This window comes from Bacteroides cutis (genome assembly GCF_900241005.1).
Classification (GTDB): Bacteria; Bacteroidota; Bacteroidia; order Bacteroidales; family Bacteroidaceae; genus Bacteroides; species Bacteroides cutis.
The window spans coordinates 115,343-230,685 of the sequence record NZ_OEST01000005.1 but is presented as its reverse complement, the minus strand read 5'-3'; the positions used below and the strand labels follow the sequence as shown (position 1 = coordinate 230,685).

The 115,343-nt window shown below is 41.7% G+C and carries 81 protein-coding genes and 1 pseudogene (2 of these 82 running past the window's edge); 37 read left to right on the top strand and 45 right to left on the bottom strand.

Features of this window, described 5'->3' with window-relative positions; genetic code table 11:
- A protein-coding gene (locus tag C1A09_RS12265) for an AI-2E family transporter (RefSeq protein WP_101544820.1) crosses the window boundary here: on the top strand, positions 1-824 show its 3' portion. 187 nt of this gene lie to the left of the window's left edge; only the last 824 of its 1,011 coding nucleotides appear in the window; its start codon lies off the left edge, out of view; the stop codon is at positions 822-824.
- Between the two features lie 36 nt (positions 825-860).
- On the opposite strand, the gene C1A09_RS12260 is transcribed toward C1A09_RS12265, so the two are convergent.
- The 31 genes from C1A09_RS12260 to mnmL form a co-directional block, all read right to left on the bottom strand.
- Positions 861-4,076, bottom strand: a complete 3,216-nt coding sequence (locus C1A09_RS12260) for an efflux RND transporter permease subunit (protein ID WP_101544818.1) — start codon at positions 4,074-4,076, stop codon at positions 861-863.
- Between the two features lie 7 nt (positions 4,077-4,083).
- Positions 4,084-5,556, bottom strand: coding sequence for a TolC family protein (locus C1A09_RS12255; RefSeq protein WP_101544612.1), 1,473 nt, complete (start codon positions 5,554-5,556; stop codon positions 4,084-4,086).
- 3 nt (positions 5,557-5,559) lie between these two features.
- Complete coding sequence (locus tag C1A09_RS12250; RefSeq protein ID WP_101544609.1) at positions 5,560-8,631, bottom strand: efflux RND transporter permease subunit; 3,072 nt, start codon at positions 8,629-8,631, stop codon at positions 5,560-5,562.
- A 22-nt stretch (positions 8,632-8,653) separates the two neighbouring features.
- A complete protein-coding gene (locus tag C1A09_RS12245; protein ID WP_101544606.1) occupies positions 8,654-9,745 on the bottom strand; it encodes an efflux RND transporter periplasmic adaptor subunit in 1,092 nt (363 codons plus the stop codon).
- Positions 9,746-9,875: 130 nt separating this feature from the next.
- Entirely contained in the window at positions 9,876-10,151 is a 276-nt protein-coding gene (locus C1A09_RS12240; protein ID WP_101544604.1) for a DUF1573 domain-containing protein, read from the bottom strand.
- 407 nt (positions 10,152-10,558) lie between these two features.
- Complete coding sequence (locus C1A09_RS12235) at positions 10,559-11,656, bottom strand: DUF4934 domain-containing protein (RefSeq protein WP_180949223.1); 1,098 nt, start codon at positions 11,654-11,656, stop codon at positions 10,559-10,561.
- A gap of 88 nt (positions 11,657-11,744) precedes the next feature.
- Positions 11,745-12,026, bottom strand: coding sequence for a hypothetical protein (locus tag C1A09_RS12230; RefSeq protein ID WP_101544599.1), 282 nt, complete (start codon positions 12,024-12,026; stop codon positions 11,745-11,747).
- A 7-nt stretch (positions 12,027-12,033) separates the two neighbouring features.
- On the bottom strand, positions 12,034-12,528 hold the full coding sequence (locus tag C1A09_RS12225) for a hypothetical protein (RefSeq protein WP_145998991.1): 495 nt from the start codon (positions 12,526-12,528) through the stop codon (positions 12,034-12,036).
- Positions 12,529-12,962: 434 nt separating this feature from the next.
- Positions 12,963-13,202 carry an NVEALA domain-containing protein gene (locus tag C1A09_RS12220; protein ID WP_101544595.1) on the bottom strand — a complete coding sequence of 80 codons (240 nt, stop codon included), beginning with the start codon at positions 13,200-13,202 and terminating at the stop codon, positions 12,963-12,965.
- 149 nt (positions 13,203-13,351) lie between these two features.
- Positions 13,352-14,404: a winged helix-turn-helix domain-containing protein gene (locus C1A09_RS12215; protein WP_101544593.1), complete on the bottom strand. Its 1,053-nt coding sequence runs from the start codon at positions 14,402-14,404 to the stop codon at positions 13,352-13,354.
- Positions 14,405-14,501: 97 nt separating this feature from the next.
- Positions 14,502-16,169, bottom strand: coding sequence for an O-antigen ligase family protein (locus C1A09_RS12210; protein ID WP_101544816.1), 1,668 nt, complete (start codon positions 16,167-16,169; stop codon positions 14,502-14,504).
- A complete protein-coding gene (gene lepB / locus C1A09_RS12205; protein ID WP_101544592.1) occupies positions 16,151-17,038 on the bottom strand; it encodes a signal peptidase I in 888 nt (295 codons plus the stop codon). Before lepB ends, C1A09_RS12210 begins: the two co-directional genes overlap by 19 nt.
- Positions 17,039-17,047: 9 nt before the next feature.
- Complete coding sequence (locus C1A09_RS12200; protein ID WP_145998990.1) at positions 17,048-17,518, bottom strand: hypothetical protein; 471 nt, start codon at positions 17,516-17,518, stop codon at positions 17,048-17,050.
- An 89-nt stretch (positions 17,519-17,607) separates the two neighbouring features.
- Positions 17,608-18,708, bottom strand: a complete 1,101-nt coding sequence (locus C1A09_RS12195; RefSeq protein ID WP_158557818.1) for a DUF4934 domain-containing protein — start codon at positions 18,706-18,708, stop codon at positions 17,608-17,610.
- 220 nt (positions 18,709-18,928) lie between these two features.
- Positions 18,929-20,830 carry a hypothetical protein gene (locus C1A09_RS12190; protein ID WP_145998989.1) on the bottom strand — a complete coding sequence of 634 codons (1,902 nt, stop codon included), beginning with the start codon at positions 20,828-20,830 and terminating at the stop codon, positions 18,929-18,931.
- A complete protein-coding gene (locus tag C1A09_RS12185) occupies positions 20,808-22,739 on the bottom strand; it encodes a transglutaminase-like domain-containing protein (RefSeq protein ID WP_145998988.1) in 1,932 nt (643 codons plus the stop codon). The genes C1A09_RS12190 and C1A09_RS12185 overlap by 23 nt, the downstream gene beginning before the upstream one ends.
- 21 nt (positions 22,740-22,760) lie before the next feature.
- The gene (locus C1A09_RS12180) at positions 22,761-23,633 is read right to left on the bottom strand and encodes a DUF1573 domain-containing protein (RefSeq protein WP_101544814.1); all 873 of its coding nucleotides are present in this window, start codon (positions 23,631-23,633) and stop codon (positions 22,761-22,763) included.
- A 24-nt stretch (positions 23,634-23,657) separates the two neighbouring features.
- Positions 23,658-24,695, bottom strand: coding sequence for a BF3164 family lipoprotein (locus tag C1A09_RS12175; RefSeq protein WP_101544581.1), 1,038 nt, complete (start codon positions 24,693-24,695; stop codon positions 23,658-23,660).
- A gap of 67 nt (positions 24,696-24,762) precedes the next feature.
- Positions 24,763-25,020 carry an NVEALA domain-containing protein gene (locus C1A09_RS12170; RefSeq protein ID WP_370448200.1) on the bottom strand — a complete coding sequence of 86 codons (258 nt, stop codon included), beginning with the start codon at positions 25,018-25,020 and terminating at the stop codon, positions 24,763-24,765.
- A 288-nt stretch (positions 25,021-25,308) separates the two neighbouring features.
- Complete coding sequence (locus C1A09_RS16765; RefSeq protein WP_101544576.1) at positions 25,309-25,476, bottom strand: 6-bladed beta-propeller; 168 nt, start codon at positions 25,474-25,476, stop codon at positions 25,309-25,311.
- Positions 25,477-25,663: 187 nt separating this feature from the next.
- Positions 25,664-26,797: a 6-bladed beta-propeller gene (locus C1A09_RS12155; RefSeq protein ID WP_101544573.1), complete on the bottom strand. Its 1,134-nt coding sequence runs from the start codon at positions 26,795-26,797 to the stop codon at positions 25,664-25,666.
- A gap of 104 nt (positions 26,798-26,901) precedes the next feature.
- Positions 26,902-27,780 carry a DUF1573 domain-containing protein gene (locus C1A09_RS12150; protein ID WP_101544569.1) on the bottom strand — a complete coding sequence of 293 codons (879 nt, stop codon included), beginning with the start codon at positions 27,778-27,780 and terminating at the stop codon, positions 26,902-26,904.
- A gap of 9 nt (positions 27,781-27,789) precedes the next feature.
- Entirely contained in the window at positions 27,790-28,851 is a 1,062-nt protein-coding gene (locus C1A09_RS12145; RefSeq protein ID WP_180949221.1) for a BF3164 family lipoprotein, read from the bottom strand.
- A gap of 86 nt (positions 28,852-28,937) precedes the next feature.
- On the bottom strand, positions 28,938-29,186 hold the full coding sequence (locus C1A09_RS12140; RefSeq protein ID WP_101544809.1) for an NVEALA domain-containing protein: 249 nt from the start codon (positions 29,184-29,186) through the stop codon (positions 28,938-28,940).
- 197 nt (positions 29,187-29,383) lie between these two features.
- Positions 29,384-30,430, bottom strand: a complete 1,047-nt coding sequence (locus tag C1A09_RS12135; RefSeq protein ID WP_101544562.1) for a BF3164 family lipoprotein — start codon at positions 30,428-30,430, stop codon at positions 29,384-29,386.
- On the bottom strand, positions 30,414-30,647 hold the full coding sequence (locus C1A09_RS12130; protein ID WP_101544559.1) for an NVEALA domain-containing protein: 234 nt from the start codon (positions 30,645-30,647) through the stop codon (positions 30,414-30,416). The genes C1A09_RS12135 and C1A09_RS12130 overlap by 17 nt, the downstream gene beginning before the upstream one ends.
- Before the next feature lie 151 nt (positions 30,648-30,798).
- Positions 30,799-31,887 carry a winged helix-turn-helix domain-containing protein gene (locus tag C1A09_RS12125; RefSeq protein ID WP_101544556.1) on the bottom strand — a complete coding sequence of 363 codons (1,089 nt, stop codon included), beginning with the start codon at positions 31,885-31,887 and terminating at the stop codon, positions 30,799-30,801.
- 498 nt (positions 31,888-32,385) lie between these two features.
- Positions 32,386-33,543 carry a DUF4221 family protein gene (locus C1A09_RS12115; protein WP_101544553.1) on the bottom strand — a complete coding sequence of 386 codons (1,158 nt, stop codon included), beginning with the start codon at positions 33,541-33,543 and terminating at the stop codon, positions 32,386-32,388.
- A gap of 546 nt (positions 33,544-34,089) precedes the next feature.
- Complete coding sequence (gene nagB, locus C1A09_RS12110; RefSeq protein ID WP_101544551.1) at positions 34,090-34,902, bottom strand: glucosamine-6-phosphate deaminase; 813 nt, start codon at positions 34,900-34,902, stop codon at positions 34,090-34,092.
- 73 nt (positions 34,903-34,975) lie between these two features.
- Complete coding sequence (locus tag C1A09_RS12105; RefSeq protein ID WP_101544548.1) at positions 34,976-36,175, bottom strand: FprA family A-type flavoprotein; 1,200 nt, start codon at positions 36,173-36,175, stop codon at positions 34,976-34,978.
- A gap of 62 nt (positions 36,176-36,237) precedes the next feature.
- The gene (gene mnmL, locus C1A09_RS12100; protein WP_101544545.1) at positions 36,238-37,164 is read right to left on the bottom strand and encodes a tRNA modification radical SAM protein MnmL/YtqA; all 927 of its coding nucleotides are present in this window, start codon (positions 37,162-37,164) and stop codon (positions 36,238-36,240) included.
- Between the two features lie 98 nt (positions 37,165-37,262).
- Between mnmL and C1A09_RS12095 the strand changes: the two genes are divergently transcribed.
- From C1A09_RS12095 to C1A09_RS12075, 5 genes are all read left to right on the top strand, one after another.
- A complete protein-coding gene (locus tag C1A09_RS12095; protein ID WP_101544542.1) occupies positions 37,263-38,411 on the top strand; it encodes an MFS transporter in 1,149 nt (382 codons plus the stop codon).
- An 88-nt stretch (positions 38,412-38,499) separates the two neighbouring features.
- Positions 38,500-40,713, top strand: a complete 2,214-nt coding sequence (locus tag C1A09_RS12090) for a S9 family peptidase (protein WP_101544540.1) — start codon at positions 38,500-38,502, stop codon at positions 40,711-40,713.
- 25 nt (positions 40,714-40,738) lie between these two features.
- Positions 40,739-41,608: a lipoyl synthase gene (gene lipA, locus C1A09_RS12085; protein WP_101544537.1), complete on the top strand. Its 870-nt coding sequence runs from the start codon at positions 40,739-40,741 to the stop codon at positions 41,606-41,608.
- 56 nt (positions 41,609-41,664) lie between these two features.
- Complete coding sequence (locus C1A09_RS12080) at positions 41,665-42,789, top strand: NUDIX hydrolase (RefSeq protein ID WP_101544535.1); 1,125 nt, start codon at positions 41,665-41,667, stop codon at positions 42,787-42,789.
- Between the two features lie 178 nt (positions 42,790-42,967).
- Positions 42,968-46,765 carry a TIM-barrel domain-containing protein gene (locus C1A09_RS12075; protein ID WP_370738743.1) on the top strand — a complete coding sequence of 1,266 codons (3,798 nt, stop codon included), beginning with the start codon at positions 42,968-42,970 and terminating at the stop codon, positions 46,763-46,765.
- 130 nt (positions 46,766-46,895) lie between these two features.
- Here the strand turns inward: C1A09_RS12075 and C1A09_RS12070 are convergent, their stop codons facing one another.
- Positions 46,896-47,600, bottom strand: coding sequence for an SAM-dependent methyltransferase (locus C1A09_RS12070; protein ID WP_101544530.1), 705 nt, complete (start codon positions 47,598-47,600; stop codon positions 46,896-46,898).
- Positions 47,600-48,457 carry an enoyl-ACP reductase FabI gene (locus C1A09_RS12065; protein ID WP_101544528.1) on the bottom strand — a complete coding sequence of 286 codons (858 nt, stop codon included), beginning with the start codon at positions 48,455-48,457 and terminating at the stop codon, positions 47,600-47,602. The genes C1A09_RS12070 and C1A09_RS12065 overlap by 1 nt, the downstream gene beginning before the upstream one ends.
- Positions 48,458-48,844: 387 nt before the next feature.
- Here C1A09_RS12065 and C1A09_RS12060 point away from each other — a divergent pair, with 387 nt between their 5' ends.
- From C1A09_RS12060 to C1A09_RS12035, 7 genes and pseudogenes are all read left to right on the top strand, one after another.
- Positions 48,845-50,443 carry a glycoside hydrolase family 28 protein gene (locus C1A09_RS12060; protein ID WP_101544526.1) on the top strand — a complete coding sequence of 533 codons (1,599 nt, stop codon included), beginning with the start codon at positions 48,845-48,847 and terminating at the stop codon, positions 50,441-50,443.
- Positions 50,444-50,527: 84 nt separating this feature from the next.
- A pseudogene (locus tag C1A09_RS16555) lies at positions 50,528-51,745 on the top strand (DUF4861 domain-containing protein); the annotation flags it as partial.
- Positions 51,734-53,377 carry a glycoside hydrolase family 43 protein gene (locus tag C1A09_RS12055; protein ID WP_245875025.1) on the top strand — a complete coding sequence of 548 codons (1,644 nt, stop codon included), beginning with the start codon at positions 51,734-51,736 and terminating at the stop codon, positions 53,375-53,377. The pseudogene C1A09_RS16555 and the gene C1A09_RS12055, both read left to right, overlap by 12 nt.
- Positions 53,378-53,436: 59 nt before the next feature.
- Positions 53,437-54,090 carry an HAD family hydrolase gene (locus tag C1A09_RS12050; protein ID WP_101544524.1) on the top strand — a complete coding sequence of 218 codons (654 nt, stop codon included), beginning with the start codon at positions 53,437-53,439 and terminating at the stop codon, positions 54,088-54,090.
- 245 nt (positions 54,091-54,335) lie between these two features.
- The gene (locus tag C1A09_RS12045; RefSeq protein WP_180949220.1) at positions 54,336-57,551 is read left to right on the top strand and encodes a SusC/RagA family TonB-linked outer membrane protein; all 3,216 of its coding nucleotides are present in this window, start codon (positions 54,336-54,338) and stop codon (positions 57,549-57,551) included.
- Positions 57,552-57,573: 22 nt separating this feature from the next.
- Positions 57,574-59,343 (top strand): RagB/SusD family nutrient uptake outer membrane protein, encoded by a 1,770-nt coding sequence (locus tag C1A09_RS12040; RefSeq protein ID WP_101544520.1) that lies wholly within the window; start codon positions 57,574-57,576, stop codon positions 59,341-59,343.
- A 33-nt stretch (positions 59,344-59,376) separates the two neighbouring features.
- A complete protein-coding gene (locus C1A09_RS12035; RefSeq protein WP_101544518.1) occupies positions 59,377-60,987 on the top strand; it encodes a DUF4957 domain-containing protein in 1,611 nt (536 codons plus the stop codon).
- 220 nt (positions 60,988-61,207) lie between these two features.
- On the opposite strand, the gene C1A09_RS12030 is transcribed toward C1A09_RS12035, so the two are convergent.
- Positions 61,208-65,653 carry a hybrid sensor histidine kinase/response regulator transcription factor gene (locus C1A09_RS12030; protein ID WP_101544516.1) on the bottom strand — a complete coding sequence of 1,482 codons (4,446 nt, stop codon included), beginning with the start codon at positions 65,651-65,653 and terminating at the stop codon, positions 61,208-61,210.
- Positions 65,654-65,732: 79 nt separating this feature from the next.
- Between C1A09_RS12030 and C1A09_RS12025 the strand changes: the two genes are divergently transcribed.
- Positions 65,733-66,914, top strand: coding sequence for a dienelactone hydrolase family protein (locus C1A09_RS12025; RefSeq protein ID WP_101544514.1), 1,182 nt, complete (start codon positions 65,733-65,735; stop codon positions 66,912-66,914).
- 118 nt (positions 66,915-67,032) lie between these two features.
- Here C1A09_RS12025 and C1A09_RS12020 read toward each other — a convergent pair whose 3' ends face one another.
- Positions 67,033-68,343, bottom strand: coding sequence for an acetylxylan esterase (locus C1A09_RS12020; protein ID WP_101544512.1), 1,311 nt, complete (start codon positions 68,341-68,343; stop codon positions 67,033-67,035).
- 63 nt (positions 68,344-68,406) lie between these two features.
- A complete protein-coding gene (locus C1A09_RS12015) occupies positions 68,407-70,173 on the bottom strand; it encodes a pectinesterase family protein (RefSeq protein ID WP_101544805.1) in 1,767 nt (588 codons plus the stop codon).
- A gap of 60 nt (positions 70,174-70,233) precedes the next feature.
- On the opposite strand from C1A09_RS12015, the gene C1A09_RS12010 reads away from it, so the two are divergent.
- Positions 70,234-70,581 (top strand): cupin domain-containing protein, encoded by a 348-nt coding sequence (locus C1A09_RS12010; protein ID WP_101544510.1) that lies wholly within the window; start codon positions 70,234-70,236, stop codon positions 70,579-70,581.
- Between the two features lie 37 nt (positions 70,582-70,618).
- Here the strand turns inward: C1A09_RS12010 and C1A09_RS12005 are convergent, their stop codons facing one another.
- Positions 70,619-71,557, bottom strand: a complete 939-nt coding sequence (locus tag C1A09_RS12005) for a pectinesterase family protein (RefSeq protein WP_370448203.1) — start codon at positions 71,555-71,557, stop codon at positions 70,619-70,621.
- Positions 71,558-71,589: 32 nt separating this feature from the next.
- Complete coding sequence (locus tag C1A09_RS12000) at positions 71,590-72,825, bottom strand: glycoside hydrolase family 88/105 protein (protein WP_101544803.1); 1,236 nt, start codon at positions 72,823-72,825, stop codon at positions 71,590-71,592.
- Between the two features lie 293 nt (positions 72,826-73,118).
- Between C1A09_RS12000 and C1A09_RS11995 the strand changes: the two genes are divergently transcribed.
- The 3 genes from C1A09_RS11995 (at position 73,119) to C1A09_RS11985 (ending at position 77,080) form a co-directional block, all read left to right on the top strand.
- A complete protein-coding gene (locus C1A09_RS11995) occupies positions 73,119-74,498 on the top strand; it encodes a PTS galactitol transporter subunit IIC (protein WP_101544506.1) in 1,380 nt (459 codons plus the stop codon).
- Between the two features lie 40 nt (positions 74,499-74,538).
- A complete protein-coding gene (gene kduI, locus C1A09_RS11990) occupies positions 74,539-75,495 on the top strand; it encodes a 5-dehydro-4-deoxy-D-glucuronate isomerase (protein ID WP_101544504.1) in 957 nt (318 codons plus the stop codon).
- 139 nt (positions 75,496-75,634) lie between these two features.
- The gene (locus C1A09_RS11985; RefSeq protein WP_101544503.1) at positions 75,635-77,080 is read left to right on the top strand and encodes an MFS transporter; all 1,446 of its coding nucleotides are present in this window, start codon (positions 75,635-75,637) and stop codon (positions 77,078-77,080) included.
- A 358-nt stretch (positions 77,081-77,438) separates the two neighbouring features.
- On the opposite strand, the gene C1A09_RS11980 is transcribed toward C1A09_RS11985, so the two are convergent.
- The 6 genes from C1A09_RS11980 to C1A09_RS11955 all read right to left on the bottom strand — a co-directional run bounded on the left by C1A09_RS11980 (position 77,439) and on the right by C1A09_RS11955 (position 86,463).
- The gene (locus tag C1A09_RS11980) at positions 77,439-80,861 is read right to left on the bottom strand and encodes a DEAD/DEAH box helicase (protein WP_101544501.1); all 3,423 of its coding nucleotides are present in this window, start codon (positions 80,859-80,861) and stop codon (positions 77,439-77,441) included.
- On the bottom strand, positions 80,858-81,670 hold the full coding sequence (gene tatC, locus C1A09_RS11975) for a twin-arginine translocase subunit TatC (RefSeq protein ID WP_101544500.1): 813 nt from the start codon (positions 81,668-81,670) through the stop codon (positions 80,858-80,860). Before tatC ends, C1A09_RS11980 begins: the two co-directional genes overlap by 4 nt.
- Before the next feature lie 259 nt (positions 81,671-81,929).
- The gene (locus C1A09_RS11970; RefSeq protein ID WP_101544498.1) at positions 81,930-82,148 is read right to left on the bottom strand and encodes a Sec-independent protein translocase subunit TatA/TatB; all 219 of its coding nucleotides are present in this window, start codon (positions 82,146-82,148) and stop codon (positions 81,930-81,932) included.
- A 130-nt stretch (positions 82,149-82,278) separates the two neighbouring features.
- A complete protein-coding gene (locus C1A09_RS11965; protein WP_101544497.1) occupies positions 82,279-84,759 on the bottom strand; it encodes a bifunctional UDP-N-acetylmuramoyl-tripeptide:D-alanyl-D-alanine ligase/alanine racemase in 2,481 nt (826 codons plus the stop codon).
- The gene (locus C1A09_RS11960) at positions 84,735-85,724 is read right to left on the bottom strand and encodes a GSCFA domain-containing protein (RefSeq protein ID WP_101544495.1); all 990 of its coding nucleotides are present in this window, start codon (positions 85,722-85,724) and stop codon (positions 84,735-84,737) included. The genes C1A09_RS11965 and C1A09_RS11960 overlap by 25 nt, the downstream gene beginning before the upstream one ends.
- A gap of 16 nt (positions 85,725-85,740) precedes the next feature.
- Positions 85,741-86,463 carry a LexA family transcriptional regulator gene (locus tag C1A09_RS11955; protein WP_101544494.1) on the bottom strand — a complete coding sequence of 241 codons (723 nt, stop codon included), beginning with the start codon at positions 86,461-86,463 and terminating at the stop codon, positions 85,741-85,743.
- Between the two features lie 752 nt (positions 86,464-87,215).
- On the opposite strand from C1A09_RS11955, the gene C1A09_RS11950 reads away from it, so the two are divergent.
- From C1A09_RS11950 to C1A09_RS11870, 18 genes are all read left to right on the top strand, one after another.
- Entirely contained in the window at positions 87,216-90,188 is a 2,973-nt protein-coding gene (locus tag C1A09_RS11950) for a SpvB/TcaC N-terminal domain-containing protein (RefSeq protein WP_101544492.1), read from the top strand.
- Positions 90,172-93,747: an RHS repeat domain-containing protein gene (locus C1A09_RS11945; protein ID WP_245875019.1), complete on the top strand. Its 3,576-nt coding sequence runs from the start codon at positions 90,172-90,174 to the stop codon at positions 93,745-93,747. Before C1A09_RS11950 ends, C1A09_RS11945 begins: the two co-directional genes overlap by 17 nt.
- Positions 93,748-94,006: 259 nt before the next feature.
- Entirely contained in the window at positions 94,007-94,183 is a 177-nt protein-coding gene (locus C1A09_RS16375; RefSeq protein ID WP_180949219.1) for a hypothetical protein, read from the top strand.
- Between the two features lie 182 nt (positions 94,184-94,365).
- On the top strand, positions 94,366-96,276 hold the full coding sequence (gene dxs / locus C1A09_RS11940; RefSeq protein ID WP_101544491.1) for a 1-deoxy-D-xylulose-5-phosphate synthase: 1,911 nt from the start codon (positions 94,366-94,368) through the stop codon (positions 96,274-96,276).
- Positions 96,273-97,613: a Trk system potassium transporter TrkA gene (trkA, locus tag C1A09_RS11935; RefSeq protein WP_101544798.1), complete on the top strand. Its 1,341-nt coding sequence runs from the start codon at positions 96,273-96,275 to the stop codon at positions 97,611-97,613. Before dxs ends, trkA begins: the two co-directional genes overlap by 4 nt.
- A 13-nt stretch (positions 97,614-97,626) precedes the next feature.
- On the top strand, positions 97,627-99,078 hold the full coding sequence (locus C1A09_RS11930) for a TrkH family potassium uptake protein (RefSeq protein ID WP_101544489.1): 1,452 nt from the start codon (positions 97,627-97,629) through the stop codon (positions 99,076-99,078).
- A gap of 102 nt (positions 99,079-99,180) precedes the next feature.
- Positions 99,181-99,555: a hypothetical protein gene (locus C1A09_RS11925; RefSeq protein ID WP_101544487.1), complete on the top strand. Its 375-nt coding sequence runs from the start codon at positions 99,181-99,183 to the stop codon at positions 99,553-99,555.
- 99 nt (positions 99,556-99,654) lie between these two features.
- The gene (locus C1A09_RS11920) at positions 99,655-100,005 is read left to right on the top strand and encodes an NADH-quinone oxidoreductase subunit A (protein WP_101544484.1); all 351 of its coding nucleotides are present in this window, start codon (positions 99,655-99,657) and stop codon (positions 100,003-100,005) included.
- The gene (locus C1A09_RS11915; protein ID WP_101544482.1) at positions 99,996-100,589 is read left to right on the top strand and encodes an NADH-quinone oxidoreductase subunit B; all 594 of its coding nucleotides are present in this window, start codon (positions 99,996-99,998) and stop codon (positions 100,587-100,589) included. The genes C1A09_RS11920 and C1A09_RS11915 overlap by 10 nt, the downstream gene beginning before the upstream one ends.
- A 5-nt stretch (positions 100,590-100,594) precedes the next feature.
- Positions 100,595-102,184 (top strand): NADH-quinone oxidoreductase subunit D, encoded by a 1,590-nt coding sequence (locus C1A09_RS11910; RefSeq protein WP_101544480.1) that lies wholly within the window; start codon positions 100,595-100,597, stop codon positions 102,182-102,184.
- A 1-nt stretch (position 102,185) separates the two neighbouring features.
- Positions 102,186-103,262: an NADH-quinone oxidoreductase subunit NuoH gene (gene nuoH / locus C1A09_RS11905; RefSeq protein ID WP_101544478.1), complete on the top strand. Its 1,077-nt coding sequence runs from the start codon at positions 102,186-102,188 to the stop codon at positions 103,260-103,262.
- 51 nt (positions 103,263-103,313) lie between these two features.
- Positions 103,314-103,787 (top strand): 4Fe-4S dicluster domain-containing protein, encoded by a 474-nt coding sequence (locus C1A09_RS11900; protein WP_101544475.1) that lies wholly within the window; start codon positions 103,314-103,316, stop codon positions 103,785-103,787.
- A 42-nt stretch (positions 103,788-103,829) separates the two neighbouring features.
- On the top strand, positions 103,830-104,342 hold the full coding sequence (locus tag C1A09_RS11895; RefSeq protein WP_101544472.1) for an NADH-quinone oxidoreductase subunit J family protein: 513 nt from the start codon (positions 103,830-103,832) through the stop codon (positions 104,340-104,342).
- Positions 104,343-104,372: 30 nt separating this feature from the next.
- Positions 104,373-104,681 (top strand): NADH-quinone oxidoreductase subunit NuoK, encoded by a 309-nt coding sequence (gene nuoK, locus C1A09_RS11890; protein ID WP_101544470.1) that lies wholly within the window; start codon positions 104,373-104,375, stop codon positions 104,679-104,681.
- A 64-nt stretch (positions 104,682-104,745) separates the two neighbouring features.
- On the top strand, positions 104,746-106,665 hold the full coding sequence (gene nuoL / locus C1A09_RS16800; protein ID WP_101544468.1) for an NADH-quinone oxidoreductase subunit L: 1,920 nt from the start codon (positions 104,746-104,748) through the stop codon (positions 106,663-106,665).
- Between the two features lie 52 nt (positions 106,666-106,717).
- Positions 106,718-108,202 carry a complex I subunit 4 family protein gene (locus C1A09_RS11880; protein ID WP_101544466.1) on the top strand — a complete coding sequence of 495 codons (1,485 nt, stop codon included), beginning with the start codon at positions 106,718-106,720 and terminating at the stop codon, positions 108,200-108,202.
- 25 nt (positions 108,203-108,227) lie between these two features.
- Positions 108,228-109,667, top strand: a complete 1,440-nt coding sequence (locus C1A09_RS11875) for an NADH-quinone oxidoreductase subunit N (RefSeq protein ID WP_101544464.1) — start codon at positions 108,228-108,230, stop codon at positions 109,665-109,667.
- Positions 109,668-109,826: 159 nt separating this feature from the next.
- A complete protein-coding gene (locus tag C1A09_RS11870; RefSeq protein WP_101544462.1) occupies positions 109,827-112,220 on the top strand; it encodes a sensor histidine kinase in 2,394 nt (797 codons plus the stop codon).
- Positions 112,221-112,222: 2 nt separating this feature from the next.
- Here the strand turns inward: C1A09_RS11870 and C1A09_RS11865 are convergent, their stop codons facing one another.
- Positions 112,223-115,003: a sensor histidine kinase gene (locus C1A09_RS11865; protein WP_101544460.1), complete on the bottom strand. Its 2,781-nt coding sequence runs from the start codon at positions 115,001-115,003 to the stop codon at positions 112,223-112,225.
- 235 nt (positions 115,004-115,238) lie between these two features.
- Here C1A09_RS11865 and C1A09_RS11860 point away from each other — a divergent pair, with 235 nt between their 5' ends.
- Positions 115,239-115,343: the beginning of a TonB-dependent receptor gene (locus C1A09_RS11860; protein WP_101544796.1), read on the top strand. 2,604 nt of this gene lie beyond the right edge of the window; only the first 105 of its 2,709 coding nucleotides appear in the window; the start codon lies at positions 115,239-115,241; its stop codon lies beyond the right edge, outside the window.

Sequence of the window (115,343 nt, the reverse complement as noted above, 5' to 3'; positions counted from 1 at the left end):
CTACTATCATTACGGCAGAAGCTATTTTATGTTTCCTTGTCCCCTTAGCCCTGGTAGTATGGTTGGCAATTACTAATTTACAAAACATCAATCTTGATCCTCAAGTAATCATTACTCCGTTTGAAGAAGCCGCCCAAATCATAAAAGAAAAAACAGGATACAATATACTGGGTGGTGATGTCATTTCTTATATAATATCGATTCTTCCACGTATAGGTCAGACTTTAATGGGCGGTATCAGCAGTTTTGCCGTTAATATGTTCGTATTGGTATTTGTACTCTACTTCATGTTGATAGGAGGGAAAAAAATGGAACAGTACATTGACGATATTCTGCCTTTTAATGCCGCCAATACACAAAACGTAGTACGCGAGATTAACCTGATTGTACGTTCAAATGCCATCGGTATCCCTTTATTGGCTATCATACAAGGTGGGGTAGCTATGATCGGTTACTGGATATTCGGTGCTCCCAATATTCTGTTATCAGGACTTCTTACAAGTTTTGCTAGTATTGTACCAATGGTAGGTACGGCATTAATATGGATACCTATTGCCGCTTATATGGCTTTAATAGGAAATTGGCTCCAGGCTGCTGGTTTAGCTTTTTTCGGAACAATTATTATTTCACAATTGGATAATCTGATACGTTTTATTATCCAAAAGAAGATGGCAGATATCCATCCACTCATTACCATCTTCGGAGTTGTCATCGGTTTATCATTATTCGGCTTTATGGGGATTATATTCGGTCCATTACTACTTTCTCTGTTTTTTCTTTTTGTTGATATGTTCAAAAAAGAATACTTGGATGGTGGAAAATAACAAGCTTCTTGCAGACATTTCATACATCCACGTCGACTAAGAACATTTTCTTTTAGGTTCTTTTCTCTTCAAGCAAAATACCGGCAGAAAGAAAAAGATACCTATCACCGACATCACCAATCCACCAATAGTACCAGCTGCCAATGGAAACCAAAATGCCTCTTTTTCAGTACCAACCATGAAAGGAATAAATCCCAAGATAGTGGAAATAACCGTTAAGAAGATAGGTACAACCTTGGCATTCCACGCTTTGGTATAAGCACGTAATGAAGACAGACATGGAAAACGGCGCCGAATACTGTTATATTCATTGAGTATATAAATACTGGCATTCACCGTAATGCCACATAACAACACAAATGAAGCAAAACCACCCTGGTCAAAGTTCAGACGGAACCAGTAAAAAGTAAGGAATACTCCAATGTAAGACACAGGAATAACGAAGATAATAGCGAGTGGTTGCTTTAAAGAGTTGAACAATATACTGGTAGTAAAGAAAATAATGGCTATCACCACTAGCAAAAACAAATATTGCTTATTATCCTTTTTACCCCATCCCCATGAAGTACTTTGAGACTCGGCTGTATACCCCATCGGCAAAATAGAATTAAACTCTTCCAAGTCACGCTCCAAAATCTTATTTCCCATTTCATTGGAGCCAATATATTCATACTGTAGGCAAAGACGATACTGTTGCCGTTCTTTGGCTATCTCTTGCGGCATTTGTCCTTTCTCCACACTTGTCAGTTCCGAAAGTTTGTAATGTTTATCATTATCCGATCCGTATGGAAAGAACTGCATTGCCCAAATATCATATTCGTGAGATTGCCGGGAAGAAAGCCTGATCTTTTCTGTTCCCTCCTCCGTCAACACCGAACCTATTTCCATATTCTTGCCGAAGATAGGTTGTACTGCCGCAAACAACTTCTGTGCACTAACCCCTTCCTGTATCATACGTTCCTTATTCAGATTGAAATAAAACTCTTGATAGTCATCTTTCCACCACGAGAACTCCGAATTAATGAGTACTTCCTTGATGCGACGGTGCGTCAAAAGCTTCGCTTTCAATTTTTCAGCCCATTCATAAAGTTCATCATAGTTGTAACCATACATCTTTACACGATAAGAACCCGCACTCTCGCGCACATCATTGCTAAATCCTTGGTCTTGCAATCCATAAATACCCCAACTGCCACCACCCAGTTTCAATGCCTTACTTATCATGTTAGCTTTTAAAGTATAAGGAAAACCGCTATTTTGATACTCTTTCTTAAAGTAAACGGTGATACTTGCTCGTCGAGGACTATATACAGAAGTATGGAATTGCTTAATCTCCTTAAACTCACTAAGATAAGTTTCCATACGTTTTACCAATGTATTCATCTGTTCCAACGTACTTCCATTAGGCAGGTTTGCATTGGCATAGAGTACTACTTCTTCATTGCGTGTGAAATAACTGCCTTCATATACTTTCTGCACAAAAAGACGCAAGGCACCTCCCAAAACTTTGTCTACAACGGGTTTCACCGTTTCTTTATACGCGTGGGAACCGATGGTTTTATTATAGATCTCTTCCCATTTTCCCTCTCCCTGCAACTTCTCGGGAAGTAAAAAGACCGGCAAACCAAACCCCAACAATAGCAATATACAAACCGCCCATCGCCATCGGCAAAGAAAACGGATAAGCACAGTATAACAACGAGTAAAGTAAACCGGAAAACGTTTAAAAAACTTCCTGATGCCGATCATACTTTGTTTCATCTTGAATGACAAAATACTCCTTCCGCACCTTTTTGAATTCGTATGTTTCACCAATCCAATCTTCTCTATCATAGAAGGTACGAAAAACAAGGATACCAACAAAGATACAGCCAGGTTGATAATCACTACCGCCGCAAAATCCTGCAAGTTCAATCTGATTTTATCATCCAGAAAAAAGATGATGACCAATGCTCCCATAGTGGTGAGCGTAGCCGCCAATACAGACATAAAAGCTTTCAGGTTACGACGATGGAGAATATGGTCGGCCATCACAATCGTACTGTCTATCACAAGGTTCAACGAAACCGTAATACCAGCCAACGAATAGAGTTGCATCTCCAACCCGAAGAGATAATAAAAGATAAGTGCAATCGCTATGTTCACAACCAGACTGGTAACTATCAGAAAAAGATACTTCAATTTACGGGTTATCAACCACACAAATACCAATAGAATAAGTACCGTCAATCCGGTACGGAAATAGATCTTATCCAGTTCTTCCCGAATGTACTCTGTAGCATCGTAGCTCGCATGAACTTCGTATCCGGCGGGAAGAACCGTCTTGATATCTTCCATCGCCTCCATAACCTCATGGCTGAGTTGCAATTGATTGGCAGTTTCTTCAGCCGTTACAGACAAATAAATAGAATTCAATCCGTTGATACGGTAATAACTTTGAGGCGATTCTTCAATATGAGTTACAGTTACCAACTCATCCAGACGAATTACCTTTCCCGCAGTAGTAGTCACGACTATTTTAGAAGGTTCAAAACGATCTGAAACCCTGTCGGGCACTAAAGCAAGACGTATCCATTGTTCACTGCCATCTCCTGCATCCACATTATGTGTACCCAGGAACTCTTTCCGATAATATTGCTTCACAGCTTCCCTGATATCAGACAAAGTAACCCCCAGTGTACGTAACTGTTCACTATCGTACTCCAACCTCCATTCCATCGGGGTTGCCCCGCTCAGTTCCACTTTATATATACCGGCAATCTGTGCCAACCGTGGTTTGATATGCTCTTCTGCATACTGTTGTATCAATATCGGGGTCGAAGGAGCATTCAATGTAAAGGACATGAAAGGACGCACCGCATCTTTATCCGGAACTTTCATCCGGATAATTGGATAAGTGACCCCCTCAGGCAATCCGGGCCATGTCTGCCGTATTACAGTAGAGGCCTCGAAGCGGACAGCATCCACATCCGCATGTTTATCCAGTTCCACAGTAATACTGCCCGAACCGTTACCCGAGTTGGAATTCAATTTCTTCACTCCCCGTATACGTGCCAACATGGCTTCCAGTTTACTTGTCACCTCCATTTCAATAACCCGCGACGATGTTCCAGGCATACTGAAACTTACCGTAAAGCCCGGCAGGCTACGTGATGGATTCAATTTGACCGGCAAGAGCGGTATCAGAGCGATGCCCACCAAAGCCAGACAAACGAATGTAACAATGACGGTGAAAGAAGAAGCAGATTTCATGGTTTTCTCAGTTATCATAATCAAATTTTTCCGATAACGAGAACCCCGTCGCAAAATCATGCAACGTCAGTTTCCGTATTTTATAATAATACAGCCAGTAATTCTTCAAAGCTGAGATATAATTACGCTGTGCTTCCTGTTGACGGTTTAAAGAAAGAGTAAGACTATTGATATCCGCTTTACCGATAATAAAACGTTGACGCGTTTCATTATAAGCCAACACAGAAAGGTCGAGCGCTTCTTCGGCACTTGCCACCATACTCTGTTGGACATTGAAATCGGAAACAGTCATTATCACTTCCTCTTCAATACTGATTTCACTTTGGCGGGCAGAAGTTTTCACCACATTAAGACTGTTACGCGCCATGTTATATTTTCCTTTCCGCACTCCCCAGTCTATCAATGGTATAGAGACACTGACAGATACCATTTCCTGCTGCATGGGATGTTGATATGCCCCACCCAGTTTCTCTGCAACTTGATTGAATCCTACACTCGCATTGATACTGGCATTGAACCGGGATTCTTTTTGGGTCTTATCCACTTTTTGTTCAGCTTCCAGAACATTCTGCCGGAGTTCAAGAAAATCCGGATTGTTGGATTGTGCAGCCATCAAAGCCTCATCTACCGGAATAGTCAGGGCTTGCGGACGACCGGGAAGTTTTACTTTTATCTCCGTATTCTTTTCCAGATTTAAGAAAGAAGCCAATGAAAACATAGCACGTTTCAAAGAACTGGTCGCATTCTGCAAAGTATTACGTGCATTCACCACATCAAGCTTCAAAGTCAACAAATCTGCCCGGCTGATAGAAGCTATCTTCAAACGTTGCATTCCGATACGGTAAAGAGTATCGGTAGATATCGCATTTTCTTTTGCCAGATCATATTCCGCCTGCGCCATGGCAAGCGCAAAGAAATAAGTGGTAGCTTGCTCGGATACCTGTTCTGCATTATAGATATATTCTTTCTTGACTTTTTCGTACTTCAAAGGCTCAATCTTACGTTCCCAACGGAAAGGATTGTACCCCACCAAGTTCTGCGAATACCCCAAACGTACCGGAACACTTGTAAATTGAGTATATTTATTACTGCCGAAACTCCGCATATACCCCAGTTCCGTATCCAGATAGAACGTACCTCCCGTCAAGTCAAAGTTCTGCCGGATAGCCAGATTACCATATGCATAGAAAGACTGTTGGCTACGATACACATCCAAGTCCTGTTCCGAGTCATAACGTTTGGTGATATCACGGTTATACTGTGCCGGAGTCATGTTCAACGTCAGGCTGGGTAAGCGATTTGCCTTATAGGTACGGTATTCCCAATAACCGGACAAATACATGTTTTTGGTACGGAATGCTTCCAATGAGCTGTCGTTCGCCATAGAAATAGTCTGCTGCAAATCCAGTGTTATCCGACGTTGAGCAGAACAATAAAGTGAACATAAACTCAATAGAAGTATAAAATTCAGTTTTTTCATATATCAAGTAGTTTTCTTCTTATAAATGAACCAATATATCAGCGGAATAATGAATAAGCTGACCAATGTCCCGATAAACATGGCACCAATCATCGCAATAGAAAGCGGTTTCTGTAACTCTGACCCCATATCAAAAGAAAATAGCAGAGGAACCATCGCGAATATCGTAGTGAGCGACGTCATGATGATAGGACGAAGCCTTCTCCGTCCCGCCTCGTGAATGGCCTCCATAAGCGGCATACCGGCTTTTCGCAGTTCATTGATCGCGTCCAATTTCAAGATGGAGTCATTGATAATAATACCGCACGTTACAATCAATCCGATAGCCGACATCAAATTCAGAGTATGCCCACACCCCCACAGCAGCAACAAGGCAAATGCAACATCGACAGGAATTTCCAGCAAAACGATCAAAGGTTGCACAAAACTTTCAAACTGGGCGGCAAGGATGAAATACATCAATAAGATAGATATGAAAAGGATTATCACCAGTTCGTCCAGCATCTGGCGGTTGGAAAAGAAACTACCGGAAAAAGCAGTATCCCAATCTCCGGTAGTATCCGCTACCTGCTTCACTTCCGTCATCAAAGGTTCCGCATCCTCCACGTCATAAAAACGGAAAGGAATATATTCTCCATTACGTCCTGCAGTAATTGTTTTCAGGTCTTCTGCCGGACTGATTCTGACCAAATCACGTAAAGGAATATATTCTATCTCACCTTTATTGTCCGGACGTGTCTGTACCAAAGTTTGCCGTAAAATTTCATTCACAGTTTTCTCTTCGCCCACTATACTGATAGGCAAATATTGCTGGTATGAATGCAACATTGCCACACTGTTCTCCTTGAAAGCCGTTTTCAACTCCCGGTACAATTCATTATAAGCGACATTGTATAACAAAAGTTTTTCTTGCAGAACACTGATATTCAATTGGTTTTCAAAAGATATTCCGGTCGGTGCCACTCCTGTCCGTTCATTAAACCTACGTTCCAATTCTTGCAATTTTTCCGCTACCGGGGCTTTTTCCTTATTACGCGCATAAAGTTCAGCCACTACATCAGCCTCTCCGGTTACAAACAACTTCTCAAAAACCGTTTCGGGAGGCATAAAAGTAACCACCGCCAAGGGATATTCAGCTTTCAATCGTTGATATACCTTTTGCTGCAAGGATTTTATCTCCGAAGGGCTTTCTGTCTTGAAGTACAATTCAGCCTCAGAAGATGAAAGCGCCTGTTCCCGGTTCAACAAATAATCCTGCTGACCGACAGATGCAGTCTGTTCCACAGTTTCCCCCTTCAACTCTTCAAACAAGACATCCACCCGATGGCGATTTTCATCCACATGGATATTTTCATTCCATTCTATGCGGACAATTAATTCATTCTGATCGATTTCAGGCATACGCTCTTTCCCGATAAAAAAGAAAAGGAAGACACAAAGAGGAACGGAAACAATACAGAAAACGACACTCAACGTTTTGTGAGAAAAAACCCAATCGACTCCTGCATCATAAAAACGATCCAATGTATGTTCCTTCAACGGATTATTAATACGTATCCTGCCCAACCAAGATTTCCGGCGTATTCCCGTACGGTAAACCAACATGTAAAGTACCGGCAACAACATGATACCTGTAAAATAAGAGACCAACAATCCCACCGTTACCGAAAAAGCCTGATCATAGAACAATGCCCCCGCAATGCCACTCATAAATATCAATGGAACAAAAACAGCGATAGTAGTCAGTGACGAACTAAGCATCGGCGTTATCACCTCGCTTGTCCCTGTCACACATGCACGTCTCAAGGAGTATCCCCGCTCTCGATACTGAGAAATATTTTCGGTAACAATGATACTGCTGTCAATCATCATACCTAATGCCAGAATCAACCCTGATAAAGAAATAATATTGAGTGACATCTTAAAGAGGTAGAAAAACAAGAAACAGACAACAATAGACACCACCATACTCAATCCGATGATAAACGGTGATTTGACATCGCCCAAAAACAAAACCGCCACAATACAAATGAACAGAAAACCCAGTGACAAATTCTGTTGCAAATTGGAGATCGTATAATCCAGTAATTCAGTCTGGTTCCGACTGATACTGAAATCAATATCCGGATATACTCTTTTGAAATAATTCATCGTACCGGTAATCGCCTGCTTCATGTCGTCCATATTCTCGTCCGCCTGCTTGATGACTGCCAAGGTCACCGCACGCTTGCCGTTACTCATGGACACACCTTTTTCTTTGACCGGTACAATACCTATCCGGCAGAAGTCACCCAGACGGATAATACGTCCCTCTTTACGCAAAAATATATTCCTGACATCTTCATCTGTACGCAGCAAAGTAGAAAACTTTATGTTATACTCATAATACCCGTCACGTACGGTCATACTACCCGGCTCCACATTATTCTGAGCCAGTGCATTTTCAATATCCTCCATGGAAACACCGAGTACCGCCAGTTTATCCGGATCGGGCACAATCTGCAACTGCCTTTCCAGCAAACCGGTCACATCTACCATTGCCACCTCCGTCAGCTGTTCTATACGGCGTTTAATGACATTCTCCGCAAATTCACATAAATCAAGGAAAGCACGCTCATCGGTTTCCCCATAAGCACTGTCATTCTTCAAAGTCAGATTTACATAAAACACAGGAATATCCGTAGCACTCGCTTTCACCACCTTAGGGCGATCAGCATCTTTGGGCAGATAGTTCATGGCAGCGTCAATCTTCTCATTCACCTCGATAAAAGCAAGATCCGTATTCGTACCATAATCAAAACTCAAGCGGATGACACCCGCCCCATCCCGGGTTTCACTATTCATATCTTTCAACTTCGCCACCTGGATAAGCTGTTGCCGCAAAGGTTTTACTATCGTATTTTCCAATTCGCGTGCAGACGTATTCTGTTCAGACACCTGTACCGTAATTTCAGGAATAGCAATATCAGGCAACAGGGAAACAGGCAAAGTGAAATACGTCACCAGCCCCACAATGAAACATGCCGTAAACGCCATCAACACGGCAATCGGTCTCCGTATAAGGAAGTCAACCATCCTTCTCTCCTCAGTTTTATAATTAATTATTAGTAATTATTTTCACCGGTGCCTCATGCGCCAGATTTACATTTCCGGTTACGATAATCGTGTCTCCTTCCTCAATTTTATCCGTTTGGGAAGCTCCCGTAACCAATGTATATTCATCAGCGTTCTCCAATCCGGTTTGCACATAATTCCACCGGGCAACGCCTTTCTTCAGAGTAAATACCACCTGTTTACCCGAACGTAACACCACCGCACTCTTCGGAATTACAAACTGCTTACCCAAGGAACGGTGCACATTCACCCTCACATTCATGCCACTGAACAATCTCCCCTTACCGTTTACAACAGCTTTCACCTTAACCATTCCCTTGTCGTCCACTATCGGATTTATCTGCGTAATCCGCCCTTCATAACCGGAAGCAGCATCAGAATAAGGAGTAATAATCACTTTGTCACCGGTCTTTATCAGAGGAAGTTCATTTTCCAGTACCGTGAAATCAGCTTCCATATTTTGTGCACCGACAATGGTACAGAAAGCCTCTGAAGTATTCGCGGCATTATAAGTTTTAGAAAAGAGATTGGCTACCACACCCTCAAAAGGAGCCACCAACGTAGCATGTTCCTCTTCATATTTAGCCAATTCATATTGGGAAAGATTTTGTTCGTAACCACTCTTGGTACGAGCCAGTTGCATGACGTCAGCCGGTACTTTACTTATGTCATCCACCGTATATCCCTGTCCTATCAGCACATCCTGCAACTCCAGTTTTGCACGGTCCAAGGCATCCTTAGCCTGTGCGGTTTTATTCTTCAGGCGAAATTTGTCCAGTTCGGCAATTTTTTGCCCTTTACGCACATAGTCACCATTCTTTACATAAATATGCGCTACAATACCGATTGTTTCAAAGCGTAAATCCGCCAATCCTCCGGCAACGACCTTTCCGTTACTCACCAACTCATGATTAAAGTCCCGCTGCTTCAAAACCTCTATGGTCACTTCATTGTCATTGTCAGGAAGAACGGTTGCTACACCTTCCTCAAGAGTTTTTTCTTTCTTTATTCCAGAACAGGCAGTCAACAATAAGAGCACCATATATAGCACGTACCGATAATTTTGTGTTTTCATAGCGATTTTATTTTTAATTAAGATTGTTGCAAAATTAGTATTTATTATTAGAATGTAAAATAAATAATACAAATTCTAAAAAATCATCATCAATAAAGGCAATCGAATATATTTCATATTAAAACTGATTCTATTCCGCATCCCCCGTTATCTTCAATTGAACCGACGAAGGATTCATATTGGAATACACGATTATCGTTTTGCCAAAGTGCTCCGGATGGTCTGCTTTATAAGCGACTTTCAATGAAATACTATCACCGGGAGAAACAGGCTGCTTGAAATAATCAACGGAAGTACAGCCACAGGAAGTAGATAGAATCTTATATTCACTTTTCGGTAAATAGTTTGTATCATTTCCTAATAGAGTGAACTGCATTACATCAGGAAAGACTATTTGTTTATTCATTTTATTTAATTCAAATTCATCATTCCAAGCATAAAGTCAATAGCGGTTGGTAAATCCGCCAGAACCATTTCCTGTCCTTTAATAAACACAAACTTCCTTATTATTATCATGTATATCGTAGATTTTGCATATATCGTCAGGACTGGAAGAAACGATTATTAAGAACAAATCAGCCATTACCATTCTTCCATATCCGATTAAAAGTTCTTGTTGATCATTCGGTTTCAAGTTATAAATCTTCCCAAAACTCTCTAATTCTTCTTTATGATTGACAAAATCACAACTTACCACAATAAGACTATACTAATTATTGTACATACAGTTTTAACAAAATGTGCCAAATTCTCCATAAATCAACCATAATTTCTATTCACCCTACTATTTTTGAATAACAACACAATTTATAGTTATCTAAATTCCATCAAATAGACTATTGCCGTTTGTTCCGAAACGCAATATCTATATTTTTCAGGAAAATATTCTAACGGATATTCATCCGTCATAATACCGACCATAACATTTGACAAGTTAGTAGAGACAGGAAGTGGACACATTGGATAATTTACAAAATCCATACTTAGTCTCCTTGAAACTCGAACATTCTTTTCTTTTTTTTCGTATAATACATGTAGTCCTATTAATTCAGAAGTCGTCCATATCGAATAAAAAAAGCTATTAGTTTCTATTACAAAAGAAGGGAAAGCATATTCTGCATCAATATTTTCAAAAGTCTCTATACTTTTAAATGATTCTAATCCTTTTCTATTAGAAACAAAACATTCGCATTCTTTCAATTTCTCTGTTCGATAATTATACTCATAAAAACAACCTGTTATAGGATCAAATATTCTTAATATGTCATCAAAAGGAGTAGTAGTGATAGTATTCCATTCCGTATAACTATATGGATATACAGCTTTATGATATAAGAATGTTTGTTCTTTTTTTCCATCCTCACTCATTAACCAAATTTTACTCTCCCCTTCATTACCTTGTATATCATGACATAAAAATTTTCCATTTGGAAGCGCAACAATATCATCATATACCAAATCAAATGAACTTTGTATAGACTTAAGATATTCTCCAGTATGTGTATAGTAGTGAATTCTTCGTGTATTTATATCACTAACATAAATATACTTATCTCCTATAAAGCAACGATGCAAACTGATGAACTCTCCTGGCGCTTTTCCTTTATTTCCTATTTTATTTAGAAAAGTGCCATCCATTTTAAAATGCAAAATATTACATTGTTTTTTATCCACCACAAACAGTGAAGAATCTGTAAACAATATATCTGTCACTATTCCAAAGAAATATGGGTCAGGAAGACACAACTTAATCGTTTTTACAGTATCAATAAAAGAAGACACCAACAATGCGTTATCTTGACATGATAAATCAATCTTTATAGAATTGTACTTATCTACTTTCTTAGAAGAACAAGAACTCACATTTATTATAACAATTAGCAACAGGAAAATTACTGTAATTTGCTTCATATATATATTATTGAAGTGAAAATTAAATTGGCAAGAAAGAGTTGAGCGAAAACAGTTTTTCATTTCTCGCTCAACTCTTTAACCTGTTCTAACAATTATCCAATCCAGCAGCACATCCACTAAACGGACTAGTATCCGACATGCAACAAGGTACTTGTGTCGTTAAAATTTGTCCATCAAGAATTACATAAATAGTTTTTGAACCCAATTTACTATATGGCACCAATGTTGAATCTATATCACCATGTTCATCATTAGCAAAAGCTTCGATATTTTCCAATATCAAATCCGCTGCTCTATATTCATGGCGAGTAAAAAAAGACATAGTAAAAGCTACTAGCACGATAGCTAACAAATATTTCATCTTCATAATCTACTTACTTTGTTAAGATACATTTTTTATATAAATTTCTCACTTTGATATTCGCTATAGGATCGCCTACGCCAATAATCTTATTTTCCCAATCAAGCAAAAAAACATGAAATGTATTTAATGGAATATTATTCAGTGTCCTAATTTCTTTGCTGTTATCAATGCATACTGGCGTTGAAAAGTTATAAGATTTCAACACTGTATATAATTCTCTTCGATAAATAGGATTCATTATGAAAAGAAATGTTATATCAGACGATGTGGAATCCAAATCTTGTTTGAATCGTAGCCAATCATCAATTTTTAATTTACAACTGATACAATCTGCATCACCTATAAAAACTGCCAATTTATATTTGGTTTTCGTATAGTCAAAAAACACTTTCTCTCGTGCGAAAAGTCTAAAAACTATGGAATCAGGAAATAATAAAGTTTTCCCATACCATTGCCGAACATATTGTTCTTTTTTATCTACACAAGCCCCTAATATATTCAACAAAATAACACAAATTAATATACCATAGCAAAAATATTTCATTTTACAGCAAATACTCCTCAATTAACTACTCCATTATTTTTTTCAAAATCTGAATGCAGACTTCTTTTTGCAAAACGAGTATCGTATATATCCTTTCAACGGAAAGCAATCTCATTGCTCTATCAATCTAAATATAGTATTTTTGCCACGTCCTCCTTTCTTTAATGGGTTATGGAACAGAGAGAAGAACTTACTCCAATAAATATTCTCCATCTGTTCTTTTTTCAATTATATCACAATTTTAAACTCGTCCATAGATTCATCGCTCTTTACATTCACAGTGGTAATGAGATGTCGTTCCTCGCTATTTCAGCATATCTGTTAGAGAAAAGTTTGCATTAGCAAGGCTTTCCTATTGAATACAGATTTGCAGAAAACCAAGAAAAAAGCAATTGTCAATAGAGGTCCTTAAGGCTATATCCTCCAAAGACATATTCCACCTTCACATCAGTATACGGGCAATCAACAGAGCCATCACCCCAACACCGAGTTGTGTCATCATATTCTCCATCAGCCAATGCTTCGATATTTTCTAACAGCAAAGCATTCAATCCCGCTTTTTCTGAGTCAGAATAAGAATAAACAAATACGGTGGCAATCATCAAAGAAATAAAAACCAATACTTTCTTTTTCATAAAACATTTTGGTTAAGTGTTAATAACGGTACAAAACTACCAAGCAATTTATATCTCGCAGCATTTTATGCCTGACAATATCTGACAATTTAGCATTTTTCAAAATTGTCAGATATTGTCAGGCATGCCCTTTTCTTTATAAAATCCTATTATTCTTCGATGGAATGGGATATTATAAGTCGATATGCACCATCATCATTAATTATTTTCATTTCCGGTATTTCGATTATTTGTTCTCGCAACCGAGCAACAGATTTATGTACTTTAGCCAATGTTCCATCGTTAGCGAGCCAAAGGTGAGAGATGATTTCATCATTAGCAAGTCTGCAATCTTTTGCTTCAATGAACATCTTCAATAAATTTTTAGCTTGCGGAGTCAATTGTATAGACTTATCGCCATTTTTCAACAAAGATGCTTTAACATTAAAAAGTATTCCCCCCGCTAATTTATAAATATGAGTCTCGTTTTCATCTTTTACAATGACAGGTATTTCTTTTTCGATAATCACGGGCACTTCTTTTGTGAAGCATTTCTTTATTTTATTCTTGAAAACAATACCGACTATACATAGTATTGCAGCTACTAATAATGGAATAGAGAAAAAGAAATAATCTTTAATATTCATATTACTGAACCATGCATGATTTACAAAACCCGTAACTTCAATTTCACATCTATATCCTGCATAGCGGGAAAGTAAACTATCTTTTAAAAGCTTAGTTTCAAAAGGTTTTGAGAATCCTAATTTAGTGTGATTATCCAAATCGGTAACAGAGACACACACTCCCGTTGATGCCACAATGTTCTTTCTATTCAGACGATGCTTCCAAATAGTGTTCAGCGTATCAGATAGTATCGGATGCTTTTCTAACACAATACTATATAACTGTCTCATCAGAGGATCAGAGACTACGTTATTCACATGTTTACAAGAATCAATCTTATATTCCTTCTTACCATCTTTCGTAATCACAAATACACTTTTGGGAATTTTTGATCCTATGGAAATCAAACTGTTCTTTCCGTAATATTTAACTTTCAGTTCTCCTCTATTCTCCAAATCCTCCCACAACGCCTCTTCAAAGGTTTCACATGCTACCTTATTCCAAGCTTCCAAATGATTCTTATATCGATAGTTTACAAGGACAACCTCCGATATTGCCACCGCCAATAATAGTCCTATAATCGGTTTTGTCTTCATGATTTATTTATTATGCCACAAAGCCAATAAGAAATTACCAATGCGCTCTCTATTAAAAAAAAGTCTCATGCTTTGTCTAAATTCGATAACCGGTATCTTACTTTTGTATCCTTATATCTATTTTTTCCAATTCTTCCCTCATTTCCCGTATAGCCGTAGACATCACCTTAGGAGTCTTCGTCCATACTATCCGTTTCATTTCTTCAAATTTATCCGGTTGGCAAAAATCCGGTTCTGCATACAATTTTGCCAACAGATAATACGGATATATCCTTCCCGGCAGACGACAGATAGCACGGATAAACCTATTTTCCGCTGCCCGGTAATTTCCCATTTGCTGATAGTTCTTACCTATTATATTCAGTATCATCGGATCATTGCTCACCTTCATCGCTTCTTCCATGATCCGGTTAGAATCCTCATATCTTTCCAGTTTATGCAGGCAGTGCCCATACTCAAACATAAAACTATCTTTCTCTTTCAACAAAGGATAAAGTCTTTCATAACCTTCCAATGCCGCTTCGTAAGCTCCCGCCCGATAAAGCATCCGTACATTCACCTCTTCCCGGCAGGCATCCAGCATCTTGCGGTCATCCGGCAAGCGGTATATACCGTATGCAGCTATCACAACAGCCATCATCACCAAAGTTGTCCACCTGTTATTCATCACACACACCAGTAACAGGCCGACTAATGTAACAAGAAATACCGGAAGTTGAAGCGGATAAGATGAAAAAGAAAATACCAACAGTGAAATTATAGCCGCACATACCCCGTAGCGCTCCTGGCGTATTCCCGAATACAGACAAAAACCTATAACCAGTAATACCAAAATTGTCACCGGTATTCCATATTCAATCGTCACCTTCAGATATTCATTAAAAGCATACTTCGGACTTCCCGCCACATGTTCTTCCCACTGACTATATTCCTCCCCTGCAAAATACTTTTCTTGCGCCACTCCAAAGGCTGCTGCAAAACTTCCTTCTCCATGCCCGCTCCAAGGTTTCTCGGCCACTGCACGACACGCGATCTTCCACATAAACAACCGTCCTTTGGCAGAATCCTGCTTAATCATAAACATCAGGAAAAACACCAACATCAGCGTAGCCACACTCCCGATTACAGTCATCACCGCACGCTTTCTTTTCCATTTCCACATTCCAAGCCAAATTCTTCCCCAACCATTCTCCATGGCAACCACACATACGCAAGATATCCCGGCCGCCAGCCATGCCGAACGGCTCATGGTGGCAGGGAGTACACAAAGGATACAAATCCCTGCTCCTATTGCAATGCACTTCTCTATTCTCAAAATCTTTTCCGGCATATACCTCCACGGATACCATAATTCCATAGTACGACATAGACACACGGGCAGCACCATCGCCAGATAACCTGCATACGGACCCGGATTAAAAAAAGAACCGGTCAGCGCATATCGTGAATGCCCCGAAACTGCAAACCCATACAACTGGCATATCCCCCAAACAGCCTCTGCACCACCCCAAATCATCAATGCCACCGACAAACAATATGCAGAGTCATACAAATATTTCTTCTGCCTCAGCACAAAAGGTATCAATAAGGCAATTCCGGCTGCCACCACAGCCATTTTATCAAACCATATCCATTGCTCGATGGTTTCACCTGCCGCCAACCCAGAATTAGTGATACTCGCCAAAGAGAGCAACAGCAACATGGCAACAATCAATAGAACACCTGCCACATTAAATCTCCACACTTTCATTTTATCGTTTTCCATATTCTGTCCCATCTTACGGCTCCCCTGTTTTCATCTACCGATTTCCATATTCTACAAGCTTTACCTACAATATATTCTTCGGGTAATAATCCCCAATAACGTGAATCTTTAGAGTTTTCCACCTTATCACCCGCCATGAAGTAATAATTCTTCTGGAAACAATATTCCGAAAGTATCCGGTCACCTATATATACATGATTATTCTTACACTTCAACCTCTCCTGCCGTTCCCATTCTATCACATTCTTATAAAGCCTGAAAGTAACACTATCCAACCGAATACAGTCACCCGCCTTTGGAATATAGAACGGCCCAAAGTTTTTTACCGTCCATTTCTGTGTCCCCCCCGGATAAGCCCTGACTCCGGTATCCTCGTCCGACAGTTGCCGTTCCTTAATGATCGTCATAAAACGGTCTTGCGCCTCCACATTCCCCAATTCATGCGGATAGCCATCCACCCGGTATCTTCCGTTCACAATCCGGAACGTATCTCCCGGCAACGCCACACAACGCTTCACATAATATTGCATCACATCCATCTCAATCCGTTTCCACTTCTTAGGGCAGGGATAATTAAAAACCACCACATCATTTCGTTCCACCTCTCCCAGTCCCGGCAGACGTTTAATCTTCACCTGTTTGTCATTGACCGCCTCCATGATGTTGAACAGCCGTGCACCATATTTCATCTTGTTTACCAAAATTGCATCACCTGCCAATAATTCCGGTTCCATAGAGTCGCTGGGTATATGAAACGATGTGACGCAAAAAACTTGGATAACCAGCCACAAAAGCCCCATGCCACAGATACAGAGAAAGATATTTATTCCCCAATCAATGATTTTATGTAAACGAAACGACTTATGCATACTATGTTTCTAATTTAAATCTGCTTTTCCCTGAATTATATTCATATAAAGTTCTTTGATTTTAGGATTATAAACAGGATTACCTATAGCTACAATTTTATTATCCTTATCTAATAAAAAGGTTTGAAAGGATGGAATTGATAGCAAATGGTTTACTTTATTAAAAATATCAAGTGTGTCAATACAGATTGGATAATTAAACTCATAACGATCCAACATATATGTAGCTTCTTTCATATCATTCACATGAAAAATTAAGATTGGCGACACTAAGGAAGGGGTAATTCCATTCATTTCCTGAATTATTATTTTCCATTTATCTAAATGTAATTTACAACTCAGACATCCTATAGTATCAACATAGGAAACAATCGTATATTCAGTATTAAACATAGAATCATTTGGTATTTTTTCCCCTTGAACCGTATATGTCATACTCTCTGGAAATATCATTATTTTTCCTGTCCAATTATCTGCCATCTGAAGAATATTCTCTTTTTTTATATTATGACAGGACATAAAACATACTAAAAGGAATAATACAGATATAAAAAATCTTAGTTTCATTTTCAATGGGTTTGAATAATATACAATATAGGGTTCGACTCCTCTGTAACTCCATAACTTTCCAAAATTTTCTTACCTTCATCATTCATTTGTTCCTTCAAACCTATGGGAGAAACCACCGCAACCAAACAATTACCATTAGCCTCATATTCTAACAAAGGCATATTAATTCCATAATAATCATCAATCAGCGTTTCACAATAACACGAGTTTCCTTTATTCTTTTCTTTTTCATACAGAGCAAAGACGGGCTTATTATTATCAAAATAAACATAAGTAATCACATCTTCGTTCTCTACAAAATACTTCAAATGACAAGAAGATTTTCCCATCTCCAATAATAATTCTTGCTTTGATAATTTATCAAACCCGTCCAACTGTAATTCATTCTTTCCTAAATTTATCTTATAGACAGATGAAACGATATTATCTATTTTGTAAACGATATTATCCAAAAATCTTCGATAATATATTTCATCATTTTTTTTATATAACGGGTGAATAAGCATCCTTTGGTTAGCTCCATATTCTTTTTGCGAGAAATATGAAATTAATTTATGATACTTCGCATCCGTTATTATCAAATTATCATCTTTTATATCACTACAGATAAAATAAAAATGCTCTTTCGCATATTCCATCTTATCTGCATAAAAACCCAAATTCTTCTCATGAACGAAATCCCCAAACAATGTATATGTTATTACTTTATGCCGATTAGTCAATACATATATTTTCTTCTTTTCTTCATCAATAGAGAAATCCGATATACTTTTATATTCTCCCGGGCCACTACCGATAGTGCCAATTTTTGAAATAAATTTCCCCGTTGATGCATCAAATATCATTATCTTTGCTGCATATTTTTGATCCAGTACATATATTTTATTGTCGTAAAACACCAATTTATCAACTCCACCAAACAAAGACTTTTCACTGGTTTCCAATGGTAACAAAAATGCTTTATCCGAGAATTCAGATATACGTAACGGCACATCCTTCTGTTCACATGTTATTATAGTCCCTTCTTTAGAAATTTCTCTTTTTTTTCCACAAGCACTCAAAAGACATGAAATAAATATAAAACAATACAATTTATTCATATACATTAATTATTATATGGGTTATGTAAAAGGTGACATACATATATTTCTCCCGTGTCTATCATTTCAACGGATAAGCAAAAAAATTGCTAATTATTAATCAAATATCTACCTTTGCCTCGACCTCCTTTTTTAGTTGGTTATGGAACGGGCAGTAAGTTTTGCTCCAATAAAAATTCACACTGTCCGCTCCTTTTATCATTATATTATATTATCCTAATCATCTTAAATGTCCCAAGAAACGTTGTTTCCCACTCTCCCACAGAAACACCTGTTCTTCCACTCCTTTGGTACAATGATGCAATCTCAACAAAGCATTAGACGGTACATCATCAAACTCTATGAAATCATCTTCCGCTACCTTCCTGCCCAATGACACCCAACCATTCGCTCCATCCTGATACAGCAACTCGTAGCAATCACCACTTTTCACATAATTATCATCGTTACGCGGTATCCACAAGATGCCACCTATCTCTACCGGTCTGCCAAAATCCAGCACTAAGAAAACACTTCTCTTATACGACTGAAACAAAGAAAGCCAATCACCGTCCTGCGCCTTATCTATTTCCCGGCCCGGCATGCTGCATGTGGGTAGCAAATCCTCCACAAAATCAAAACGCAATTTTTCTGTAAAAGCAGTATCAGTATATACGCACAGTTCAGCAATCTCCAGTTGCGCTTTTCTTATCAAATTGAGCTTCAAATACCTATAACGTTTCTTGGGCCGGAGCTCGATATACCGCTTCAAATACAACCCGCTGTCTCGCACCACCGTCAAAAGATCCGTATCTTCAAAGTCAAGCCGGTTACTGGCTTCCACACGAGTTCCATTAATTCTGTATAAATGATCCTTCATGTAAGATGTCACCGGATACTTCCGGGTCAGTCTCACCCTCTCCTTCTTAGTACAATCAGGTTTAAATACCCTGATTTTCCCTCCTTCCAGCATGAAAGGATAACCATTCTCTACCAGACCGTCTTTTCCTTTCGCCACCGGCATAAAGATTGCTTCCGGTTCAATATTTTCAATACGGGCATATCCGCCATCCTTTTCATAACACCCCACAGGCATCCACCCCTCAAAAGCAAACACGGCAATAAACCCATCTTCATTTTTTTCGATAGGAACCTTCACGATATTCCCACCGAAGTACTCCGCAGTCACATCACGCAAATAATAATCCCCACCAAATGCAGGATACGCTTGTCTGGCAAAACAAGTACGATATACCTTTCCCTTTCTCCGTTTGTTTTCCCAATCCCGTTTCACTCCCGATTCATGAAACTCTATGGGAATAAATCTCCCGGTCGTGTCTTCCACCGCATTCCATTCATGGCTTTGCCTGATTTCCGGTGAATATTTATACCGGTCTCTCGTCACGGGAATTCCCAATGTACGAAACATATACATGATATAATCACAATACTCCCTGCACGTCCCCATCCAGCATTTCCTCAAAGAAAGCGCCCCGTGATGCGGCATGTTGAAATCTGTATTATGCCTGTATCCGGCACGTTCCGCATAATGTTGCATCGCGCTTGCAGCTTCTATCACATCCGTTCCTCTATACAAAGAGTCCAGCAACGGTACAAAATAATCACGATACTCCCCACGCCACTTTTCCAGCGGTTCATCCCCTATCCGGTAGGGTAACAGATACTCACAGAAATCGTCAAAAGAATAATATTTACCCCACTCATACCTCCGCCATGCTTCAAAAGCCAGCTCTATATTCTCCATCAGATAATCGGCAGTTATAACCTGCGCATCATATACTTTAGGCAAACTCCTATAAGGAAAATTTTTCCATCTTTTCTCAATCGCATTTTTTGTCTTCACATCGATCATCGCCTGCCGGATGTTATCCAATTCCGGTACATTATATGCGAACTTGTCCTTCATATTGGCAATCAGAAATCTGGCAGCCTTCCATTTCAAGGTATCCCCCCTATCCTTATAGTAATTCAGTACCCGTTCCAGTTCCACACGATTGTCTCCGGCAAAAACCAAAGTATCCTCTATACGACGGTCTTCATCCGTAGTACATCCGGTCCATAATAACTGTATAGCTATCATAGCCCATACAACATATATCTTATGGAAAAACCTGTTGTCCATCTTCATAATAAAAAGCCCTCTCCTCTTTACCTCTTGTAAGGTTTCGTAACCAAAGCAATGCATTCTCGGGTACATTGTCATACTTCAGCCAAACAGACGTAGCTGTCCGCTTGCCAAGTGAGACCCATCCTTTTATTCCATCCTGATAAAATAATTCATACGTATCTCCTGCACGCACATAATTATCATCATTTCGCGGGACATAGACTACACTATGTACCGGCACCTGTTGCCCAAAATCAAAAATCAACGCTTCACCTCTACGCTTCGATTTGTAAAAGCTGACCCAATCACCATCGTTTACCGCCTCTATTTTTCTTTTTTCTTCTTCCGGCAGTATCGTATCCGCCTCTATACTTACAGGTATCCATTTATTTTGCTGCATCGTATCACTGAATACAGCAAACTCTCCTAACTGCAAAAAACGTCCTTTCCGGGCCTTATAGCGGATATAGCGATATTCATGCGTCTTTGACAGATTTACTATATTATAATTCACTTTAGGACTGTCTGCCACCTGACATAAAAGTTCGGCATCTCTAAAGTCTTTCCGATTGGCACCTTCTATACATACCCCTACAGCCGTTTCAAGATACTTTTTCACTCTACTGTCAGGAAACTTACGGTTAAGACATACCGTAATCCGATGTTGTTCATCCGGTCGGAAATACCGCACAGACAACGTTCCATCCAACCAAAAAGGTTCTCCGGCAGGTACAAACTCCCCCTGCCGATAAAAAGTGACCTGATATAACATATCCGGTTCCACATTACGGAATACCGCTCTATCTTTTCCAGCTCTCGTCACATCAATCGGATCAAATTTGCTACCGTCAAACACCGACAGATAAGCATACTTTTCCTTTCCGTTATTGGCAATATTCGTCTCCAACCTATCAACAGACCGATATTCCGCTGTCACGTCTTTCAAATAAGGCTGCCTGAAGCGAGCATAAAGTTCTTTATCCTCATACTGCCCCTCAATTTTTTCAGGTTGCATGGAATACATCTTACGATATACCTTGCCACGCTTACGGGCATCAATCAAATCACGTACAATGTCCTTATCCTGCTCAAACTCAAAAGGAATTGTTTGTCCGGTCGTATCTATCAAAGCTACCCAATTATGATTTCCTACATATGTATTAGATACAAAATAAGAGTCCGACGCTACAGGTATCCCGGCAGCCCTCATTGCATAACACAACAAATCCGTTTTGTCCCGGCAATATCCAATACGGTTTTTCCATAGAAAAAGAGCTCCAAAATGAGGAAGTACAAAATCACGGTTATGAGCAAATCCTTCTTTCTTGATATAATCATGCAGCAACTCAGCAGCCTTCACTACATCCGTACCTTGATATAACGAATCAAGCATACTAGCGTAGCGATCATAATATAACTTCCGCCATCGCTCCAAAGGCTCATTATCCAATCGATAAGGAAGAATATAATCACAGAAATCTTCAAAAGAATAATGTTTACTCCATGGACGGCGTTCCCATACCTCAAAAGCCAAATCTATATTCTCTATCAATAAATCAGCCTTTATTTTCCGAACATCAAACTCTTTCTGCGCTTTGTTATAGCGTGTACCTTTCCATTTATCCCTTATCTCCTTTGAGAGGGTTTCCTGTTGTGGTATAGCCATCGTCAAAACCCGTTTCAAACTATCTATCTCTCCATCCGTGTAGGCATAATTATACAACATGTTCGATAATAAAAATCGGGCAGCCTTCAGCTTCTCCGGTTCTTTCTCATAATGTTTCAGCACTATTTTCAATTCTTCCGCATTACTGTCCGCCGCTTGTAGACAGAAGTCCAGACGCTTATCTTCCATACTGCTGCATGAAATCAGCAATACGGTCAATATCGGCATCAGTATGTTGTAACCCACACGTCCCATCATTCCAATTATATAGATCTAATTCTACTCGGCATCCCCCATAATCTTCAAATGAACCAACGAGGGATTGGCATTGCAATATACCGTTATCGTCTTGTCAAAATGTTCCGGATGATCTGCCTTATAAGTAACTTGCAGGGAAATACTATCTCCGGGACGGACAGGTTCTTTTGAATAATCAACAGATGTACACCCACAGGAAGTGGTTACATCATTGATAATTAATGGATACTTTCCTGTATTTTCTATCTTAAACGCAGTTTTCTTTTCTTCTTTCCAATTAAAGTGTCCCAATGAGATTATTGGTTCTTTAATTGTTATTTCCGTTCTCAAGATTTTCTCACCTTCAACGTCTTTCTTACCTTGGATAATATTCAAATAAAGTTCCTTTATTTTAGGATTATGAACAGGATTACCAATAGCTACCACTTTATTATTTTTATCCAATAAAAAAGTCTGAAAAGCCATATTAGAAGGGAAATGATTCAATTTATTCACAGAATCCCGTTCATCAATACATATAGGATATTTAAAATTAGCTAAATAAGTAGCATTACATATATCTGATTTCTTTTCAGGTGAAAAAAAGAATAAAAATTTAACAGAAGATAATTCCAAAGAAGATATAGTATCTATAAACTCCTGCCATTGAGGTAATCTCAATTTACAACTCAAACATCCTACTGAGTCTACATATACAAAAATCTTATACTGAGATTGCATAGAAAAATCGATTGTGTCTTTTCCATGTAACGTGAAAACGTTTTTTTTAGGGAAAAGTACCTCTTTATTTTCCCAAGATTTTATAAGAAAGAGAATTTTATCTTCTTTTGAGTTTACACACGACAAGAAAAAGATTAATAAAATGATAAGATACAATATCTGGTTATTTTTCATTTCACACATCACATAATTAAATAATTACAATAAAATAGTTTTAAGTTGTGATTTAGCGAGAACATATTCACCATCTTTTCCTATCATAACTGCATATATGATATTATCACCCTCAGAAACACATATATCACAAATTGTCGGGTTTACTTTATAGACACAATCCAAACTACCAAAGGCATCAAAACGTAATACATATCGAGCCTCTAGATTTTGATTATGTCCCAAATCATCCCCATCATATAGCATATAAAAATAATTATTAGATTTACAAATATCAATACAATATCTTATATCACTTTTATGAAGAATCGGGGTTTTCTCATTCAAAATACGATTTTCCATTTTTTTGTTTCCAATACAAAAGGAATCCGTCTGCACCCAAGCCTCATTATCCTTAAGAAAAAATCTAACAACAGAGGCATAAGAAGGGGCTAACATTAAACAACCACTTACGTTATGAAAAGCAATTCTTCCTTGAAACAATTTATATTTAGTTGCAATATCGGAAAATTTATATTCTGTATACAAATCTAAGCTAGATTCCAACTTGCCACTCTCATCAAAAAAAGTCACTAAAGCATCTTCATAAAATCCAATACATGCATATCCATTTTTTATTTGAGTAAATCTATCTGAATTGCCTAAATCCACACTATTGCAATCTTGTATACAACCACTTATCAATTCTTTCAATTTATATTTTCGGCATTTTCCATTCTGCCGTTGAAGAATATTTATTACCTGCTCATTTTCATCTACATCAATTGCAATAGGACTTAATACATCATTGGGTCCCTGTCCAATAGACAATGCTCGTACAAAAGAAGCATCTTCCAAATTGTACAAAAGCAATGCTCTATTTTCAATATTATCTGCCAGGATTAAAATGCTATCTATTATTTCCATTTGATATGGTTTATGAAGTAACGGTTCAATAGGTATCTCTTGGAAGAATAGTTCAAACGGCGATAATTCCGATATATTTTCGACTTTTTTGGTTTGAGAATTATTTGCACATGAGGTCAATACTACAAATAAAACAAGCAATATATATTTATACATATTTTTGATTTAAGAAAAGAGAAATCAGATTGTCAACAAATTATTTGTTGACAATCTGATTATCTACTTATTTATAATACAGTTTAATTCCAACACCAGTACCATTTGCCGGATAAAAAGTGCCACAAAAGTCTCCTGTACAAGAACTTGTATCACTACAGCAATCTACACTGTCCCCTGTTTCTGAATCATTAGCCAATGCTTCCACATTAGCCAACAACAAATCTGACATCATTTCATTCTTTTGGGTGGTATAAATACCATAACCTGCTACTGTAACAAATGCTGCTACAAATGTATATTTCAATAATTTTTTCATGTTCATTTTTTTAATGTTAGTTTTTCAATTATTTATAAGAACAATAAATGCTCATTGAATCAAAACAAACATTTAATTAATGCCCCAAAGCAGTATTTATTCATATAAGTTCTTATTTCAAATGTGAAATTGCAATAACAGGATTTTCGTCTGTATTCCCATTACTCAAACAACTTACAAATACATTATTGTCTGTAAAAGACTGTTTGGCACCAGTACCTTTATCATCCAAATCATTAACCATAGCTTTCCCAATCCAATATTTATCTTGCTCCTTAGAATAAAGGAATACTCTCAAGATCCACTACCCTTCTTATATATTTTATTTAAATATCTACCTTCACGGTCAAAAATCCATATTGTTTGCTGTGGCTTATCAAATACAAACAGATGATTTTCATCAATAGCCAAATCATCAATCTTTTTAATTAGACAACGATCATTACTATTATAAAAGCGCATAATATTGATTAAATAGATTTATATTTTATCATAGTTACTATAAATCTATTTTTTGACAAAGTTAATAGAAAAATAGATTTCTTCTGAAACACATTAAAATTAAATTCTTTCTTGAAACCAAATACTCATGCCGAAATCCATTTTTGAAAACAGAAGAGACAAAGTCATAGGCTACAAAGCTTTCATCTTATTTCTTCAATGAATAAATTAGCAGAATTGGATTATCTTCTTCTGTTGATTCATTCAGCAATTGTATCAACTCATCATTTATTTTATTCCCCTTTTCCTGTAACTGCAAAAGTAATCCCGGACGAAGTAAAGAAATAAAAGAACCATCCTGAGTTACTCCTATCGGAGAGCTAAAAGCCCCTATTTGAAGTTCTGATTGAAGTTTATCTTGAGAAAAATTATATGAAATGTTCTTCTTTTTATCATAAAACCCAAAATACATTGTTTTATCCATATAATATGGCACACATAGCAACTGGTCACTTTCATAAACATTATAAAATGCAACGTAGGGTGATTCTAATAAATCCGGTATGTAATTCTTATTATTAGCAGACTTTTCTTTTAAAAAATCTATGGGTGGTAATTTCTTTTCTCCAAACTTGAACTGAAAAGCAGGATAAATGCTGTCACTCTTTACACGATATAATACAGGATTAAAAGGTGTATATAAGCTTACTTCATCACCTTGCTTATACAACTTTCGGCTCGTACCCAAGGAATATCCACTTGAAAAATCAATAGGAATGAAACTCTTCTTTATATTTAAATCCTTATCTGTTATAAAAGCATAGGAATCTGAAGCATCCGATGCCAACTTATTATACCATACATAATCACCATTTGGTAATTGTTCCATATAATCACTATAAAATGGCATTTTTTTCTCAGACAAAAAGCGAAAGTCAGCCAAACTATAGACAATTATCTTTTGTTGTTCAATATCAATAACAGAAAGAGTTTTATCCCGTTCATTTACTGAATACTCAAAAGGGTTAATATACTCACCAGGTCCATTTCCTTTTTTACCAATTTGTTGTACAAAACTTCCATCTAAATTGAAAGCATAAAGAGTTCTCGCCATAATATTATCCAATAGAATATAACGATCTCCAACATTAGTACATTGATTACCACCCGCCAATAAATAATCATCACCTGTCTCTAACTTTACATAAGAAACAGACAATAAATCTGATGCCGACAAAGAACTTTCTTCTGAAAAATCAACTATCACCGACTCTACTTCTTTATTACTTGTACTGCATGAGACAAATAGAAGCAAAAAAACGACATATGCAATTCTAATCATACTTATATTATTTATAAGAGCAATAAATTCCCATTGAATCAAAACAAACTTTGTTTGCTCCCATTCCGATACTGTGATTTTAAAATTATATCTTAGCTACACATCTATTCAGCATCCCCCATTATCTTCAAATGAACCAACGAGGGATTTGCATTGCAATATACCGTTATCATCTTGTCAAAGTGTTCCGGATGGTCCGCTTTATAAGTAACTTGTAGAGGAATACTTTCACCAGGACGAACCGGTTCTTTGGAATAATCAACGGAAGTACATCCACAAGAAGTAGTTACATCATTAATAATCAATGGATGCTCACCTATATTCTGTATTGTGAATTTCACTTTTTGTTCTTCCTTCCAATCAAAGCGACCTAAAGATATACTTTGTTCTTGCACTTTGATTTTAGTCTGAACAATAGCATCTTCCTTTAAATCAGTTTTTCCTTGAATAATATCCATATACAGCTTTTTAACTTTCAAATTATAAATAGGATTACCAATAGAAACAACTTTATTATTTTTGTCAAGCAAGAAAGTCTGAAATGACATATTAGATGATAAATGATTCAATTTATTAAATGAATCATCTTTATCAATCCAAATAGGATATTTAAAACTATTAACTTTCAACACGTTAATCACTTCTTGTATATCCTGTGGATGAAAAATAAAGCACAAGTTTATTTTCTTTTTCGAAATGGAATCGATTTCTTGAATGAAAGTATTCCAACGAGGAAGCTGTAATTTACAACTTGTACATCCTGTAGAATCTACGTAATTAACAATCGTATAAGAATATTCTTTCAAAAGCACATTATCCAATGTATCACCATCTTGCACTGTAAATACAGTCTCTTCAGGATATAATATTTCCTTACCAATCCATTGCTCTATAATAGAAGCAACTTGTCTTTTTTTCTCTAAATTACTACAACTTGATAATAATATCAAAGATATAGATAAAATAAAAAGATATTTTATCATATAAACCTGTTAATACGAAAAAGAAAGAATATGGAAGTCCGGAGAATCACTGATACCATATATTTTTTTCATCTTTTCATTTACAGTAAACGCAAACACACCCTTATCTAGATTTAAAATTCTCCGTGGAGTCCCATCCCATCCAAAAACAAATATTTGCTCTGCCAAAATATTATATCCATCCTCAGACTCAGATTTTCCACTAAACAATACCCAAAATTCATCCCCAACATTTACTGGAGAAAAATAAGCATCTCGTGTTTTTCCTTTCACGCGTGAACTTGAAATGACTTTCCCATCATTAAACTCTTCAAAATGAGATGCAAAATATCGAGGTCCGTGAATGCGATTAAGTAAATGTCCTTCTTTGTCATAAATATCAATAAGGTCAGTCCAATTATAGCAAACCGCAAGCCTATCCTGTTGATTTGTTGTAAATGCAAAAGAATACATATTATTTTTTTCTACATCTGTTACATCCCAATTAGCCTCTGGATAACGCCCTATTGAATCTACTATTTCTCCTTTTCTATTAAATTCATAAAATAAAAATGAAGTATTACGAGAAACATCTCCTATGAACCCATCTTTCAACAACCGCACTTCACCAGAGATCGGTTTCTGCAATGAAATCGACTTCATCAATAGAGGTTCATCTGGTTTAAAAAAATCACCCATATTATACTCTGCAACAGTTGATTTTATTAAATCCGATATCAGAATTTTACAGCCATTATTACCTACGAAACGAGGAAGTAACATTTCTCCTGGTCCTTGTCCAACAGATATATGCTCTGCTATTTTCTTCTTTGTATTCACATTAAGCACATGTATTCTTTTATTAGTCCTCTTATTTATAGTAACCAACACACTATCATAAACACACAAATGCGTTGGTGCCAAAACCAAACTATCAAAGCCAGCAATAGTTTCTGCTTTTAACTCTACTACCTCCTTAAAATCATCATAATCAACAAGAGTAGCATCTGCATATATTATTTTATCTTTATTACAAGACATAAAAAATAATCCTAGAAATAGGACACATAGAAAAATTCTATTCTTTTCCATAATATCATATATTTTTATACTATAAAAGAAAGAGGCATAAATTACATCTATAATGATATGATCCATACCTCTTTCACTCTCAATTATTATTTTCCACGACAGTTATCGCAAGTTATTCCTTGCGTTTCTCCTACAAATGTTATAATACAAGTACATCGGGTATCTGGCGTACAATATGTTTCACAATCTGAAGAACCACCTTCATATTCAGCCAATGCTTCTACATTAGCCAACAGCAAGTCTGATATTGTTTCCGTTTTCAGACTAGTATAACTGCCATATCCTGCTACTGCAACCAATGCTGCTATAAATGTATATTTCAATAATTTTTTCATGTTCATTTTTTAATTATTTATAAGAGCAATAAATGCTCATTGAATCAAAAAAACTTTGTTTGCTCCAATTCTGGTACTGTGATTTTAAAATACTATACTTTGTCTCGACCTCCTTCTTCGGTGGGTTATGGAGCGGACGGCACGCTATGCATCAACAAGACGTTCACCGTCCGTTCCTCTCCATCTATATTCTTTTATTACATACTAAATTCAACTATAGGCTCATCACTATTCACGTCCGTAGCCGTAATAATGCCCCGCTCCTCATCTACCGAAATGCCATAGATATAGCGGTCCAAGACATATTTCATCAGAGGTTCGCCTTGCAGACTGAAGACATAGATGTATTGCCCGCCGTCTACTTCTTTTCCTTTGGGTTGCCGTGACAATTCCTTGAAAGTACGTCCGTGAAAGACAGCATAGATAGCTTTGTCAGTCACCTTTATATCACTAAAGCCCATGATACCGACCGGTATGCCATAACCTCTGGACACCTTAAATTCCGGTTCCCCATGCGGACCGATACGGACAATATGGGTAGTATCTTTTAAATTATAAATTTCAAGGACTTCACCCAATTGGGTAACGGCAGCAAGAACGCCATTACGAGGATTGTAATCAATGAAACTGCGCCATGCTTGCGCCAAGGCAGGTCGTGAATGTGCCAGAGCATCTTCATTCGCAGTAGGCATACTGCCAAACTTACGAAGCAGCTCTCCTTTACGGCTAACCATGCAAAAACGATTATCGCCGGAATAATCGGGGATAATAAAGGTTGAATCGTCGTATTGCGAAAAGTCCAAAGCACGAAGGATCTTCTTGTCCAGTGACACCGCTTCATCACGAAGCAGTGAGTCACCGGATTCAAAGAACACAAACCTAGTTAATTCACTCTTATTGGCATCCAATGCCCACAAAGATTGCCCATTCCATCGGATATTTTCGGCAGAAAGCATATCTTTGGGTGAATCACCACACTCACCAAATGATGCGATATAGCGGAACTCAGGATAACGGAACACTTGAAAAAAATGATCCATACCATGCAAGTCAAGCACAACAGCCAACTCATTTTCTATACGTATACGAAAAGGATAACGGAACACAGCAGTATCCAGAAATATCTCCTTCGCTTTCAGCTCCTTCGTATAAGGAAATTCTGCATAAACAGGATTTTTCTGTCGAGACGGTGAGGTGCACGAAATTAAAAGGAAGAACAGGATTATGTTAATAAAGACCTTCAAGACTATATCCTTCCATTACATATTTTACTTTAATATCTGTATAGGGGCAATCAACCGAACCTCTTTCATAACACTTAGCGGTACTGTCATATTCTTCGTCCGCCAAAGCTTCAATATTTTCTAACAACAAATTATTCATTCCCTCTTTTTGGGAATTAGAATAAATGAATACCGTAATAATCAGCAAAAGGCTAATAATGCTCAATTTTATTTTCATTGCATAATTGTTTTTAGTGTTCTACTATTTGTTTACCTCACAATTGCAAAATTACCGAAATATTCATATAACGAAACATTATAAAGCTGACAATTGCTGACAACACAGTATTTTTTCCTATTGTCAGCAATTGTCAGCCCATCCCTTATACCTACAAAACGCTATTATTCTTCGATGAAATGGGGGATTTTAGTTGATAAGCACAGTCTTCATTAATCAAAGTCATTTTAGAGACTTTTTCTAAAATAGAACGCAGACGTGAAACAGCTTGATGTACAGTATCCGGTGTTCCATTTCCTTTTGGCCATAACAGAGACATAATTTCACTAAAAGTGAGTCTATTATTTTCTGCTTCAACGAAAGCCCTCAATAAAGTTTTATTTTGATTAGACAAATGCTCTCTATGTCCATCATTTTTCAATGAGGAATCATCAAAATTGAAAAGAGTTCCATCCGGTAATCTATAAATATGAAACTGATTTTGTTCTGTTGTAACAACCAGTATTTCCTTTTCGATAATTACAGGTACTTCCTTTTGTACAATAACCGGTACTTCTTTCATAAAATACTTTTCAATTTTATCTCTAAAGAGGAAACCAATAACATATAAGATTACAATTATCAATAATGGAACTACAAATACAAAAATGTCTTCAAACGCCATATTACTTAACCAAGCATAATTTATGAAACCTGTAACTTCTACTTCACATCGATATCCAACGTAGCAAGAGACTAAACTATCTTTTAAGGATTTATGCCCAAATGTTTTTGAAAATTCAGAAGTAGTATGATAGTCCAAATCTGTAACAGAAATGCGAACTCCTGTCGATGCCATTATGTTTTGATTACTCAGACAACGTTTCCATATAGCCTCTATAGTATCACTATCTAAAGGATATTCTTCCAAAACAATACTATGAACACTTCGCATTTTCCCATCAAATGTCACATTATTTACATGTTTACAAGAATCTATTTTGTATTCTCTCCTGCCATACTGACTCGTAACAAATACATTCTTCGGATTTTTTGTGGCTACTGACATCAATTCCCTTCCTCCATGACATTCAACTTTCAAATCACTCCGACTTTTCAAATCTTCATTCAAAGCTTCTTTAAATGTTTCACAAGCTACCTCATTCCAGCGCTCCACGTTATTTTTCCGCCAGACAAAAACAAGTATAACAGTTATAACAACCGCCAATATCAGTAGTACTACAATGATTTTATTTTTCATAGTTACTATAAATCTATTTTTTGACAAAGTTAATAGAAAAATAGATTTTTTCTGAAACACATTAAAATCAATTTCTTTCTTGAAAACAAATATTCATATCGAAATCCATTTTTGAAAACACATTATTTTGTCTACATAATACGGTACACAAAACGACTGGTCATTTTCATAAACATTATAAAATGCAACGCAAGAGGATGCAAGTAAATCCGGTATATAATTCCTATTGATAAATGCTGTCACTCTTTACACGATATAATACAGGATTAAAAGGTGTATATAAACTTACTTCATCACATTCGTTAATTCTCCTTCTATCAAGAATTCACCTTCGAACACCTTAGGTGTAAGAAGAACAACCGGCAAACAATCCTCCTGCCAGCAGGAAGCAAATAGCTATAATACTTCCTTTCATTTCAGTTTTTATATTACTCTTCATATTGATGGAACAAAGGGTTAAAACATTGACTCATAAAATCATACACATTAAGGCCTTAATTACATTTTCTTTAATTCCAATTTCTGAAAACACAAAACATTTTCATCAAAATCAGGACGTTTGAAATGGGAAGTACTTAAGTATAATCCGTCTTCACAGAGGTAGAAAAGACGAGGATTGTAAGTATACTCCGAGAAAAGGGTTTCTCCAATCACATTCAATTTCTCATCCAATATCATAATAGAAAATGACATTTTACCAGAACGAAGCAGTTCCAAATAGTCACCGGAGTAATTATTTATTTCTGTTTCAGGATAAGCAAACCTATAATAGACTTTCCTATATCTATCGTACAAGATATCTCCGTAAGAGGCATGTTCGCACTGTGCTTTAATCAGTTTCTGAAAATCATCTTCCTTGGAACGGAAAACGGTTACTTCATCTATATATCTGCTGTTAGCTCTAATTTTCTTTACTGTTTCATGATCCGGAGTTGTCTTATACAGATATTCATCAGCGAAAAAGGAATATATAAAATTCTGTCCGTCACAGCAACAAGAATATTCTGCACCCATACCTGCAACAGTGCCAAAGTCTTTGGAAGTAATCAAAGGAGGAAACTTCATCGGTAATGCCGTCACTGTCTTTTTTACGGTATCAACCACAGCCCTTACAGAACTATGTTCTAATGCTTTATCGCCTAATCTGCCATTAAGCATCTGAGGGATATACAAATTATCCCCGATGAACGTCAACGGTTTTCCACCATATAATATCGGCGGAATGAATGATTGTCCACTTTGTGTTTTCGAGAAGTCAATCCGCTGTTTAATAATTCCGGCAGTATCTACCCGATAAATAGTACTCACATAAAGGCTGGGAATATAGATATGTTCCATATCGGCAATGGTATATCCGCCAAAACCTCCCGTTACAGAGTTATTACCTTCGGCATCAATGCACACCCGTTTTATCAATTCTTGCGCATCTACATCATAGATGAGAATTTCTCTTTCGGGCAAATTCTGAAAGCTCAAATACCACTTGTCTTTATCCTTGAATGGGAAAACCGATATTTGAGGCATTCTTACATCATCCGGAATATTGAAAGACAAGAAATCGTCCTTCGCTTCCAACTTACAGATATCTTGATTTACTTTAGAAGTACAAGAAAGAATGGAAGTTATTATGTAGAGAAATACTAATACTTTTCGCATATAAATTTTAAATCTAAGTTGTACCAGAATTTATTTCATATTTTTTGCTAAAATCTTGACTTCATGTTCTAAAGTTGTGTTATCATAAATTTCATTGCGGGCAATTCTGTATTGAACAAAAATAGGGAATATTTATCAATATAGAAAACATAATAAATTAAATAGATTGAACCTGCTTGTTTTATTGAACAAAATCGATATTTCTTCATTCTAAACTTCCTTTTTATTGCTTGCAAACTTTTTCTTTATCCATAAAATTCTATATTCGCAAGCTGCGAACAGATAAACTTAGATTAAGAATAGTAATTCTTAGCCTAAGTTTATATATTTGCATACAGCGGACAAAATATATTCTAAATAAAAGAAAAGTTTGCAAGCAATAAAAAGGAAGTTTAGAATGAAGAAGAAATATCTTTTCGCTTTACTCTGGAAATAAAGAAACTATATGTGGAATGAACTGATAAAAACAGGGAGCTGATAAAACAACGCCTGCCTTCCTCGTTCCCAAGAAAGGCAGGCGCCATTATTCGATATGATCAATCTCTGTTATTTCAGCAAAGCTTCCGGATCCAAATGGTCGGCTTCGATATCCTTGAAGTAACGGTAAGTGCCGACTTTCAATTCTACTGTAGCGGCATCATCACAAACGATGATACCTTTTTCGTGCATTTGCAAAGCACTGATTGTCCACATCTGCATTACAGGACCTTCTACCGCATGATAAAGGGCACGGGCTTTGTTATGGCCGTTCACGATAATCATCACTTCCTTGGCACTGAGCACAGTACCTACACCAACTGTCAATGAAGTCTTGGGCACCTTGTTTACATCGTTGTCGAAGAAACGGGAATTGGCGATGATAGTATCGGTAGTCAGCGTCTTCTGGCGGGTACGTGAAGTCAGGGAAGAACCCGGTTCGTTGAAAGCGATATGGCCGTCGGGACCGATTCCACCCATGAAGAGGTCTATACCACCGTATGACTTGATTTTTTCTTCATAACGGGCACATTCCGCATCAAGGTCGGCGGCATTACCATTCAGGATATTGGTATTCTCGGGTTTGATGTCGATGTGGCTGAAGAAATTGTTCCACATGAAAGAATAATAGCTTTCCGGGTGTTCCTGCGGAAGACCTACGTACTCGTCCATATTGAAAGTGACCACATTCTTGAAAGATACGATACCTTTCTTGTTGAGGTCGATTAACGCCTTATACATGCCCAGAGGGGAAGAACCGGTGGGGCATCCAAGTACAAACGGTTTCTCGGGTGTCGGATTGGCGGCCTTGATTTTCGCAGCTACATAATGTGCCGCCCACTGTGATACGGATTGGTAATCCGGTTGAATGATTAGTCTCATGTGATTGTTTTTATTAGGTTAATAACGTTTTGTTAATTAAGAGTTAAGAGTTACGAAGTCAGTAATTTTACAATTACTTCCTGTCTTTCTTCAAACGCTCCGCCATGGCACGCGCAAGGTTTTCACATTGTTCGTAAGTAATGTCTTTCATAGCCTGCTTCATTTCTACAGGGTCACCTATGATTTCGAACTTACTCTTTTCCGCAAATTCACCCATACGCTTCACGGCAGCACCTGCCCAGCAGAAAGAGCCGAAATAGCCCAGATAACGGCCTTTCACTTCGCGCACCAGTATCTTGGACAACAAGGATTCTACTTCGGGAAATATCTGATTACTGTAAGTAGGGCTACCGATTATCAAACCTCTATATCTGAATATATCGGCTATGATATAAGAAGGATTGCTTTTGGCTACATTATGCAGCACAATGTTTTTGATGCCTTGCACTGATAATTCCGCCGCAATAGCTTCGGCCATCTGCTCCGTATTGCCATACATGGAACCGTATGCAATGACTACACCTTCTTCGGCGGCATAACGGCTCAATTTATCATAAATGCCGATAACCTTGGCGATATTGTCCGTCCATACCGGCCCGTGCGTGGAACAGATAGTAGAGATGGGCAAGCCACCCAACTTTGCCAACGCCTTCTGTACCGGAGAACCATATTTGCCGACGATATTGGAATAGTAACGAACCATTTCGTCCCAATATTTATCCAAATTTATGCGGGTATCGAGGAAACCGCCGTCAAGCGTTCCGAAACAGCCGAAACCGTCACCGGAGAAAAGTACTCCCTCGGTTTCGTCAAATGTCATCATCGTTTCGGGCCAATGCACCATCGGGGTCATATAGAAACGTAGTTTGTGATGGCCTAAAGCCAGAAAATCATCCTCTTTCACCAAGTATTGTTCACCCGTCACACCATAGAAACCTTCAATCATGCCGAAAGTCTGTTTGTTACCGACAATGACAATATCCGGATAGTGTTGCTTTATCAGACGGATAGAGCCTGAATGATCCGGTTCCATGTGGTTGATGATAAGGTATTGGATGGGACGTTCGCCAATGATGCTCTTTATTTTACGAAGATATACTTCAAAGTAACAAATATCTACGGTATCGATCAGAGCCACAGTTTCATCGTCTATCAGGTAAGAGTTGTAAGAAACTCCGTAAGGCAATGGCCACATACCTTCAAACAAATGTTTATTACGATCATTCACTCCCACGTAGTGGATTTTTCCTTTTATCACTGTTTTTGGGTTCATTGTTTTTTCTCTAATTTAGATTGATTCCATATTCTAACGTCGGCAAAAATAAGTCTTTTTTCTCACATTTCATATTTCTTTCCTTGATAAGCGCCGAGTTCTTTCATTCTTTTTTGTACCCGATGGTTAAATTCATAATTTTTTAGTCCCCAATCCGGTGCAATCAATAATTCTTTGGGAGATTGGGATACAAACCGTTCCAATACCAAGTCGGGACGCAGGTGTTCGACGTAATCTATTACGAGGTCGATATATTCTTCGACATCAAACAGATGGAAATCTTCGGGATGCTGTTCATACTCCCATGCCATGCGGGTGCCGCGTATCAGTTGCAATTGGTGCATTTTCAGCGTGGTGAGGGGAAGACGCGACATCGCGGCCGCCTGGGATACGATAGCGGGATGCGTTTCGCCCGGCAATCCCAAGATGACATGCCCGCCGGTAAGAATGCCGCAGGAGGCTGTACGTTCTACCGCATCAACAGTGGTTTGAAACGTGTGCCCCCGGTTGATGCGACGAAGTGTTTCGTCATGGGTACTTTCAATACCATACTCTATCAAAAGGAAAGTGTGTTTATTGATTTCCTCCAGATAATGAAGCAATTCATCGGGCATACAATCGGGACGGGTACCGATGACCAACCCGACCACATCATCTACGGACAGAGCCTCCTCATACTTCCGTTTCAAGGCTTCCAGTTCGCCATACGTATTGGTATAGGCCTGAAAGTATGCGAGATATTTCATTTCCGGATATTTGTGGGCAAAGAACTGTTTGCCCTCTTCCAGTTGTTGTGCAACCGGCTTTTCCGTCCGGCAATAATCGGGATTAAAGGTCTGGTTGTTGCAATAGGTACAACCGCCATATCCTTTACTGCCATCCCGGTTGGGACATGTAAAACCGGCGTTCAACGATATCTTCTGTACTTTGTACGGGAAATAACGCTTCAGAAACAAAGGAAACTCATTGTAAAGAGGTGTGATGTTCATAAATCTATCTATTATGAAGCAAAAGTAGTGCTTTTGTTCGAAATAAAATAAAATAAATTCATAGCTTTGCATGTAACCTTAACCAATCAACTGATATAATGAATAACTATCATAAAAATTTGGTCTTCATAGCCGCTTGTATCGGAATGTGTTTTTTCGGCGTTTCAATGATTACATTGGGTTCGGTATTACCGTCGCTGGTTATCAAATTAGGTTTAAACAGCTTGCATACCGTTTCGCTTGTCACATTCCTGCCACTCGGCATGTTGGTGGGATCACTGATTTTCGGTCCTATCGTAGACCGTTTCGGGCATAAGGCATTGCTCGTGCCCGGTTGTGTCATTGTATTGCTGGGTATGGAAGGACTTGCTTTCTTCGAAAACATTCCCATGTTACAAGCTTCCATCATCGGAATAGGCCTGGGTGGAGGTATTCTGAATGGAGAAACGAACGCATTAGTGGCCGATATCTCAGAAGACGCGGAAAAGGGTTCCCGGCTTAGCTTCCTGGGCATGTTCTACGGACTGGGCGCATTGGGTATCCCCATGTTACTGGGCATCTTATCGGAACATTTCACCTACGAAGTGATTTTACAAGGTATCGGTGTTATCATGCTGGCAGCTATCCTATTCTGTATCCCCATACGTTTCCCCGCACCGAAACAGGCACAGGGTTTTCCCATAAAAGAAGGATTGGGATTACTGAAAGAGAGTAGTTTGTTGCTGCTCAGCTTCATTCTGTTTTTCCAAAGCGGCATTGAGGGGGTCTGTAACAACTGGTCAACAAGTTACTTTGGAAAGGCGACAGATATCCCCGCCGACCGCGCATTGCTGGCACTGACTTGCATGATGGTGGGATTGACGGTAGCACGTATACTTCAGGTCGTTATCTTCAAGAAAGTAAAACCGGAAAAGGTGTTGCCTTACAGCCTTGTCCTGACTGCCGCCGGCTTCGGCCTGCTGATATTTTCACCGGACTTTATCAGGGCGGCCATCGGCATGACAATAGTGGGTGCCGGATTATCGGCAACCTATCCTGTCATATTAAGTCTTATCGGTAACCGTTATCCTTCTTTGTCGGGAACGGCTTTCAGTGTAGCGCTCGCCATAGCTCTGGTAGGACAGACCGCAATGAATGGCCTGATGGGAATTATAGCGCGAAGTGCTGATGGTATCAAGTTATATCCGTATCTGATGATAGTTTCACTCATCATCATGCTTTTCTTGTTCAGGCGTTCGCTCAAATAAAAACAAGCCGGTACTTCGCTATTTCTTATCATTATCGTATATTTGTTCCGAATTATCAACCGTTTGAATAATATAAAAAAACTATGATATGAAAAAGATAAGTATTGTACTTCTTTTATGCTTCTACGCCTTGACCGGTTTTGCGCAAGGTGGCAAACCACTCGACTTAAAAGAAATCGTATCCGGTAAATTCTCTCCTGAAAATATTTCCGGTGTTATTCCCATTCCGGGAGACGGTGAGCATTATTCCCAAATAAATGCCGACCGGACACAGATTATCAAATATTCTTTCAAGACCGGTAAACCGGTAGAGGTACTTTTTGACGCTACCACCGCCCGTGAGTGTCCATTCAAGAAATTCGACAGTTACAGTTTCTCTCCCGATGGCAGCAAACTGCTCATCGCCACGGAAACGACTCCTATTTACCGTCGTTCATATACAGCTGTACATTACATATATAGCCTAAAACGTAATCTGGACGGAAAAATCAATAATGTCGTAGAAAAACTCTCTGACGGAGGACCGCAGCAGGTACCTGTTTTTTCGCCGGATGGCAATCAGGTAGCTTTTGTACGCGATAACAATATTTTTCTCGTGAAACTGCTTTATGGCAACAGTGAAAGCCAAGTTACGGAAGACGGTAAACGTAATGAAGTCTTGAACGGAATTCCCGACTGGGTATACGAGGAGGAATTCTCTTTCAATCGTGCTTTGGAGTTCAGTCCCGACAGTAAGATGCTGGCATTCATCCGTTTCGATGAGCGCGAAGTGCCTTCCTACTCTTTCCCCGTTTTTGCCGGAGAAAAACCTCACATTGCTCTTTATGAAAAATATCCGGGAGAATATACCTATAAATATCCCAAAACGGGCGAAGTCAATTCTAAAGTATCTGTTCATACTTTCGATATCAAGTCTAAAGTGACCCGTAAAATAAATGTTCCGCTGGATGAAGACGGATATATTCCTCGTATCCGCTTTACGCAAGACGAGAATAAACTGGCTATCATGACCTTGAACCGCCATCAAAACCGATTCGACCTGTATCTTGCCGACCCTCGCAGCACCGTTTGCAAACTGGCTTTGCGCGACGAAAGCGATACATACATCCGGGAGAATGTGTTCGACAATATTATCTTCTATCCTGAGAATTTCAGTTTTATGAGCGAAAAGAGCGGATACAATCATTTGTATTGGTACAGTATCAGCGGTAATCTGTTGAAACAGGTAACTTCCGGCTCGTATGAGGTGCAGGATTTTCTGGGTTATGACCCTGAGGATGGTAGTTTTTATTACACCAGCAACGAAGAAAGCCCTATGCGTAGTGCTGTGTACAAGATTGACCGTAAAGGAAAGAAAAGCAAGTTGTCCGACAAGACAGGAACGAATAGCGCGCAATTCAGTACGGACATGAAGTATTTTATGAACCGCTACTCCAGTGTGGATACACCTACTGTTATCACGCTGAACGACAATACAGGTAAGACATTGACTACTCTAGTCGATAATGCCGCCCTGAAACAGAGAATTGACGGATATGCCATGCCGAAAAAAGAATTCTTCAATTTCCAGACCTCAGAGGGTACTAAGCTGAATGGCTGGATGATGAAACCGACTGATTTCTCGGCCAATAAGAAGTATCCGGTCATCATGTTCCAATATAGTGGCCCGGGATCACAGCAGGTACTTGACAAATTCGGCGTCAGCTGGGAAACATATATGGCATCGCAGGGTTATATTGTGGTTTGTGTAGACGGACGAGGAACAGGTGGACGCGGTGCAGAATTTGCTAAATGCACCTATCTGAACCTTGGCGTGAAAGAAGCCAAAGACCAGGTAGAAACAGCTCTTTATCTGGGAGGTCTGCCTTATGTAGACAAAAATCGCATCGGCATCTGGGGATGGAGCTTTGGCGGATATATGACTATCATGAGCATGAGTGAAGGTACACCGGTATTTAAAGCCGGAGTAGCCGTTGCCGCCGTTACGGACTGGAATTATTATGATACGGTATACGGGGAACGCTTTATGCGTACTCCGAAAGAAAATGCAGAAGGATACAAAGCTGCTTCCGCTTTCAACCGTGCCCATAAGTTGAATGGTAACCTGCTATTAGTTCATGGAATGGCTGATGACAATGTACACTTCCAGAATTGCGCGGAATATGCAGAACATCTGGTACAACTTGGAAAGCAATTCGATATGCAAGTGTATACGAACCGTAACCACAGTATTTATGGGGGTAATACACGCTTGCACCTGTATACGAAATTAACAAATTTCTTTGACAGGGAATTAAAATGACAGTTTCCATTTATCTGATATCACTATGACAAACAGAGTGCCTAAACCGGAATGGCTTAAAATAAGTATCGGAGCGAACGAACGTTATACCGAAACTAAGCGTATTGTAGAATCGCACTGCCTGCATACTATTTGCAGCAGCGGACGCTGCCCCAATATGGGGGAGTGCTGGAGCAGAGGTACTGCCACTTTTATGATTGGCGGCAATATTTGCACCCGCTGTTGCAAGTTCTGCAATACACAAACCGGGAAACCCCTGCCGCTCGATCCGCAAGAACCTACCCACGTAGCAGAGTCCATCGCTTTAATGAAACTCTCGCATGCAGTCATCACCTCAGTAGACAGGGATGACCTGCCTGACCTCGGTGCTACACATTGGACGCAAACCATCCGCGAAATCAAACGCCTCAATCCGGAAACTACCGTAGAAGTGTTGATACCCGATTTCCAGGGACGACATGAGCTTGTTGCACAAGTGATCGACGCCCGGCCGGAAATTATCTCCCACAACATGGAAACCGTAAAACGTATCAGTCCGTTGGTGCGCAGTGCCGCCCGTTATGAAACAAGCCTTGAAGTGCTACGCCAAATTGCAGAAAGCGGTACTACGACCAAATCGGGCATTATGGTCGGACTGGGAGAAACCCCGACGGAAGTAGAAGAACTGATGAATGATTTACGCCAAGTGGGTTGCCACATTCTGACAATCGGACAATATCTGCAACCTACACACAAACACTATCCTGTGGCAGAGTATGTGACTCCCACTCAATTTAACATTTACAAACAGATTGGATTAGAAAAAGGATTTGTACAGGTAGAAAGTGCCCCGCTGGTCCGTTCTTCCTATCATGCCGATAAATCAACCATTTACATACAAAAAAAGATGAAATAAAGAACATTTAGCTATAGCTGATTGTTAATTAGAGAAAACGACAAAATAATACAATAATGGGTCGGCAAAGAGTTCTATCATCTCAATTCAATATGTCATTAGGATATATTCCTGTTATTATATCCATTTTACTATGCGAATTCATAGATCAAGACATAGCAATCTACACCGGTACCGGTGTGGGAATATTCTACAGTTTCACTATCTGGACAAGTAAAAGTATACATGTTCCTAAAATCATTCTTTACAGTACAACCGGAATGTTATTGTTGCTGACTATAACGACTTTTATTATTCCGAATTATTGCCCTAAGGAAATGTCTCCGTTTACTTTGGAAATCAGCGCCATTATTCCACCACTGGTTATCTTTCTCAACCGGAAACGTTTTCTGAACTATCATGCCTCACAAACCCATAAATGTTGCAAGCAGTTTTTTGCCCAAGGAGCCGAAGCCGCAATTGTTTCAGCACGTGTATTACTGATTATCAGTTCCCTGCATTTTTTTATCATCATTATCTCTGTTTTGATAAGTCACCCGATGGGAGATACCCTCCGCTATATATTATTCCACATCATTCCTCCTTGTGTATTCATTTTAAGTATCCTGTTCAACCAATTCGGTATCTACTATTTCAATAAGGTAATGAGATACACGGTTTTTGTACCGATAGTCGACAAAAAAGGAAATGTCTTGGGAAAAGCAATAGCCTCTGAAGCCATAAACCATAAAAATGGCTATATAAACCCGGTTATCCGTATTGCAGTAACTTCACATGGCATGTTGTATCTTCTGCCACGCCCACAATGTTCCTCGCTTGAGAAAGGAAGAATAGATTTACTCATGGAGAGTTATCTCCTTTATGGTGAAACATTGGAACAAGGTGTTGAAAGAATGTTACAGCAAACACTTCCCACGGCTCCGCGCCAAAATTTGCACTTCAACCTGATGTATCCCTTCGAAAATGAAGTCACTAACCGACTGATTTATCTCTTTACCCTCGATTTGGATAATGATTCTATATTATGTAATAAAAACTTTAAAGGTGGAAAACTTTGGACTTTCCAGCAGATAGAACATAATTTATACCGTAATTTCTTCAGTAGCTGTTTTGAATATGAATTCGAACATATTAAAGCTATTATTAACATAAGAGAAGAATATAAAGACACTAATGGATAAATATACAGCTTACTAAAAAGAAAACATAAAAAAACATAGCTACAATTTGGGCTGGTTTAAAAATCCCAATATCTTTGCACACATAACCTTATATATAAATTTTTAGAAAAAAAACATGAACAAATCATTTGGTCACTATAGGAGACTGAAGGCATTATCATATACCTTCCTCCTATCAATGGTACTGTCGTGCCCAGTTGTAAATGCTGCAGGTAGAGAAAAAATCCATGCGGAAGTTGCCCAGCAACAAAGCCAAATCCTTAGCGTAACGAAAATCAACCCTACCACAGTAGAAGTATTATTCGCCAATCAACAGCGTATGACTCTTGATTTCTATGGAGAAAACATCTTCAGAATCTTCCAGGACAATACAGGTGGCATACTCCGTGACCCGGAAGCCAAGCCTGAAGCTAAAATTTTGGTAAGCCAACCCCGCAAAAATGTATCCCAACTGGATATTAAAAACAGCGATGGTTCCGTATCCATTATTACCGGAAAGATTGAAGTACAATTAAACAAGAGCACCGCATTGATGAAGGTCATCAATCTGACAACCGGCGCTACCGTACTGGAAGAAGCAGAGCCTATTATTTTCGATAAAGAAAGAGTCACCTTGAAATTTAAAGAACATCCACAGGAGTATTTCTATGGAGGTGGTGTACAGAACGGGCGATTCTCACATAAAGGTAAAACCATATCCATTGAAAACCAAAACAGCTGGACAGACGGAGGTGTAGCATCTCCTAATCCATTCTATTGGTCAACGAATGGTTATGGCTTGATGTGGCACACCTTCAAAAGAGGAGTTTATGACTTCGGAAGAGAAGAAAAGAATATTGTGAAACTATTTCATCAGACAAACTATCTGGATATCTTTGTCATGGTTAATGAAGGTGCCGTACCTTTACTGAATGATTTCTATCAACTGACCGGCAACCCTGTATTGCTTCCGAAATTCGGTTTCTATCAAGGGCACCTGAATGCCTATAACCGTGACTACTGGAAAGAAGACGAGAACGGAATTCTATTTGAAGACGGAAAACGTTATAAAGAAAGTCAGAAGGACAACGGTGGTATCAAAGAATCGCTGAATGGAGAAAAAAATAATTATCAATTCTCGGCACGTGCCGTGATAGACCGCTATAAGAACCATGATATGCCTCTGGGCTGGCTCTTACCTAACGATGGTTATGGAGCCGGTTATGGTCAGACGGAAACACTGGATGGAAACATACAAAACCTGAAAGAACTGGCAGGATATGCTCATAAGAATGGTGTAGAAATCGGTTTGTGGACTCAATCTGACTTACATCCTAAAGCAGGTATCAGCGCTTTGTTGCAAAGAGATATCGTGAAAGAGGTACGTGATGCCGGTGTACGTGTATTGAAAACGGACGTAGCATGGGTGGGATCCGGATACTCCTTCGGACTGAATGGTATTACAGACGTGGCACAAATCATGACCTACTATGGTAACGACGCTCGTCCTTTCATCATTTCTCTCGATGGCTGGGCAGGTACACAGCGCTATGCAGGTATATGGTCGGGCGACCAAACCGGTGGCGTTTGGGAATATATACGTTTTCACATTCCGACTTATATAGGTTCGGGATTATCGGGTAATCCTAATATCTGCTCTGATATGGATGGTATTTTCGGTGGAAAAAATCCAATAGTAAATACCAGAGATTTCCAATGGAAAACCTTTACCCCTATGCAACTGAATATGGATGGTTGGGGAGCTAATGAGAAGTATCCTCATGCACTGGGTGAACCTGTTACTTCCATCAACCGCTGGTATCTGAAAATGAAATCGGAAATCATGCCATATACATACAGTATAGCAAAAGAGGCTGTTGACGGTCTGCCAATGATTAGAGCTATGTTCCTTGAATATCCTAATCCTTATACGTTGGGGAAAGCAACGCAATATCAGTTCCTATATGGCCCATATTTCTTGATAGCTCCTATTTATCAGGCTACCAAAGCTGATGCACAAGGCAACGATATCCGCAACGGTATTTACTTGCCCGAAGGTGAATGGGTAGATTATTTCTCCGGTGAATTATATCAGGGTGGACGTATCATCAACAACTTTACTTCACCGCTTTGGAAACTCCCCGTATTCGTGAAAAACGGGGCAATCATACCCATGACGTCCCCCAACAATAACGTCAATGAAACAGCCAAAAACCTGCGTATATACGAACTCTATCCATACGGACAAAGCACATTTACTGAATATGACGATGACGGTATCACTGAAGAATATCGTGCAGGTAAGGGTGCAAGCACTTTGATAGAGTCTGCCGTTGGTCCGAAAGGTGATGTTACAATTACTATTCAACCGACTCAGGGTGATTTCAACGGCTTTGTAAAAGAGAAAGTTACCGAGTTCAAAGTCAATGTGACCCAAAGGCCCAAGAAGGTTTCGGCAACCATCGGTAAGAACAAGTTGAAACTTACCGAAGCCAAAAGTATGGATGAGTTCCTCCAAAAAGAAAACGTCTATTTCTATGACGCTCAACCTAATTTGAACAAATTTGCTACCAAAGGTAGCGAGTTTGAGAAAGAAGTTATCATTAAGAACCCACAGCTACTCGTCAAGTTGGCTGCTACGGACATCACTGTAAATCGTACAACATTGAAGATTGATGGGTTTGTGTTTGCTCCGACTGACAACACCAAGACAAGTACCGGCTCTCTGACCGCTCCTAAGGCTAAGGTAAGTGAAGAGAATACAGCTGCTTATACTCTGAAACCTACCTGGAACAAGATAGACAATGCCGACTATTACGAGATAGAGTTCGACGGTATGAACTATAGTACCATCAAGGATACGGAATTGTTGTTTGAAGGACTGAAAGTGGAAACTACATACGACTTCAAAATACGTGCAGTGAATAAGGATGGATATTCCGATTGGTCAACATTCAGTGCTACTACCAAGAAAGATCCGTTGGAATTTGCCCTCCATGGCATTACGGGTGAAACTACCGCTGCCAACCAAGGCCGTTCACTCCGCCGCTTGTTCGACTTTGAAGAAGGTGAATTGTGGCATACCAAGTATAATGAAAAAGCTGTACCGTTCGATCTGGTTATGGATTTGAAATCAATCAATCAAGTTGAGAAGTTCCACTATCTTCCGCGTGAAAATGCAGGAAACGGAACAATCCTGAAAGGTACTGTTTACTACAGTATGGATAAAGAGAACTGGACTGAAGCAGGAGCGTTCGAATGGAAACGTAACAATGAAGTGAAGGTATTTACATTTACCCAAGCACCAACTGCACGCTACATCAAGATGAGTATCACTGAAGCCGTTGGCAACTATGGTTCCGGTCAAGAGATTTACGTATTCAAAGTACCGGGAACAGAAAGTTACTTGCCGGGCGATATTAATAACGACAAATTGATTGATGAAAACGATCTGACCTCGTACACCAACTATACCGGCCTGAGACGTGGCGATGCCGACTTTGAAGGATACATCAGCAACGGCGATTTGAACCGTAACGGTCTGATAGACGCCTATGATATTTCTGTCGTAGCCACTCAGCTTGAAGGTGGTGCCGACGGTGTCAGAGGTGAAAAAGTAGAAGGTAGTCTCAACATAAGTACGCCGAAACGTACTTATGCCAAAGACGAAATAGTAGAAGTATTGGTAAAAGGTTCCGGACTACGTTTCGTAAATGCTCTCAGTTTTGCTTTACCTTACAATCCTGCCGATTATGAGTTTGTGAGCGTACAGCCGATAGCCATGAAAGAAATGGAGAACCTGACTAATGACAGACTCCATACCAACGGAACGAAATCGCTGTATCCTACGTTCGTAAACATCGGAGAGCGTAAAGCATTGGAAGGTGACGGTGACTTGTTCATTCTAAAACTCAAAGCTAAACGGAATGTGACTTTCAACTTGAAGATAACAGACGGATATCTGGTAGATAAGTTACTGAATGTATGTAAGTTCTAAATGTCATACCGATAAGAGAGTTTTCTCTCTTATCGGTACATAAATAAAAAAACGAAGGTGTATCAAAAACAAACAGTAAGTGTTTTTTTGTTTTTGATACACCTTCGTTTTTTTATTCCTTCTTTCACTCCTACCTATACAGTAGAAAAATACAAGGTATTTTAGAAAGGTCGGGCACTTTCCCTTGCCATTCTTTTACAGTCTTGGTTTTGATATACTCTCCTTCGCAAGTAATATTTGCCGCAATACAAAGTTTGGTTTGCGGACGGCAATTATGCAGAATATCCTCTACCATCTTATTATTTCGATAAGGGGTTTCAATGAAAAGTTGAGTCTGACTCTCGGCATACACACGCTGTTCGAGCATTTTCAACTTCTTGGCACGTTCACCAGGTTCAATCGGCAAATAACCGTTGAATGCAAAACTTTGCCCGTTGAAACCCGACCCCATGACAGACATAATAATGGAAGAAGGTCCCACCAAAGGAACCACTTTCAGGTTTTTACGTTGAGCGATAGCAACCACATCCGCTCCCGGATCGGCCACAGCCGGACAACCGGCTTCAGATATCACCCCCATCGGGTTTCCCGTTTCAAGAGGTTTCAAATATCCGGAGATATCCTCAGGCGAGGTATGCTTGTTCAACGTGTAAAAAGTAAGCGTATCTATATCTATCTCCCTATCCACCTTTTTCAGAAAACGACGTGCCGAACGCACATCCTCCACTATAAAATGGCGGATACCTGAAATGATCTCCTTATTATAAGAAGGTAAGACCGTCTCAACAGGAGTATCACCCAAAGTAACGGGTAAAAGATAAAGAGCAGATTCCATTATCCGTAAATGATATTTCCATTCTCGTCCTTGTACTCATCCAGCCCCTTTTCATAAGTAGCCATAGCACGAAGGCTCATACCGACACTGGAGAAACCACCATCATGATACAAATTCTGCATGGTAACCTTACGGGTGAGATCAGAAAACATAACGATACAATAGTCTGCACATTCGTCAGCCGAAGCATTACCCAGTGGAGACATACGATTAGCAAAGTCGAACAACTTATCCATCCCCTTCACTCCGGAACCGGCAGTAGTCATTGTAGGAGACTGGGAAATAGTATTGACGCGTACATTATGTTCGCGACCGTAAATGTAACCGAAACTACGAGCGATTGATTCCAACAAAGCCTTAGCATCCGCCATATCATTGTAACCGTAGAACGTACGTTGCGCAGCCACATAACTCAAAGCCAAAATCGAACCATATTCAGCAATAGCGTTCATCTTCTTGGCAGCCTGTATCATTTTATGGAAAGAGATAGCCGAAATATCCAACGTCTTGTCCAACATGTCATAATCAAGATCATCGTAAGTACGTTTTTTACGTACATTGGGAGACATACCGATGGAGTGAAGCACAAAGTCAATCTGACCACCCAACACTTCCATAGAACGTTTGAAGACGTTTTCCAAATCTTCTACACTTGTAGCATCAGCCGCAATCACTTCACAATTCAGTTTCTCGGCAAGAGCCGATACTTCACCCATACGCACAGCGACCGGTGTATTGGATAAGGTGATAGTCGCACCTTCTTCTACTGCTTTTTCTGCTACTTTCCAGGCAATGGACTGCTCATTCAGAGCACCGAATATAATGCCTCTTTTTCCTTTCAACAAATTGTAACTCATACCTATTATTTACTAAAATTCGGCACAAAGATACGAAGTTTCTGCATAAAAGCCCTGAAAGTGTGCAAAGAAAAGGCCAAAACCTCAAAAAATACACCAAAACCAACAATAAGTACACATAGTTTCATTCAAAGCCCGATACATTTGCAATCAGTAATTAAGAGGTTTTTTCATAATATTTATTTAAGGTTAGAATTAGGTTAACATGAATTATTTATTAATTCTTTCGTAAGTTGCTCGTGAGAGTCGCTTACGGGAGAATAATAAAAAAGTGGTAAGCAGAGAGTGAATAGTTGAAAGTCAATAACCCCGAATATGATGAAAACGCCTTTCCTTAATTAACCCGTAATTTGTAATTAATAACTTGTAATTAATATAGTATCACGAATGAACACATTTATAAAAAAACTGGTTGCGCTCATCGTTTTTTCCCTGCCACTGTTACCCATACAACATGCAGTATTTGCGCAAAACGGAAGTTTGATAGACGAAAGTATCTACAAGAACCTTCCTTTCGATATGCCTAAGGTAAAACAACCTTCATTCCCCGATTATACAGTCAATATTTTAGAATTCGGCGCCAAAAGTGATGGCATCACTCTGAATACCCAAGCAATCAACAATGCCATCAAAGCGGTAAATGCCAAAGGTGGCGGTAAAGTCGTCATCCCGGAAGGACTATGGCTGACAGGCCCTATCCAACTGTTAAGTAATGTAAACCTACATACCGAAAAGAATGCATTGGTACTATTTACAGACGATTTCAATGCCTATCCCATCATCAAAACTTCGTTTGAAGGACTGGAAACCCGTCGTTGCCAATCACCTATCTCCGCGATGAATGTTGAAAACATTGCTATTACAGGTTATGGCGTATTCGATGGTTCGGGCGACAGTTGGCGCCCTGTGAAACAAAGTAAACTCACTCCCGGACAATGGAACGAGTTGGTAAAATCAGGTGGTGTAGTAGATAATTCCGTATGGTATCCCACTGCAGGTTCCCTGAAAGGAGCACTGGCTTGCAAGGAATTCAATAATCCTGAAGGTATCGAAACCGAAGAAGAATGGAATGAAATCCGTCCATGGCTGCGTCCGGTATTACTGAATATCGTCAAGAGCAAGAAAGTACTGCTCGAAGGTGTCACTTTCAAGAACTCCCCGAGTTGGTGCCTGCACCCGTTGTCTTGTGAACACATCACTATCAACCAAGTGAAAGTATTCAATCCATGGTACTCTCAGAATGGTGATGCCTTGGATCTTGAGTCTTGCAATAATGCACTGATTATCAACAATATTTTTGATGCTGGCGATGATGCCATCTGTATTAAATCCGGAAAAGATGAAGATGGTCGCAAACGCGGCGAACCTTGCCAGAACGTAATCGTCATGAACAACACTGTATTACATGGACATGGCGGTTTCGTAGTAGGTAGCGAAATGTCCGGTGGTGTAAAAAATATCTACGTTACAGATTGTACCTTCCTAGGTACTGACGTAGGTTTGCGTTTCAAGAGTACCCGTGGTCGTGGTGGTGTGGTAGAAGGTATTTATATCCACAATATCCACATGATTGATATACCTCACGAAGCATTGTTGTTCGACCTTTTCTATGGTGGTAAAGGTGCAGGCGAAGAAACGGAAGAAGAACTGAAAGACCGTATGCAAGCCGCCATTCCACCGGTAACTGTTGAAACTCCTTCATTCCGCGACATTCATATTTCAAACATCATCTGCAAAGGCTCGGGACGTGCCATGTTCTTCAATGGCCTGCCTGAAATGCCCATCAAAAATGTGACGGTGAAAGATGTGATTATCAGTGATGCTAAAGAAGGTATCATTATCAGTCAAGCGCAAGGTGTAACTCTGAAGAATATCCGTATTGAAACCAAAGGAAACACTCTGAAGGTGAAGAACGCCAAAGAACTGAAAGTAGAAGGAAAGGAATATCCAGTGATTGATGCAAAGGGCAAGACACTGGATTTCTAATTCATCACAGAGAACATAGAGTTTTCTTGAAATGCAGATTAAAAACCTTAAATTTGCATCTTCATCTATTAAACACAATACGTCATGAAAACGACCTTTTTAGCCGGTTTCCTGTTGCTATGTACAGGTACACTTACCGCACAATCACCAACAAGTACCCGAACAATTTCCATAGAAGTCAGTAACACTTGGAACAAAGATAAAACAGATGCCCCCGTCGTACTGAAACTCAACGATCTGAAACCCGGTTTCCAGGTACGTTCCGCTGTAGTAATGAACGGTAATAAAGAAGTTCCTTCACAGTTGGACGATTTGAACGGTGATCTGAAAGCCGACGAACTGGCATTCGTCATCGACATGCCTGCACAGAGTAAGAAAGAACTCACGGTCACCTTATCTTCTACCAAGACAGATAAAAATTATCCTACACGTGTTTTTGCCGAACTACTGGTACGTGAGCCCATGAAACAAAAACACGCTCCCATACAGTCGGTCACAGCACCGGGTACCACCAATTTCTATAATATGATATACGGACATGGTCCGATGTTTGAGTCCGAACTTGTGGCATACCGTGTATACTTCAATGCCAAACAGACCGTGGATCCCTATGGGAAATTCCATAAGGGACTGGAAATCAAAGAAAGCCAATTCTACCCCAACGACGAACAACTGGCACGAGGTTTTGGAGATGATGTGCTGATGGTGGGAAACAGCTGTGGCATCGGTACTCTGAAAGGCTGGGACGGAAATAAAGCTATCCATATAGAACCGGTAGCTTTTCGCACTGAACGTATCCTTGCATACGGTCCCGTCCGTACCGTAACCGACATAGAAGTAAAGGGTTGGAATTATCAGGGTAGAGAGTTAAATATGACCAACCGTTATATCCTCTATGCCGGCCATCGCGACCTATTGGTAGAAACGTTCTTCGATGAACCGTTGAAAGACGAAGTTTTCTGTACCGGCGTACAAAATATTATGGGTAACGAGACTCTCACTGATTCCGATCACATGGGATTGATAGGCAGCTGGGGAAGACACTGGCCCGTAAATGATACTGTGAAATATGCCAAAGAAACCGTGGGTATCGCCACTTATATTCCGCAGAAATACGTTCGTAAGGAAGTGAAAGATAAAGATAACTTTCTCTACACTATATCTGCACCGGGCAACGACCGTTTCCATCACTATACAATGTTCACTTCCTGCAAGGAAACATTTGGCTATCCCACACCGGAAGCCTGGTTTGCTTATATGCGAGATTGGAAAGAAGAGTTGGAACACCCTGTGGATGTAAAGCAACTGACAGCCCAAGAAAAAAATTACGTATCCGAAGTATGGGTATCCGATTTGGGAAACGGGAAATATAAAAATCCGGTACTCTATGCTGATTACTCCGATCCTGACGCCTGCCGCGTAGGAGATGATTTCTACCTAACCTCTTCTAGTTTCAACTGTCTGCCCGGTCTCCAAATTCTACATTCCAAAGACCTTGTGAATTGGACTATCATAGGTGCCGCCGTACCATACGCACTAACTCCCACCGAAACGCCCGAACGACCGGAACACGGTAATCGTATATGGGCTCCGGCCATCCGTCACCATAATGGCGAGTTCTACATTTTCTGGGGTGATCCCGACCAAGGTGCTTTCATGGTAAAAGCCAAAGATCCGAGTGGACCGTGGACCAAACCTGTACTAGTAAAACCGGGAAAAGGCATCATCGATACTTGCCCCTTCTGGGACGAAGACGGTAAAGTATACATGGTACATGCCTATGCCGGTAGCCGTGCACAACTGAAAAGTGTCATTGCCATCTGTGAACTGAACGCCGAAGCAACCCGGGCCATCACTCCTTCACGCATCATTTTCGATGGTCACGAGGCACATGAAACCTGCGAAGGTCCGAAGTTCTACAAACGGGGCGATTATTACTACATTTTCCATCCGGCAGGTGGTGTACCTACCGGGTGGCAGGTAGTACTTCGTTCTAAAAATGTATACGGTCCTTACGAATGGAAAACTGTGATGGCACAGGGAAACAGCCCGATCAACGGTCCCCACCAAGGTGCATGGGTGGATACCGTAACCGGTGAAGACTGGTTTCTACACTTTCAAGATGTAGGTGCTTATGGCCGATTGGTACACTTGCAACCCATGAAGTGGGTGAACGACTGGCCTGTTATCGGTATTGATAAAGACGGTGACGGCTGTGGCGAACCTGTATTGACCTATAAGAAACCAGATGTCGGCAAATGTTATCCCATCTGTACTCCGCAGGAAAGTGACGAGTTCGACGGGTACACGCTGTCTCCGCAATGGCAATGGCATGCCAATATCAATGAGAAGTGGGCATACAGCGCAGGCGACCGAAGTGTTATACGTCTATACTCTTATCCGGTAGTAAAAGAATACAAAAACCTGTGGGATGTAGCTAATCTGCTTTTACAGAAAACCCCTTCCAGTAATTTCACGGCCACCATGAAGTTGACCTTCAAACCTATACAGAAGTACAAAGGTGAACGTACCGGACTGATTGTCATGGGAATGGACTATGCCGGGTTAATCTTAGAGAATACAGATAAAGGACTGGTTCTTTCACAGATTTCTTGTCAGAATGCCGACAAAGGCAAACCAGAACAAATAAATGGAAGCGTGAATTTGGCAGATAATACGATTTATCTGAGAGTGAAATTCAGTACAGATGGAAAGAATATCAAAAGCAGTGAAGGAGGACACGATCTCATGGTGATGTGTAACTTCAGTTATAGTCTCGACGGAAAACAGTATCAACCACTCGGCCAGCCCTTCCAAGCTAAAGAAGGCAAATGGATCGGAACTAAAGTGGGAATGTTCTGTACCCGTCCTGCCATTGTCACCAACGATGGAGGTTGGGCAGATATAGACTGGTTCAGAATTACCAAGAAATAAGTACTGTATCTATCTCACTTTTTATGCGTATATTTGCATTGAATTAATAGGAACAACGTATGAAAAGACTGATAATATTTGATTTAGATGGTACATTACTGAATACCATTGCCGACTTGGCACAAAGTACAAACCATGCTCTGCATGTATTGGGATATCCCACACACGAAGAATCCGCCTATAATTTTATGGTAGGTAACGGAATCAATAAACTGTTTGAACGTGCCCTGCCCGAAGGAGAGAAAAGTGAAGAAAATGTGTTGCGTGTACGTACAGAATTTATTCCTTATTATGATGTGCACAATGCAGACAAGAGCCGTCCCTACCCCGGCATTTCCGGGCTGCTGGAACAATTGCAGGCAAAAGGATTGCATATAGCCGTCGCTTCCAATAAGTACCAGGCGGCCACCGAAAAGCTGATAGCCCACTATTTCCCCGGCATTCGTTTCATCGCTGTATTTGGACAGCGGGAGGGCGTGAACGTGAAACCGGATCCGACCATCGTGGAAGATATTCTTGCTATAACTAAAGTAGAAAAAGAGAGTGTACTCTACGTAGGAGATTCCGGAGTAGATATGCAAACGGCACTCAATGCCGGTGTCACCTCCTGCGGGGTTACATGGGGCTTCCGTCCACGTACTGAACTGGAAAGCTTTCATCCGAATTACATCGTAGACAAAGCAGGGGATATTCTGTCTCTCATTAATCAATAATCACTATTTTTTAATGTGGAATATCCGGGGAAAAATATACATTTCTCCGGATATTCTGCTTTATAACATCATTAGACCGGGCTTTAACATTATAATACCATATAGAAAACAAAAAATACACGCCTAAGAACAAATATTCCACAACTGATATTTTACATTCCGATACATTTGCATCAAACAATTAACAGTGTGTACGAACACACTAAAGAAAAAAATCACTTATTTAATTTATAAACATGCAAAGGATGTCTAACAAAATGAAAAACATGCGCGCATTTCTGCTATCATTACTGGCAGTGATATCGCTTAGCGTATCAGCGCAGAATGTAACCGTGAAGGGTACGGTTACAGACAAAACAGGAGAAACCGTTATTGGTGCTTCCGTAGTACAAAAAGGTAATACCAGTAACGGTACAATTACCGATATCGACGGTAATTTCTCTCTCAGTGTTCCCTCTAATGCTACCTTAGTTATTTCTTATGTGGGAATGACCACACAAGAAATTGCAGTAAAAGGACAAAAAACAATCAATGTAGTTTTAGCTGATGATGCACAGGCTTTGGAAGAAGTTGTGGTTATCGGATATGGTACTGTGAAGCGTAAAGACTTGACAGGCTCTGTAGCAACGGTCAGTTCCGATGTACTGGCTGCTGTTCCAGTGGCTTCTGCCACAGAAGCTTTGACCGGCAAAATGGCAGGTGTACAGATTACCACAACAGAAGGTTCACCAGATGCTGAAATGAAAATTCGCGTACGTGGTGGTGGTTCAATCACAGGTGATAACACTCCATTGTTCATTGTAGACGGTTTTCCTGTGGAATCCATCAGCGATATTCCTGCTTCGGATATTGAAGATATCACAGTTCTGAAAGATGCCTCTTCTACAGCTATCTACGGTTCACGTGGTGCAAATGGTGTAATTTTGGTAACAACGAAGTCTGGTAAAGAAGGAAAAGTCAACGTTAGTTATAACGCTTACTATAGCTGGAAAAAAATTGCCAAGACTCTGGATGTACTTTCTCCAAAAGATTATGCTAAATGGCAATATGAATTGGCAGCTCTTATTAAATCAGATGACTTGAGTTCATATGAGAAATATTTTGGAGCTTATACCGATATGGATATGTATGACAATATTCCATATAATGACTGGCAAGATTTAACATTTGGCCGCACAGGTCATACATTCAATCATAACTTAAATATCAATGGTGGTAGCGATAAAATCAAATATGCATTCAGTTATAGCCATATGAATGATAAAGCTATCATGGAAGGCTCAAATTACAAACGTGACAACTTTAGTTTGAAATTAAATACTAAACCTGTGAAGAATGTAACACTGGACTTCTCCGCGCGTTACTCTGATACTGATATCAAAGGAGGTGGTGCAAATGACGTTAGTAGTACTTACGACTCAGACAAGCGTTTGAAGTACTCTGTAATTTATACCCCAATTCCACTTTCAAATCTGGATTCTTCTGCAGGTAGTTCTGATGATGACTTAGGAAACTTGTATCACCCATTAACTGCTATCTCTGACAATGATCGCGAACAGGAACGTAAAACCTTGAATGTAGCAGCCAGCTTCGGTTGGGAGATCTTTAAGAATTTCAAAATCAAAACAGAAGTCGGTTATGACGATTATCGCAACAGTGACCAACGCTATTGGGGGCTGACTACCTATTATATCAAAAACGTACCATCTGACATTAATCAAGGAAAACCCGCTGCGCAATTTGCGAACACGAACCGTCATAAGTTCCGTAATACCAATACTATCAGTTACGATTTCTCCAAATTATTTAAAGGAGATAGTCATCACTTGAATGCAATGGTAGGTCACGAATGGATTATAACTAAATCTAAAGTATTAACTGATATTATACATGGTTTTCCTGAATCATTCACAGCACAAGATGCATGGAAATACTCCTCACAAGGAGTACCCTTCTCCATAGATAATTATATTAATCCAGATGATAAATTATTGTCTTATTTCGGTCGTGTAAATTATGACTTCGAAAGCAAGTATCTGGTTAGCGCAACATTTCGTGCCGATGGTTCTTCCAAATTTGCTTCAGGTAATCAGTGGGGTTATTTTCCCTCTGCTGCTGTTGCATGGCGTATTTCTTCCGAAAGATTTATGGAAGGTACCAAATCTTGGTTAGATGATTTAAAACTCCGTTTCAGCTATGGTACTGCCGGAAACAATAATATTCCTTCGGGGCAGATGAATTTAAATTATGTATCTTCAGCCACATCATGGATTAATGGTTTCAGTAACTACTGGGCAGCTTCTAAAACAATGCCAAATCCTGATTTGAAATGGGAAACTACTATTACCCGTAATATTGGCATGGATTTCACTGTCCTGGGTGGTAAACTTAATGGTAGTGTGGAAGCTTATTTAAATACAACTAAAGATTTGTTAATCCAATTTCCAGTTTCCGGTACAGGATACGATTACCAATACCGTAATATGGGCAAAACTCAAAACAAAGGTATTGAAGCAACTCTAAACTGGACAGCTATTGAAAAGAAAAACTTCGGTTTGAGCTTCAGCGCTAACATTGGTTTTAACAAGAATGAAATCAAAGATCTTGGCATCATGAACGACTTCGGAGCAGAAACATATTGGGCTTCTTCTGAAATTGGTTACGATTTTTGGATTGCGAAAGGAGGTTCTGTAGGTAAAATGTATGGTTACCGTTCTGCTGGACGTTATGAGGTAAGCGATTTTGAAGGTTACGATGCATCAAGTAAAAAATGGATATTAAAAGATGGAGTAGTGGATGCATCTGCCGTAGTAGGAACTTTACGCCCCGGTATGATGAAATTACAAAATCTTGACGGTAGTGAAGATAACAAAGTAACTTCCGATGACCGTGAAATCATTGGGGACGCAAATCCTCTGCATACAGGCGGTTTTACTATCAATGCTCGTGCATATGGCTTTGATTTGAGTGCAAATTTCAACTGGAGTTATGGCAACGATGTATATAATGCCAACAAAATTGAATTTACCCAAACCGGTAAATACCAGTATCGTAATTTGATTTCAGATATGGCTGATGGAAAACGTTGGACTAATTTAAATGCTGACGGTACAATTTGTAATGATCCCGCCCAACTAGCTGCAATGAATGCCAACACCACCATGTGGTCACCCTATACCGCACGTATGGTGTTCAGCGATTGGGCTGTTGAAGATGCATCATTCTTACGCTTGAATACTTTGACATTAGGATATACCTTACCTAAAGCTCTGTTGAACAAAATAAAGATTCAGAATCTGCGTTTCTATGTAACAGGTTACAACTTATTCTGTATTACAGATTACTCAGGATATGACCCAGAAGTTTCAACTGTCCGCAAAACAAATCTGACTCCGGGGGTTGACTACTCTGCATATCCCAAGAGCCGCCAATTTGTTATAGGTGTTAACTTAAACTTCTAAACTAATAAAAAGAAAGACAAATATGAAAAGATTTATATACATATCACTGTTATCCCTTTCATTGACAGGTATAATGACCTCCTGTGATTTGGATGCTCCAGCACAATCTGCAATGGAAGAGCCTAATTTGTTCAATGTAAAAGAATTGGCAGAAGCTGCCGTAATGGGTATTCATCAATCTTTTGGCGAGACAAACTCATATCGTGGTCGTTTCCTTCCTTATTATGGAATAAATTCCGATATCGAATGGATTAATAATATGGACGCATCAAAAATCGCAGATGATGGTAAATACGAATTATGTACATATGCAGCCCGTCCATCCAATACTCAAATGAATACTGCCAATAATGCTTGGGCCAAATTTTATGAAGGTATAGAACGTGCCAATTTATGCATACGCGGCTTAAAAAACCATTCAAATCTTGAAGATCCTGATTTTGCTCAACTCTTAGGTGAAGCCATTACTTTAAGAGCTGTACTCTATCTTGACTTGATTAAAGGTTGGGGAGATGTTCCCGCACGTTTTGAACCCAATAGTTCTGAAACTGTGTACCTTCCTAGAACCGATAGAGACGAGATCTATCTTCGTCTTTTAAGCGATTTGGACAATGCAGCTGAGATGGTACCTTGGCCAAACGGTTCAGATGTTACTAAAAGTACTGAGCGTGTCAACAAAGCTTTCGTAAAAGGACTCCGTGCCCGGATCGCACTCTATGCAGCCGGATATAGTCAGCGCGCAGATGGTGTACGTAGAAGTACTAATCCAGAATTGAGTGTTGATAAAATGTACACTATCGTAAAAAATGAATGTGAGGATATCATCAAAAACAGTGGTTGTCAGTTAGGAACATTTGAAGAAAATTTCAAGAAACTGTGTCAGGACAATACTACAGCTGGTGGAGAATCTATTTGGGAAATACCATTTGCAAGTGGACGTGGTCGCGTATTATACACATTTGGTGTAAAGCATAATGTTGCTGACCAATATACGTCACAGGCTCAGGGGGGTGTCAATGGTCCGTTACCTTATCTGTTTTATGATTATGATATCCAAGACATACGCCGTGACATAACTTGTGTACCTTACGAATGGGGTAAAGATTTAGTTGATGGAAAAGCCAAACAAGAACTACGTAGTTTAAAAAGTTGGTGTTTTGGAAAATTACGATACGAATGGATGAACCGTATCGTAACTTCCACCAATGATGATGGTGTAAATTGGCAATATATGCGTTTAGCAGACGTTTACTTGATGGCGGCAGAAGCAATTAATGAATTAGATGGTAATCCAGCAAATGCCGCAAAATACTTAAAGCCCATTTTGGATCGTGCTCTACCTGCAAGTAAAGTAACAGCATACATGAACCAAGCAACAGCCAGTCATAATGATTTCTTCAATGCAATCGTTGAACAGCGAGCACTAGAATTTGCGGGAGAATCATTAAGAAAGGCGGATCTTATTCGCTGGAATTTGTTGAAAACAAAATTAGATGAAGCCAAAGAAAAAATGAAGAAATTGGCAAGACGTGAAAGTCCTTATAATGATCTTCCTGAGAAACTCTACTATAAAACTGATACAGATGGAGAGTCTTTACTTTTCTACGGATTAAACCATGGTGAAACAGGTACTGCCCCTGCCGGTTATGAAAACGTTACTTGGATCAACACAGAGAAGTTGCCTGATGCTTTAATTGATGCTCTTTATCAAAAGAACCCTGATGAAAATCAATACTGGCCTATCTGGCAGACATTTGTCGATAGTAGTAACGGTACACTTTCCAACAACTAATATATTGTTGAACATACACATTAAAAGATTATCATGAATAAATTCAAGAAATATACATACCTGTTAGGACTAGCATGTACAGTCCTAACAGTAGCATGCGATGACCAAAGTGAGGAAATTACCTATTTGGAACATAATCACTTATTCGCTCCATTCGGTTTAGAAGCAAAGGTTAACAATACCATTGACGTACGTTTAAACTGGACTGTCAATTCCGAAGCATCGTCCTACGACTTGGAAATCTATGCCAATGATAGCCTAACATTTCAAGGTACCCCAGTACGTACCTATACTGATATCACAGCGGATCAATTACCCTATGATGTTACAGGACTAGAAGGTGATACCAAATATTCAGCCCGAATCATGTCTAAAAGTGAAAAGATTGAAAACTCAAAATGGAATGGTGTTTTTTTCAAGACAGATCCGGAAAAACTTTTAAAAGAGGTTGATGAAGATAATCTTACAGCTTCATCAGTTACTCTATACTTTGAATTAAACAGAACGTTTACCGAAGTGACAGTAACTCCAGAAAAGGGTGAAACCATAAAACAACCCATTTCAAGCCAAGATATTGAAAACGGTTATGTCACTGTAAATGGACTCGCAGGTAACACCAGTTATACAGCTAAATTACTCAACAATGAAAAGAATTGTGGTATACGTACATTTACTACGCTGATTGATCCAGCCACCGCAATAGTTGTATCACCAGAAGGAAAATCCTTGCAAGATGCAGTCGTAGAAGCAACTGCAAACAAGAATCTCATTTTGGTTCAAGCTGGCACTTACAATATTGATGAAGTTATTGTTGATAAAGAAGTACAGATCATAGGTGAACGCTTTAAAGATAAACCGATTTTGGTAGGTAAATTCAATATGGTTGAAGGTTCAGGTATTACAATGCGTAACATCATTATGGACGGAAACAATGCTAAGGTGAAGAGAATGTTCTCGTATGAAGATGGAACTACGGCTAAAGAAGTAAAGGTTGAAGCTTGTGAAATCAGAGGTTACAAAGAAGGTTTATTCGTAATTAATAATACGGCTAAACCTATAACAGTAAGTGCCATCACTATCAACAATAACCTAATCTACGACATAGCTTGTGATGGTGGTGATTTTCTTGATAGTAGATCAGGTTCCATCAAAGCTTTAACAATAACTAACAATACTATCTACAATTGCTCTCAAGTAAAAGCGCGTGAATTCATTCGTATTGACGGAGATGCAGATAAGAAGCCATGGAATCCTGAAATTACCGAATACACCATTAAACTGGAAAACAATACCATTGTCGGTGCCAGTAAGACCTTCAAACGCTTGATGTACGTTAGATACCCAGGTGCAAAAGTTACAATGAAGAGTAATCTGATTACAAACTTCTCCGGTTATCTGAACGATCAGAAATATATTGAAGCTAAAAATATCACAGCTAGTAATAATCGTTACTATAATGCAAAAAATGCTGGTATAATCCAATATAAAAGTGGTGATGAGACAATTAAAGCATTTATAGACGATAACTGCGTAGAAGCCAAGTTCGTTGATCCCAAATTCAAAGATGAAGCAAATGGAAACTTCACTATCACCAATGAAGATCTTATCATTGATAAAGTTGGCGATCCTAGATGGCTAAAATAAAATAGTACTAACCAATCATAAAAGTCTCTGAGACAATGAAGGGAGGACATCGTTGACCGGTGTCCTCCCTTGTTGTTATGTTTCTTATATTCATCCACCCAACCTGCTACGAACATTTATGAACAGTCTTCACATCCTTATGGATATGACTTTGGTCAGATATCCCGACCGGGTATTAGTTGTAACAGACAGTAACAAGAACTATATATCCAAATAGCGCTTACTGTTTCAATACCTTATCCCGATATTCCGTCGGTGTCATTCCCATCTTGTTCTTGAAACACTTGCTGAAGTAACGCGGATCATTGATACCCACCATATATGATATTTGTGTCATGGAATACTCACCGGTTTCTATCAACTGCACGGCACGGTTTATACGCATATCCTTGATAAATTCGATAGGTGCCAAACCAGTCAGCGTTTTCAATTTCTTAAAGAAAACCGAACGGCTGACAGCTAATTCCTGTACTAAATCATCGACTACCAAATCTCCGTTATCCATATTCTTCTCCATCAGCTCCAGAAGTTTATCCATGAATTTACGGTCGTTGGAGGACATAATCGGTGCTTTCTTGTCCTCTGTATCTTCCTCCGGCAAAGAAGCGACACCGGCAGACATCAGATCTTCACGATACAGAGCTTGCAACTTTTTCCGTTGCGTCAGTAGATTTTTCACACGTGCTTTCAGATAGGTGGCACTGAAAGGCTTGGTTATATAATCGTCCGCTCCATATTCCAATCCCTCCAATTTACTTTCGATGGAGGTTTTGGCAGTCAAAAGGACAACAGGAATGTGGCTGGTAGTCATGTCAGCACGTAGCTCACGGGTCATAGCTATACCATCCTTTTCCGGCATCATCACGTCACTGATAATGATATCAGGCAGGAACTTCAATGCCTTACTCCACCCCTCCATACCATTCCCCGCCTCTACGACACGATATTCTGAGGAAAAGATACTACGCAGGAAGAGTCTTAATTCCGAATTATCTTCCACCAAAAGCATGACACCTTTAGAGTTTCCCATTTCTTCTCCTTCAGGCGTTTTTTCTTCCTCCATATGGTCATGAGCCATCTCATCCTGATTACCAACAGGTTTGGCTACCTCCATTCCGGCGGTAGCATCATCCTGCATAAACTCAACAGAATCATCATAATGTTCCTTACCTTTCTGGAAATCAACCTTAAAACAACTTCCCTCTCCCAACTGGCTATCCACTGAAATCAAAGCTTTATGCATTTCAACCAACTCCTTCACCAGTGACAAACCAATACCTGTACTGGACTGATTGAATAGATTACGATCCACCAAATTCTCAAAACGTATGAAAATAGAGTTCTTCTTGCTATCCGCAATACCGATACCCTGGTCTTGTACACCAATTGAAACAGTATTTTCATCCTCATGGATAAAGACTTTTATCATCTTTCCATTTGATGTATATTTAAAGGCGTTAGACAATAGATTAAAGACAATTTTCTCGTACTTATCGACATCTACCCACAAATAGAGTTCTTCTTTCTCCGTCTCAAACAAGAAATCAATCTGATGTTCATCAGCTACGGAATCGAAATTCTCCATAATCTTACGGGTATACGCCACCACCTCAATGCGTTGTACCAGCATTTTCATTTTCTTATTCTGTATTTTACGAAAATCGAGTATCTGGTTAATCAAACGCAACATACGGTTCGTGTTCCGCTCCACCACCTGCAACTGCTCACGGGCATCTGCCGGAAGCGAAGCATTCTCCAACACATATTCTACCGGACCGGAAATCAACGTTAATGGAGTACGCAGTTCATGAGAAATATCCGTAAAGAAGCGCAACTTCATATCCGTCATTTGTTGCTCCATAAATACCCGATGCTTCAAACGATAGATAGTAAACAAGATATAAACGGCAGTTACGATAATCAGCACAATGAACAATACATATAGGAAGTAAGCAAATGGAGTTTCCCAGAAAGAGGGAAGAATTTCGATATCGAGTAAACGCGTATTTTCCGTCCATACTCCATCAGCATTAGTAGAACGTACCTTAAAAACATAGTGCCCTTTCGGCAAGTTAGTATAGGTAGCCATACGCTGTTTGCCCACATAATTCCATGCCTTCTCAAATCCATCCAGAGTATAAGCATACTGTATCTCGAAAGGTGCCGTATAGTCAAGCGCGGCAAACTGTATCGTAAAAATATTCTCCTTATGAGAAAGTTTCAACTCGCGCGTATCATCTAATGCCTTCTGCAATACCGAGCCTTCTCCAGGCAGTACATTTTCATTGGCAACCAGCAGCTTAGAGAACACAATCGGGGGGATATAACTACTTTTACGGATGGAGTCGGGATTGAAAACAAAAATGCCATCACTCGCCCCAAACATGATATTCCCCCACGAAGTATAGGCTGAAGCCGCTTCACTGAACCTGACCTGAAAGGATATACGCTTGTCCACATAATTCTCAAACTTTTCTTCCGCAGGAATAAACTTGCTGACACCATTTTCGGTACTCATCCAAAGATTACCCTTAGCGTCCTCACGTATGGAGAGTAACACATCTGAAGGTAAACCGTTCTGTACACAATAGGATTTGAACATGGCGTGGCCATTTTCGTCAATAGACATCAATTTATTCAGTCCGCCACCAAAAGTAGCCAAATAGAGTTCCTTTTTTCGAGTAGAGATTATCCAATGTACATCATTATTACTCAAGCTATTAACATCATCTGTAACACGTACAAAATGATGGAACACCGCATCCTCTGGAGATTTAAAGTCCGCATTTACCATCAAAGCACCTACGGTAGTACCTATCCAGATATTCCCTTGATGATCGCCGGTTATGAAACGAGCTTTATAACAGTCATCAATGGGATAGCCCTTAAGGTTATTACGATGATTGACAAAGATTTCCCTTCCTCCCTGATTACGCGTCAAGTAATTCACGCCACCAGCAAAAGTCGCTATCCAAATGCGGCCACGTATGTCTTCGTAAACGCAATACACATTGTCGTCACTCAGACTGTAGATGTCATCCTTACGATATTGATAACGAGTCAGCTTATAACGCATTGCCCCTTGCGGCTCCGCTTTCACCAGTCCGTCACCCTTAGTGGCAATCCAAAGATTGTTCTTGCTGTCTTGCCGGATAAAATACACATTTCCTATCAGTGGAGTACCTGTACGGGATACCGTTCCTGCCTCAGTGAGATAGCCGAGCTCTTTATGATTTCTATCGTAGACACGCAGTTTACTATCCTTCAGCCCCACCCATAGGTTATGCTCTTTATCCTCACAAAGAGCACGTACTTCATTACTCAGCGACTCATACCGATGGGGCTCGGGCGTAACCATCCTAAACTGAGAAGGGCGGAAAGTTACCTTTTCCAATCCTTTGGAATGTGTACACATCCACAGATTACCTTGTCTGTCAGAGAAAGCGGAATGAATTTTGTTGGAGAAACGCCAATTTGCATCAGTCAGTCCATTATAGAAAGGACACAAACGATTACTTTCCTTATCAAAACGCGAAAAGCCACCGCCATATGGATGTACCCATACCGTACCGTAAATATCCTCATGTACATGAAAAGCCGGACGTGAACGATCGGTACTGGTAGGTTCCACCTTGATAACTTCTGTTTTCAGTACCTTTGTTTTCGGATTGAAATGGACCACCGTACCGGAAATTTCTTGTTCAAACCATATTTCCGAAGTTCTATCCACATAAACGGAACGAATCGGCACTTTAGGTAGATGGGACGCTTCAAAATGTTCCGTCGTCTTGGATTGGAATTTGTAAATAAAGAAACCATCCGTGGCGGTTACAATCACCATTTCCTGTTCATTCAATTTCCGGATAGCTACAATCCTTGAAGAAACGGGCAACTGAAGTAGCCGGAATTGTCCGTCTTTCTTCTGATAACGCCATACGCGTCCACTACCCGAACCAAAGAATATCTCGTCATTGTGTTCCTGAGCAGCATAAAAGAGCTGCCCGGCAGAAGTTTCCTGTTTGGACGCTTCTACAAAATAAGATACGGATTGTTTGCTTCCCGCCGGAAACATTGTCAATCCGTTATTAGTCAACAACCATTCATTTCCTGAAAGATCTTCGAATACATTATGTATAAACGTAGCTTGCAAAGAACCGTTCTTTTCAGAATACCAGTCTGTCGTCAGGCGATATGTCTCAGGGTTTGTCTTTATTCGGATAGCACCCTCTTTCTCCGTAAGTAACCAGACGGAACCACAAGGCAATATTTTAATAGTGGCAACGGTGGCTGCGGCACCGTCTTTCTCCGTGGCAGGTACTCGTTCGAATACTTCCGAACGAGGATCAAAACGATAGACGTGGTTATCGTATGTCTGCATCCAGAGAAAACCGTATTCATCTTCAAACATCTGATCAATGCGGTTGTTCGTCAAATCGATCTGGTTATCCAACTTTGCTTTATAGGTTCTAAAAGTATACCCGTCGAATTTATTAATTCCGTCCCAGGTAGAAAACCACATATTACCTTTTCTGTCCTGCAAAATACTCATAACGGTATTTTGGGAAAGTCCGTCTTCTGATGAATAATGAGTAAAAAAACAGTCGGGCTGCGATTTGGCCGACAGCGCACATACTAAACTGGCAATCAGATATAAGATTCTTTTCATAATGGATCTATTCTATGCGGTAAAGATACATATTTCAGTGAAAAATCCAGTATCTTTGTTTTTATTTTAAGTACCAAATATGAAACAGTTTATCTTCTTTTTCATCTTATTTCTGTCAGTAAATAGTCCCATTTCGGCCCAGTCTGATACAATCCCCTATGGAATTCTCAAAAACATGCCGGTTTTCTACGAACAACTCAAGCAACAACTCACCTACCCCGAAGCATGGGGAAACTCTTCTATAAAAGATTTCAAACAGTGGAAGACGAATGCACGTAACATTGTAATGGAATGCATGCAGAATTTACCGCCTGCTCCCGGAAAATACAATATGACACTCGTCGCAACAGAACAACGAAATGGCTACGAAGCCCGTAAAATCCGGTTTAATGTCTCGGATTGGTATAGCATACCAGCCTATCTGCTGGTTCCTGCAGGTAAGGGTCCTTTTCCCGCTATCGTCATGCTTCACGACCACGGTGCCCATTTTTCAATTGGGAAAGAGAAGATGATTCGTCCATTCGGAGTGTCGCCGGAGGTCTTAACGGATGCCGGAGACTGGGTAATACGTTGTTACGACGGAGAATATATCGGTGATTATTTTGCACAGAACGGATATGTGGTATTGGCCATAGATGCCTTATTTTGGGGAGAACGTGGGCGAAAAGAGGGTACAAATTATGAAGTACAGCAGGCGTTAGCTTCCAACTTCCTGCAGATGGGGGCTTCTTGGGGGGCTTTCATCAATATAGATGATGTACGCAGCGCTGAGTTTCTGGCTTCGTTGCCTATGGTTGACAAAGAAAGAGTAGGGTGTCTGGGGTTTTCTATGGGAGCTTATCGTTCGTGGATGCTTGCAGCCCTTACCGATTGTATCAAAGCCTCGGCATCTGTTTGCTGGATGAACACCACTGAATACCTGATGTCTCTCACCAATAATCAAAACAAAGGCGGATCGGCCTATTCGATGCTCATTCCCACTCTGAGACGTTATCTCGATTATCCGCATACGGCAAGTATCGCCTGCCCGAAACCTACACTGTTCTTCAATGGAAGTAAAGACAAACTCTTTCCGGTGGATGGGGTGAAGGATGCGTATCAGACCATGCGTGCCGTGTGGAAGAGTCAAGATGCAGAAGACAAGCTTGTGACCAAGATATGGGAGGAGAAGCATTTCTTTAACAAATATATGCAAAGAGAAACGCTGGAATTCTTCAATAAATGGTTTCTTACCAGTCCTCTTGAAAGAGAAAGAAAATAATTCTGAGGGATATAATAATCTGTCGCGAGGGATATATAGATTTATCACGACAGATATATAGACTTATCACGACAGATCTTTATATCCCTCGCAAGGCATCTATATATCTGTCAACCTCTTATTTAAGATGCTTTTTAATCCAGACTAAATGTCCATATTCCGTATCTTCTGACGTCCAATGTTCATTGATTGGAGTGACAAGGGCTTCTTTCGGACAATTCAACAGATTGTACACAATATAGCTCGTAGTAGGCGGACATGTATCGTCATTGTATCCCCAGGTAAGATAAGTAGGTACTCTTATCTGCCTTGCAAAATTCACGACATCATAATATGCCATTGTTTTGAGTTTGTCGGGAGTATCCATACCACCTACACGGAAAAAATGGGGATAACCTCCGGCACGTCCGACCTTATATCCAGCCATATCACAGAGAGCAGGATGGTTGGCAACACACGCAGTGACACGTTCATCCAGTCCGGTGGTTACCAAGGCTAATGCACCACCCTGGCTGCCACCCTGAACGATAACGTTCTTACCATCCCACTCCGGTAACGACGTAAGGAAATCGATACTGCGAACACATGCCAGATACACACGTTTCATATAATAATTGTCACGGTTATCCAACCCATTGGACAGATATCCGTTCTCCCTGCCATTAAAAGCATTGCTGATTTCCTTAAATTCGGTTTCCGTCATTTCTGGATTCAAACCATGAATCTCCATTTCAAAACGAATACAACCCTGCTCGGCATAATATTTATGCCGCAATGGTTCTTTTATAGTCTTTATACCTGCTCCCGGAGGACAGAGAACCACGGGACAAGCGGCTTTCGTCATGTTCTTGGGACAAGTGAGGTATCCGTAGATGCTTTGCCCACGATTATTAAGTTGTAGTTTCACGAGATAGCAATCTATCTTGTCAGTAGAATACTTTTCTACCCATTTCTTTGTAAAATTCAAGGGATATTTAGTTGCTTCAGTTTTGTTTTTCTCCCAGAATTCTTTGAAATCGGCAGGTAGTTGTGTATAAGGCTGTAATTTCTCGGGCGAGAAACCGACCTTCACATGGTGTCTATAGGTCTTACCTCCGATAGTTGCCTGCAAACGGCAATCGCGAAATCCCGGTTGTTTCATGGTACCGACAGCGATTACGGCTTTACCAGCTTTCAGGACAACAGAACCTTTGGTATCGGCGGGCATCATGTCGCCACCAAGTTCATAAGTTACCGTCACTCCATTCTGAGGGATGCCATATTTATAGAACTGTATTTCTACAGTCGCTTCTTCTCCCGTTTTATACAACCAATCGGCATGATCGGGTACGGCCACCCAAAGCACATCGCTACGGTAAGGATAATTCTCTGCTGAAACTGAAAGTGTCAGAGAGATCAGGAAAACAACAGATAATAAGATTCGTTTCATTATAGCATGTCTAAATTTTACATACGCCACAGAAGACGCAGATTTATACTTTGGCAAATGTTTTTATCGTTTTATCTCTATCAGCCCATTACCATTCTTCACCGGATTCCAACCATCGTCCCCCGCAAGTACGGTTTCAATCTCATAGCCTTTTCCACTTTTGAGCTGATGTGAGAATGGCGCACGTGTTTTAGAATTGGAACCTGCGCCATAACTACCATATTCGGCATAGAAAACTGTTTTCTCCGCTTCTTTCTTCCCCCAATTATGCCAACCTGCCGGAAGAATATGCTTGCCCATGTCACAATGAACGTATACAGCCTGCGCATAAGGTCGCCACGGGCGGGAAAGATATACTTTATGCACATCGTCATCAGCCGTCAACTTACAATCTTGAAATACATAACCATATCTCTGACCCTTATCGGTAGAAGGTGCAGTGACGTAACCATCTCCTTTACTGTGAATACGGCAACGGTTGAATACCGCCACAGACCAACCGAAAATAAAATCGACAGTTCCTTCTATGTAGCAATCTTCATAATATTGGCGACATCCCTTTCCGTAAGTATAAAGCGTATCCTGGAAACCAAGAAAACGGCATTTTTTGAAATATACGCGGTCAGCGCTGACAAAGCAAGCTACAGCCTGTCCCACAGGTCCTGCCGTATTTTCAAAAGTTATGTTCTCCGCATAGAAATCGGGGGCATAGATATAGCAGGAAGAAGAACCGGAAGTACTTTTCTCTTCACCAAAGACATTGAGCTTACGGGCATAATCATCAAACGAAACCACAGCACCTTCCTGACCTATCAGCGAGATATTTATCTTACTCTCAGGAATTATCAATTTTTCCTTATATACCCCTTTGCGCACCAAGATAGTGGTACGTTTGTTCTTGCGAAAATCAGGAACGGCATCAATCGCCTCCTGTACCGTGAAGAAATCACCGCTACCATCCTGTGCCACTACAAAATCATAATGACATACATACTTAGCCAGTTCCGGTACTACTTTGGCAATGGCATCCACAGCCAGCCCGGCAACGACACGGGCACCATGTACATTCAAGTGTGTATTGTCTTCACGTCCCTTAGGCATGGCAGGAACTACATCGGCGGGAACCCACATAAAAAGTTTCTTCGATTCTTCCGGTCCCATACCTTCCACCAAATCATGAGTCAACTTATTCATATCTATAAAAGGAACGTCCAACTCTTTTGCCACATTACGCGGAGAGTCCAGATAAGCTCCATGTGTATCTATCAACTTATCACCTTTCTCAGGAGATGGAGTCTGCGATGCTTCACGTTTGGCATCGGGATTTATTCCTTTACGGATATCATCTTGGATGATTGCCTGTGCTACAGCCTTTTCATCAGCCGTTCCAAAATTACGGCGTACAATGGAATTGAACAAAACAGGAATGCCACCCTTGGCCCGTGTTTCATTCACAAATTTACGCAGATTGGCATCGAAGGTAGTTCCGGGATCTGTATGGCGGTCGGCAACGGGTTTTTCATCATTATGCCCGAACTGGATGAATACATAATCTCCTTTCCTTATCAGAGAAAGTACTTTATCCCATCGCCCTTCGTCGATAAAACTCTTGGAACTACGACCATTCATGGCATGATTGTCTATCCGGATGTCTTCGGAAAAGAAACCGGGCAACACATGGCCCCATCCTCTCTCGGGATTTCCTCCTGTGAGCGATTTATTCGACATTGTCGAATCGCCAATCATAAAGATCGTAACAATCGGTTTGTCCGCTTTGAACGCGGAAAACAAAAAGAATGCTACAAGTAGCAGAAACAATTTATTTTTCATGGTTTTCAAACTTATGTTTTTTACTATATTTGCCACACTTATTTATAGATTCTACACAAAATGCAAAAGACAAGAAGTAATACATTCATTCTCGAAAACGAGAAAGTATGGGAACCTGCCGGTGAAGGCGTCGTTCGTCAGATCATGGGTTATGATGGCCAAGTAATGCTCGTAAAAGTAAAGTTCGAGCAGGGAGCAGTCGGCACACCCCATACACATTATCACACGCAGACAACATATGTTGCCAGCGGCAAGTTTGAATTTACCGTCAACGGCGAAAAACAAATCGTTTCAGCGGGAGACGGCATTTATATGGAACCGGATGCAGTACACGGATGTGTCTGTTTGGAAGCAGGGGTACTGATTGACTGCTTCAGCCCGATGAGGGAGGATTTTTTGAAAAGATAAATAGTCATTCAGGGGCGTTATGCCCCTGAATGACTATTTATCTTCCTTCCGGTATCCATTCATTACAAATCCTAAATATATACTTCAAATCATTGTATTTGGCCACTTCTTTCTTTGAAAGTTGCTTTGCCCATTGTACGCGACCGACATTTGCGGCACCTTCACCTTTATTACCATATTCGGCATAACGTGCCGTTTTCTCATTCTCTGCATTACGCCAGTTGTCCCAGCCTGCCGGACAGATGTGTTTCCCCATTTCACAATCAATGAATACAGTTGCAGCATACGGACGCCACGGACGTCCCAGATAAACCTTATCTACACCTGGCGCTGCCGTCAAAGTACAATTCTTGAAAACATATCCCACTTCCACATTGGCAGGAGTAGATGCCGCCGTGATATATGAATTTTTCTTGCTATGGAGCGTGCAATTATCGAATAAAGCGGTAGAAGAACCGAATATAAAATCGGTAGTACCTTCTATATAACAATTAAAAAAATAAAGACGAGTACCCTCAAGCCCCGTATAGATGGTATCCTGATTTCCCAAAAGACGGCAATTAATGAATACCAGACGATCACCTTCTGTATGAAGCGCCACGGCCTGTCCTAATTGCGCTGCATTATTCTCAATCGTTAAATTCTTGAAGATAATACCGTTACCTTCTACCTTTACCGTATAAGTACGGAACGTACCCATCTTATTGATATTGGCATGGTCATCGTACGTAATAATCGTATTCTCCGTATCTTCACCGATGAAATCTATGTTTTGCAACCATGAGGGGATAACCACCTTCTCCTTATAAAGTCCGTTCTTGATAAATACCGTCACTTTATAATCCATAAAAGCACGAATTCCCTCCATGGCTTCATTCAATGAACGATAATCGCCCGAACCGTCACGCGACACTACCAATGTATCTTTCCACTGATTGGCTGCGGACAGGGAAACAACGCCACATGACACAATCATTATACAGACAGCCAAGATCCTTATTCTATCCTTCATTTCTGATTTATCACTTCTTTTACCTCCTGAAGACGCTCCCATTCCAAACTTCCCAAAATAAAAGGCCCCACGGCTTTGGGATCATTATTACGGATAGTTTCATTGATATAATAGTTGTAATCACCTGAACGATATACCTTTCCACCTAATCCGGCAACAGCACAGGCTTTGGTTATGGTCACTATACCATCTTTATCCACTTCTATGAAATTATCAAGAATTCCTTTATATCCCTTAATTGCTACATCCAGATAAGATTTATCAATATATCCTTTACGTACACCTTTAAACAGAGCATACACAAACATGGCAGAACAAGATGACTCCAAATAATTACCTTCTGCACCACTCTTATCCAATACTTGATACCATAAACCTGTTTTCATATCTTGCAAACGTTTCACTTGCGAAGCTATTTTATTGAAAATAATCAGCATGGAGTCACGTCCCGCCTCATGTTTCGGAATAAAATCCAGTGCATCTACAAATGCCATAGCATACCATCCCATAGCACGTCCCCAGCTATGTTTTGACTGTCCGGTCACAGGATCCGCCCAACGTTCTTTATGGCTTACATCGCAAGCATGACGATATAAATCATTTTTCGCATCATAGGTATGGCGGGCCGCCATCAAAAACTGGTTGATAACGTCTGCATAAACATTCACTTCATTATTACGGAAAGCATATTCCGCATAGAAAGGCGCTCCCATATAGACACCATCCAGCCAAACCTGATTTGGATAAATTTTCTTATGCCAAAAGCCGCCATCGGCATTCCGAGGCTGCCCATCGAACTGGCTGCGTAGCAGGGCGAGTGCTTTCTTATACTTATCATCCTTGGTTTGCTCATAAATACGGAATAGAAATTTACCGGAGTTCACACGATCCAAACTATATTCCTGCAACTTGTACATTTTAATGGTCCCATCGTTATTGACCATCGTATCGGCATATGCCAAAGCATAATCATAAATTTTCTTATCACCATAACGGTCGTACACATCCAGCATGGATTGAAGTTCCAGTCCATGACAATAGTCCCATTTCAATTTTGGCTGAAAATCAAGCTGCCAGGATTCAGGCCAACGAATCATTTCAGACTCTACCATACGCACTGACCAAGGTAGTTCCTTACTTACACGTTGCGCAGATACCCCTAAAGAAATTCCTAAGGATAATATCAGTAACAAGCCAGATACAAATAATTTACAAATAAAAATCTTTTTCATGAAATTGTTCATTTTGGGTATTAGACCTATTCTTTATTTACGAAACAAAAATAGCGTATTCTTACTAAACAAGTGTGTACTTTTCAGTACAGAAGGTAGATTATTTGGTTTTCGTGTACGGAAACGAGTAATTTTGTGCACGATAACGAGCAAATTTGTCTAAAATCGTCCTTTTTACTAAATATTATGCTTTTCCAGTTTGATTAATTAATAAAAGGTCTTATTTTTGACCCCAGTTTTTAATACATACTATTGTAAAACATAATCAATTACCAATTTAACACGCATAAAGAATGGAACAAGTTTTCAAGTACATCCTCGGTTTAGGAGCAGCTGTTATGATGCCAATAATCTTTACAATCATTGGCATGTGCATTAGGATGAAATTCAGTAAGGCTCTGAAGTCGGGCCTATTCGTCGGAGTCGGTTTTGTGGGTTTAGGAGTAGTCACAGCTCTGTTGACAACTAATTTTGACAATCCTTTAAAAACCATATCCGATTTATATCACCTGCAACTAAACGTGTTCGATATGGGATGGCCTGCCGCTGCCGCTGTTGCTTATAATACAGCTGTAGGTGCGCTAATAATACCTATATGCTTAGGTATTAATTTTTTAATGCTCATCACCAAGACTACACGAACAATAAATATCGATTTATGGAACTATTGGCATTTTGCTTTTATTGGTGCTGTGGCATACTTTGTTACAGGTGAAAATTTGGCATGGGGGTATTTTGCCGCTATTATCTGTTATGTTATTACGCTGGTTTGTGCAGACCTTACTGCTGAGAAGTTCCAAAAATACTATGATTTAGATGGAATATCTATTCCTCAACCGTTCTGCCAAAGTTTTATGCCTTTTGCCATTGTCATCAATAAAGCACTGGACAAAATACCGGGTTTCTCCAAATTAGACATTGATGCCGAAGGAATGAAAAAGAAATTCGGTGTGATAGGTGAACCGTTGGTATTGGGTGTCATTGTAGGTATGTTGATTGGATGGGCTGCACAGTTGGATATTAAGAAAATACTTTTCTTAGGCATTACAATGGGAGCTGTAATGGAACTTATTCCTCGTATTACTTCTTTGTTCATTGAAGGATTGAAACCTATATCTGAAAAGACATCCGAATTGGTGAAAGCCAAATTTAATGGCAAGAAGATAAACATCGGTATGAGTCCTGCATTGGTTATCGGACACCCTACGACCTTGGTAGTATCGGTTATCTTAATTCCTGTCAGTCTGGCATTGGCAGTATTTCTCCCGGGTAACCAATTCCTGCCATTAGCTTCTTTGGCTGGTATGTTCTACTTGTTTCCTATGGTATTACCTTTCACTAAGGGTAATGTATTGAAAACATTAATAGTAGGTCTCGTCACTCTGATTATCGGTTTGTACTTCGTAACCGACATGGCACCAGATTTTACTTTGGCTGCCAACAATGTATACGCCGAGACACATGACCCAACGGCACACATTCCTGATGGTTTCTCCGGCGGTGCAATTGATTTTGCGTCTTCTTTCTTCGGTTGGACCATATATAGAGGTATAAAACTCTCGTATGTGGGTGGTGCTCTGTTGGCTTTGGTAGCTATCGTATTGATGTTGATCAACCGTCGTGCCATCATCCGTAGCGAAAAGGTAGCAAAAGAGACTATAAAAGAAGCTTAAATTAATCATAGCATATTCATCTTAAAAGTTTATATTAGAAATGAAAAAATTAGCAATTGCCCTGATGTTGGGTGCTGCCGCATTGACGGCTTCCGCCCAAGTAAACTACAAAGTACAGACAGCCTGTCATCCGTCAGACGTAAAGCACTATGACACGGAACGTCTTCGTAGCTCTTTTATGATGGACAAAGTAATGGCTCCGGACGAAATTAACGTAACTTATACTCTTTACGATCGTTTGATTTATGGAGGTGCCATGCCTGTAAACAAGACTTTGAAGTTAGAAGTATTCCGTGAACTTGGTCCGGAAATCACTTATTTCCTGGAACGTCGTGAACTGGGTGTTATCAACACCGGTGGTGATGGAGTGGTTACCGTAGATGGTAAGGAATATCCGATGAAATACAAAGAAGCACTTTATGTGGGTTGCGGTAATAAGGAAGTTACTTTCAAAAGTAACGATGCTTCTAATCCTGCAAAATTCTATATCAATTCAGCTCCGGCTTACAAACCTTACGTTACTCAGCTGATTACCACTGACGTTAAACTCCAGAAAGCTAATCCTAAGAAATATGCTCTGGGAATTTCCGATCATTATGGAAAAATGGAAGACAGTAACGACCGTATCGTAAACCAACTGATTGTGAAAGATGTATTGGAAAGAGTGAAAGACGGTGGTACCAACCAATTGCAAATGGGACTTACGGAATTGGCTCCCGGTTCTGTATGGAACACTATGCCTGCTCACACTCATACACGCCGTATGGAGGCTTACTACTACTTCAACCTGACTCCGGGAAATGCAATTTGTCATTTGATGGGTGAACCTCAGGAAGAACGTCTTGTATGGTTGCACAACGAACAAGCCATCACTTCTCCTGAATGGAGTATCCACGCAGCAGCAGGAACCAGTAACTATACTTTCATCTGGGGTATGGGTGGTGAGAACCTGAAATATAGCGACAAAGATGAGATTAAATACATTGATATGAAATAAACTCTCTTTAATACAGAATAGGCATGGATTATTCTAATCCATGCCTATTTTGTCATTTTCTCCATGATTTACATCAAAAATTACACCAGAAACACAACACAAACCCCTACATTTGCAAATAAAATAACAAATCTATATCATGAGTACATTTCAAAACACACTGGGCAAAATGACCAATTATCGTTGGACTATTTGCGCCATGTTATTCTTCGCAACAACAGTAAATTACCTCGACCGTCAGGTATTGTCACTTACCTGGGACGAATTCATCAAACCGGAATTTCATTGGGATGAATCTCACTACGGAACAATTACTGCAGTTTTCTCATTTGTATATGCGGCTTGTATGCTATTTGCCGGCCGTTTCGTAGATTGGCTAGGCTCTAAAAAAGGATATTTATGGGCTATTGGCGTATGGTCAGTCGGTGCCTGTCTCCATGCCTTTTGCGGTATAATCACAGAACATTTTGTAGGTTTACATAGTGCAGCAGAATTAATGGGGGCTACCGGTGACGTAGTAGTGACTATCGCTACCATCAGTATGTACTGTTTCCTGGCAGCCCGTTGTGTACTAGCTTTAGGAGAAGCCGGAAACTTTCCAGCCGCAATCAAGGTTACTGCCGAGTATTTCCCCAAGAAAGACCGTGCATACGCTACTTCCATATTCAATGCCGGCGCATCTATCGGAGCGTTGATTGCTCCTATTTCTATTCCTTTATTGGCTAAAGCCTGGGGATGGGAAATGGCATTTATTGTAATTGGTGCGCTTGGGTTTATCTGGATGGGCTTTTGGGTATTTATGTATACAGCTCCTGCCAAGAGTAAGCATGTAAACAAGGCTGAATTAGAATATATAGAACAAGACAGCTACGAGATTGCGGGAGTTAAAGAGGAAAACCAAAAAGAGGAAAAGAAAATGGGCTTTTTGCAATGCTTCGGTTATAAGCAGACATGGGCCTTTGCCATCGGTAAATTTATGACCGACGGTGTATGGTGGTTTTTCTTGTTCTGGACCCCGTCCTATTTGAACACACAGTTCGGTATCAAAACTTCCGAGGGACTGGGTATGGCACTCATTTTCACATTGTATGCTATCACCATGCTTTCCATTTACGGTGGTAAAATACCTACTATCATCATCAACAAAACCGGACTAAATCCGTATGCAGCGCGTATGCGTGCCATGCTGATTTTCGCATTCTTCCCGTTGTTGGTATTATTAGCACAACCTTTAGGCACTATTTCACCATGGTTCCCGGTTATTATGATTGGTATCGGTGGAGCAGCCCATCAATCATGGTCTGCAAACATCTTCTCCACTGTGGGCGATATGTTCCCGAAATCAGCAATCGCCACTGTTACCGGTATTGGCGGCATGGCAGGTGGCATCGGTTCCATGTTGTTACAATTCATTGCCGGTGAACTCTTTGTATATGCAGGAAACACTAATATGACATTCATGGGATTCGAAGGAAAGCCAGCCGGTTATTTCGTAATCTTCTGCGTATGTGCTGTAGCTTACTTGTTAGGATGGGTAATTATGAAAGGATTGGTTCCTAAATACAAACCTATCGTACTTGACTGATACAGAACCCAATAAGCATAAAAAAACAAAAAAGCTCTTTCTTACGAAAGAGCTTTTTTGTTCCCTTATCGGAACTGGATTTTAGCATTTAGCCCAACGGTAACAAATAAGGAAAACATTTTAAGGTGAAAAAAAGGGAAGTCTCACGACTTCCACAATTCTTCTAACCTTAAATCTAAATCTCTATGAAAAAAACGTGTTGCAAATATAACGCTTTATCCTACGCGAAGCTATTAATAAAATATATAAATATAAGAAAAACATTTAATAAACATTAAATAATCACCTATAATAGTCATTCTTCACTCTACTAAAGTAAAAGGAGAAAAATCAGTAAAGCCAATGAAAGTTTACCAACTCAAAAGCATCTTACTGCTTGCAGCAAACGTGCATATACAGGATTTTGTTTCAGTAGTTGAGGTACACCGGTCATAAACATCTGCTTACGGGCACGTGTCAACGCCACATTCAGTTTCCGATCTATTTGCACACCATCCTCTTCCGTCATATTGGCAAGAAATCTTAATTGATATGCCCGATTTACACAAAATGAGTAAATAATCACATCCCGTTCACTACCTTGAAAACGTTCTACTGTATCCACTAAAATATCATTCAAAGCAACAATACCCATAGCGGCAATCTCTTTCTTAATCAAAGCAATCTGACTACGGTAAGGAGTAATTATTCCCAATGTCCGCGTTACATCAAAACCACCCTCAGAAAACATATATTGCCGATAGACCTCCTTCGCCAACCGCGCTACAATTTGCGCCTCCGAGTGATTCATCTTGACAGACTGCATCACAGCATCGGGTACAGAAGGCAGAAAAGCGACACGGCAAGTCAACAAATCTGCGAACTCACTATCTGCCAACCCCGAAGCAAGTTCCAGTTTTCCAAATTGGTGCGGTAACCCTACCGGTTGTAAAAGTCCACCATAAAAGGCATGATTAGGAAAAGCGGCTACATCTACATTCATACGCCCTTGCCGGCAAAGCATATCAAAAGATTTGAAATTTGCCAGTTGACGGTTAACAACCGAAACAGGTAAATTTAAAGTAACATTCCGATAAAGTCTCTCAAAAAGTGAATCCTTCAAATTACGCAGTCCAATGGCACGCAAATTCTCGTCACATACCTCCGACTGCTCAGAAGATTGTAACACTACCGCAGGCAACTGCTTATGATCTCCAATCAAGATAAACTTACCAATAGCATTTCCTCCCGAAACACTACGGGCACAAAGCAGTCCCAACAACTGTGGCTCTAATATCTGAGTAGCCTCATCTATGATAGCTACATCAAAGGTTTTCAGTCTGAACAACTCTGTTTTGGCAGAAAGTGTAGCAACCGTTCCCACAAAAATCTGGCAACGCGACATACGTTCTTGTACCTCACGCCGGGTACTACACGGTTCAAGTACATTTTCTATTAAATATGAACGATAAGACACATCGCATGACAACTCATTACCGATGCGGATAAAATCGACTTCCGGAGTAATTGCAGTCAATGTTTTACAGATTTCATCCACCGCACGGTTAGTATACGAAAGTAACAAGATTTGTTTTCCTTCCCGATGAAACGTCTCGACCATATTACGCAAGGCACGGGAAGTCTTGCCCGTTCCCGGAGGACCAATCAACAAGAAATAATCCCGAGCCGCCCTTGCTTTCAAAGCGATACGTTCAAAATCATCCTTTGTTGAAGCTATGTCATCATCCAATGAAACATCAAACTCAGGCGGACGTTGATTTAACAACAAAGCCCGCCTTTCTGACGTGGCCGATAAAAAAGCGGAAAGTCCCCAATACATACTTCGGAAAGAAGTATCCATTATATCATGTTCCACAGCATAACGGCTATCCATTGGTAGAACAGCTATATTCTGTTGTGAGGCCCGAAGACGGATGCACAAATCCGTATCAGAAATCCATTCGATATTTCCTTTGAACACCATCTTATTGGTAACATTATCGGTATCTGTATTTCTTTCGTAAAGAACCACAGCGTCTCCCCGACGAAAGTTCGGGAGTCCCCCCTCACTTGGTTCCTCCCAAGCAACCGGAACCCTTCGCAATGACAAATAAGGCTTATGTACATTTGCCGCACAATTCTCTTGTATTGTCAAATCATACAAAATCTCCCCACTCTCACACTTCTCAGCCAGTGTGGAAAGCCATAACGCAGCCGCGCCGGCAGGTCCTTCATAGTCCATATCCCCCGACTTGGAGGTATAAAGTTCTTTAGTGATAAAGTTGTAAAGCGTATAGAAATAAGACTTTTCCAAAGGTGACAATGTCTCAATGCGTTGTCTCACTACATCAATGGAAGGTAAAAGATACCGTTTCCACAACGTATTATCCAATTGCCGCTCGTTCAGCGTATCAGAATTAAGTTCCTGCAAGCGCTCTGCCGTATATTGCTGACTATTGCGTAATTGGATACTGTACTCATTCGCCACAATCCGGTTCCGCACGTCCATCACTCGGCGTACCATCGCCCACGATGGACGTGCCGGATAAAGTAACGGATAACGTGTATAAAGCAGGTAAGCTTTCACCCACCGGTGATTCATCCCCATGGAATACTCCAACACAGCTTGATAGAGCAACATCTGTACCTTGTTATTTTCCTTCGGTTCCACCTTACCCCGGATGGTATATTCATCTGCCTTACCCGACTTCATTTCAATGAACGAAGACATATCCCGCTGCATATAATCGAGCCGTCCTTGCAAGCCCAGAGCCTCGCAGATGTAAGAAGGTTCCAATACAGCATCCGTTTTATCCAGGTTATAGCCAGAAGTATGGAACGTTTCTTTCACTGTCTGCCGTATATTCTCGAAATGCCGTTTACAATCGGCAAAGAATTCCCGTTCCTTCTCCCGATCACGTAAGTCAGCGCATGCTGCCAGTTCGATGGGATAGGTACGGAAAGCTTTCTTCATACAAACTAGATAATCCGGCTCGTTGTCGGCATAAATCCACTCATCCAAAAAAAGGTTGGCGATATTACCAAGCAGAAGTGACCGTGTATTTTCAGGAAGCTGAAAACGAGCTAACAGATAGTTGGCAGGATGGTGACCGTAGTCTTTGAAACACTCCGCCAGTGAACTGATATCTATCAGATAATCAGGTTCCAATATAATGAATGAAGGAGTCAAAACTCCCGATTCATCCACAGCCACATCCAGCAGATTGAGTTGAGCATGACGCCATAACAAACGACAGGTCTCATTAAACTCCTCATTGACTTGCGGTATATTATAACGTACCTTCAACGGCTCGTCTGCCACCGAATCTACAGGCAATACATATAAATAAGTATCATCAGCTTGCTGAAAACTGACACGCATACGTCGTACACACTCCCTAGCAGGCGGGAGTACAATATAAGTAGCATCGGCACGTGGAAACAGGCGATAAAGTTCATCGGGAATATCCACTTCTGTCAGTCGCTTAACGAAGAAAGCCAACGTCTTGGCATCACGCAACAGATGTTCCCGCTGTGGCTCTACCTGCCGGTTCAGTATGGCATTGGAAGTCAGACGGAACGTGTGCAAACGGTTCTGCTCAACCACAGAAAGTCCTGTCTTGGAAGCTACAAAGTTGATACGTGCAGAGAGGTCAGTCATTTGTAAGCTACTGTCTGTCATCTGCGTACGACAAAGGTGTTCAAGGAGTTCACGCAACCGGCGATAAGCGGCGGCAAGAAGCACATCTTCACTTCTGCAAGCCGCTAACAATATATCGTAGTATTCATTGAATTCCTTCATACTTCGATATCCGCCAGTTCCTTGTTTTTCTTATCCTTAATCATCAATATACTCAACTCATAGAGCATATAGAGTGGAACCGAAACGACTGTCAATGTAAAAGGATCGCCTGTCGGAGTAATGATGGCAGCAACAATTACGATGACAACAAGCGCATGACGGCGATATCTCCGCAAAAGAGACTTATGCACCAGCCCCAACAAGGACAGCAGCCATGTCACCAACGGCAACTCAAATGCAAGTCCCATGCAGAGCACCAGCATCATAAAGTTGTCAATATACGAATTGAGAGAGATCTGATTTTCTATCGCCGCACTTAGCTGATAAGTAGACAAGAAGCGTAATGTCAACGGATAAACCATGAAATAACCTAGTAATACCCCCAGAAAGAACATCACCGTACCGATACACAACGCTTTTTTCACCCCCCTGCGTTCTTTCGGATAGAGCGCCGGACTGATGAACCGCCAAATTTCAAAGAAGATATAAGGCGCAGCCGTCACTACCGACATCCAAAATGCTGTAGACATGTGGATAAAAAACGGTGCCGCCAGATTGATATTAATCAGTTTTACATGAAATTCCTGTGTGAAGAACTCATCTTTCAGATCGAATATCTCACCAACATAACGCAACACATCATAAAAGATAAAGTCGTTATGGCAAGGTGCCAACACCACATTATCAAACAAATAGGGCATTGCAATAAAGTAACCGACCGCCAACAGAAACCACACACCAAGAATACGAAACAACACACGGCGCAATTCATCCAGATGATCCCAAAAGGTTAATTCTTTATCAGACATGATTATAAACAGGAAATTTAGTTTTCACTGTAGAAGACACAGAGATTATTATTATACTCTGTCAGTATCTGTTATCCTGAACTTGCCGAAGGGTCTCTTCTCCTCGTATACATAAAGAGAATAGACTTTTCAACAGGTTCAGACTATACCCTAATGAAATAATCAGAAGAGATTTTGAATGGAGCTAATGACAGATAGACCTGCTTATCAATAAGGGAAAATTTTGCGACCTCTGTATTCTTACGGTGAAAGAAAATTATCATTTTTTCTCCTCAGCCGGTTTATCCACTTCGTCTTTAGCCTTATTAATTTCTTCCTTCGCCTCATTTACGCCTTCTTTGAAGCTCTTCACGCCTTTACCCAATCCTTTCATTAATTCAGGGATTTTTTTACCGCCGAACAGCAACAATATAAGCAATGCGATAATAACCCATTCGGAACCACTGGGCAAGAAACCTAGTAAAAGTAAGTTTGTCATAGTTATACAGGATTAATTTGATGCAAAGATAGTGAAATAATGATTAATGATTGACGATTAATGTGTAATGATTGGCGAATAATGTGTAATGTTCGGTGATTAATCACAAACCAATAAGCCACAATTCTCATCAATCCTGATAATATACTCTCTTCACTCTCGTCGAAACACTCGTCAATACTTCATAAGGAATAGTTTCGAGCACATCGGAGAGAACGGTTATTGGCAAATGATCACCGAAGATTTCCACTGCATCACCTTCCTTACAGTCAATATCAGTCACATCTATCATGCAAACATCCATGCAAATATTCCCCACGTATGCGGCACGTTGCCCGTTCACCAAACAATAAGCACGACCGTTACCCAAGTGCCGATTCAGTCCGTCGGCATAGCCGATAGGAATGGCGGCAATGCGTGAAGGCCGTGTCAAGTGCCCTTTACGGCTGTACCCCACCGTATCTTCTTCGGGCACGTCCCGTATCTGGAGAATAGTAGTTTTCAACGTACTCACATTATTCATAATAGAATTGTCTATCGGACTGATACCATACAATCCCAGTCCCAGGCGCACCATGTCGAACTGCGCCCCAGGAAAACGCTCTATACCCGCAGAATTGCAGATATGACGAAGTATCTTATGCGGGAAAGCCTCCTGCAACTGCATCGAAGCCTTTTCAAACATCTCTATCTGCCTACGCGTAAACGCATCGAACTGCGGCGCGTCACTCCCCACGAAATGCGAGAAGACCGAACGGGCAATCACAGCATTCTGCCCCTTCAGGCGTTCTATTAACCGGGGCATATCTTCCGGCGCAAAACCAAGCCGATGCATACCCGTATCCAGTTTCACGTGAATGGGGAAGTTCGTGACCCCCTCTTTCTCCGCCTCCTTAATCAATGCATCCAATAAATGGAAACTATACACTTCCGGTTCCAGCTTATAGTCGAACAACGTCTTGAATGCCGTCATTTCAGGATTCATAATGATGATGCTTGCGGTGATACCTGCCTTACGCAGTTCCGAGCCTTCATCAGCAACAGCAACCGCCAGATAATCAACATGATGTTCCTGCAAAGTTTTAGCAATTTCATACGAACCCGCGCCATAGGCCGAGGCCTTCACCATACACACCATCTTGGTTTCGGGTTTCAGCTTGCCACGATAATAGTTCAGATTGGCAATCATCGCCCCCAGGTTTACTTCCAATATCGTTTCGTGCACCTTCTTTTCCAGTACCTCTGTGAGGGAATCGAAACCGAACTTACGTGCACCCTTTATCAGAATTATTTCATTTTCCAGCCGCAACTCCCCTTTTGCAATGGCACGCGTCAACGTATCCGTATTGGGATAGAAAGTTTTTTCGATGTTGAACCGTGAAGCACAAGTAGAAATCTCACTCCCCACACCGATAATGCGCTCTATGCCACGACTGTTCACCAATTGCGCCACTTGTCGGTAGAGCGTAGGCGTATTCTGCCCTGTCTCCAGGATATCCGAAAGAATCAGTGTCCGCTTCAAACCCTTGCTCTGCGAACGCCGGTACAGAAAATCGAGCGCAATATCCAGCGAAGCCAGATCGGAATTATAACTGTCATTTATCAACAGACAACCGTTCTTGCCCTCCTTTACCTCCAGACGCATAGCGATAGGTTCCAACTTTGCCATCCGTTCTGTAATTTTCTCGGCAGGAAGCATCAAATACAGACAGGCAGCCAAACAATTCAACGAGTTCTCTATGGAAGCATCGTCAATGAATGGTAGAGTAAACGTGTTGTCCATGTCCAGATAACGGTAAGAAATGACAGTAAAATCGTCCTTCTTATCCACCTTACTTATAAACAAAGGGCGTTCCATATCCTTACGACTCCATGCAATTTCACGCGCCGAAAGCATCGACTTGCCCACGCAATTACTGATAAATTCGTCATCGCCATTGTAAATCACCACATCACAGTTCTTGAACAACGCTAATTTCTCCATACACTTTTCCTGCAAGGAGAAGAAGTTTTCCTGATGCGCACCACCAATATTCGTCAGTATACCGATAGTAGGCTTTATGATATTCTGCAAAGCACGCATTTCCCCCGGCTCCGAAATCCCGGCTTCCAGCAGGGCGAGCTCAGACTCCTCATTCATCTGCCACACGGACAAAGGTACGCCAATCTGCGAATTGTAACTACGTGGCGAACGCACGATGATACGTTCGGGACTGAGCAACTGGTGCAACCACTCCTTCACAATGGTTTTTCCATTACTACCCGTAATACCGATAACAGGTATCTGGAAACGGTCACGATGCTGTTCCGCCAATTTTTGCAAAGCCTTTAAAGGACTTGCAACAATCAACAAATTGGCAGTCGACAGTTGATAATTGATAATGGACTGTGCCACCGCCTCACTCACTACGAAATTCCTCACACCCCGAGCATATAAATCCGGTATATATCGCGCACCGTCGTTCCGCTTGGTAGTCAGTGCAAAGAAAAGTGTTTCCTCGGGGAAACTCAATGAACGGCTGTCGGTAAGCAGCCAGTCAATGGTGGCCGGTGTATCCCCTACACGCCGTGCACCAATGATTTCAGTTATGCTTTCAATCGTATACGACATATTTCTCTCTCATTTTTGAAGTCTAAGTACGGGTATTTTCCGTTAAGTCGGTCTATTTTTAACACAATTTGTCCTAAAAAACGCTTATACTCTTCAGAATCCGGATGAAAGGGCTTATGCGCCAACGCTCTATGTATATTTTCACTTTCTTCTATTATCTGTAACGTCTCTAAAGAGAAACAGGCCGATGAAAAGCGTTCCCAAACATAGCTGGCAGCTACTTCGGAAGGGTGCACCATGTCTTCTGCATAAAATCGATAATCACGCAACTCATCCAGCACCAACTCATAAGCAGGAAAGTAAAACACATTCCCCGAAAACACCTCCTGTAAACGGTCGATGGCAAGCAGTAGCGTGGCTTTGCTGAGTTGGTTGGCATGTAACCCGTCGCGCACATGACGGATAGGGCTAACGGTGAACACGATCTTCAGTTTTGGGTTTCGTGCCAGCAATCCCGACAGCAGCGAAGTATAGTCCGTCACAATCTCCTCTACCCCCAACCGACGACGGTTGAAACACTTCTCCGGCTGCTTGTGACAGTTGGCGACAATACATCCCGTGCTGTTCCGTTCATACACCCATGCCGTACCGAAAGTCAGCAACAAGCAATCCAGACTGAAAATATCATTGTGTGCCCGGACAATACGCCCGTTGATACGTCGCAAAGTTTCTTCCACTTCGGGTGACGAGAAATCGCCATGATGCATCGGGCTGTGCCAACATTCACGAAAGAAAAACAAGTCTTGCCGCCCGTATATCTTTCCTGCCACAATTTCACGCAAAGCAGCAGAAATGGACAACGGATTATAAAGTACACCGTATGGGTTGACGTCGCAACGAAACTTGGCATCGACAAGCCGTTCCCCCATGCCGGTGGCAAAGCAAGAACCGATCGACATCAAACGGTCACTATGCGTAAGTTGCGGCAAGCCAGCGGGGAGGTAAACGGGAGTGTAGAAATTCATAATCTCCTCCTTCCCGTTACATCATCATATTCTTTCTAATCGAGAACTTAACAATAGCCATCGCATTGATAGCCGCCAGCGGCACATCCATCGGCTCGTGGTGCGGGTTGTAGCTCACCAGCTTCAGGCAACCTTCCTTGTCCGAACGGTTCACATATTTTACCGCCAGATACTCATCACCATCGATGACGAATGAAACCAGATACATTTCGCCATAAATGACATGGCTGAAACTGTTTATCTCCTTGAACCCCACGATATCGCCCGATTTCAGTATGGGATACATACTGTCCCCGCTGATGTATAGCGCGCCATCGCATACCGGAATGCTCGGTATCTGTATCCTCCCCACCACATACTGCCGTTTATCCGCCAGCAAGGTTTTCAGGTTGGCGGCGGCGGTGATGTCGTAAAGCGCCACACTACGGTCGTCCACAACCTCTGGTGTTTTAGGATTGTGGAGTATTTCTACTTCACCCTGTGCCCACTCGTCTCCACACTGCTTCTGCTTGTGTGCCGGACTTCCCTTACCTGTGAGCAACCAGTTGTAGTCCACCTCTTTCAGCCGCTCCAGCAACAGTGGAAAGTCTATACTATTACGTGCAATCCAGTTACTCAGGGTAGAACGGGATACTCCCAGATAGGAGGCCAAGGCAGCATCAGTCTTCAAGTCGAGCACTCTCTTGGCACGCCCTACGATTTCCGACACATTGAACAATAAATCTCTTTTTTTTTCCATAGACACAAGTTATGTAATATTTTATTATACTGCAATGTTTATCATTGTATAACTTTGACTCATTTACCTCATTTCCACTCAATTCTGAACGATTTTTAAACATCAGCGGCACAATCCGTTTCTTACTTGAAAACGCATCTATCTTTAATGTGACAAACGTACGCAAATTGTTTCTAAAACACAAATAATTAAAGCTAATAATTATAAAGTGAGGGAACTATAGATACACCATGAGGAAACTATAGACCTGTCGCGAGGGATATATAGATGCCACACGAGGAATATATAGACCTGTCACAAGGGAGCTACAGACGCCTCATTTCATCCTGAAGCGCAAAGACCTCTACCAACAGGCGCAAGATGTAACATTAATGCCCCAAAATGTAACATTAACATCTCAAAATGTAACATCCGGTACACATAGCATAGCATAGAATAGCATAGAATAGAATAGAATACTCCCTCCTCAATAGTTCCCCCGAAACCGGAGGAACTCAAGACACAGGCTGTCCGCAGCCTGTGGATGAAAAGGGAGATTTTTCGATACGGAAAGATATGTCGACCGGGGAAGTACCTGTTGAGCCTGTGCAGGAGCAGGCAAATAACCGGCTATTTACCAAAACACATTTCGTGAACAAAAAACAGTGGTTTTAATTTTCACACACCACATGCAAGCCTTACATTTGCATCGTGATTAAGCTTAAAACACAAAAACAAAACTATTTTATCAACCGATTTAACACAATTCACACATGAAAAGACCCAATTTTAAAACAATGGCAGCATGCCTGCTCCTGGTTTGCGGCATGCCATGTCCCGTGTCCGGGCAGTCCGTCCCGGGCAGTTACGACATCGCCGCACGTTCCCAATCATTCTGTCCGGCTTCCAAGCAGGCCTCGGAGCTGTTCTGCAAAAAGCCGGAGGCTATGGATTACTCCACCGGACGAGCCACGATACGCATACCGGTTTACACCATCCGTACAGCTTCGTTCACTCTCCCCATCTCGCTTTCCTACACTACCGGAGGGATAAAAGCCGAACAGAAAAACGGATCGGTAGCCTTGGGATGGACGCTGGAGGCAGAACCCGTCATCAGCCGTGAGGTGCGCGGATTGCCCGACGAACGATCGTTCCTGTACGACAAGTCAAACCTGACCCGCTTGCCCGATATCTATAAGGTAAGGATAGGACAGGGAACCTGCGACGTGCTTGAAGACATTTTCCACATGAAGCTCATCGACGCATCGGCCGACTTTGTGCTGCAACAAGCCGACAGCCACCAGTTCATCCCCCGGCTGTTTCACCGTCCGGAGCTGAAAGTGTCATTGGGCGAAAGCGAAACCAAGGTCAACGACAGTTTCAACAACCAGCTGAGGGTTATCGATGGAGCCGGAAACAAGTACCTTTTCGGGCAAGATGCCAACGCGAGGGAGGAAACGAGCCTCGTAAACTCCTATTCCGCACAAACGGCCTGGAAAGCTTCCGAGATCACTTCGCCCGATGGCGACAGGATAAGTTTCAGCTATTACACCGACCTGCCGGACGAGGTTTACAAGGGTGCTTACGACTATTACGCCACGGAAGACAATTATCCCGACTACCATGTGCCGTCACCGGGGACACCTCCCCACCCGGGCTACTGGGCGGGAGTGAACGGACAAGAAAACTACTATTACATGAACGGGACAACCATACAGCCCGGCGGGACCCCGAAGCCGGTTTTTGAGAAGTGGGGGGGCGTGGGTAACCGCAGCTACTTCGGGGCGGTGGCCACGGTAAAGGTGCGCCCGATAAAGGGTATTGCTTTCAGTGGCGGCACGGTGAGTTTCTCTTATTCTTCCACCGGAAACTGCCTGGAAAAAATCCTGGTGAAAGATACCCAAGGGAATGTAGTGCGCAGCGTTACCCTGATACAGAAAAAGGCCGGTCATGGCAGGATCCTGCTTGAAGCGCTGAAAATAGCCGACGGTGACGGCAATACGGTCGAAACGTACAAGATGAACTATTTCGGGGGAGATTATGACCCTGCCACCAAAGCCGTTGACTACTGGGGATATTATAACGGGAAAAGCGGCAATACGGATTTTGTACCGAGACAGACGGTGAGTATCACCAACAACCGGCAGACGTACTCGTTCACGATAGGCGGCGCCGACAAAAGCGGCGACCTGTACAGTGCCAGAATCCATACCCTGTCGGACATCACCTATCCTGCGGGCGGAAAAACGGTGTACGCCTATGGACTGAGCCGCATTCCCGCCCCGGACAGCGCTTCGGGATACATAGACGGGGGACAACTCCGGATTACGGAAATAACGGACTATCCCGTCGCGGGACATCCCGTAAAGCGTGTCTTCAAGTATTATTCGGGCGACAACGAGGAAGGAATCGGAAGTACCCGTTTCCCGATGTGCAACCTGACCTATCGGCAGAAGATGAAGAAGTACTATGTAAGCAGCAACCAGATCGCCCCCGATGTCCGCCCGGTAGACTACACGCTGTACACGCACAGCAATTCGGTGACCCAAGACCAGGACGTGTATTTCGACAAGGTTATGGAGTTTGTAAACCCTCAAGGTTCCCAGCCCGCTCCAGGTTCCGTTCCCGAACTTTCCGCGGAGAGACAAGTCGGCGAATCTACCGTCCATCATTTCGATAACCGTGCGGTGTGGCCCGACTCCTATTATACGAATCCGGACAACTTGCATAACATTGACGAGCCTGTCAACAACAGGGTACTCCTCCAAGCCGGGAAACGCACCGACATCATCAACCACGACCGACAAGCCGGCAGCGTGTCTTCCCTGCCCCGCCATTCTTTCCACGACATCAGTGACTTGCGCAGGCTTTCGTTGATAGAAGGAGCGACGGATGCAATGGTGGCTTCCAGTTCGAAACTCCGTGAACTCTATCAAAACAGCTACAGCCACAGGACAGGAAAGGGTTATACGGTAGTGGATGCGGAGGACGGTTCGCAGACTGTCACGGTTTACGGGAACGACACCGTGCTGACGCGCTCCGTTTCCAAAATCCACGAAAACAGGTATAACCTGATCCGTGAAAGCAAAACGGACAATAGCGACGGGACGTATGACCGGGTGGTGTACACTTATCCGTTCGACCGCTCCAAGACCATAGATGCCGCCATGACCGCCTCCAATGAGCTGTCCACTCCGGTCGAGGCCCGTTATTATTCGGACGGTAATCTGCTGAAAACGGTGCGCTACCGTTATGAACAGGGAGCCGTGAACCGCGGCTACAGCCTGTCGGCGGTGGAAGAAAGCGTGAATGCCGCCAATACCCAGTTCAGGGATGTAGAGACGTATTCGCGTCCTTTGAAATGCGGGCGTCCCTGCCAGGTGACTTCCCGCGACGGGACAATCACCACTTACCTCTGGGGATACGGCGGAAAGGATATCATTGCGGTGGCACATAACCTGTCCCTTTCGGTTTTCGAGACGGCCGGTATCCAACCCGAAACCTTGGCTGCAAGCCACGACATCGGGCAACCGGTTTACGACATCATCGAGCAGGTGCGCAAGGACAACCCGCAAGCGCAGATTACCGCATACCGCTACCGCCCTTTAGTGGGAGTGATACAGGAGACAGCTCCCAACGGAATGTCCACCTACTACGAATATGACTCCCTGGGGCGTCTCACTACAATCAAAGATACTAATAAAACGAACCTTTCAACCATAGAATATCATGAAGTCAATCCATAATAAAACAAACAGCAAACTCTACGGGGCATTGCTCGCCCTGCTGGTGACGTTCCTTTTCCCACTTACGGCGGGAGCGCAAAAGACCTTCACGGAGGACATGTCCCTATCACAACCGGACCGCAACCCGCAGACATTCAACATTCCGGCAGAGTATTCCGCAGTAGACATCACCCTACGGTTCCACATCGACAAGCCCTCCATGTTCGGCCCCGTATTTTTCAGTCCGTCCGCAACCACCGGCAGCTCTTCTTCCTTCCCGTTGGGATATACGGTCAGGCTCTTCAAGATAGCGGACGATGGTGCCCGCCGGGAATATACGTTGAAATACCGGCCGATGACCGGTCGCCCTTGCGGCATGAACGCGTATGTCTCTTCCGGCGATTACATGGCGCAGGTGGCCCTGAAGAATAATACGTCAGCGCATGAACTGCGTTTCACCTTTATTATCGACAACCTGTTGCCGCCATATTCTCTTGACGTTCCGGTCCCGGCACCTGTCTACCCCGGCCTTATCCCTTATATACCGGAACCCGATTCCGACCCGTCGTATGCTTCACCGGTGGCAGGCATCACCTCCGGACGGAGTTACATCCGCCGGAAACTGATGCTGGACACCTCGGGAGGATGCCTGGACCGGATACAATACTTCGACGGGCTGGGCCGCCCGGTGCAGACGGTACGGAAAGGCGTGACCCCGGGAGGGAAAGACCTGGTGGATTTCATCGACTACGACAAACGTGGCCGTGCATGGCGGCAATGGAACGCGGTTCCCGTATCGGGAATGAGCGGAGCTTTCATCTCCAACATGCCCGAACAGGCACCGGGCATCTTGGGAGACACCCGCCCGTATTCGGAAACCCTCTACGAAGAATCTCCCTGGGGACGTCCCTTGCTGATGACAGATGCCGGCATTGCCTGGAAGGAACATCCCGTGCAGACGGTGTATACCCTCAACAGGGCTTCCGGGGAATATTCCTGCCGACAGTACAAGGCGGGTAGCGACGGTACCCTCCAAGATGCGGGCATGTACCCATCGGGGACGCTCGAAGCGGTAAAGACCACGGATGAAGACGGCAAGGTGTCGTATACCTTTACCGACAAGCGGCAACGCACGGTGCTGACCCGCCTGAAACAGGGGGATGAAACTTACGACACCTATTATGTATATGATGCGGAAGGCAACCTGGGATTCGTACTCCAGCCGATGTACCAAAGCCATGCCAACCTTGACTTGTATGCTTTCCGGTACGAATACGACGCCATGCAACGCTGTATCAGCAAGAAGCTTCCCGGCGCGGAGCCCGTGGAGTATGAATATGACAGCTGCGACCGCCTTTCTTTCTCGCAGGACGGCAACCAACGTCCGGCGGGCAGATGGACCTACTACCTGTATGACGCTTTCGGAAGGCTGACGGAACAGGGGGAGTGTTCTTCGAAAAACCTTTCCTCAGGCCGCACGGCACATGTGAGGAATTTCTATGACGGCTATGCGGCATTCCGCGAAGCCACGGGCTATGACAGCGCCTTCCACGATGACACTTCGGGTTATGCCCACGGGGCACTGACGGGAAGCGTGACAACCTCCTTCGGAAGTGACACGCCTGTCTTCAAGGCTTACTATTACGACAACAAGGGCCGCACCGTCAAGGTTGTCGAAAGCAATCTGCTGGGCGGTTACGAGACTACCGGTACGGTATATACGCTGACGGACAAGCCGCTCACCGTGACACATACGCATACAGGAAGCGGGAAGCTGACACGGACGGAAACGTATGTCTATACATACGACCATGCCGACCGGCTGAACCGGGTGGAACACACGCTGGACGGTGCGAAGGTGACACTGGTTGCCAACGCGTATGATGAATGGGGACGCCTGTCTTCCAGGACTTTCCACGGCTCTTCCACAAATTCGCTGGCCTATACTTACAACATCCGCGGCTGGTTGACGGAAATCGGCGGAGGGAAGTTTACACAGGACCTGTATTACAATACGGGCAATGGTACGCTCTGCTACAACGGAAATATCAGCAGCATGACCTGGAAAACGGGCAACGAGAGCAACATACGCGGATACAAGTTTGACTACGACGGGGTAAACAGGCTGGCAAGCGCCATGTACGGGGAGACCGCCTCCATCGACAGCAATACCGACCGTTTCACGGAACGCGTGACGGGTTATGACAGCAATGGGAACATCACCGGCTTGCAGCGCTACGGACAGACTTCGGTAGCCGGTTATGGCCTGGTGGACAACCTGTCATTCACCCTGGACGGCAACCGGTTGAACCGTGTGGACGATGCCACGACCGCTTCTGCCTACAACGGCAGCTTTGAGTTCAAGGACGGCGCTTCACAGGCTGGTGAGTACACTTACGACGCAAATGGCAATCTGACGAAAGATTTGAATAAGAATATCATTGATATTCAATATAATGTATTAAATTTGCCAAGTAAGGTCGTGTTCAGTGACGGCAGCGTCATCTCCTATGTTTATGCGGCGGACGGAACAAAGCTGCGCACCGTGCATACAATTGGCGGTGCGGCCACCACAACCGACTATTGCGGGAATGTGGTCTATGAAAACGGTGTTCAGAAGCTGTTGCTGACGGAGACGGGATATGTGACCTTGAACGACAAGAAGTATCATTACTACCTGCAGGACCATCAGGGGAACAACCGGGTGGTGATGAGTCAGGACGGCAGTGTGGAAGAGACGAACCATTACTATCCGTTCGGGGGCGTATTCGCTTCTTCGGGGAATGTACAACCTTACAAGTACAATGGCAAGGAACTGGACACGAAGAAGGGGCTGGACTGGTATGATTACGGGGCAAGGCAGTATGATGCGGCGCTGGGAAGGTTTACGACGGTGGATCCGATGGCAGAGAAGTATTATCCGGAAAGTCCTTATAGCTATTGCGGAAATAATCCGATAATGTTTATTGACCCTGATGGACATATGAAGGTAATCTACAATCCTGACGGGACATATAAAGAGACTACTCATAACAACTGGTTTCATAATACTTTTATTGGCCGTCAAGAATACATTGCTTATAAGGAAGGGAATGTAAGATTGTCAGAGCAGGAATTTTGGAATTGGCAACGAACCGGAAGTTATAGTAGTATTCAAGGTACGGGTAATATGACAAATATTGAGTTTACATTGGATGAACCGGCAAAGGGAGTGGTAGACGGTATAAGCAAATTCATACTTTCCAGTGTTTATTCATTGGTAAATTCGCCTAAGGTTGTATTGACAGGGAGGACTTGGTCAGGAGCATCACAGACTTCGACTGAAACAATGGGAGCGTTTATTGATGTAGTCAGTAATAATATACCATTTTCAAAGATGAGTAAAGTGGGCAATCCGGGTTCATGGTACAAGTTTAAGAAAGCTAATAAACATATACCTGCATTGAAAAGAAAAGGTGTTTATAATGCTGAGGTAAGGAGATATGAAGGGAAAACAAGGAATATAGATATATTCAATAAAGAAAAAAATACAATAGAAACTATTAAGTATACTCATAATCAACAAAACGAGGAGGAATGATGACGCCAGATTTAATTGGAGCATTTATTTGCTGGATATTAAAAGGATGTAGAACTAACTTATTTAAAGATGAATGGAATATTGAAAAAGAAGTTCGAAATAGAATTATTGCATATGTTCTAGCTTTTATTTTATTAATAAGTCTATTCGTTTCTTAACTGTTCACTATTATTGTTTCTTTCGTTACAGCAATGGCTCTTCATCTCTCAGTTTTGAATATCAGAATTTCTAATTCGACAAACTAAATACTCCCTTGCTTATGTCACTGAACATAGGCAAGGGTTTTCATTATTATCCAAAACTATCTATGAGACTTTTCAGTTATCACGCCCTACACGCTGCTACGGAGTGGGTAACGCTTTCAAAAAGATCTGGCAAAGACCGCTTGTATAATGACAGTAACCTGAATTTCTTTACTGAGAAAGTGACGGAGTAATCTTTGATTATAGGATAGGAATTACCCACTTCCTTCAAAGTAAACGTCCTTCTCTCTCACTGTTTCGAAAGCACCAATATTTTTAACTCGAAAAAGCCCAAAGTGAAAGGATTTTATAATGGCTTTTCATCACAATCCATTTTCTTTTGCTATTTTTGCAATTTGTAATGCTCAGATTAGTAATGAAGACTGAAATAACAACATATAACTTGCTAAATTCTATTTCTTATCCTGAAGACCTGCGAAAGCTTAGTGTAGAGCAACTTCCGGAAGTCTGCAATGAATTGCGGCAGGATATTATAAAGGAACTTTCGCGCAACCCTGGACATTTTGCAGCAAGCTTGGGAACAGTAGAGCTGACAGTGGCTTTGCATTATGTTTACAATACTCCTTATGATCGTATCGTATGGGATGTGGGACATCAGGCTTACGGTCATAAGATATTGACCGGACGACGGGAGGCTTTCTCCACCAACCGGAAGTTCAAAGGGATACGTCCCTTCCCTTCCCCTGAAGAAAGCGAATATGATACTTTTACCTGCGGACATGCGTCGAACTCTATTTCAGCAGCGCTCGGTATGGCCGTAGCTGCAGCAAAGAAAGGGGAAGAAGACCGCCATATAGTTGCCATATTGGGTGACGGAAGTATGAGTGGAGGACTGGCGTTCGAGGGGTTGAACAATGTCTCATCTACCCCAAACAATATGCTGATTATCCTTAACGACAACGACATGTCAATAGACCGTAGTGTAGGAGGAATGAAACAATATCTTTTCAACCTCACTACCTCGAACCGTTACAATCAGCTACGTTTCAAGATGTCTAAAGTGTTGTTCAAGATGGGATTACTGAATGAGGAACGCCGGAAAGCCTTGATACGCTTTGCCAACAGCCTGAAGTCTATGGCTGCCCAGCAGCAGAATATATTCGAAGGAATGAATATCCGTTACTTCGGTCCTATCGACGGCCATAATGTAAAAAATCTGGCACGTATCCTACGGGATATCAAAGACTTGAAAGGACCGAAAATCCTACATCTGCATACTACCAAAGGAAAAGGATTTGAACCTGCCGAAAAAGCTCCGGGCATCTGGCATGCTCCCGGTAAATTCAATCCGGAAACGGGTGAACGGATCAAGGCAGACACGACCAACCTGCCCCCACTCTATCAGGAGGTTTTCGGTGAGACATTGGTGGAATTGGCTGAAAAGAACCCGAAGATTATGGGTGTCACTCCTGCCATGCCTACAGGTTGCTCCATGAACATATTAATGAAAGCCATGCCCGATCGTGCTTTCGATGTGGGTATTGCCGAAGGACATGCAGCCACTTTCTCAGGCGGTATGGCAAAGGAAGGATTGCAGCCGTTCTGCAATATCTATTCTTCTTTTATGCAACGGGCATACGATAATGTGATACATGACATTGCATTGCTTCGTTTACCCGTTGTGCTCTGCCTGGACCGTGCCGGACTGGTAGGTGAAGACGGACCGACACATCATGGCGTATTCGACTTGGCATATTTCCGTCCTATTCCTAATATAACTGTATCTTCACCGATGAACGAACATGAACTACGCCGATTAATGTACACGGCACAACTGCCGGACAAAGGACCGTTTGTCATCCGCTATCCACGCGGACGTGGCGTGCTGGTGGATTGGAAATGTCCGTTAGAAGAAATTCCCGTCGGTAAAGGACGAAAGTTAAAAGACGGTAAAGATATCGCTGTCATAACCCTTGGGCCAATAGGAAATATCGCTGCCCACGCCATCAAGCGGGCAGAAGAGGAAAAAGGGCTTTCTATTGCACATTATGACCTGCGTTTTCTCAAACCGATGGACGAAGCATTATTGCATGAAGTGGGACGTTCATTCCAACGTATCATTACAGTGGAGGACGGTGTGCTGAAGGGTGGCATGGGAAGTGCCGTGCTCGAGTTTATGGCAGATAACGGTTATACACCACACATACAACGTATCGGCGTGCCTGACAAGTTTATAGAACACGGCTCGATACCGGAATTGTACAGGTTATGCGGAATGAGTGAAGAGGAGATCTTTAATCAATTGATAATGAATAATTGGCAGTGAAAATAATTATTGCTGGTGCCGGCGCAGTAGGCACACACTTGGCTAAACTGTTGTCCCGCGAGAAACAGGATATTATATTGATGGACGACAATGAGGAGAGGTTGAGTACACTTAACTCAAACTTCGACCTGATGACTGTCACCGCATCACCAACTTCTATCAAAGGGTTGAAAGAAGTAAATGCAGGTGAAGTAGATTTGTTTATCGCAGTTACTCCTGACGAAAGCCGGAATATGACTGCATGCATGTTGGCAACCAACCTTGGTGCACAGAAAACCGTTGCACGTATTGATAATTACGAATATTTATTGCCGAAAAACAAAGAGTTTTTCCAGAAATTGGGCGTAGATTCACTGATTTATCCGGAGATGCTCGCCGCTAAAGAAATCGTATCTTCCATTCGTATGAGCTGGGTTCGCCAATGGTGGGAATTCTGCGGTGGAGCACTGATACTGATAGGTGCCAAAATGCGTGAAAAGGCAGAGATACTGAATATTCCCTTACATCAATTGGGCGGACCGGAGTTGCCTTATCACGTAGTCGCCATCAAGCGCGGTAATGAAACGCTTATTCCACGAGGTGACGATACAATTAAACTACATGACATCGTTTACTTCACAACCACCCGCAAATATGTGCCGTATATCCGGAAAATTGCCGGAAAGGAGGATTATGCCGATGTACGTAATGTGATGATCATGGGAGGAAGCCGTATCGCCGTACGTACCGCACAATATGTTCCCGACTACATGCAGGTAAAGATTGTAGACAATGATTTGAACCGTTGTAACCGACTGACAGAGCTATTGGACGATAAAACCATGATTATCAACGGAGACGGACGGGATATGGATTTGCTTGTGGAAGAAGGTCTGAAGAATACGGAAGCTTTCGTTGCACTGACCGGTAATTCGGAAACAAATATCCTCGCCTGCCTGGCAGCTAAACGCATGGGTGTCAGCAAGACGGTAGCAGAAGTAGAAAACATAGACTATATCGGTATGGCCGAAAGTCTCGACATCGGTACGGTTATCAACAAAAAGATGATAGCCGCCAGCCACATCTATCAAATGATGCTGGATGCTGACGTAAGTAATGTAAAATGCCTGACTTTTGCCAATGCCGATGTTGCGGAATTTACCGTGAAAGCCGGATCCAAAATCACCAAGCACCCGGTAAAAGACCTGGGATTGCCTAAAGGAACTACTATCGGAGGACTTATCCGCAATGGAGAGGGTGTGGTAGTAATGGGTAATACACAAATACAAGCGAACGACCACGTAGTAGTATTCTGCTTGAACATGATGATTAAGAAAATCGAAAAATACTTCAATTAATTGAGAATAAAAATTGATTAACTTTAAAACGATCATACGGATAATCGGTATTCTACTGTTATTGGAAACAGTCATGTTACTTTGTTGTTCCGGCGTATCCTACTATTACGGCGAGAACGACTTGCTTGACTTCTGGAAATCCGGGGGGATCACGGCAGGCATAGGTTTATTGTTGGTAATAGCAGGTAAAGGAGGCGAACGCCAATTAACCCGTCGTGACGGATATGTACTGGTGAGTTTAGCTTGGGTCGCTTTTTCGCTTTTCGGTATGTTGCCATTCTACATCAGCGGATATATTCCAAACGTCACAGATGCTTTTTTTGAAACGATGTCCGGCTTTACAAGTACGGGAGCCACCATACTTGACAATATAGAATCTTTACCGCACGGACTACTCTTCTGGCGCAGTATGACGCAGTGGATAGGCGGACTGGGAATTATCATGTTCACCATCGCCGTACTTCCCATTTTCGGTGTAAGCGGTCTGCAGGTATTTGCAGCAGAAGCAAGTGGTCCCACACACGACAAGGTACATCCACGTATCGGTATCACCGCCAAATGGATATGGAGTATCTATGCCGGAATTACATTTATTTTGGTCACCTTGCTGATGATGGGAGGAATGGACTGGTTTGACAGTATCTGTCACGCTTTTGCAACCACCGGTACAGGTGGTTTTTCCACCAAGCAAGCTAGTGTGGCATACTATAACTCCCCCTATATAGAATATGTAATTTCAGCTTTTATGTTTATTTCCGGTATCAACTTCACACTACTGCTGTTCTTCGTCAACCGGAAATTCAAAAAAGTTTTTAATAATGCAGAATTGAAATGGTACTTTTGGTCAGTGGTATGCTTCACCGGACTGATTGCAGTTGTACTCTATTATACAAGTCCCATGGGTACAGAAGAAGCTTTCCGCAAATCATTGTTTCAGGTCATTTCACTGCAAACTTCCACAGGCTTTGCTACAGATGACTATATGTTGTGGACTCCTGTTTTGTGGGGACTACTGACAATAGTAATGGTGATGGGTGCTTGTGCCGGCAGTACGACGGGAGGATTGAAATGTATCCGTCTGGTCATCCTTGCCAAAGTATCACAAAATGAATTCAAGCACATATTACACCCTAATGCTGTACTTCCGGTAAGGATAAATAAACAGGTCATATCTCCTTCCATCATATCTACGGTACTGGCATTCTGTTTCCTATACTTAGTGATTATCATCATCAGCATACTGTTGATGATGGGGATGGGCATAGGTTTTCTGGAGTCCGTTGGATGTGTCATATCCAGTATCGGCAATATGGGTCCCGGTTTGGGAGAGACGGGTCCGGCATATTCATGGAGTGCATTGCCCCATGTCGCCAAGTGGTTGTTATCATTCCTCATGCTTCTAGGACGTTTGGAATTGTTCACTGTTTTACTGTTATTTACTCCTGAATTCTGGAAGCGAAATTGATTTAGGATAAAAAGTGTAAAAATAATCATTTTTTGTTATACTGAGATTGCAAAATGAAGGATAGTTGTTATATCTTTGCAGCTCTAAAGAGAAATTAATGGTATGAGACAGTGCATAAAATATTGTATGATTGTCATACTCGCAGCCTTGTTGCATAATAGTGCAATGAATGCCGCGACTTTTTTATGTACTCCGGCAAACAGTAAAACAGAATGTTGCATTTTATCTCAGGCACCTACCGCACAACAAGCTATCCGTAATTTTTATCATCATCTGTCCGTTCTATCTCTGTGTATAGAGCATACAGATACCATCATGCAGGTGCCAAATGATAAAAGTACCACTCTATGTGCTACTTTCATCCGTCTGCAACAACAGCCGCAAGCGCCGGAATGTGATCGTTTGTCATACTTATCCTCTTTTCCCGTACCCGACTCGCACTATTACGTCTTCGGGCTGAGAAAAATTATCATTTAAAACAAATCTCCTATCCAGATTTGGCCGGGCAACAATTCAGAGGTATTGTCATACGGTAAAATAGTTCTATTATATATATCTAAAATCTTATTCAGGTTTATGAACTTTACTTTGTTAGTGGCCGTCTTATTGACGGCAATTGCTTTCGTGGGTATTGTCATCGCTATTTCCAATGCGATAGCTCCCCGTTCGTACAATCCGCAGAAGATGGAGCCGTACGAGTGTGGTATCCCCACACGTGGTAAATCGTGGATGCAATTCCGTGTAGGTTATTATCTGTTTGCCATCCTGTTCCTGATGTTCGAAGTGGAAACGGTATTCTTGTTTCCGTGGGCAGTCATCGCGCGTGAACTGGGAGTAGCCGGACTTTTTAGTATCTTATTTTTCCTGATTATATTGGTTCTGGGCCTTGCATATGCCTGGAGGAAAGGAGCATTGGAATGGAAGTAACAAAGAAACCCAAAATAAAATCTATTCCTTATGAGGAATTTACAGACAACGAGACGTTGGAGAAACTGGTTCGGGAACTTAATGCCGGAGGTGCCAATGTGGCTCTCGGTGTACTGGACGATTTCGTCAACTGGGGACGCAGTAATTCGCTGTGGCCGCTTACCTTTGCAACAAGTTGTTGTGGTATTGAATTTATGGCCCTTGGCGCTGCCCGTTATGACATGGCACGTTTCGGGTTTGAGGTAGCCCGTGCCAGTCCGCGCCAGGCTGACATGATTATGGTGTGCGGAACAATAACCAACAAAATGGCTCCCGTACTGAAACGTCTTTACGACCAGATGGCAGATCCTAAATATGTGATAGCCGTAGGTGGATGTGCCGTCAGCGGAGGTCCGTTCAAGAAGTCCTACCATGTAGTGAACGGAGTTGACAAAATATTGCCGGTGGATGTTTATATCCCCGGATGCCCTCCTCGTCCGGAAGCCTTCTATTATGGCATGATGCAATTACAACGTAAAGTGAAGGTTGAGAACTACTTTGGCGGAGTGAACAGGCAAGAAGAGAAATCGAAAGAAGAAGAATAATCAATATGGAAATAAGATATATAGAACCCGCAGTCTTGCACGACGAAATGCTGCGCCTGCGGAAAGAAGAGCAAATGGACTTTCTGGAATGTCTCAGCGGTATGGACTGGGGAATACCGGAAGAGGGCGATGCTCCCGATAAAGTTCGTGGACTCGGTGTCGTTTATCTGTTGGAATCAACAGCCACCGGTAAAAGAGCTTCAGTATGCACTGCCACCTTGAACCGTGAACATCCCGAACTGCCCTCTGTCAGCGATATATGGAAAGCGGCAGACTTCAACGAACGTGAAGTGTATGATTTCTATGGTATTGTATTCATCGGTCATCCCGATATGCGCCGTCTCTATCTTCGTAACGACTGGGTAGGATATCCGATGCGTAAAGACGATGATCCAGAAGTAGAAAATCCCTTGCGCATGGACAACGAGGAAACCATCGATACGACTACCGAACTTGAGTTGAATCCCGACGGAACCGTCAAGAACAAGGAACTGATGCTTTTCGGCGACGACGAGTATGTGGTCAATATCGGTCCTCAGCACCCTGCAACCCACGGTGTCATGCGCTTTCGCGTATCACTGGAGGGAGAAATCATCGAAAAGATAGACGCCAATTGTGGTTATATCCACCGCGGCATAGAAAAAATGTGCGAAAGCCTCACTTACCCGCAGACTCTTGCCCTGACCGACCGTCTGGACTATTTAGGTGCACACCAAAACCGCCATGCACTGTGCATGTGCATCGAAAAGGCTATGGGTATAGAAGTGAGCGAACGTGTACAATACATTCGTACCATTATGGACGAGTTGCAACGTATCGATTCCCACTTGCTGTTTTACTCTTGTCTTGCGATGGATCTTGGTGCACTGACAGCTTTCTTCTACGGTTTCCGTGACCGTGAAAAAATTCTCGACATCTTTGAAGAAACTTGTGGCGGACGTCTCATCATGAACTATAATACCATTGGCGGTGTACAGGCAGACCTTGCTCCCAACTTCCAGAAAAAAGTGAAAGAGTTCATCCCCTACCTACGTGGCATTCTTCACGAATACCACAATGTATTTACCGGCAATATCATTGCACAACAACGTCTGAAAGGCGTAGGTGTACTTTCAAAGGAAGACGCCATCGCTTTCGGGGCTACCGGCGGCACAGGACGTGCCAGCGGTTGGGCATGTGATGTACGCAAACGGATGCCATACGGAGTATATAACAAGGTGGACTTCCGCGAAGTAGTCCGCACCGAAGGCGACTCGTGGGGACGTTACCTCGTACGTATGGAGGAAATAGAAGAAAGCTTGAAAATCATTGAGCAACTGATAGACAATATCCCTGAAGGGTCCTATCAGGAGAAGATGAAACCGATTATCCGCGTACCGGAAGGTAGCTATTATGCTGCCGTAGAAGGTAGTCGTGGTGAGTTCGGTGTCTTCCTTGAGAGTCATGGCGACAAGACTCCCTACCGTTTGCACTTCCGCTCAACCGGATTGCCTTTGGTTTCGACCGTAGATACCATTTGCCGTGGAGCCAAGATTGCCGACCTTATCGCCATTGGTGGCACACTGGATTATGTAGTACCTGATATTGATAGATAATATGTTTGACTTTAGTATAGTAACCAACTGGATTCACCAGCTATTGACCTCCATCATGCCGGAAGGTCTGGCCGTATTCCTTGAATGCGTAGTGATAGGCGTATGCATCATCTTGATGTATGCCGTACTCGCCATTATTCTGATTTACATGGAGCGTAAAATATGCGCTTTTTTCCAATGTCGCCTTGGCCCGACGCGCGTCGGGAAATGGGGATTACTCCAAGTTCCTTGCGATGTTATCAAGATGTTGACCAAGGAAATCATCGACCTGAAATTCTCAGACCGTTTTCTCTACAATCTGGCGCCATTCATGGTGATAATCGCCTCATTCCTCACTTTCGCCTGCCTGCCCGTCAACAAAGGGCTCGAAGTATTGGATTTCAACGTAGGCGTATTCTTCCTGCTGGCTGCATCGAGTATCGGTGTGGTAGGTATCTTGCTGGCAGGTTGGAGTTCCAACAACAAATTTTCACTGATTGGCGCCATGCGAAGCGGTGCACAAATTATCAGTTATGAACTGTCCTGCGGATTAAGTATATTGACGATGGTTGTCCTGATGGGAACCATGCAGTTCTCCGAAATCGTAGCGGGACAAGCTGACGGCTGGTTCATTTTCAAAGGACACATCCCGGCATTAATAGCTTTCATTATCTACCTGATTGCAGGTAATGCGGAAACCAACCGTGGGCCTTTCGACTTACCCGAAGCGGAAAGTGAGTTAACTGCCGGATACCACACGGAATATTCCGGTATGGGTTTTGGTTTCTTCTATCTGGCAGAATATCTGAACTTATTTATCGTGGCAAGCGTAGCCGCCACCATTTTTCTGGGTGGTTGGATGCCATTCCATATTGTAGGACTTGACGGTTTCAACGCCGTAATGGACTATATACCTGGTTTCGTCTGGTTCTTTGGTAAAGCATTTTTCGTAGTATTCCTGCTAATGTGGATAAAGTGGACATTTCCCCGTCTGCGTATCGACCAGATTTTGAATTTAGAATGGAAATATCTCGTACCTATCTCAATGATAAATCTGATATTGATGGTATTAATCGTAGTCTTCGGACTTCATTTTTAACCGGCGCAGCACCTTTCCCCCTGCGAACAATTTCAAAAAAAGACTAAAGCAATGAAAGAAAAAGAACATAATTCATACATCGGCAGCCTTGTACATGGCATCTGTTCTCTACTTACAGGTATGAAAACTACCATGACCGTTTTTCTGCGCAAGAAAACAACCGAACAATATCCGGAAAACCGCAAGACACTGAAACTATCCGACCGTTTCCGTGGAACGTTGACGATGCCCCATAACGACAAGAACGAACATCACTGCATAGCCTGCGGATTGTGCCAGATGGCCTGCCCTAATGACACGATACGTGTCATTAGTGAAATGGTGGAAACCGAAGATGGCAAGAAAAAGAAAATACTGGCAAAGTATGAATACGACCTTGGCTCATGTATTTTCTGCCAGTTGTGCGTCAATGCCTGTCCCCACAATGCCATCACTTTCGACCAGAATTTTGAACACGCCGTGTTCGACCGTTCCAAACTGGTGTTGACGTTGAACCATCCAGGCAGTCATGTAATGAGTAAATAAGATTTCGGCTAAAACGAAATATAAAATAATAACATAATCATTATGGAAATAAATCTTGAAACAGTAGTATTCTACTTCCTCGCGGCTTTTATCACCATATTTTCAATCTTGACGGTGACTACCAGCCGTATGGTGCGCTCGGCTACGTATCTGCTGTTCGTACTCTTTGGTACAGCAGGCATCTACTTCCTGCTGGGTTATACGTTCCTCGGTTCCGTACAAATCATGGTCTATGCCGGAGGTATTGTTGTCCTCTACGTCTTCTCCATCCTATTGACCAGTGGCGAAGGTGACCGTGCAGGAAAGCTGAAACGTAGTAAATTCCTTGCCGGACTAGGAGCCACAGTGGGTGGAGCCATCATCGTATTGTTTATCACATTGAAGCATAAGTTCATCACTACCACAGATTTGGCACCGCTGGAAATCAATATCAAAACCATTGGACACCAAATGTTGAGTGGCGACAAGTATGGCTACCTGCTGCCTTTCGAGGCTGTAAGTATCCTTTTGTTGGCATGTATCGTGGGGGGACTGCTGATTGCTCGAAAACGTTAATCATCAATCACTAAACATTAATCACTGATTATGATACACATGGAATATTATCTGATAGTTTCGGCTATCATGTTCTTCGCCGGTATCTACGGGTTCTTCACCCGTCGCAACACGTTGGCGATATTGATTTCAATTGAGTTGATATTGAATGCTACGGATATCAACTTTGCGGTATTCAACCGTTTCCTGTTTCCGGATGGACTTGAAGGATATTTCTTCTCACTGTTTTCCATCGCTATTTCGGCGGCAGAAACAGCAGTGGCTATTGCCATTATGATTAATATTTATCGCAATATCCGTAGCATCCAGGTGAACAAGCTGGATGAGTTGAAATTTTAATTAATGGATAATTGACTTATTTATCAATTATCAGTTTTTCAATTATCAATCATCAATTAAACAAATGGAATATACAATTCTAATCCTTCTTCTTCCTTTCCTCTCCTTCCTTGCACTGGGGCTGGGAGGTAAATGGATGTCTCATCGTATAGCCGGAACCATCGGTACCGCAGTGTTGGGCGTGGTAGTATTGCTCTCTTATATCACTGCGTGGCTGTACTTCAGTGCACCGCGCCTGGCAGACGGTACGTATGAGACACTGGTCCCTTACAATATTACCTGGTTGCCTTTCACTTCGTCGCTCAGCATCGATATGGGCATTCTGCTCGACCCGATTTCAGTGATGATGCTGATTGTCATCAGTACCGTATCTTTCATGGTACACCTCTACTCTTTTGGATACATGAAAGGTGAACGAGGTTTCCAACGTTATTATGCTTTTCTCTCGTTGTTCACCATGTCCATGTTGGGGCTGGTAGTAGCGACCAACATCTTCCAAATGTATCTGTTCTGGGAACTGGTGGGCGTTTCATCTTATCTGCTGATCGGATTCTATTATACGAAACCGGCAGCCATTGCCGCTTCAAAGAAAGCATTCATTGTAACCCGTTTTGCCGACTTGGGCTTCCTGATAGGTATCCTCGTTTATGGCTATTATGCCGGAACCTATACTTTCCATCCCGCTGAAATGGCAATATTGAAAGGCGGTGCTGCCATGATTCCACTAGCGTTGGGATTGATGTTTATCGGTGGTGCCGGAAAGAGTGCTATGTTTCCGCTACACATCTGGTTACCAGATGCAATGGAAGGTCCTACTCCTGTCAGCGCACTGATTCATGCCGCTACCATGGTAGTAGCAGGTGTATATCTGGTTGCCCGTATGTTCCCACTGTTCATTGAATATGCTCCTTCGGTGTTACATCTGGTGGCATACGTAGGTGCGTTCACGGCATTCTATGCAGCAAGTGTGGCTTGTGTACAAAGTGACATCAAACGTGTACTGGCCTTCTCCACGATTTCCCAAATCGGTTTTATGATGGTGGCGCTGGGTGTTTGCACATCAATGAATCCGCACGAAGGGGGATTGGGCTATATGGCAAGTATGTTCCACCTCTTTACGCATGCCATGTTCAAGGCATTACTGTTCCTCGGCGCAGGCAGTATCATCCACGCAGTACACAGTAATGAAATGTCTGCCATGGGAGGACTTCGTAAGTATATGCCTATCACGCACATTACTTTCCTTATTGCATGTCTGGCCATCGCCGGTATCCCTCCGTTCTCAGGTTTCTTCTCCAAAGACGAAATCCTGACTGCCTGCTTCCAGTTCAGTCCGGCCATGGGCTGGATAATGACTGCAATTGCCGCTATGACAGCTTTCTATATGTTCCGCCTTTATTATGGCATATTCTGGTCCGGTTCACAACCCGGTATAGCGATGGGACAAGAGTCGGCAAACAATGAGAGCCACAGCCATACCCCTCATGAGTCTCCGTTGACAATGACTATCCCGTTGATGTTCCTAGCTCTAGTCACAGTAGTTGCCGGTTTCATTCCGTTCGGTGTTTTTTTTTTCAAGCAGAAGACGGCATACGAGATACATCTTGATTGGAAGGTAGCAGGTACAAGCATTGCCATAGCCGTAATCTCTATCGCGATTGCCACCTATATGTATGCAAGTAGTCATCATCCGCTTGCCAATGCGTTGGCGCGTCGTTTCCACGGCTTGTGGAAAGCCGCATACCATCGTTTCTATATCGATGAAGTTTATCAGTTCATCACCCACCGTATCATCTTCGGTTGCATCAGCCGCCCCATCGCCTGGTGGGATCGTCATGTGGTGGATGGTTTCTTCAACTTCCTCGCATGGAGCGCCAATGTTACCAGCGAAGAAATACGTGGTTTGCAAAGCGGACGGATACAACAATACACGTTTGTATTCCTGTTGGGTACACTTGCTTTGATATTGCTTCTGCTGCTATAAACCAGAGATTTTTCAATCGTAAATAGTAAATCGTAAAATCGTAAATATAGATATGAACTTTTTAAGTATTTTCGTACTCATCCCCTTGCTGATGCTTCTCGGTCTCTGGCTCAGCCGTAACATCGCACAGATACGTGCGGTGATGGTAGCCGGAGCTTCTGCCCTGCTTCTATCAGCTATCGGACTTACCATTATTTATCTGCAAACCCGTCATGGCGGTGCAACGGATGAAATGTTGTTCCGTGCAGAAACAGTTTGGTATCCGGCACTTAATATCCACTATTCCGTAGGTGTAGACGGTATATCGGTAGCCATGTTGCTACTCTCGGCTATCATCGTATTTACCGGCACATTTGCCTCTTGGCGGTTGCAACCGTTGACTAAAGAATACTTCCTTTGGTTCACACTGCTTTCCATGGGAGTATTCGGTTTCTTTATTTCCACCGATTTGTTCACGATGTTCATGTTCTACGAAGTAGCTCTCATCCCTATGTATCTGCTTATCGGCGTATGGGGTTCGGGACGTAAGGAATATTCCGCCATGAAGCTGACACTGATGTTGATGGGTGGTTCCGCCTTTCTGCTCATCGGTATACTGGGTATTTACTACGGCAGCGGCGGTACCACAATGAACCTGTTGGAAATAGCCAAACTTCACAATATCCCCATCGAGCAACAACGCATCTGGTTTCCGCTCACCTTCCTCGGTTTTGGTGTACTGGGCGCCTTATTTCCATTCCACACATGGAGCCCCGACGGTCATGCCTCCGCACCTACTGCGGTATCTATGCTCCATGCCGGTGTACTGATGAAGCTGGGAGGTTACGGATGTTTCCGCATCGCTATGTATCTGATGCCCGAAGCTACACAAGAATTAGGTTGGATATTTCTAATTCTTACAGGTATCTCCGTAGTTTATGGTGCATTCTCGGCTTGTGTACAGACGGACTTGAAATACATTAACGCCTACTCTTCAGTATCACACTGTGGACTGGTACTCTTCGCCATCCTGATGATGAACCAAACGGCCGCCACGGGTGCCGTACTGCAAATGCTCAGCCACGGATTGATGACCGCCTTGTTTTTTGCCCTTATCGGTATGATTTACGGCCGTACCCATACGCGTGATGTTCGCGAACTTAGTGGTCTGATGAAGATCATGCCTTTCCTGGCTGTCTGTTACGTTATCGCCGGTCTTGCCAACCTCGGTTTGCCGGGACTCAGCGGTTTCGTTGCCGAAATGACCATTTTCAACGGTGCCTTTCAACATCCCGATATATTCCACCGCACATGGACCATCATCGCTTGTACAAGTATCGTCATTACTGCTGTCTATATTCTCCGCCTTGTCGGTAAAATTCTTTACGGTACTTGTACCAATAAGCATCACTTGACTCTGACTGATGCCACATGGGATGAACGTACAGCCGTCATCATCCTTATCGCCTGTGTTGCCGGTCTCGGTCTTGCTCCATTATGGATCAGCCGGATGATTGGAGAAAGTGTATTGCCAGTAACCAATTTATTTCAATTGTAAATCGTCAAATCGTAAATAAAACAACATGGATTATTCCCAATTCCTATTGATGAAAGAAGAGTTATCGCTGATATTGGTCATCATCATACTCTTCGTAGCCGACCTCTTTATGAGTCCGGATGCGCACAAAAACAATGGTAAGCCGGTATTGAACACAATGCTCCCCGTTGCACTGCTCGCCATCCATACTCTTATTACCATCGTCCCCGGTCCGGTGGAAGATGCATTCGGCGGCATGTATCACAACACCCCGATACAAAGTATTGTAAAATCCATCCTCAGCGTAGGTACACTTATAGTTTTCCTGATGGCACACGAATGGATGCGCCGTCCCGATACCGCCATTAAACAAGGTGAGTTCTATGTGTTGACACTCTCTACACTATTGGGTATGTACTTCATGATTTCCGCCGGACACTTCCTGATGTTCTTCATCGGACTGGAAATGGCAAGTATCCCGATGGCAGCGCTCGTAGCCTTCGATAAATATCGCCATCACTCTGCCGAAGCAGGTGCTAAGTATATACTTACCGCGCTGTTTTCAAGCGGTCTGTTACTATATGGACTTTCATTGATTTACGGAACAGTAGGTACACTCTATTTTGCTGATATACCTGCCCATATCGATGGCAATCCCATGCAGATTATGGCATTCGTGTTTTTCTTCTCGGGAATGGGTTTCAAAATTTCTCTTGTTCCCTTCCACCTCTGGACGGCAGATGTTTACGAAGGAGCTCCCAGTACAGTTACAGCTTATTTAAGTGTAATCTCCAAAGGTTCCGCCGCTTTCGTGCTGATGACTATCTTGTTCAAAGTATTCGCCCCGATGGTAGATCAATGGCAAGAAGTGCTCTATTGGATAATCATTGCCTCCATCACACTTGCCAACCTCTTTGCACTGAGGCAAGAAAACCTGAAACGATTGATGGCATTCTCCAGTATCTCACAAGCCGGATACATCATGTTGGGTGTCATCAGTGGCACTTCGCAAGGTATGGCTTCGTTGGTTTACTACGTATTGATTTATCTGTTTGCCAATCTGGCAGTGTTCACCGTAATCACCATTGTTGCCCTGCGTGCGGATAAATTCACGTTGGAAGATTATAACGGACTGTACAACACCAACCCTAAGCTGGCATTCCTCATGACACTGGCACTGTTCTCACTGGCAGGCATCCCGCCGTTCGCAGGTTTCTTCTCAAAGTTCTTTATCTTTGCGGCTGCTTTCCACAGCGGTTTCCATCTATTGGTGTTCATTGCTTTAATCAATACAATATTATCACTTTATTACTATTTGAAGATAGTAAAAGCAATGTATATCAACAAAAGTGATGAACCGATTGCCACTTTCCGCAGTGACAACTACACCCGTGCCAGTCTCGCTATCTGTACACTGGGTATTGTAGTACTAAGCATTGCCAGTGTGGTATATCAATCCATCGACAAGTTCTCATTCGGGATGTAGTCAAACCATTTTTTATAGGGACAAGGCGGATAAATCATTTCCTGATTTTATCCGCCTTGTCCTTTTACGCCCCTCCTATGTTATAAATTATTGTCTTACAGTACAGAATAACAAGATAATTGCTTATCTTGCGCCATTAAACTAAAAACATTGTAAAACATGAAGTTATCCGAAGAAGAGATAGCAATATTACAAAAGTCTATTTCAATGGCTCGTTTAGGCTGGTGGGAAGCCGATTTCTATGAAGGAGTATATTACTGTTCCGATTTCCTGATAGATTTATTTAACCTGCAAGAAAACACTATCTCTTTTGAAGACTTCGGAAACCTTATATGCGAAGAATATAGAGATAGAATACGTGCCGAGTTCCGTACATTCAAAATGATGGATATCTATGAACAAGTTTTTCCAATGCAGACCAGGTACGGTGTCATGTGGGTCAGTACCAAAGTCGGAGAAAAAAGGGTAACAGAAGAAGGGCACCCCCTTGTTTTCGGTACTCTGCAATGCATTTCCCGCCAACGCATGAATGCCTCCGAACAAACAGTCAACCGACTGAATAACCTTCTTTATCAACTCAATGGCATCTCACGTTCTTTATTAAGCTTCCTCCATTCAGACAATACAACGGAGGTCATCAATAAAATCCTGAGTGATGTACTTCATTATTTCCACGGCGATCGTACTTATATCGTCGAATTCGATCAGACAAGCAGTATACAACATTGTACATACGAGATATTATCACCCGATCTGCCTGTGATATGGAAAGGGCAATCTAAAATCCTAAGAGATAATATCTGGTGGAACAAACAAATTCTTTCTGGTAATCCTATTATATTCTTTGATACCAATGAAATACCAGAAGAAGCTTACGAAGACAAACAAATTCTCACAAGAATCGGAGTAAAGTCGGTTATGGCAGTACCGGTAAATACCAAGAAAGGTATTCGGGGATATATCAGTATCGAAACTATCCGAGAATTCCGTGAATGGAACAATGAAGATTATTTGTGGTTCTCCTCTCTTGCCAATATCATCAGCATCTGTATGGAGCTACGAAAGGCCGAAGAAATAGCCAGTCTGGAAAAGAAATATTTCCATGATATCTATCAAAACATTCCGGTAGGCATCGAACTCTATAACCGTAATGGCATATTACTCGATATCAATGAAAAAGACCTGGAAATATTCGGATTGAAAAGTAAAGAAGATATAGTAGGAACCAATATGTACGACAATCCTATTATGTCTGAAGAGTGGAAAGATATGCTGAAGCAGGGAAAAGCAATGGACTATTCCCTCAAATACGATTTTAACCAAATCGGTGATTTTTACAAAACAACCCGTAAAGGGAGTATAGACCTGACAACTAAAGCTATTCCGATGTTTAATCATGCCGGTAAACTGGAGAATATCCTGGTTGCCAATATAGACAATACGGAAACAAACAATGCATACGTCAAGATACAGGAATTTGAAGAGAACTTTATGTTGATAGGCGATTATGCCAAAGTAGGTTATGCTCGCTTCAATGCAATGACAAGAGAAGGATATGCCATGAACAGTTGGTATCGGAATATAGGAGAAAAGGAAGGTACTCCGTTAACACAGATCATCAGAATACATTCCCATTTCCACCCCGAAGACCGGAAAATTATACAGGCTTTTTTCAACAAGGTACTAAACGGGGAAAGTACTCACCTGCAACACGACGTACGTATCTTACGCGAAGACGGGCATTATACCTGGACATGTATAAATGTCATGGTTAGAGACTTCCGGCCGGAAGATGGGTTGATTGATACGACTTGCGTAAACTATGATATCACGGAATTAAAGGAAACCGAATTCAAGTTGATAGAAGCCAAAGATAAAGCTGAAGAGTCAGATCGCCTAAAATCAGCCTTCCTCGCCAATATGAGTCATGAGATACGTACACCGTTGAACGCCATTGTCGGTTTCTCAAGCATGCTGGTAGAATCGGAAGACAAAACGGAAAGACAGGAGTACCAAAGTATCATTGAGGAAAACAATGATTTACTGTTGCAACTGATCTCCGACATTCTGGACTTGTCCAAAATAGAAGCCGGTACTTTTAACTTTGTAACTGGTGAGATTGACGTCAATCAGATGTGCCATGAAATTATCAACTCCCTGCAACTAAAAGTCTCCTCACAAGTAGAACTACGTTTTGAGGAGCATTTACCCCGATGTATCATCGTTGCAGACAAAAATCGCTTGACACAGGTCATTACCAATTTCATTAATAATGCCATCAAGTTTACTTCCGAGGGTAGCATTTCCCTCGGTTATCAGGAAGTAGACGACAATTATCTGAAATTCTATGTACGCGACACAGGTATTGGAATTCCTGCTGATAAAATCAATCAGATCTTCGATCGCTTCATCAAACTAAATACCTTTGTGCATGGTACAGGTTTAGGGTTGCCTATCAGCAAAAGCATCATAATGCAGATGAAAGGACAGATAGGAGTAGATTCTGTAGAAGGAAAAGGTTCGTGTTTCTGGTTTACCATTCCTAAGCAATAAGCTTACGTTATCGGTAGTATGAACCAAAAGCAAGACCCTTTGCCCGGTTCACTGTCTATACCAATCGTACCTCCCATTTGTTTAATGATACTCTTACTGATAGGCAACCCTAAACCTGTACCATGCACAAAAGAGTTCAATTTGACAAAACGTTCAAAAATCTCAGCCTGCTTCTCTTTTTCAATGCCAATACCCGTATCAGATACGTAAAAACGCAAATGGCTTTCGTCAATTTGATCGTAACCGATGCAGATGCTACCCTCGGAAGTAAACTTGATGGCATTATTCACAAAATTAGAAATAACCTGGTTCAGGCGGTTACGGTCACTTATAATCGTACACTCCGGTAAATGGCGTTCAAAGATCAGTTCCACTCCCGGCTTAATTTTCATCTTCATAACACGCACAATGTCCTCGCACAACAGGTTTACATCCAATTCCTTCTCTACAAAATCAAAAGTACCGGCTTCTATTTTGGACAAGTCCAGAATGTCGGAGATCAGTTGCAACAGTAAATCATTGTTTTCCTCTACTATCGCCATATACCGTTTCCTTTCTTCGATATCCTCTTCAGTCACCAATAGGCTTGAGAAACCGACAATGGCGTTCAACGGCGTACGTATCTCATGGCTCATATTGGCAAGAAAAGCACTCTTCAACCGGTCTGCCGTCTCAGCTCTTTCCTTGGCTTCCGTCAGTTTGGCGGCAGTTTCTTTTAATTCTGTAATATCATAGTTTACACCGATCAGTTCAATAATACCATTCTCCGGCTCAAAAAGATTAACTACGACATTGGTACGTACCCAGTTCCATTCATTTTTAGTACCCGGACGTAAAACACGCATTTCTCCTCTAAAGTCTTTTGCCTCACCGATACGGGCTTTCCGGAAAAAATCCAGCATCCTCCCCCTGTCATCCGGATGCATCATGGCATACACCCCGACTACATCCGCCAACGGAGTCTGTTCATCTTCTCCCATATTCTTATACCATTGTTTGATGGCATATCCTTTTCTATCCAATAAGTTCAATTTGGCGTACCCCACCTTGGCATAATCAGAAATAAGCAGAAAGAAATTTTCAAAGTCACAGATACGGCTCAGCGCATCCATACGTTCCGTGTTATCAATGTTAATCATTGCGTATCCGGTGAAATTACCTTTGCTATCGTATATCTTGCTGATCTTAGTATACAAGTTTATTACATTCCTTCTGGTGGATGAATAATATTCGTCAAGTCTATCAAAAGAATAATCCAGACGGAAATCGACCACATCCTCGGTACGTATCCGCTCTATCAGGTGGGAAGATAAATTAGGATTGGAGAACAGATCAATGCCTATAACCTCCGATTTATTCTCAAGTCCGAATATTTCCATATCCTTATTGTTGATATCCACCAAAATCCCGTTTCTATCATAGATTTCAACACCGGCAGGTATATTGGCAAATATATTCTTAAACAATTTCTCACTATGGTCCAATGCTTGATGAGCCTGTGCAGCTTCGGTAGTATCCAAAAATAATGCTACGACTTCATCTTTTTCAGGTGAATATATTACAACATGACAACTCTTCCCGGTACGTTCAAAACCCATGTCCTCTTCTTTATAAGAGCCGTTCGCCAATATATCCAACAGATAGTTCAGCATTTGAGTAGTATCTTTATAGAAATAAGAGGCTGCCTTTCCTACAAATTCCGACATAGGTCTGCCCAATACGTCCGCAAAGTGCTGATTGGCATCTGTTATGAAATAATCACAAGGTTTATCCTGCGCATCCTTCAATATGGACAAACGTATGTATCCCAAAGGCATGTAACGGAACAAATTACTGAGAAAACTGCGTTCACGGACAGCGTCATCCTTATTCTTACGTAATTCGATACAAATACTCACAATGTTCGCCAAAGAACTCAACCATTGAAAATCTTCATTGGACCACATCATTGTACGGTCTACCAAATCAACTCCCATATATCCCCACACATGGTCATTAGCTACCAAAGGAGTAACCATCAACGATTTTATATTTTGTCCCGACAACACTTCAAACTCATTCCGCGCAGTTGCAGGTATTTGCCGCAGGGTTTCCAGGATGATAGGCTTTTTTGAGAGAATTTGAGAAGTCCACCAAGGAAGTCCCTCAGTAGGAAGTTGGTGAAGCATTTCCTGTTCGGGCAACACACCCGGTGCCACAACTTCATAGATACAATCTTGATATTGATAATTCTCATCATATTCGAAGATATAAACCCGCCCTCCATGAAAGAAGTCAAGAATATCCTTCAATATCTCGTAAATGCTGGAACTGACATCCTCGTCTTCGAGAAAACGAAACAGTGAATGTGAAATAGAATTTTGCCTGTACAACAAATCATTGATTCTACGCATGACATCATTCTCTAATTCATTGTCGGGAGCTTTCACACGCTGCAATATACCAAAAGCTTTCAATGTTCCATCCGGCATGCATTCTTTCTTACCCATACGCGAATTTACCCATATCACTCCTTCCGCTGAATGAATAGGAAAAGTCTGTTCATAGACTTCCAGATATGTAATCGAAAGAAACTCACGGCTGATACGCATCCTATAATCTTCGCGTATCATCTGTCCAAAATCAAAAAAGCTCAGTGTCTCCCCTCTCAAACCAAGCAAATCACAAACGTATTCGGAACAAAGATATTCCCTTTTCGAAAAATCAGCCTCCCACCATCCTATTCGTCCGAGGTTTGAAAGGCAACGAAAACATTCACTGTCATCACGATAAGAATTAGTCATGTCTTTTAATTTGGTTTAACGTACAAAATTAAAGATAAAAGTATAATATGCAAGTTTTCAAACTCTTTTTTACTATTCTTTCCAATGAAGAGCAGGCGTAACAGGAGTGTAACGAATATGAAAATGAAACGTACAGTGTATGTATTACTTACGTAATAATATCACTTCATCTTTGCAACGAATAAAAAAAAGAATGAAACCCAAAGACGTATTAATCAAGAAGCGTATTAAAAAGATGAGTAAAAAACTGGATTTAGGTAAGATTTTTTTTCTGATTTTACTCCTGCCCCTGTCTGCAATGACTGCCATGGCAGGTACCATCAAAGGAACCATTACCGAC

Bases quoted from the DNA above. Each gene is read 5' to 3' on its own strand.
- kduI (WP_101544504.1), top strand. From the start codon at position 74,539: ATGAAAAAATTAGCAATTGCCCTGATGTTGGGTGCTGCCGCATTGACG.
- C1A09_RS11950 (WP_101544492.1), top strand. From the start codon at position 87,216: ATGAAAAGACCCAATTTTAAAACAATGGCAGCATGCCTGCTCCTGGTT.
- C1A09_RS12000 (WP_101544803.1), bottom strand. From the start codon at position 72,825: ATGAAAAAGATTTTTATTTGTAAATTATTTGTATCTGGCTTGTTACTG.
- C1A09_RS11945 (WP_245875019.1), top strand. From the start codon at position 90,172: ATGAAGTCAATCCATAATAAAACAAACAGCAAACTCTACGGGGCATTG.
- C1A09_RS12240 (WP_101544604.1), bottom strand. From the start codon at position 10,151: ATGAATAAACAAATAGTCTTTCCTGATGTAATGCAGTTCACTCTATTA.
- C1A09_RS11970 (WP_101544498.1), bottom strand. From the start codon at position 82,148: ATGACAAACTTACTTTTACTAGGTTTCTTGCCCAGTGGTTCCGAATGG.
- C1A09_RS16375 (WP_180949219.1), top strand. From the start codon at position 94,007: ATGTCACTGAACATAGGCAAGGGTTTTCATTATTATCCAAAACTATCT.
- C1A09_RS12035 (WP_101544518.1), top strand. From the start codon at position 59,377: ATGAATAAATTCAAGAAATATACATACCTGTTAGGACTAGCATGTACA.
- C1A09_RS12105 (WP_101544548.1), bottom strand. From the start codon at position 36,175: ATGAACCCAAAAACAGTGATAAAAGGAAAAATCCACTACGTGGGAGTG.
- C1A09_RS12045 (WP_180949220.1), top strand. From the start codon at position 54,336: ATGTCTAACAAAATGAAAAACATGCGCGCATTTCTGCTATCATTACTG.
- C1A09_RS11880 (WP_101544466.1), top strand. From the start codon at position 106,718: ATGAACTTTTTAAGTATTTTCGTACTCATCCCCTTGCTGATGCTTCTC.
- C1A09_RS11900 (WP_101544475.1), top strand. From the start codon at position 103,314: ATGAAAGAAAAAGAACATAATTCATACATCGGCAGCCTTGTACATGGC.
- C1A09_RS11910 (WP_101544480.1), top strand. From the start codon at position 100,595: ATGGAAATAAGATATATAGAACCCGCAGTCTTGCACGACGAAATGCTG.
- dxs (WP_101544491.1), top strand. From the start codon at position 94,366: ATGAAGACTGAAATAACAACATATAACTTGCTAAATTCTATTTCTTAT.
- C1A09_RS11895 (WP_101544472.1), top strand. From the start codon at position 103,830: ATGGAAATAAATCTTGAAACAGTAGTATTCTACTTCCTCGCGGCTTTT.
- C1A09_RS12195 (WP_158557818.1), bottom strand. From the start codon at position 18,708: ATGAATAAATTGTATTGTTTTATATTTATTTCATGTCTTTTGAGTGCT.
- C1A09_RS12150 (WP_101544569.1), bottom strand. From the start codon at position 27,780: ATGATAAAATATCTTTTTATTTTATCTATATCTTTGATATTATTATCA.
- C1A09_RS12070 (WP_101544530.1), bottom strand. From the start codon at position 47,600: ATGGAATCTGCTCTTTATCTTTTACCCGTTACTTTGGGTGATACTCCT.
- C1A09_RS16765 (WP_101544576.1), bottom strand. From the start codon at position 25,476: ATGCGCTTTTATAATAGTAATGATCGTTGTCTAATTAAAAAGATTGAT.
- C1A09_RS11965 (WP_101544497.1), bottom strand. From the start codon at position 84,759: ATGTCGTATACGATTGAAAGCATAACTGAAATCATTGGTGCACGGCGT.
- C1A09_RS12245 (WP_101544606.1), bottom strand. From the start codon at position 9,745: ATGAAAACACAAAATTATCGGTACGTGCTATATATGGTGCTCTTATTG.
- C1A09_RS12185 (WP_145998988.1), bottom strand. From the start codon at position 22,739: ATGATGGGACGTGTGGGTTACAACATACTGATGCCGATATTGACCGTA.
- C1A09_RS12030 (WP_101544516.1), bottom strand. From the start codon at position 65,653: ATGAAAAGAATCTTATATCTGATTGCCAGTTTAGTATGTGCGCTGTCG.
- C1A09_RS12065 (WP_101544528.1), bottom strand. From the start codon at position 48,457: ATGAGTTACAATTTGTTGAAAGGAAAAAGAGGCATTATATTCGGTGCT.
- C1A09_RS12010 (WP_101544510.1), top strand. From the start codon at position 70,234: ATGCAAAAGACAAGAAGTAATACATTCATTCTCGAAAACGAGAAAGTA.
- C1A09_RS11915 (WP_101544482.1), top strand. From the start codon at position 99,996: ATGGAAGTAACAAAGAAACCCAAAATAAAATCTATTCCTTATGAGGAA.
- C1A09_RS12215 (WP_101544593.1), bottom strand. From the start codon at position 14,404: ATGAAGACAAAACCGATTATAGGACTATTATTGGCGGTGGCAATATCG.
- C1A09_RS12155 (WP_101544573.1), bottom strand. From the start codon at position 26,797: ATGATTAGAATTGCATATGTCGTTTTTTTGCTTCTATTTGTCTCATGC.
- lepB (WP_101544592.1), bottom strand. From the start codon at position 17,038: ATGCATAAGTCGTTTCGTTTACATAAAATCATTGATTGGGGAATAAAT.
- C1A09_RS11985 (WP_101544503.1), top strand. From the start codon at position 75,635: ATGAGTACATTTCAAAACACACTGGGCAAAATGACCAATTATCGTTGG.
- C1A09_RS12115 (WP_101544553.1), bottom strand. From the start codon at position 33,543: ATGCGAAAAGTATTAGTATTTCTCTACATAATAACTTCCATTCTTTCT.
- C1A09_RS12125 (WP_101544556.1), bottom strand. From the start codon at position 31,887: ATGAAAAATAAAATCATTGTAGTACTACTGATATTGGCGGTTGTTATA.
- nuoH (WP_101544478.1), top strand. From the start codon at position 102,186: ATGTTTGACTTTAGTATAGTAACCAACTGGATTCACCAGCTATTGACC.
- tatC (WP_101544500.1), bottom strand. From the start codon at position 81,670: ATGTCTGATAAAGAATTAACCTTTTGGGATCATCTGGATGAATTGCGC.
- C1A09_RS12190 (WP_145998989.1), bottom strand. From the start codon at position 20,830: ATGGACAACAGGTTTTTCCATAAGATATATGTTGTATGGGCTATGATA.
- C1A09_RS12180 (WP_101544814.1), bottom strand. From the start codon at position 23,633: ATGAAAAATAACCAGATATTGTATCTTATCATTTTATTAATCTTTTTC.
- mnmL (WP_101544545.1), bottom strand. From the start codon at position 37,164: ATGAACATCACACCTCTTTACAATGAGTTTCCTTTGTTTCTGAAGCGT.
- C1A09_RS12130 (WP_101544559.1), bottom strand. From the start codon at position 30,647: ATGAAAATAAAATTGAGCATTATTAGCCTTTTGCTGATTATTACGGTA.
- C1A09_RS11980 (WP_101544501.1), bottom strand. From the start codon at position 80,861: ATGAAGGAATTCAATGAATACTACGATATATTGTTAGCGGCTTGCAGA.
- C1A09_RS11875 (WP_101544464.1), top strand. From the start codon at position 108,228: ATGGATTATTCCCAATTCCTATTGATGAAAGAAGAGTTATCGCTGATA.
- C1A09_RS11920 (WP_101544484.1), top strand. From the start codon at position 99,655: ATGAACTTTACTTTGTTAGTGGCCGTCTTATTGACGGCAATTGCTTTC.
- C1A09_RS12255 (WP_101544612.1), bottom strand. From the start codon at position 5,556: ATGAAAAAACTGAATTTTATACTTCTATTGAGTTTATGTTCACTTTAT.
- nagB (WP_101544551.1), bottom strand. From the start codon at position 34,902: ATGAGACTAATCATTCAACCGGATTACCAATCCGTATCACAGTGGGCG.
- C1A09_RS12220 (WP_101544595.1), bottom strand. From the start codon at position 13,202: ATGAAAAAGAAAGTATTGGTTTTTATTTCTTTGATGATTGCCACCGTA.
- C1A09_RS12015 (WP_101544805.1), bottom strand. From the start codon at position 70,173: ATGAAAAATAAATTGTTTCTGCTACTTGTAGCATTCTTTTTGTTTTCC.
- nuoK (WP_101544470.1), top strand. From the start codon at position 104,373: ATGATACACATGGAATATTATCTGATAGTTTCGGCTATCATGTTCTTC.
- C1A09_RS12260 (WP_101544818.1), bottom strand. From the start codon at position 4,076: ATGAAATCTGCTTCTTCTTTCACCGTCATTGTTACATTCGTTTGTCTG.
- C1A09_RS12090 (WP_101544540.1), top strand. From the start codon at position 38,500: ATGAAAAAGATAAGTATTGTACTTCTTTTATGCTTCTACGCCTTGACC.
- C1A09_RS12250 (WP_101544609.1), bottom strand. From the start codon at position 8,631: ATGGTTGACTTCCTTATACGGAGACCGATTGCCGTGTTGATGGCGTTT.
- C1A09_RS12170 (WP_370448200.1), bottom strand. From the start codon at position 25,020: ATGAACATGAAAAAATTATTGAAATATACATTTGTAGCAGCATTTGTT.
- C1A09_RS11870 (WP_101544462.1), top strand. From the start codon at position 109,827: ATGAAGTTATCCGAAGAAGAGATAGCAATATTACAAAAGTCTATTTCA.
- C1A09_RS11955 (WP_101544494.1), bottom strand. From the start codon at position 86,463: ATGGAAAAAAAAAGAGATTTATTGTTCAATGTGTCGGAAATCGTAGGG.
- C1A09_RS12200 (WP_145998990.1), bottom strand. From the start codon at position 17,518: ATGGCAGATAATTGGACAGGAAAAATAATGATATTTCCAGAGAGTATG.
- C1A09_RS12230 (WP_101544599.1), bottom strand. From the start codon at position 12,026: ATGAAGATGAAATATTTGTTAGCTATCGTGCTAGTAGCTTTTACTATG.
- C1A09_RS12020 (WP_101544512.1), bottom strand. From the start codon at position 68,343: ATGAAACGAATCTTATTATCTGTTGTTTTCCTGATCTCTCTGACACTT.
- lipA (WP_101544537.1), top strand. From the start codon at position 40,739: ATGACAAACAGAGTGCCTAAACCGGAATGGCTTAAAATAAGTATCGGA.
- nuoL (WP_101544468.1), top strand. From the start codon at position 104,746: ATGGAATATACAATTCTAATCCTTCTTCTTCCTTTCCTCTCCTTCCTT.
- C1A09_RS11925 (WP_101544487.1), top strand. From the start codon at position 99,181: ATGAGACAGTGCATAAAATATTGTATGATTGTCATACTCGCAGCCTTG.
- C1A09_RS12060 (WP_101544526.1), top strand. From the start codon at position 48,845: ATGAACACATTTATAAAAAAACTGGTTGCGCTCATCGTTTTTTCCCTG.
- C1A09_RS12235 (WP_180949223.1), bottom strand. From the start codon at position 11,656: ATGAAGCAAATTACAGTAATTTTCCTGTTGCTAATTGTTATAATAAAT.
- C1A09_RS12175 (WP_101544581.1), bottom strand. From the start codon at position 24,695: ATGTATAAATATATATTGCTTGTTTTATTTGTAGTATTGACCTCATGT.
- C1A09_RS12075 (WP_370738743.1), top strand. From the start codon at position 42,968: ATGGTACTGTCGTGCCCAGTTGTAAATGCTGCAGGTAGAGAAAAAATC.
- C1A09_RS12210 (WP_101544816.1), bottom strand. From the start codon at position 16,169: ATGGAAAACGATAAAATGAAAGTGTGGAGATTTAATGTGGCAGGTGTT.
- C1A09_RS12095 (WP_101544542.1), top strand. From the start codon at position 37,263: ATGAATAACTATCATAAAAATTTGGTCTTCATAGCCGCTTGTATCGGA.
- C1A09_RS12080 (WP_101544535.1), top strand. From the start codon at position 41,665: ATGGGTCGGCAAAGAGTTCTATCATCTCAATTCAATATGTCATTAGGA.
- C1A09_RS12025 (WP_101544514.1), top strand. From the start codon at position 65,733: ATGAAACAGTTTATCTTCTTTTTCATCTTATTTCTGTCAGTAAATAGT.
- C1A09_RS11960 (WP_101544495.1), bottom strand. From the start codon at position 85,724: ATGAATTTCTACACTCCCGTTTACCTCCCCGCTGGCTTGCCGCAACTT.
- C1A09_RS11865 (WP_101544460.1), bottom strand. From the start codon at position 115,003: ATGACTAATTCTTATCGTGATGACAGTGAATGTTTTCGTTGCCTTTCA.
- C1A09_RS12145 (WP_180949221.1), bottom strand. From the start codon at position 28,851: ATGGAAAAGAATAGAATTTTTCTATGTGTCCTATTTCTAGGATTATTT.
- C1A09_RS12140 (WP_101544809.1), bottom strand. From the start codon at position 29,186: ATGAAAAAATTATTGAAATATACATTTATAGCAGCATTGGTTGCAGTA.
- C1A09_RS12050 (WP_101544524.1), top strand. From the start codon at position 53,437: ATGAAAAGACTGATAATATTTGATTTAGATGGTACATTACTGAATACC.
- C1A09_RS12040 (WP_101544520.1), top strand. From the start codon at position 57,574: ATGAAAAGATTTATATACATATCACTGTTATCCCTTTCATTGACAGGT.
- C1A09_RS11995 (WP_101544506.1), top strand. From the start codon at position 73,119: ATGGAACAAGTTTTCAAGTACATCCTCGGTTTAGGAGCAGCTGTTATG.
- C1A09_RS12005 (WP_370448203.1), bottom strand. From the start codon at position 71,557: ATGATTGTGTCATGTGGCGTTGTTTCCCTGTCCGCAGCCAATCAGTGG.